This is a genomic window from Vibrio sp. 779(2023) (assembly GCF_033344285.1).
GTDB classification, from domain to species: domain Bacteria; phylum Pseudomonadota; class Gammaproteobacteria; order Enterobacterales; family Vibrionaceae; genus Vibrio; species Vibrio alginolyticus.
Map to the genome: position 1 here is coordinate 1 of NZ_JAWPOM010000013.1, position 115,343 is coordinate 115,343.

Annotated in this window: 103 protein-coding genes and 6 tRNA genes (1 of these 109 running past the window's edge); 49 read left to right on the forward strand and 60 right to left on the reverse strand. The window is 43.3% G+C overall.

What is annotated here, in order from left to right:
* Positions 1–262: 262 nt before the first annotated feature.
* The 5 genes from R8O70_RS16175 to R8O70_RS16195 all read left to right on the forward strand — a co-directional run bounded on the left by R8O70_RS16175 (position 263) and on the right by R8O70_RS16195 (position 5,031).
* Entirely contained in the window at positions 263–526 is a 264-nt protein-coding gene (locus R8O70_RS16175; RefSeq protein WP_169644008.1) for a major coat protein, read from the forward strand.
* Between the two features lie 77 nt (positions 527–603).
* Positions 604–2,229: a methyl-accepting chemotaxis protein gene (locus R8O70_RS16180; RefSeq protein ID WP_318184259.1), complete on the forward strand. Its 1,626-nt coding sequence runs from the start codon at positions 604–606 to the stop codon at positions 2,227–2,229.
* Positions 2,229–2,588 (forward strand): DUF5455 family protein, encoded by a 360-nt coding sequence (locus tag R8O70_RS16185; RefSeq protein ID WP_024701224.1) that lies wholly within the window; start codon positions 2,229–2,231, stop codon positions 2,586–2,588. Before R8O70_RS16180 ends, R8O70_RS16185 begins: the two co-directional genes overlap by 1 nt.
* The gene (locus R8O70_RS16190) at positions 2,588–3,661 is read left to right on the forward strand and encodes a zonular occludens toxin domain-containing protein (protein ID WP_318184260.1); all 1,074 of its coding nucleotides are present in this window, start codon (positions 2,588–2,590) and stop codon (positions 3,659–3,661) included. The genes R8O70_RS16185 and R8O70_RS16190 overlap by 1 nt, the downstream gene beginning before the upstream one ends.
* Positions 3,662–3,678: 17 nt before the next feature.
* Positions 3,679–5,031, forward strand: a complete 1,353-nt coding sequence (locus R8O70_RS16195; RefSeq protein WP_318184261.1) for a secretin N-terminal domain-containing protein — start codon at positions 3,679–3,681, stop codon at positions 5,029–5,031.
* A gap of 39 nt (positions 5,032–5,070) precedes the next feature.
* Here the strand turns inward: R8O70_RS16195 and R8O70_RS16200 are convergent, their stop codons facing one another.
* A complete protein-coding gene (locus R8O70_RS16200) occupies positions 5,071–5,697 on the reverse strand; it encodes a DUF2726 domain-containing protein (protein WP_318184262.1) in 627 nt (208 codons plus the stop codon).
* A 200-nt stretch (positions 5,698–5,897) separates the two neighbouring features.
* Here R8O70_RS16200 and R8O70_RS16205 point away from each other — a divergent pair, with 200 nt between their 5' ends.
* Together R8O70_RS16205 and R8O70_RS16210 are read left to right on the forward strand one after the other, a co-directional pair.
* Positions 5,898–7,295: an AAA family ATPase gene (locus R8O70_RS16205; RefSeq protein ID WP_318184263.1), complete on the forward strand. Its 1,398-nt coding sequence runs from the start codon at positions 5,898–5,900 to the stop codon at positions 7,293–7,295.
* A gap of 4 nt (positions 7,296–7,299) precedes the next feature.
* Positions 7,300–7,845 carry a hypothetical protein gene (locus R8O70_RS16210; protein ID WP_318184264.1) on the forward strand — a complete coding sequence of 182 codons (546 nt, stop codon included), beginning with the start codon at positions 7,300–7,302 and terminating at the stop codon, positions 7,843–7,845.
* A 75-nt stretch (positions 7,846–7,920) separates the two neighbouring features.
* Here the strand turns inward: R8O70_RS16210 and R8O70_RS16215 are convergent, their stop codons facing one another.
* A complete protein-coding gene (locus R8O70_RS16215) occupies positions 7,921–8,286 on the reverse strand; it encodes a regulator (RefSeq protein ID WP_318184265.1) in 366 nt (121 codons plus the stop codon).
* 119 nt (positions 8,287–8,405) lie between these two features.
* Positions 8,406–8,558, reverse strand: coding sequence for a hypothetical protein (locus R8O70_RS16220; RefSeq protein WP_258625149.1), 153 nt, complete (start codon positions 8,556–8,558; stop codon positions 8,406–8,408).
* A 680-nt stretch (positions 8,559–9,238) separates the two neighbouring features.
* On the opposite strand from R8O70_RS16220, the gene R8O70_RS16225 reads away from it, so the two are divergent.
* Positions 9,239–10,078 carry a LysR family transcriptional regulator gene (locus R8O70_RS16225; protein ID WP_053349988.1) on the forward strand — a complete coding sequence of 280 codons (840 nt, stop codon included), beginning with the start codon at positions 9,239–9,241 and terminating at the stop codon, positions 10,076–10,078.
* 296 nt (positions 10,079–10,374) lie between these two features.
* Positions 10,375–10,587 carry a hypothetical protein gene (locus tag R8O70_RS16230; protein ID WP_005376260.1) on the forward strand — a complete coding sequence of 71 codons (213 nt, stop codon included), beginning with the start codon at positions 10,375–10,377 and terminating at the stop codon, positions 10,585–10,587.
* A 90-nt stretch (positions 10,588–10,677) separates the two neighbouring features.
* Here the strand turns inward: R8O70_RS16230 and R8O70_RS16235 are convergent, their stop codons facing one another.
* From R8O70_RS16235 to R8O70_RS16280, 10 genes are all read right to left on the reverse strand, one after another.
* Positions 10,678–11,067 carry a universal stress protein gene (locus R8O70_RS16235; RefSeq protein ID WP_017634770.1) on the reverse strand — a complete coding sequence of 130 codons (390 nt, stop codon included), beginning with the start codon at positions 11,065–11,067 and terminating at the stop codon, positions 10,678–10,680.
* 873 nt (positions 11,068–11,940) lie between these two features.
* Entirely contained in the window at positions 11,941–12,102 is a 162-nt protein-coding gene (locus R8O70_RS16240) for a YoaH family protein (RefSeq protein WP_005376257.1), read from the reverse strand.
* A gap of 41 nt (positions 12,103–12,143) precedes the next feature.
* Positions 12,144–13,265, reverse strand: a complete 1,122-nt coding sequence (locus R8O70_RS16245; protein WP_005388052.1) for a conjugal transfer protein TraF — start codon at positions 13,263–13,265, stop codon at positions 12,144–12,146.
* A gap of 60 nt (positions 13,266–13,325) precedes the next feature.
* Positions 13,326–14,207, reverse strand: coding sequence for a DUF2861 family protein (locus R8O70_RS16250; protein WP_005388048.1), 882 nt, complete (start codon positions 14,205–14,207; stop codon positions 13,326–13,328).
* 6 nt (positions 14,208–14,213) lie between these two features.
* Positions 14,214–14,876 carry a response regulator transcription factor VxrB gene (gene vxrB, locus R8O70_RS16255; RefSeq protein WP_005376251.1) on the reverse strand — a complete coding sequence of 221 codons (663 nt, stop codon included), beginning with the start codon at positions 14,874–14,876 and terminating at the stop codon, positions 14,214–14,216.
* Positions 14,851–16,305, reverse strand: a complete 1,455-nt coding sequence (vxrA, locus tag R8O70_RS16260) for a sensor histidine kinase VxrA (protein ID WP_025767766.1) — start codon at positions 16,303–16,305, stop codon at positions 14,851–14,853. Before vxrA ends, vxrB begins: the two co-directional genes overlap by 26 nt.
* Positions 16,306–16,460: 155 nt before the next feature.
* On the reverse strand, positions 16,461–17,837 hold the full coding sequence (gene pntB / locus R8O70_RS16265; protein WP_005376248.1) for a Re/Si-specific NAD(P)(+) transhydrogenase subunit beta: 1,377 nt from the start codon (positions 17,835–17,837) through the stop codon (positions 16,461–16,463).
* A gap of 8 nt (positions 17,838–17,845) precedes the next feature.
* On the reverse strand, positions 17,846–19,402 hold the full coding sequence (locus R8O70_RS16270; protein ID WP_054575447.1) for a Re/Si-specific NAD(P)(+) transhydrogenase subunit alpha: 1,557 nt from the start codon (positions 19,400–19,402) through the stop codon (positions 17,846–17,848).
* 434 nt (positions 19,403–19,836) lie between these two features.
* Complete coding sequence (locus R8O70_RS16275) at positions 19,837–20,118, reverse strand: HlyU family transcriptional regulator (RefSeq protein ID WP_213903780.1); 282 nt, start codon at positions 20,116–20,118, stop codon at positions 19,837–19,839.
* Positions 20,119–20,159: 41 nt separating this feature from the next.
* Positions 20,160–20,528: a late competence development ComFB family protein gene (locus tag R8O70_RS16280; protein WP_005376241.1), complete on the reverse strand. Its 369-nt coding sequence runs from the start codon at positions 20,526–20,528 to the stop codon at positions 20,160–20,162.
* Positions 20,529–20,781: 253 nt separating this feature from the next.
* Between R8O70_RS16280 and R8O70_RS16285 the strand changes: the two genes are divergently transcribed.
* Positions 20,782–22,020 (forward strand): sensor domain-containing diguanylate cyclase, encoded by a 1,239-nt coding sequence (locus R8O70_RS16285; protein ID WP_213903779.1) that lies wholly within the window; start codon positions 20,782–20,784, stop codon positions 22,018–22,020.
* Positions 22,021–22,271: 251 nt separating this feature from the next.
* On the opposite strand, the gene R8O70_RS16290 is transcribed toward R8O70_RS16285, so the two are convergent.
* The gene (locus tag R8O70_RS16290; protein WP_171053575.1) at positions 22,272–23,231 is read right to left on the reverse strand and encodes a diguanylate cyclase; all 960 of its coding nucleotides are present in this window, start codon (positions 23,229–23,231) and stop codon (positions 22,272–22,274) included.
* Positions 23,232–23,504: 273 nt separating this feature from the next.
* Between R8O70_RS16290 and R8O70_RS16295 the strand changes: the two genes are divergently transcribed.
* A complete protein-coding gene (locus R8O70_RS16295) occupies positions 23,505–23,942 on the forward strand; it encodes a DUF3069 domain-containing protein (RefSeq protein ID WP_005376232.1) in 438 nt (145 codons plus the stop codon).
* Positions 23,943–24,018: 76 nt separating this feature from the next.
* Here the strand turns inward: R8O70_RS16295 and modC are convergent, their stop codons facing one another.
* The 4 genes from modC to R8O70_RS16315 all read right to left on the reverse strand — a co-directional run bounded on the left by modC (position 24,019) and on the right by R8O70_RS16315 (position 28,115).
* Entirely contained in the window at positions 24,019–25,125 is a 1,107-nt protein-coding gene (gene modC, locus R8O70_RS16300) for a molybdenum ABC transporter ATP-binding protein ModC (protein WP_005388041.1), read from the reverse strand.
* The gene (modB, locus tag R8O70_RS16305) at positions 25,122–25,811 is read right to left on the reverse strand and encodes a molybdate ABC transporter permease subunit (RefSeq protein ID WP_054575444.1); all 690 of its coding nucleotides are present in this window, start codon (positions 25,809–25,811) and stop codon (positions 25,122–25,124) included. The genes modC and modB overlap by 4 nt, the downstream gene beginning before the upstream one ends.
* Before the next feature lie 27 nt (positions 25,812–25,838).
* Complete coding sequence (gene modA / locus R8O70_RS16310) at positions 25,839–26,594, reverse strand: molybdate ABC transporter substrate-binding protein (protein ID WP_318184266.1); 756 nt, start codon at positions 26,592–26,594, stop codon at positions 25,839–25,841.
* Positions 26,595–26,663: 69 nt separating this feature from the next.
* Entirely contained in the window at positions 26,664–28,115 is a 1,452-nt protein-coding gene (locus R8O70_RS16315) for a cobyric acid synthase (RefSeq protein ID WP_047101159.1), read from the reverse strand.
* Between the two features lie 155 nt (positions 28,116–28,270).
* Here R8O70_RS16315 and R8O70_RS16320 point away from each other — a divergent pair, with 155 nt between their 5' ends.
* Entirely contained in the window at positions 28,271–28,645 is a 375-nt protein-coding gene (locus R8O70_RS16320; RefSeq protein WP_005376220.1) for a YgiW/YdeI family stress tolerance OB fold protein, read from the forward strand.
* Between the two features lie 154 nt (positions 28,646–28,799).
* Entirely contained in the window at positions 28,800–29,336 is a 537-nt protein-coding gene (locus tag R8O70_RS16325; RefSeq protein WP_017634623.1) for a hypothetical protein, read from the forward strand.
* Between the two features lie 122 nt (positions 29,337–29,458).
* On the opposite strand, the gene R8O70_RS16330 is transcribed toward R8O70_RS16325, so the two are convergent.
* The 3 genes from R8O70_RS16330 to R8O70_RS16340 form a co-directional block, all read right to left on the reverse strand.
* Entirely contained in the window at positions 29,459–30,142 is a 684-nt protein-coding gene (locus R8O70_RS16330; protein ID WP_005388032.1) for an ATP-dependent zinc protease, read from the reverse strand.
* 11 nt (positions 30,143–30,153) lie between these two features.
* Positions 30,154–31,341: an aromatic amino acid transaminase gene (locus tag R8O70_RS16335; RefSeq protein WP_017634625.1), complete on the reverse strand. Its 1,188-nt coding sequence runs from the start codon at positions 31,339–31,341 to the stop codon at positions 30,154–30,156.
* A 155-nt stretch (positions 31,342–31,496) separates the two neighbouring features.
* A complete protein-coding gene (locus tag R8O70_RS16340) occupies positions 31,497–32,354 on the reverse strand; it encodes an AraC family transcriptional regulator (protein ID WP_005388028.1) in 858 nt (285 codons plus the stop codon).
* A gap of 120 nt (positions 32,355–32,474) precedes the next feature.
* Between R8O70_RS16340 and R8O70_RS16345 the strand changes: the two genes are divergently transcribed.
* Positions 32,475–33,860: an MATE family efflux transporter gene (locus R8O70_RS16345; protein WP_005388027.1), complete on the forward strand. Its 1,386-nt coding sequence runs from the start codon at positions 32,475–32,477 to the stop codon at positions 33,858–33,860.
* 84 nt (positions 33,861–33,944) lie between these two features.
* Here the strand turns inward: R8O70_RS16345 and nrdG are convergent, their stop codons facing one another.
* Positions 33,945–34,415: an anaerobic ribonucleoside-triphosphate reductase-activating protein gene (gene nrdG, locus R8O70_RS16350; RefSeq protein ID WP_005376213.1), complete on the reverse strand. Its 471-nt coding sequence runs from the start codon at positions 34,413–34,415 to the stop codon at positions 33,945–33,947.
* A gap of 83 nt (positions 34,416–34,498) precedes the next feature.
* The gene (gene nrdD, locus R8O70_RS16355) at positions 34,499–36,619 is read right to left on the reverse strand and encodes an anaerobic ribonucleoside-triphosphate reductase (protein WP_005388026.1); all 2,121 of its coding nucleotides are present in this window, start codon (positions 36,617–36,619) and stop codon (positions 34,499–34,501) included.
* 309 nt (positions 36,620–36,928) lie between these two features.
* On the opposite strand from nrdD, the gene R8O70_RS16360 reads away from it, so the two are divergent.
* Positions 36,929–37,792 (forward strand): endonuclease/exonuclease/phosphatase family protein, encoded by an 864-nt coding sequence (locus R8O70_RS16360; protein WP_213903776.1) that lies wholly within the window; start codon positions 36,929–36,931, stop codon positions 37,790–37,792.
* A gap of 53 nt (positions 37,793–37,845) precedes the next feature.
* On the opposite strand, the gene R8O70_RS16365 is transcribed toward R8O70_RS16360, so the two are convergent.
* Genes R8O70_RS16365 through R8O70_RS16375 form a run of 3 tightly spaced genes read right to left on the reverse strand, consistent with a single transcriptional unit; the run spans position 37,846 to position 39,010 of the window.
* Positions 37,846–38,286 (reverse strand): YeeE/YedE family protein, encoded by a 441-nt coding sequence (locus tag R8O70_RS16365; RefSeq protein WP_239939094.1) that lies wholly within the window; start codon positions 38,284–38,286, stop codon positions 37,846–37,848.
* Positions 38,287–38,300: 14 nt separating this feature from the next.
* A complete protein-coding gene (locus R8O70_RS16370; protein ID WP_372058356.1) occupies positions 38,301–38,714 on the reverse strand; it encodes a YeeE/YedE family protein in 414 nt (137 codons plus the stop codon).
* Between the two features lie 5 nt (positions 38,715–38,719).
* Positions 38,720–39,010: an ArsR/SmtB family transcription factor gene (locus R8O70_RS16375; RefSeq protein ID WP_005376206.1), complete on the reverse strand. Its 291-nt coding sequence runs from the start codon at positions 39,008–39,010 to the stop codon at positions 38,720–38,722.
* 151 nt (positions 39,011–39,161) lie between these two features.
* On the opposite strand from R8O70_RS16375, the gene R8O70_RS16380 reads away from it, so the two are divergent.
* Complete coding sequence (locus R8O70_RS16380; protein ID WP_318184267.1) at positions 39,162–40,865, forward strand: FAD-dependent oxidoreductase; 1,704 nt, start codon at positions 39,162–39,164, stop codon at positions 40,863–40,865.
* 67 nt (positions 40,866–40,932) lie between these two features.
* Here R8O70_RS16380 and R8O70_RS16385 read toward each other — a convergent pair whose 3' ends face one another.
* Complete coding sequence (locus tag R8O70_RS16385) at positions 40,933–41,631, reverse strand: aspartate/glutamate racemase family protein (protein WP_054575437.1); 699 nt, start codon at positions 41,629–41,631, stop codon at positions 40,933–40,935.
* Between the two features lie 118 nt (positions 41,632–41,749).
* The gene (locus R8O70_RS16390; protein ID WP_054575436.1) at positions 41,750–42,568 is read right to left on the reverse strand and encodes a PhzF family phenazine biosynthesis protein; all 819 of its coding nucleotides are present in this window, start codon (positions 42,566–42,568) and stop codon (positions 41,750–41,752) included.
* Positions 42,569–42,714: 146 nt separating this feature from the next.
* Here R8O70_RS16390 and R8O70_RS16395 point away from each other — a divergent pair, with 146 nt between their 5' ends.
* Positions 42,715–43,164 carry a YkgB family protein gene (locus R8O70_RS16395; protein ID WP_005376100.1) on the forward strand — a complete coding sequence of 150 codons (450 nt, stop codon included), beginning with the start codon at positions 42,715–42,717 and terminating at the stop codon, positions 43,162–43,164.
* A 198-nt stretch (positions 43,165–43,362) separates the two neighbouring features.
* Here R8O70_RS16395 and R8O70_RS16400 read toward each other — a convergent pair whose 3' ends face one another.
* The gene (locus tag R8O70_RS16400; RefSeq protein WP_054575435.1) at positions 43,363–43,839 is read right to left on the reverse strand and encodes a DM13 domain-containing protein; all 477 of its coding nucleotides are present in this window, start codon (positions 43,837–43,839) and stop codon (positions 43,363–43,365) included.
* Between the two features lie 195 nt (positions 43,840–44,034).
* Positions 44,035–46,359 carry an FdhF/YdeP family oxidoreductase gene (locus R8O70_RS16405; RefSeq protein WP_206957543.1) on the reverse strand — a complete coding sequence of 775 codons (2,325 nt, stop codon included), beginning with the start codon at positions 46,357–46,359 and terminating at the stop codon, positions 44,035–44,037.
* Between the two features lie 666 nt (positions 46,360–47,025).
* Here R8O70_RS16405 and R8O70_RS16410 point away from each other — a divergent pair.
* From R8O70_RS16410 to R8O70_RS16455, 10 genes are all read left to right on the forward strand, one after another.
* Positions 47,026–47,910, forward strand: coding sequence for a LysR family transcriptional regulator (locus R8O70_RS16410; RefSeq protein WP_005460961.1), 885 nt, complete (start codon positions 47,026–47,028; stop codon positions 47,908–47,910).
* A 53-nt stretch (positions 47,911–47,963) separates the two neighbouring features.
* A complete protein-coding gene (gene fdhD / locus R8O70_RS16415; protein WP_025526892.1) occupies positions 47,964–48,794 on the forward strand; it encodes a formate dehydrogenase accessory sulfurtransferase FdhD in 831 nt (276 codons plus the stop codon).
* A gap of 404 nt (positions 48,795–49,198) precedes the next feature.
* Positions 49,199–50,593 carry a hexose-6-phosphate:phosphate antiporter gene (uhpT, locus tag R8O70_RS16420; protein WP_258624196.1) on the forward strand — a complete coding sequence of 465 codons (1,395 nt, stop codon included), beginning with the start codon at positions 49,199–49,201 and terminating at the stop codon, positions 50,591–50,593.
* Between the two features lie 138 nt (positions 50,594–50,731).
* Positions 50,732–51,340, forward strand: a complete 609-nt coding sequence (gene uhpA / locus R8O70_RS16425; protein WP_005376090.1) for a transcriptional regulator UhpA — start codon at positions 50,732–50,734, stop codon at positions 51,338–51,340.
* Positions 51,340–52,842, forward strand: a complete 1,503-nt coding sequence (uhpB, locus tag R8O70_RS16430) for a signal transduction histidine-protein kinase/phosphatase UhpB (RefSeq protein WP_318184268.1) — start codon at positions 51,340–51,342, stop codon at positions 52,840–52,842. The genes uhpA and uhpB overlap by 1 nt, the downstream gene beginning before the upstream one ends.
* Before the next feature lie 6 nt (positions 52,843–52,848).
* Positions 52,849–54,189, forward strand: a complete 1,341-nt coding sequence (locus R8O70_RS16435; RefSeq protein ID WP_213987614.1) for an MFS transporter — start codon at positions 52,849–52,851, stop codon at positions 54,187–54,189.
* Between the two features lie 124 nt (positions 54,190–54,313).
* The gene (manA, locus tag R8O70_RS16440) at positions 54,314–55,531 is read left to right on the forward strand and encodes a mannose-6-phosphate isomerase, class I (protein ID WP_258624203.1); all 1,218 of its coding nucleotides are present in this window, start codon (positions 54,314–54,316) and stop codon (positions 55,529–55,531) included.
* A gap of 351 nt (positions 55,532–55,882) precedes the next feature.
* Positions 55,883–57,145 (forward strand): hydroxymethylglutaryl-CoA reductase, encoded by a 1,263-nt coding sequence (locus tag R8O70_RS16445; RefSeq protein ID WP_047101062.1) that lies wholly within the window; start codon positions 55,883–55,885, stop codon positions 57,143–57,145.
* A gap of 407 nt (positions 57,146–57,552) precedes the next feature.
* Positions 57,553–59,121 carry a DUF1800 domain-containing protein gene (locus R8O70_RS16450; protein WP_258624205.1) on the forward strand — a complete coding sequence of 523 codons (1,569 nt, stop codon included), beginning with the start codon at positions 57,553–57,555 and terminating at the stop codon, positions 59,119–59,121.
* Between the two features lie 9 nt (positions 59,122–59,130).
* On the forward strand, positions 59,131–60,456 hold the full coding sequence (locus R8O70_RS16455) for a DUF1501 domain-containing protein (RefSeq protein WP_238762803.1): 1,326 nt from the start codon (positions 59,131–59,133) through the stop codon (positions 60,454–60,456).
* Between the two features lie 86 nt (positions 60,457–60,542).
* Here the strand turns inward: R8O70_RS16455 and R8O70_RS16460 are convergent, their stop codons facing one another.
* Complete coding sequence (locus R8O70_RS16460) at positions 60,543–61,637, reverse strand: ketoacyl-ACP synthase III (RefSeq protein WP_318184269.1); 1,095 nt, start codon at positions 61,635–61,637, stop codon at positions 60,543–60,545.
* A gap of 162 nt (positions 61,638–61,799) precedes the next feature.
* Here R8O70_RS16460 and trxC point away from each other — a divergent pair, with 162 nt between their 5' ends.
* The gene (trxC, locus tag R8O70_RS16465) at positions 61,800–62,234 is read left to right on the forward strand and encodes a thioredoxin TrxC (RefSeq protein ID WP_005387991.1); all 435 of its coding nucleotides are present in this window, start codon (positions 61,800–61,802) and stop codon (positions 62,232–62,234) included.
* A gap of 176 nt (positions 62,235–62,410) precedes the next feature.
* Positions 62,411–63,571: an MFS transporter gene (locus tag R8O70_RS16470; RefSeq protein WP_017634647.1), complete on the forward strand. Its 1,161-nt coding sequence runs from the start codon at positions 62,411–62,413 to the stop codon at positions 63,569–63,571.
* A 58-nt stretch (positions 63,572–63,629) separates the two neighbouring features.
* Here R8O70_RS16470 and R8O70_RS16475 read toward each other — a convergent pair whose 3' ends face one another.
* Together R8O70_RS16475 and R8O70_RS16480 are read right to left on the reverse strand one after the other, a co-directional pair.
* The gene (locus R8O70_RS16475) at positions 63,630–64,019 is read right to left on the reverse strand and encodes a nitrous oxide-stimulated promoter family protein (protein WP_005387988.1); all 390 of its coding nucleotides are present in this window, start codon (positions 64,017–64,019) and stop codon (positions 63,630–63,632) included.
* 14 nt (positions 64,020–64,033) lie between these two features.
* Positions 64,034–64,543 carry a GNAT family N-acetyltransferase gene (locus R8O70_RS16480; protein WP_054865303.1) on the reverse strand — a complete coding sequence of 170 codons (510 nt, stop codon included), beginning with the start codon at positions 64,541–64,543 and terminating at the stop codon, positions 64,034–64,036.
* Between the two features lie 136 nt (positions 64,544–64,679).
* Between R8O70_RS16480 and R8O70_RS16485 the strand changes: the two genes are divergently transcribed.
* The gene (locus R8O70_RS16485; protein ID WP_042520968.1) at positions 64,680–64,871 is read left to right on the forward strand and encodes a DUF2986 domain-containing protein; all 192 of its coding nucleotides are present in this window, start codon (positions 64,680–64,682) and stop codon (positions 64,869–64,871) included.
* 49 nt (positions 64,872–64,920) lie between these two features.
* Here R8O70_RS16485 and R8O70_RS16490 read toward each other — a convergent pair whose 3' ends face one another.
* Both R8O70_RS16490 and R8O70_RS16495 read right to left on the reverse strand, forming a co-directional pair.
* A complete protein-coding gene (locus tag R8O70_RS16490; RefSeq protein ID WP_258480259.1) occupies positions 64,921–67,092 on the reverse strand; it encodes a TonB-dependent receptor in 2,172 nt (723 codons plus the stop codon).
* A gap of 89 nt (positions 67,093–67,181) precedes the next feature.
* Positions 67,182–67,919 (reverse strand): siderophore ferric iron reductase, encoded by a 738-nt coding sequence (locus R8O70_RS16495; RefSeq protein WP_017820185.1) that lies wholly within the window; start codon positions 67,917–67,919, stop codon positions 67,182–67,184.
* A 419-nt stretch (positions 67,920–68,338) separates the two neighbouring features.
* Between R8O70_RS16495 and R8O70_RS16500 the strand changes: the two genes are divergently transcribed.
* Positions 68,339–69,670: an anaerobic C4-dicarboxylate transporter gene (locus R8O70_RS16500; RefSeq protein ID WP_033907036.1), complete on the forward strand. Its 1,332-nt coding sequence runs from the start codon at positions 68,339–68,341 to the stop codon at positions 69,668–69,670.
* An 86-nt stretch (positions 69,671–69,756) separates the two neighbouring features.
* On the opposite strand, the gene R8O70_RS16505 is transcribed toward R8O70_RS16500, so the two are convergent.
* The gene (locus R8O70_RS16505) at positions 69,757–70,245 is read right to left on the reverse strand and encodes an NYN domain-containing protein (RefSeq protein ID WP_017634650.1); all 489 of its coding nucleotides are present in this window, start codon (positions 70,243–70,245) and stop codon (positions 69,757–69,759) included.
* 119 nt (positions 70,246–70,364) lie between these two features.
* Here R8O70_RS16505 and R8O70_RS16510 point away from each other — a divergent pair, with 119 nt between their 5' ends.
* Positions 70,365–70,805 carry a DUF4174 domain-containing protein gene (locus tag R8O70_RS16510; protein ID WP_005376058.1) on the forward strand — a complete coding sequence of 147 codons (441 nt, stop codon included), beginning with the start codon at positions 70,365–70,367 and terminating at the stop codon, positions 70,803–70,805.
* 16 nt (positions 70,806–70,821) lie between these two features.
* On the opposite strand, the gene cobA is transcribed toward R8O70_RS16510, so the two are convergent.
* The 4 genes from cobA to nirB form a co-directional block, all read right to left on the reverse strand.
* Complete coding sequence (cobA, locus tag R8O70_RS16515; RefSeq protein ID WP_017634651.1) at positions 70,822–71,580, reverse strand: uroporphyrinogen-III C-methyltransferase; 759 nt, start codon at positions 71,578–71,580, stop codon at positions 70,822–70,824.
* 206 nt (positions 71,581–71,786) lie between these two features.
* Positions 71,787–72,635: a formate/nitrite transporter family protein gene (locus R8O70_RS16520; RefSeq protein WP_005387971.1), complete on the reverse strand. Its 849-nt coding sequence runs from the start codon at positions 72,633–72,635 to the stop codon at positions 71,787–71,789.
* A 194-nt stretch (positions 72,636–72,829) separates the two neighbouring features.
* Positions 72,830–73,153: a nitrite reductase small subunit NirD gene (nirD, locus tag R8O70_RS16525; RefSeq protein WP_005387969.1), complete on the reverse strand. Its 324-nt coding sequence runs from the start codon at positions 73,151–73,153 to the stop codon at positions 72,830–72,832.
* Positions 73,154–73,166: 13 nt separating this feature from the next.
* Positions 73,167–75,731: a nitrite reductase large subunit NirB gene (gene nirB, locus R8O70_RS16530; RefSeq protein ID WP_258624208.1), complete on the reverse strand. Its 2,565-nt coding sequence runs from the start codon at positions 75,729–75,731 to the stop codon at positions 73,167–73,169.
* Positions 75,732–76,258: 527 nt separating this feature from the next.
* Here nirB and rnk point away from each other — a divergent pair.
* The 5 genes from rnk to R8O70_RS16555 all read left to right on the forward strand — a co-directional run bounded on the left by rnk (position 76,259) and on the right by R8O70_RS16555 (position 81,643).
* A complete protein-coding gene (rnk, locus tag R8O70_RS16535) occupies positions 76,259–76,666 on the forward strand; it encodes a nucleoside diphosphate kinase regulator (RefSeq protein ID WP_258624210.1) in 408 nt (135 codons plus the stop codon).
* 236 nt (positions 76,667–76,902) lie between these two features.
* Positions 76,903–77,862: a GGDEF domain-containing protein gene (locus tag R8O70_RS16540; RefSeq protein ID WP_258624215.1), complete on the forward strand. Its 960-nt coding sequence runs from the start codon at positions 76,903–76,905 to the stop codon at positions 77,860–77,862.
* Between the two features lie 227 nt (positions 77,863–78,089).
* Positions 78,090–79,076, forward strand: a complete 987-nt coding sequence (locus tag R8O70_RS16545) for an ABC transporter substrate-binding protein (protein ID WP_258624213.1) — start codon at positions 78,090–78,092, stop codon at positions 79,074–79,076.
* Between the two features lie 298 nt (positions 79,077–79,374).
* Positions 79,375–80,415, forward strand: coding sequence for a diguanylate cyclase domain-containing protein (locus tag R8O70_RS16550; RefSeq protein ID WP_318184270.1), 1,041 nt, complete (start codon positions 79,375–79,377; stop codon positions 80,413–80,415).
* Between the two features lie 235 nt (positions 80,416–80,650).
* Positions 80,651–81,643 (forward strand): LLM class flavin-dependent oxidoreductase, encoded by a 993-nt coding sequence (locus tag R8O70_RS16555; RefSeq protein WP_258494913.1) that lies wholly within the window; start codon positions 80,651–80,653, stop codon positions 81,641–81,643.
* 5 nt (positions 81,644–81,648) lie between these two features.
* Here R8O70_RS16555 and R8O70_RS16560 read toward each other — a convergent pair.
* Together R8O70_RS16560 and R8O70_RS16565 are read right to left on the reverse strand one after the other, a co-directional pair.
* A tRNA-Cys gene (locus tag R8O70_RS16560) sits at positions 81,649–81,722 on the reverse strand.
* Between the two features lie 36 nt (positions 81,723–81,758).
* Positions 81,759–81,845: transfer RNA gene (locus tag R8O70_RS16565), tRNA-Leu, on the reverse strand.
* Positions 81,846–82,146: 301 nt separating this feature from the next.
* Between R8O70_RS16565 and R8O70_RS16570 the strand changes: the two genes are divergently transcribed.
* Positions 82,147–83,076 (forward strand): CHAD domain-containing protein, encoded by a 930-nt coding sequence (locus tag R8O70_RS16570; RefSeq protein WP_104976066.1) that lies wholly within the window; start codon positions 82,147–82,149, stop codon positions 83,074–83,076.
* A gap of 69 nt (positions 83,077–83,145) precedes the next feature.
* Entirely contained in the window at positions 83,146–83,934 is a 789-nt protein-coding gene (locus R8O70_RS16575; protein WP_005375991.1) for a lipase family protein, read from the forward strand.
* A gap of 74 nt (positions 83,935–84,008) precedes the next feature.
* Here R8O70_RS16575 and R8O70_RS16580 read toward each other — a convergent pair whose 3' ends face one another.
* The 4 genes from R8O70_RS16580 to R8O70_RS16595 all read right to left on the reverse strand — a co-directional run bounded on the left by R8O70_RS16580 (position 84,009) and on the right by R8O70_RS16595 (position 86,409).
* Positions 84,009–84,263: a hypothetical protein gene (locus R8O70_RS16580; protein WP_005375990.1), complete on the reverse strand. Its 255-nt coding sequence runs from the start codon at positions 84,261–84,263 to the stop codon at positions 84,009–84,011.
* 130 nt (positions 84,264–84,393) lie between these two features.
* Positions 84,394–85,917, reverse strand: coding sequence for an alpha-amylase (amyS, locus tag R8O70_RS16585; RefSeq protein WP_215810396.1), 1,524 nt, complete (start codon positions 85,915–85,917; stop codon positions 84,394–84,396).
* A 295-nt stretch (positions 85,918–86,212) separates the two neighbouring features.
* Positions 86,213–86,286, reverse strand: a tRNA-Cys gene (locus tag R8O70_RS16590).
* 36 nt (positions 86,287–86,322) lie between these two features.
* Positions 86,323–86,409 (reverse strand) — tRNA-Leu (locus tag R8O70_RS16595).
* Between the two features lie 549 nt (positions 86,410–86,958).
* Here R8O70_RS16595 and R8O70_RS16600 point away from each other — a divergent pair.
* From R8O70_RS16600 to R8O70_RS16615, 4 genes are all read left to right on the forward strand, one after another.
* Positions 86,959–88,590 carry a methyl-accepting chemotaxis protein gene (locus R8O70_RS16600; protein ID WP_258623681.1) on the forward strand — a complete coding sequence of 544 codons (1,632 nt, stop codon included), beginning with the start codon at positions 86,959–86,961 and terminating at the stop codon, positions 88,588–88,590.
* Between the two features lie 201 nt (positions 88,591–88,791).
* Positions 88,792–90,021, forward strand: coding sequence for an alanine racemase (gene alr / locus R8O70_RS16605; protein ID WP_054576738.1), 1,230 nt, complete (start codon positions 88,792–88,794; stop codon positions 90,019–90,021).
* A gap of 311 nt (positions 90,022–90,332) precedes the next feature.
* Positions 90,333–91,064, forward strand: coding sequence for an AzlC family ABC transporter permease (locus tag R8O70_RS16610; RefSeq protein ID WP_017820197.1), 732 nt, complete (start codon positions 90,333–90,335; stop codon positions 91,062–91,064).
* Positions 91,061–91,369: an AzlD family protein gene (locus tag R8O70_RS16615; protein ID WP_017820198.1), complete on the forward strand. Its 309-nt coding sequence runs from the start codon at positions 91,061–91,063 to the stop codon at positions 91,367–91,369. Before R8O70_RS16610 ends, R8O70_RS16615 begins: the two co-directional genes overlap by 4 nt.
* Before the next feature lie 140 nt (positions 91,370–91,509).
* Here R8O70_RS16615 and dld read toward each other — a convergent pair whose 3' ends face one another.
* The 6 genes from dld to R8O70_RS16645 all read right to left on the reverse strand — a co-directional run bounded on the left by dld (position 91,510) and on the right by R8O70_RS16645 (position 98,256).
* Complete coding sequence (dld, locus tag R8O70_RS16620; protein WP_054576739.1) at positions 91,510–93,216, reverse strand: D-lactate dehydrogenase; 1,707 nt, start codon at positions 93,214–93,216, stop codon at positions 91,510–91,512.
* 382 nt (positions 93,217–93,598) lie between these two features.
* Positions 93,599–94,501 (reverse strand): LysR family transcriptional regulator, encoded by a 903-nt coding sequence (locus tag R8O70_RS16625; RefSeq protein WP_258623682.1) that lies wholly within the window; start codon positions 94,499–94,501, stop codon positions 93,599–93,601.
* 239 nt (positions 94,502–94,740) lie between these two features.
* A tRNA-Gly gene (locus R8O70_RS16630) sits at positions 94,741–94,816 on the reverse strand.
* Between the two features lie 37 nt (positions 94,817–94,853).
* Positions 94,854–94,927 (reverse strand) — tRNA-Cys (locus R8O70_RS16635).
* Positions 94,928–95,130: 203 nt separating this feature from the next.
* Positions 95,131–96,585 (reverse strand): ATPase RavA stimulator ViaA, encoded by a 1,455-nt coding sequence (viaA, locus tag R8O70_RS16640; protein ID WP_005375981.1) that lies wholly within the window; start codon positions 96,583–96,585, stop codon positions 95,131–95,133.
* Positions 96,586–96,594: 9 nt separating this feature from the next.
* Positions 96,595–98,256 carry an ATPase RavA domain-containing protein gene (locus tag R8O70_RS16645; RefSeq protein ID WP_005375980.1) on the reverse strand — a complete coding sequence of 554 codons (1,662 nt, stop codon included), beginning with the start codon at positions 98,254–98,256 and terminating at the stop codon, positions 96,595–96,597.
* A gap of 269 nt (positions 98,257–98,525) precedes the next feature.
* Here R8O70_RS16645 and R8O70_RS16650 point away from each other — a divergent pair, with 269 nt between their 5' ends.
* The 5 genes from R8O70_RS16650 (at position 98,526) to R8O70_RS16670 (ending at position 103,317) form a co-directional block, all read left to right on the forward strand.
* Complete coding sequence (locus tag R8O70_RS16650; protein ID WP_005375979.1) at positions 98,526–99,041, forward strand: NUDIX hydrolase; 516 nt, start codon at positions 98,526–98,528, stop codon at positions 99,039–99,041.
* A 22-nt stretch (positions 99,042–99,063) separates the two neighbouring features.
* Positions 99,064–100,068, forward strand: a complete 1,005-nt coding sequence (gene ltaE / locus R8O70_RS16655) for a low-specificity L-threonine aldolase (RefSeq protein ID WP_005375978.1) — start codon at positions 99,064–99,066, stop codon at positions 100,066–100,068.
* Between the two features lie 77 nt (positions 100,069–100,145).
* Complete coding sequence (locus R8O70_RS16660; RefSeq protein ID WP_130545611.1) at positions 100,146–100,466, forward strand: c-type cytochrome; 321 nt, start codon at positions 100,146–100,148, stop codon at positions 100,464–100,466.
* A 212-nt stretch (positions 100,467–100,678) separates the two neighbouring features.
* Complete coding sequence (yfcC, locus tag R8O70_RS16665; protein WP_258489457.1) at positions 100,679–102,211, forward strand: putative basic amino acid antiporter YfcC; 1,533 nt, start codon at positions 100,679–100,681, stop codon at positions 102,209–102,211.
* A 110-nt stretch (positions 102,212–102,321) separates the two neighbouring features.
* Positions 102,322–103,317, forward strand: a complete 996-nt coding sequence (locus R8O70_RS16670; protein ID WP_258623683.1) for a succinylglutamate desuccinylase/aspartoacylase family protein — start codon at positions 102,322–102,324, stop codon at positions 103,315–103,317.
* Between the two features lie 207 nt (positions 103,318–103,524).
* On the opposite strand, the gene R8O70_RS16675 is transcribed toward R8O70_RS16670, so the two are convergent.
* On the reverse strand, positions 103,525–104,058 hold the full coding sequence (locus R8O70_RS16675; RefSeq protein WP_256913346.1) for a lipocalin family protein: 534 nt from the start codon (positions 104,056–104,058) through the stop codon (positions 103,525–103,527).
* A 307-nt stretch (positions 104,059–104,365) separates the two neighbouring features.
* Between R8O70_RS16675 and R8O70_RS16680 the strand changes: the two genes are divergently transcribed.
* Entirely contained in the window at positions 104,366–104,746 is a 381-nt protein-coding gene (locus tag R8O70_RS16680; protein ID WP_258623684.1) for a cystatin domain-containing protein, read from the forward strand.
* A gap of 58 nt (positions 104,747–104,804) precedes the next feature.
* Here the strand turns inward: R8O70_RS16680 and R8O70_RS16685 are convergent, their stop codons facing one another.
* From R8O70_RS16685 to tssH, 7 genes are all read right to left on the reverse strand, one after another.
* On the reverse strand, positions 104,805–107,861 hold the full coding sequence (locus R8O70_RS16685; RefSeq protein ID WP_258623688.1) for an SbcC/MukB-like Walker B domain-containing protein: 3,057 nt from the start codon (positions 107,859–107,861) through the stop codon (positions 104,805–104,807).
* A 9-nt stretch (positions 107,862–107,870) separates the two neighbouring features.
* Positions 107,871–109,004, reverse strand: a complete 1,134-nt coding sequence (locus R8O70_RS16690; protein ID WP_258623690.1) for an exonuclease SbcCD subunit D — start codon at positions 109,002–109,004, stop codon at positions 107,871–107,873.
* Between the two features lie 361 nt (positions 109,005–109,365).
* Positions 109,366–110,205 (reverse strand): NAD/NADP transhydrogenase subunit beta, encoded by an 840-nt coding sequence (locus R8O70_RS16695; protein ID WP_248486302.1) that lies wholly within the window; start codon positions 110,203–110,205, stop codon positions 109,366–109,368.
* Complete coding sequence (locus R8O70_RS16700) at positions 110,206–110,496, reverse strand: PAAR domain-containing protein (protein WP_005375969.1); 291 nt, start codon at positions 110,494–110,496, stop codon at positions 110,206–110,208.
* 11 nt (positions 110,497–110,507) lie between these two features.
* On the reverse strand, positions 110,508–112,343 hold the full coding sequence (tssI, locus tag R8O70_RS16705) for a type VI secretion system tip protein TssI/VgrG (RefSeq protein ID WP_171344058.1): 1,836 nt from the start codon (positions 112,341–112,343) through the stop codon (positions 110,508–110,510).
* A 49-nt stretch (positions 112,344–112,392) separates the two neighbouring features.
* Positions 112,393–112,872, reverse strand: coding sequence for an Hcp family type VI secretion system effector (locus R8O70_RS16710; protein WP_005375967.1), 480 nt, complete (start codon positions 112,870–112,872; stop codon positions 112,393–112,395).
* Between the two features lie 208 nt (positions 112,873–113,080).
* A protein-coding gene (gene tssH, locus R8O70_RS16715) for a type VI secretion system ATPase TssH (RefSeq protein ID WP_258623694.1) crosses the window boundary here: on the reverse strand, positions 113,081–115,343 show its 3' portion. The gene runs 305 nt beyond the window's last position; 2,263 of the gene's 2,568 nt are visible here — the last part of the coding sequence; its start codon lies off the right edge, out of view — the gene reads right to left on this strand; its stop codon occupies positions 113,081–113,083.

The following is a 115,343-nucleotide window of genomic DNA, read 5'->3' on the forward strand; positions in this document are numbered from 1 at the left end:
ATCATGACCGAGACGCAATTTGCAGAGCTAATGGCTCGACTCGATAACTTTCAGTTAATGGTGTTCTTAGGCATTTGCTTCTTGTTAGTTGCGCTCGGTTGGATAGTCGGAGGACAAAGATAAATGCTGTCAATAGAGTTCATGCTCGGCTGTTTTGGGGCAGCATTTATCCTTGGCTTCTCGATTGGTTTCCACATTCTCGGATTCAAGAAAGCGGCTGAGGTTTCAACTTCTTCATAAACAACACATAGGAAATAAGACTATGGAAAAGCAAAGCAAAGTACGCGCAGCAATGGCTAAGTCTGGCGCAGTAGTAACAGCAAAACGTGCGACATTTGGTGGTGCACTTCTTATGGCGGCATCTGGTGCACATGCAGCATTGCCAGATCAGGCAGCGCAAGCATTCGCTGATTTAAGCACGTATGTTACTGACATGCTCGCCTCTACTTGGACCATCGCTGTTCCACTAACGGTTGGTTTCATTGGCATCAAGCTATTCAAGAAAGGTGCAAACAAAGCAACGTAATTCTAACGACTGCTTTATACACCCATTGGTCAACGCCTCCGAATGGGGGCGTTATTTTTCACGAGGAAGATTTACAAATGAACATTAAACAAAGCATAGCGTCACTGATTATTTTACTGGGTGTTTTGTTTAGTGCTTTTAATGTAAGTGCTGCTCAACCTACTTACGCTGTGAGGGATGTTATCGCTTATCCCGACTGCAAACTGTCTAGGGGGATGAGAGTTAATCCTTATTCTTATGTCTCTTGTTATGAAAATAAGTTTGTTCGATACAAAGACTTCTCTACTAAGTCATGTTACATGGATAGCGATGAGTTCGGCTTACGTATAATGTGTAATACCGACAGCTCTTCTTTCCCGAAAATTCAAACTGTATGGTTCCGTCATGATACTGCTAAGTGTCCAGCAGACCATGAAAAAGTAAAAGACGGTGATGGTTACACCTGTGAACCTATCGTTCCTGCGTGTGAGTTTGGTGAAAACCCTGACGGCACTTGTATGGATGCTTGCCAGTTCAAGCAATCCATCAATGACACTCAATCACTTCATTGGTCGGCTTATGTTTATGGTGAGCAAGTCACGGGGGCATGTTATGGCGATTTTGGCGCAACCCGTTGTGAGCTTGAGCGTATTCCAAATGACACTACGCTTTGTACCGATGTAGATTCGGGCGAATTTACCCAAAACACTCGCTGTCACGGTAAGTTTCAATTCACTGGTAATCAGTGTGATGGTGGTACGCTGTTTTGGGGTAAAGATGGTCCTGACACCCCTATTATTCCTGATGACCCGATTCACGACCCTGACGACCCAACGGGTGATATCGAAGACCCTAGCGTGCTCCCTGACGATTCAACCAATACAGTGTATCCACCGGATACCGAAGATGAGCCAGAAGTTGAAGACCCTGACACAGATGAAAACACTGACACGGCAGTAGTTGGTGCAATCAAAGGGCTTAATTCGGATGTGAACAAAGCACTCAACGCGCTAAATGTCGACCTCAATCAATCGAGCGCTGATATTCAAAACCAAATCATTGCGCTTAATGCGTCGATGGTGACTAACACCCAAGCGATTCAAAAGCAGCAAATCAACGACAACAAGATTTACGAAAACACTAAGGCGCTGATTCAGCAAGCTAACGGTGACATCACGACAGCGGTCAATCGAAACACCAATTCTGTTGGTGAGGTGGTTAAGGGACTCGATGATTTGCAAACCACGAATGCTGATGGATTTGCAGAGCTATCGGATAAGCTCGACGAACTCAAGCCTTGTGAGCCCACCAAGGAAAACAACTATTGTGAAAACCCTCATGGTTTAGGTTCGGATTATGTCGGTGATGTGCTGACTCAAGCGGATAAAGCCGTGTCCGGTGCGATGAATTCCTATGAAAAGACCGTGACCGATGCGGCTAACGATTTGATTGAGAAGAATCTGACGGCGGAATCTGAGGGGCATATTAATGCTATATCGGATTCGTTTTTGAGTGTATTACCTAAGCCTACGCCCTGCATGAATCTATCTTTGCCTAAGCTTGGCGGTGGTCGCGCTTCTATCTCTTGTGAGTTTTCGCAGAAACTCAAAATGATCATCTCAATTTTGATTTACATCTACACGATTAAGACGCTTGTTGAAATCCTGCTGACTGAGGTCACGCCTGTACCAAGTAACAAGCCAGGTTCGGGGAGATATTACTAATGATTCAGCTATTACCAATTGTCAGTACCATTGGGACGGCGCTGCGCCTCCCTGCTCTGGTTGCCTTTATCTCTCAGATAGCGACCACGTTATTTGGTTGGTTCTTCATTGCGAAAGCACGAAACGTCACGATTAACTTGGTCATTTTAACGCTGCTAATCGGCTTGACCGTCACCCTCACCTTGGCAATTTATACCCTTGCAACGGGTCTGTCTTATGTTGCGCCTCCAATGTGGTCTCAAGCAGCGGGTATGTTCATCCCTAATAACGCCGTGCCTTGTGTGAGTGCGATTTACTCTGCGCGTCTGCTGCGTTGGGTGTGGGAGTGGAAGTTCTACGCGATTGTGAGGGCTGCGTAATGGCATCTGTCTACTTTGTCACGGGTAAGCTCGGCTCAGGTAAAACACTAACGGCAGTCGGTAAGATTCGCGAGGCATTTATGCGCGGTGTGCCTGTGGCGACAAACCTCGATATCAACTTGAAAGAAATGTTTGGACGCGATAAGCGCAACACTCGCCTTTATCGCTTACCGGACAAGCCTCAAGTGGAAGATTTGATGGTGATTGGTTCGGCAAACAAAAGCTATGACACCAAAAAAGACGGCTTGATTGTCCTCGATGAGTGCGGAACGTGGTTTAACTCGCGCACATGGAACGACAAGAATCGACAAAAGTTAATTGATCACCTTTTGCATATTCGAAAGCTTGGATGGGATGTCATTTTCATCGTTCAAGACATTTCGATTGTTGATAAACAAGCGCGTCTCGCACTTGCTGAACACACCGTATTTTGTCGCCGCTTAGACCGTCTTCAAGTCCCTATCATCTCGACGGCGGTATCCGTTCTGACGCTCGGTCAACTCAAGTTGAAAATGCCTAAGCTGCACGTTGGCATCGTGAAATATGGTGACAACGCGAACTCGCTTACCGTCGATAAATGGATGCTCTGGGGCACGGACTTATACAGCTCTTACGACACTAAGCAGATGTTTAGAAACAACTATGAGGACGGCGTTTATTCAGTATTGCCGCCCTACTATACCCACGGACGTTACACTGTCCCGTATACGTTGAGAAATATCATGCGCATTACGAAAATATATCTCCGTAAATACTCCCGATTCAGTGTGTTTGCGGCAGGTGTCGCCGTCTCATTTGCGGTGTTCACCTTAGTTGGCACGCCGAACATGTCGACGGAACCCGAAACGGCTCAAACGGCGGTGCCTCGCGAGTCATTGAGTGACTTGCTCGACGGCTATCGAATCGAATCGTCAATGAATCCCCCAAACGTTGCCCCGTCTTTTGTGCTGGTTAAGGACGATGTGCGTCTGTCGTCGTCGCAACTATACGCAAAAGGCTTTACGGCTCAATCTAACGGCTCTTGCTCCATTACGGTGAGTGGCAACGGTCAATTATTCAAAGTCATGTGCTAGGGAAAAAGGTGCGCTTTATGTCATGGATAATCGCAAAACTCACAGCTTTTCTTTCAGAAATACAAAAAGAATTTTATTGCGCCGGAGGCTCACTGTTTGCGCGCTCATTACTTATCATGCGCTGTGGTAAAGTTGAGAAACAAACAACGGCTTGTTCCAACTTTTCCACATCAAGCATTACCACTTTACTGCTTACGTGCGCCCTGCTCAGCTCGCCTTCTTTTGCCGCAAGCTCTGCGCCTTTTGAGGCAAAGAACACACCGATTGGAGACTTTGCATCGTGGTTCTCGGTTCACACTGGAAACACAGTTGTGCTCGGTCATGGTGTCACTGGTGAGGTCAGCTTTACCGCACCGGATTTGAAAGATGAGGACTATCCAGCCTTTTTCCTTTCGGTACTTCGTGCGCACGGCTACGAGCTTACACACGACCACGGCGTTTTTACCATCATTGCCGACGCGAACAAGGTGGAAGCGTTCGAACCCTCTCAGGTGAAGCTGTACTTCTTTGAGAATGTTCGAAATACCAAGGTCGTTGACTTAATTTCCTCGATGCTTGCTGCAACGCAGAATCAAACACTGAACAATAAAGCGATTAAGAATTACAAGGTTGAGGTACTTCCGACCACAAACAGCATTATCGTGACTGGCTCTGAAAACCAATTGAAGCACATTGATGTGCTCATCAAAGGGATTGATAGACCACAAAAGCAAGTCTTTATTGAGGCGGTGATTACCGAAACTGAGCTCGGTGATTCTCAGGAAGTCGGTGTAAATATGGACTTAGCACTGAGTGAGGCTGGCTTTGTTTCGCAGCCTACCGCAATTAAGAAAGCCGTTGATAACCTGTTGTTCTATGAGGGCGGTGATTTCAATGCACTTATCAAAGCTGTATCAAAGAATCAGAATACCAAGCTCTTATCACGTCCAAATATGTTCATTATGGACAGGGAGCGCGGTTACATCACGGTTGGTCAGAACGTGCCGTTCCTCACTTCGTCTGAGGTAACTGACGGCGGTAATCGAGTCCAGCAAATTGAGCGTAAGGATGTGGGCGTGTCACTTGAGGTAGTGCCTCATGTGATTGGTGATCATGTTGTGCTTCAGATAATGCAAAAATCCGACTCGGTGACGGATTCCTCTATAGCATCCGACATCATTACCAATACGCGAACACTTCAAACGGTGGTCAAGGTCAAAGACCGCCAAACGATCTCTTTAGGGGGCTTGATTTCCCAAGAGCAGCGCGATTCAGTAAGCGGTGTGCCTGTCTTGATGGATGTGCCTTTGCTTGGTGCTCTATTCCGGTCAGAAAAGACCAATACGGTAGATAAAGAACTTAAAGTAACGATAAGAACCACGATACTTTGAGTTAAAAGAAAAGCCGAACAATTGTTGTTCGGCTCTGCTTTAGCTGTACTGTAATGCGTTTTCCAATTCTCTACACTTTATTATCGTGTCACGTTCTAACACGGTTGCGATATGTGTTTTGTCATAAGAGCTTCTAGCTTCAAACCGAAGCAACGGATGGTGTCCGTTAAGTGCATTGTTTACGTATATATCTCGTTCTTGTCTCTTCTTCTGCCTATGAGATGAGTCATCCAGCTCGATGACCGCCAAGACTTTTGTGTCTCTATCCGTTATCACGTAGTCCATTCTTTTAGCCCAAGTTCGAGAGTTATCTTTAAAATTGGTCGGTTGAACCAACGCCATCAATGAAACTTGGCTATGAATCACGTATTCATCAGGTATAAGCTCCTGCAACACCCTATAGAATCTGCGCTCTGTCTTGGTGGCCAAGTATGTACTTTTCTTGTGAGGTACAGAATTAGCCTTATTGCCAGTATTCGGCAGTGCTACTTCGACTATCTTTGGGGGCTTTTCTACAGCTTTTGGTTCAAAAGAATGTATGCTGTTCGGTCTTCTAACCGATGCACCTTGTTCCCATTCATTAAGCCTACGTTTAGGCTTCTTACCCTTCTTTGTGAATAGATACACAATACACGCTAAGGATATAAGTATCAGTAATTCAGGCACTTTATGTTTCCCTCCTCATAAAATAAGCGCATGGTAGCATATCTGTTTTGTTTGAGGTGCTATTGAGATCAGCTTTTATGCCCTTTCGTATCTTACTATTGGGGGGAAAATCCACCTAAATCATTTATATAAGAATAGAAATCTTTTTTCTCTATGCACTAAATGATAAAGTTGAAAAAAAATACAGACGAGAAATATCCATGAGTTACGAAGTTGAAGTGAAGAATCTAGGAAAAATTGTGGAAGGTCGCTTCAAAGTGTCAGACTTGACAGTTATCACTGGCCCTAACGGCACTGGCAAGAGCTTCTTTACAAAGTTTATGTACTCTATACTTACTACTGCGGAAAATTTTAGCCTTTGGGTTCGTACTCGTCAGCTACTGTCGGGGTTAGATAATCGCTTTAGTACCATTTTGGAGTTTCCTGAAGAAAGTAGAACAACAGATATAAAAAAGCTACTAGAGCTTCAGGATATGGTTAATGTAATTTTTGAAAATTACTATACAGTAGAAAATAAACCCAAAAATTTTGATGATGAATTACAACTTATAGGCTTAATTCATCCTGAGTCAGTTAAGGTGACAGAATTTGCTGAAACATTCTTAAGTAATGAAATTAAAGTGGGCTCAGAAGCTTATCATTCTTTGAGTCATATAGAGCAATTAGAGTTAACAACTCGTGCAGCTATTTGTTCATCACTGAGTGGTTTAACTTTATATACTAGCACTAGTCATAGACAAGCTGCTTATGATTATTTCTTGGGTGGAGGTATATCTAAAGAACTTAAAGATAACTTTCAAGTTTCGAACTTAAATGAAATTATTCGTCATAATGCAGAAGGTATTTATTTTACACTCGACAACTCCTTAAGCTTAAAAGTTGATAGAGACGGAGAGGTGATGGTAAATACTGATGGATGTTCTGACTTGATATCTTTATTACGCTCTAAACCAAACTCTGTGTTTTTTGAGTCCCCTTTGTACTGGCGACTTCGTGATGTATTAAATGATGCAAAAATTAACTCCGATGAAGGTTTTTTATCTGGTGTCCCTAAGTACTTCTTTGATTTAGATAGAGCTCTTAGACAAAAAAGTAGAGATGGCAACCAATTTGATATACTACATGAGAAAATTAGTAATAAAATTGGTGGAGAGTTTGAGGTTAAAGGTACAGACTTAATTTTTAAATTAAACGATGGCCAAGAGATCTCCAAAAACCTAGTATCTTTTGGTATGACCAACTTTGGTATGCTGAATGCTTTAATCAAGAACAATGTTATCCGCTCTGGTAGTTTTGTGTTTATTGATGAACCTGAAACGAATCTACATCCAGATTGGCAAGTAGAAATCATTAAAACTTTAGTAGAGCTATCTAATGCTGGGGTTAAAATAGTTTTAAATACACATAGTATAGAAATATTGAAATTCATAGAGACTACGTTCTCTTCATTCGATTCCTTAGATGAAAGATTAGCGATAAACTTTTTGGATATTGATGGTAGAACCATTGATTTTGAAGATGAAAACCCTCTCAATAATATTAAAGAATCGAGAGAGATTTTAAGTTCTACTTATTTTGATTTGTATATGCGTGGTTAACCTAATGGCTGTTGTGAATGAATTTATAGAGGTGATCGCTCATAAGGCTTCAGAAGGACAACAGGAAGCAGAAGCCTCAGAAAAACTAGGCGTTAAACTAGATGGTAAAGATGGTATTTCTGTTGCTGTTGGGTTTAGAGAAAATGAGTTAAGTAAAGCTGATTATATATCCATAGATAATGATGTTATAAAAATACTCGAGTTGTCAGATTTAAGAGATAAGCTTAAAGAGTGTTTTGATAAGCTTCAAGAATTGAAAATGCAGTATATGGTTGAACATAATTGCAACTTCGTTCCTAACAGTAAAGTTAGAAAGTTAAATAAGGTAGCTTATGAACCAATAAAATCAGAGTTGGCTCAAAAGTGGTCGGGGTCAATAGCAACTTGCGAGCGCTTAATTAGGTTAGAAAGTATTGAAACTAATAATCCAAAGTACAAGTACACTCTTGTATGTCCAAACGGAACTGACTTGAGGGCGGCGGATCATGTTAAGACGATGATGCAAGGAATGTGCGGTGAGTTCAATATTATTAACACAGAACACCTATAACTAAATATAAACTAATTACGTTAAAGCCGGACTATACAATGAGTTCGGCTTTAATTATTGTTTTACGGTTGCAAACTACATCATTTTTTTTAATGCTCTAGCATATTTCAGCACTTTCCCTGCTGCTTCTAAATCAGTTAATGCTCCAATTTCTAACAAAGCTATTCCTGTCAAAATCTGCTGAGCCGTTACCAGCTGCCCTGTTGGAAGTTCTAATCTATCGTAATGCATTTTGAAATGCTCCCATTGTTCAGATGGGCTTAGCTCCCTTCCCTTTGTCATTCTCATCAGCCGTTTACACTCAGGAGGAATGGTTTTCCCCTTATCCCATTCTTTGACTGTTCTCACAGTTTTTAAACAAAGTTCAGCAGCTTGTTTGACGGATAAACCACATTCAAATTCACGAAAAATATAGTTTTTAGTCATTTCGTGATACTTCATTGAATAGTCCCTCAAAAGAGAGACATTTTATAGGACTAGCATATGCAATCGCATTCAACATAAGCAGATATAATACGAACTTAAGGGTTAGAAGATTAGCATTGGTGAAGTCAGTTTAGTTACACCGTATTTGGCTGTTGCTGCTTTGCAAGCTTCATCAGCTGTCTTGTATGGGCCATGAACTTCGATTCCACCACAGCGACCACTTGAACTGTATCTTTGGTTACGTTCAACACTGTACACGTTAGTTCTGCATCTTGCTCATTCAACATGAGTCAACATGGACACGCATTTGCTTAACCCAAACGTGTAAGTACTACATTAGTTTTATAGGAACAAGGAATCTAACAGATGTAAACTCTCTACTTTTCAATCTATACCTAGATCTTTCTTCATATATTCACTCAACTCGTTAGTGGTTCTTACATTAATCTTATGTTTGCAATGATGGATTCTCAGCTCTTCACCAAATAATTTTACTAGTGATTTGGTATACAAAGTACTAATATTATTTATTATTCTATACAATGTATCTTTCTGATAAACAGATCTTTTCGAATTTTGTATTGCAGTCTTCATATTTTAATATCCTTACACGTTTAACTTTATAATTTAAAAAATCAATTTCAACTTTTATTATTACTTTTTCCGATATGTAATGAGTCATTATCAATGATGCACAATCAACAATTAAATCACCCGAATCCAACTTAGTAATTTCACGAGACAAATTCTTTATTTTTAAATCTTTATTTTCTATATTTAATCCGATTTAGTTAATTTCTTCAGGATATCGGTTTAACTTAATATCCAATATAGTTTTATTAAGATAGTAGTCTGCCATTATTTCATGGCGGCTTTTAAATATCATTGTCCCCCTCCGATGATGCAAGTTATACTTTCCCACCAGTTAAAAGACAACGTGACTCAGAGTTGCAAAAAGGTAACAATCATGGAATTGATGAACAATGAGCTGATCTGCTTTGCAGCCATTTGTAAACACCTCTCTCTTACAGAGGCATCAAAAGAACTTGGAAAGTCTAAAGCTCAAGTCAGCAGGCAGCTAGCAGCATTAGAAAAACAACTTGGCGTAACACTCGTCCACAGAACAACAAGGAAACTCGTTTTAACTGATCATGGCGAAAGCATTAGAGAGCTTGCTATCAAGACGTTAGAGAGTTTGCACGAGTTAAATTACAGAGCTAGCTCGTTAAGTGAATGCATTGATGGAAAGTTTAAAATCACAATGCCCAACTCTATAGCCTCTTCTATTTTTGGTTCTGTTCTTAAAGACTTAAAAGAACGATATCCAAAAGTTGATTTTGAAATATCGTCAAGTAACAATGTAGAAAATTTATTAGAAAGCAACGTAGATTTAGCGATTAGGCTTAATAATGTTATTGATGACACTCTTATTGCACATAAAATTGGTGATTATAGTGATGTTTTGATATCTAGGGTAAGTAATGCTAACAACAAAACACTATTAATCTACAAACATCATTCGAATAAGGAATCAATTAAAAATCAATATACTGATGTTATCGAAGTTGATAACACCTCTATTTTAATAAACTTTGTTTCTGAGGGAGTTGGGGTTGGTGTCATTCCAAACTATCTTATTAAAAGTAACTATATAGACAAAAACATCCGAATATCGCAAACTTTTGATATAGAACGTTCCATGTATATTGCCTACCCTTATCAAAACCCTTTGCCAAGAAAGCTAGCTGAGATATCTACTTTTATTAGGTCTGAGTTATCACAAGTATTGAAGAGTGAGTCATTTTAGGGCGGTTGTTCAGATTTAGAATTTTGCGTTGTCTACTCAACTAGGCCTAACGCTAATCTTTGTAACATATTGTTTCGGCGGTATTTATTAACACCACCATCTTTATGCTTGCTATCACAATGTGAGATGCTCTGCCGTCTTGTTATCAAGGTTTTGCGTGGAATAAATCACGTGGGGTAAACGATAGATTGACTTACATTAAAATTTTCATCAAAAGCAACTTTATATAAAATTGATTTCATACCAATCTATGTGTATCTTCTACCCATATCCCCACAATAACCAAGGAGAATGCCATGGATAAGCTACTCGCGTCTGCATTAGAAATTAAGCAGCGAACTATGGTGACTGGCTTTTTTGCTAGAAATGGATTCAAAATCGCTATGACCGATTTTGATGATGTCACTTTTGAGCGAGAAGGCGTGCAAGTTAACGTACATTTTGATCTGCAGTCAAACGCGGAGTCTGCATCTGTTTTATCTCATGAGGCATCAATCATTCCTGGCTAAAAACTTTTATTATCACCGATACACCAAGCCGAACATAAACGTTCGGCTTTTTAGTGACAAAAAATGATGAGTGCGAACAAGAGTTGTCGATCACTCGTCTAAATAGACGATTAATAAATCAGCTTCAACTTCGTTCACAACCTTTGGTATCGATGAAAAAAAGCGACTCAATAAGTTGTGATGATGACCACAGACAACTAAATCTATCCCCTCTTTTTTGACGATTCCCGATAGTTTTATATGAAGATCGCCTATTACTACCATGGTCTCGTTGACTGGGTATAAGCATTTATCAGCGAGCTCTTGCAGCCTTCTTTCCAATTCTTGCTCTTCCTTCGCTTCCATGACTATGCGATCAACATCTACGTAAACAAATGAGAGTTTGCTGCTTGAGTTATCTGCTTGCATTATTGCTTTTTCGATAACGGCTTGGCTAGATTGAGATAAGTCGACAGCAACCAAAACGTGCTTATAACCCATCATTCCTCCCTAGGTTAGTTTTTGTTCTCATATTAAGCCTAGTCCACATAGAGCGAACACAACATCAAAACTACTGCTACATGATAGTTAAAGGAGTTTAGTGTAAAACAGGCAAATAGTTTTCATTGCAACCTTGTTGCTTCCTCTCATCCAAAGATCAACGATGTTTTTCCAATTTCTTCTCTAATTATCGGACTATTTAACATGAAGGATGTCAGAAAACATTACGTTGTAACACGCGTTACTACTCTTGATTTCTACTACTCTTGAGGTTTCATATTACCCACTTCAACGTCGCCTAGTTTAGTAAAACTACTTTAGATTAAGCATGCTCAATATGTAACGCTCCGCTCAAATCCAGGAGACGTATTTCGGCTAAAAAAGCAGCTCAATAAGATGAATTTCGCTTCATCTATTACATATGTCTGCGAGTGCTTACTGTTCTTATATCGCTTATTTAATAACTCTAGTTGAATTATCGTTATAAGTTACGGTGTCTCTTTTTTCTTTTTTAGCATAATCTTCTGCCTGAGAACGAGGCTCTCTTGGACTTTGTAATTAAATTACAAGATCAATCGCGACTAATATGGTTGGCAGATTAAAATACCGAGGTAAACAATTGATATAATTGAGTTTAATTTATAAGTTCTTTAAAAAACGCCTAACTACCTGCACTATGCAAACCAAGGTTAACATAATGAGGTAAAATTTTACTAACTCGCTATTTAGTCTTAAAGGCAATTGAACAAGATTAAAATCATATAGGTATAGTAAATTTGAGTTACAGCGTAACCAGGGTGGTGTTTGGGAATGTAAAGGAATAGAAAATAGAAAGGCAAAAAAAACAGGGCGTATGCCCTGTCCATGAATTGATTAGTTTTGTTGCTGTTGTTTTTCTGCGTACTCAGATCGAATCCGTTCGGCAACAATTTTGATAGCTTCTGCAGTACTTGTGCCCTTCGCCATCAATTCTTGAATTCTCTCTACAGCTTGTTGTTGCTCTTGGTGAGATAGAGGGGGTAAATCGTCAAACATAAAAAGCTCCTCATTTTGAGGAGCTGACTATAACGATTCAATCAATAGGTAGCAAGGAAATTAATGGATGCACCCATAGCGTTCTCGTTTGTGTACTGAGCTGCGATATCCAATTCGAACAACTTAAGTGGAGACAACCCGATACCAGCAGTAATGGTTCCTTCGTCATTACTTCGAGCTAAGTTCTTCATATACCCTGCCCGTAATGCCATTTGACGCAAAATATCAAATTCAATACCAGCTCGAATCATTTGCGTATTATCATCAAAGGATGAAAAACGTTTTTCTTCGTTAAGATCGTAGTCAACACTCATCGTAAAGTAATCGGCAACAATCCCTGCCCCAACGGTGTATACAGGACGCATGCTATATTCGTATGATTTTATCGTATCGCTGCCATATTGGAATGATTTTGTTTTAACGTCTCTTCCGATCAAATTTTTCGCTGAAATACCGAGACGATATGGGCCAAAGAACCAAAGTGCGCCGGCGTCTAAGTTAAACATCGTTTCCGCGGTCTCATTTTCACGTAAGTCTTTAGTATCAAAATTCTGAAAACTCGTGGCGTATGAGTATGTGTATATACGCTGAAGTTTAGGAGTAACACCAAAAGAAAGGTGTTGGTTCATGAAATTAGTGTATTTAGCAAGTGAAATACCAGCTTCAGCCACGCCAATAGAAACACCTTGTACATAGCTATCATCTAATGGATTAGTACCTGAGGTATCAACATTTGGTTGTACGAATGATTCAGTGTATAGCTTACCGTATGCAGTTGCAGATAAGAATTTGTTGGGAATACCAATGGCAACGACACCACCAAGATCAAAGTCTGTCTTTTTCCCATCGATAGCATCCATCGATTTTTTGATTTCATCGACGTCTGTCAATTTGCTGATGCGTTCGATCTCATCAACTAGATCATATTGATCATCGTAGCTGCCACCAAAACTTGGCACGATCATGCCTGCATCGTCATTTCGGCGATAAATCGCAGTAAGAGCAGGGTTGAAAAAAGGCGCAGTTAGATAAGTTGCTGATACGGTACCAACGCCACCCATTGCATCACTACGAGCCTCTATCGCATAAGTAGCAGCAGAAGCAGCATTAGCGAAAAGAATAGTAGCAACAGAAGTGGCAAGAATTTTATATTTGTTTTTCATACTACACTTGTGATTTTAGTTCGTCCTGAACCTTTATCGGCACAAGTAGTATTTCTTTAACTATTCTTCCTGGGAAAGATCATAGGTTCGGCTAATAGTTTGAGCCTGCTCAACAATTATATCGCCCTGCCAACGGCGACTATTGATACTTACCGCCAATACGTATCTATCGTTTGGGACACCCGCTAGCTCCAATGAATTTGGATAGTTAGACTCATAAGTCTTTTTCCACATTTGCTCGTACTGGCCATCAATGTAGTCATACAAACCAACTTCAAGTTGCGGTAATGGACAATGGGGATTACGAAGTGCGCTCTTTTCTACTTTCCAATTCTCTTTAGATGTCCAACGAACATATTGAGAAGAGTTTGAATCTCCAAGTATTACCCAAGTTCGATACTCTTGTTTATCAGTAGAAACAACGGTTAAGTGATATAAACCAGCTTCAAGTTTACCTGTTAAGTTATAGCGTTTCGAGTAACTACGCTCGTTGGCAAGTTCTGTCCCGTTCGGCTGTTGTTCATAGCTGAATGAACTGTCCGCGGATATAGAATCATCCACCCATCGATTAAATGAAATATTTTCGATGTCAGTTGTAGCTCTTAGCTTGATCACCAATCTAAATGTATCTCGCCCAGGGCTTTGAATAGTCTGACGAATAACGTTCACACCACTTATCCAATCAGGCAGCGTTACACCAGTGAGAGCCTTGCCACAGTTTTTAGATAGTGACTGACCAAGAAGATCATTAAGGTGAGGAGTCAAATCTTTACTTGGTTCCGTTTGCCAGAGTTCAACAAGAGAGTTGAACATACCCGCAAGATCATCTTCAAGTAAGTGTTGATGTGCCTGTGTTAAAGGCGTGTTAGTTTGAAACCAGTCCATCGCATGGACTGGTTTCACTAACGCTAATGAGACAACTACAGGGAGTAGTATTTTCATTACGACTTATGCTTTCATCTTGTAGCCAACACCACGAAGTGTTTCAATTTCCAGTCCTGGCAGTTTTTGACGAAGCTGTAATACATGTGTATCAACCGTACGTGTTGTCGGGAAGTGATTGTAACCCCAAACGTGGTCAAGTAGCTCATCACGAGTAAACACGCGACCTAAGTTTGACGCCAAAAATAGCAGCAAATCAAACTCTGTTCGAGTAAGCGTAATTAGCTCGTCTTTATAAGTCACTTCACGAGTCGAGCGGTCAATCTCTAAGTCTTTTGTAATCACTTTATCAGCGTTGCTTTGTTCTGCTGAATCCGGTGCTCGTAGCTGTGCACGGATTCTCGCAAAAAGCTCCGCTTCAGCAAAAGGCTTTGTTAAGTAGTCGTTCGCGCCGGAATCAAGGCCTGCAACTTTATCTTTTACGGTAACAAGTGCCGTTAACAAGATAACTGGTACGTCTTTAATCTGTTTCCATTCTGGGAGACATTGTACAGAGTCACCATCTGGGAGTTGGCGATCGAGAATTACCAAGTCAGCTTTTTTCCATTGTGGCTCTACGTCTGCAATACGCTCCACATGTAAACACTCATATCCTGCTTGTTCCAGGCTTACTAACAGGCCGTCAGCCAAGTTTTTATCGTCCTCAACGAGAAGCAGTGTCTGTTTCACAAGGTATCTCCAATATAAAAGTTGTAGGTGGTCCCATTAAGGACATTTTTCCGCCCATGCGGCCTACCATAGATTCAACGATTGTTAATCCAAGTCCTAACCCGCTCTTACTTACGAACGGTTTCTTCAAATTTGCCCAATCTTTAGCCGTTAGGCCTCCTGCATCTCGGACTTGGAATACTATTTTTTCTTCACTAGTTGAGACATCCAATTCAACCGGTGCGACACCGTACTTAAGCGCATTACGAAGCAAGTTATCGATACAAGTTCCTAACCAGTACACATTAACTTTAGCAGCCACATCTTCATTGATGTTAAAAAGCACGGCACTATCAAATTCTTCTTCGATCTTAAATTCTAACCAATCTGCAACGGATGGTACCCAGTCTGTTGCAAGCATTTGGTTATCAGATTGCAAATAATCTTTACTCGCTTCTGCCAATTGACGCAGGCGGCGCGTATCTTCACACAATCTGCGGAATTCGTCATACACACTTTCAGGCAAATGCTCGAACTCTCGACGAAAGCCCTCAACCGTTAGTGATAGAGATGCAATCGGTGTTCTGAGCTCATGCGTTAAAATTTGCAACACGAGCATTCTACTACGTAGTTCTTCTCGCTTGCTATTCCAACGGTATACCGCCCAACCAATCACCAAAAGAATATTGGCGATTACCAGTATGATCATACTGATCCGCAAAACTTGCGAGTGATCTTCTACATCCCAACAAATATTGCCTCGTTTAACAAAGCAACTTTTGCTTTGAGAGGCTAGAGCGTATGACAGACCCGCATTCGCTACGTTCTCTTGCCAGATATCTTTCTCGAAAACAAAGTAACGGTCACCACGTCTTAGCCAAAGTTCGTTACCTTCAATAAACATGCTCGCGCCTGCAATCAAAGCATTAATGGCGTCGTCATCCATGTTTTTCAAGCTTTCTAGCAACTCATCCCCTTCCTCGTTATCACGCTCTTTTATATGCATGTACTGAGATAGTTTGGGTTTGAGTTCTGGATACTTATCCACATAACGTGCCGCGTACGTCCCACCACCAGGGTGAATGAGACCACTACGCGAGAACCAACGAGGTGTCAGCTGCGTCCCTTTACAAATAGCTCTTGTAAATACTAAAGGCTCAGTAATTAAAGGACTTAATGGTAATTTGCCACGACAAGTATTCGCCAAGCTGTAAAGCTGTTGGATATCTTTTAACGGATAGTCAGACGTTTGCGGCAGAAGCGAATCTGGCGCAAGTAACTTGGTAGGATAATTTGATTGCAGAATACGAATATCGTACGACTTAAGAGCTACTTCATAGTTAAATAGCTCTGTAAACGTATCTATTCTTTCTGGTAGTGAATCGGAAAATGCAGGTGCCGAAAAAAGCGGCAATACAGTTGCAAAACCGAGCAAAAACTTTTTAATCAAACTGTTACCGTCACTTGTTACATTAGCCAAAACTATACATCAATCTACAAGCAATTGACATCAGCTAACAGAAGGATTTGCATTACTATAACATTGAAACGGAACAAAAAAGGGCCAGCGATTGCTGACCCTGTATAGTTTTAAATCAAGAATGGTTAAAGTGCTTTAAAAATAGACTCAACACTTTCTTTCGCATCACCAAATAGCATTGATGTATTTTCTTTGAAGAACAGTGGGTTCTGTACTCCTGCGTAACCAGTATTCATTGAGCGCTTGAATACCACTACGTTTTTCGCGTTCCATACCTCCAATACGGGCATACCAGCGATTGGGCTGTTCGGATCTTCCAGTGCGGCTGGGTTGACCGTATCGTTAGCACCGATAACCAATACGGTATCGGTTTCTGCAAAGTCATCATTGATTTCATCCATTTCAAGAACGATATCATACGGTACTTTTGCTTCAGCGAGTAACACATTCATATGCCCCGGTAGACGACCCGCTACTGGGTGAATCCCAAAGCGAACTTCAATACCTTGTGAACGAAGTACATCAGTAATTTCATGAACAGGGTATTGTGCCTGAGCTACTGCCATGCCATATCCTGGAGTGATGATTACTGATTTTGAGTTCTTCAACATCTCTGCAACTTCTTCAGCCGTTGTTTCACGATATTCGCCCTGCTCTTCGTCACCTGAAATCACTATCTCTTGACCAAAACCACCGGCAATAACACTGATAAACGAACGGTTCATTGCTTTACACATGATGTAAGAAAGAATCGCACCTGATGAACCTACCAAAGCACCTGTTACAATCAATAGATCATTTGCTAGCATGAAACCTGCTGCCGCTGCTGCCCAACCTGAGTATGAGTTCAACATAGAGACAACAACTGGCATATCAGCACCACCGATTGAAGCGACTAAATGGTAGCCGAATGCGAACGCGATCAAAGTCATCACAATAAGAGCGAACATGCTGCCATCTGCTTTTACGAAGTAGATCATAAGAAGCGTAGAAATAACAACCGCTGCGAGGTTCATTTTGTGCTTATGAGGCAGGTTAAGTGGCGACGAAGAAATCACACCACGCAGCTTACCAAATGCGACAATTGAACCGGTGAAAGTTACGGCACCGATGAACACACCCAAGAATACTTCTACAAGGTGGATAACATGCTCAGCATGTGTTGCTGCTTCTGGCGCATCTAGGTAACTGTTGTAGCCAACTAAAACCGCAGCTAAACCTACAAAGCTGTGTAGAATCGCAACCAGTTCTGGCATCTCGGTCATTTCTACTTTCTTCGCATAGAAAATACCGATCGCACCACCTATCGCCATCGCGATAATGATCCAACCAAAACCTTGCGCATCTGGGCTAAAGATCGTCGCTATCAGCGCGATCGTCATACCAGCGATACCGTAGTAGTTACCATTACGAGCAGACTCTTGCTTTGAAAGCCCCGCCAAACTCATGATGAAAAATAATGCAGCAACAATGTAAGCTGCTTGTACTAATCCTGCAGACATTGTGACTCCTATTTATCTTTGCGGAACATTTCAAGCATACGCTTGGTGACGGTGAAACCACCGAAGATATTGATACTCGCGATCAATACGGCAATAAAAGATAGGAATGAAACGACGCCATTACCTTGTCCAATTTGCAGTAATGCACCAACGACAATAATGCCAGAGATAGCATTCGTTACTGACATTAGTGGAGTATGAAGTGCATGGGTAACATTCCATACTACGTAGTATCCGACAACACACGCTAGAACAAATACAGTAAAGTGAGAAAGAAACGCTGCCGGAGCAACCGATGCAACCCATGCAAAGGCTCCAACAGCCGCTGCCACACCAATAATTTTCTTCGTTGGAGACGTAGGTTCTTCTACTTTAGGCTCTGGCTTCACAGGCTGTTCTTGTTTCACTTGCGGCTGAGCTGAAACCTGAATTGGTGGCGCTGGCCAAGTAACTTCACCTTCTTTCACCACGGTAACGCCACGGATAACAACATCTTCAAAATCAATATTGATGTTGCCATCTTTCTCTTTACACAGCAGTTTTAGAAGGTTAACAAGGTTTGTCGCGTAAAGCTGAGAAGATTGTGTTGGCAAACGACCAACCATGTCAGTGTAACCAACAATTTTTACGCCGTTATCCGTCATGATAACTTGGTCTTTCACTGTATATTCACAGTTACCGCCATTAGCAGCTGCCAAGTCGACAATTACACTGCCCGCTTTCATGCTGTCGACCATTTCTTTGGTGATCAACTTCGGCGCAGGTTTACCAGGGATGAGCGCGGTCGTAATAATGATATCAACATCTTTAGCTTGCTCTGCGTATAACTCTGCCGCTTTTTTGTTGAAGTCATCAGACATTTCTTTTGCGTAGCCATCCCCAGAGCCTGACTCTTCTTGAAAGTCAACGGTCAGGAACTCAGCGCCCATCGATTCAACTTGCTCTTTTACTTCTGGGCGAACGTCAAACGCACGGACAATAGCACCTAAGCTACCTGCAGCACCGATAGCCGCCAAGCCAGCGACGCCAGCACCCGCAACCAATACTTTCGCTGGAGGTACTTTACCGGCAGCCGTAATTTGACCTGTAAAGAAACGACCAAACTCATGAGCTGCCTCAACCACTGCACGATAACCAGCGATATTAGCCATCGAAGATAGCGCGTCTAAGGCTTGTGCTCGTGAGATACGAGGAACGGAATCCATGGCAAGAACGTTAATGTTCTTACTGGAAAGTTGTTCCATCAACTCAGCATTTTGAGCCGGCCAAATAAAGCTAACCAGTGTTGCTCCATCTTGCAGTAACGCAATTTCGTCAATGCCTTGCTCATCATCCACAATTGGCGCATTAACTTTTAAAATAAGGCCAGATGCCCAAACTTCTTCACTAGAAACGATTTTCGCACCAGCTGCTTCATAAGCGGCATCATCGAAACTCGCTAGCACCCCCGCTTGGGATTCAATCGCGACATCGAATCCCAATTTTATTAACTGCTCAACCGACTTCGGCGATGCAGCCACTCGCGATTCACCCGCGAGTATCTCTTTAGGTACACCGATTTGCAAAACGCATACTCCTTGTATACATATCAATAAATTAGTCCCAAAACAGAGCGTCGCTCTACTCTAATTCTTTTTTATTTCTATCTGTTTACCACGCAAGACAATTGCAAACGAAAGATGATGTTTGGGGACACCCATTTGCACAATAACACCTTGACTAACAGCCCTGTTATTATTCTGTTTGTATCGAACGCGTCTCATTACTTCAAGTGTTTTGTAATTTAAATACTAAATTTCATTACATATAACGCTAAGTAATGAATGATTGTCGCTCTGTGCTCGAAAAATAACAACGCAACACCGTACTAGACTGAGGTCTAACCAGGTAACGATTAAATACTGACTTAACAGAGATTTAAGCGTTAAAAAGAAAGAACCACTAGCATATACACTAATGGCTCTTTTTAAGATGACTGGAATCAAATTGCAGTAAATTGCTAGTCGAAGATTTTATCGCCCATTTGATCAATAAACATTTGAGATTTCTTCAACATAAGGTCATTGGCATCTTGCTCTGAGCCAAGTAAATCGGAGCGAATAAACCGATGTGTTTTCACTTCATCATTGTCATGCTTTTCTATTCGACCAGCGATGCGATATTGTCCGCCCTCTGAAAGGCTCTCTGGGTAAATAAAGAAACCTTTATACTCAACTGGCTCGATATTTTTGGCTTCAACCGTTTTCTCACTACCACCAAACAAACGCGAAAAAAATCCCACGATTCCTCCTTGGGTCAGCTCACTAGTCAACTGAGCGACTCTTACTTAATATTAACGTTAAGGATCGGTTTTTCATACCAATCCAACTCTTTGTCATCATCATAACTAGTATGGGAAAAAATTACAGGCACATCATACTCTCGGTTCTTACGCCTGTCTTCTTTCACCATTTCTGCGGCGTTTTTCACCGCTATATCCGCGCTTTGCTTAAACTGGCTTAATTTTTGTTCAGGAAGTGAAGACAAAAAATCAATATCATGACGGATATAGACAGGCTTGAGCTGGATAAGCGCAAGGCAAGCAATATCGGCTAACTGTTCGTTGTCATACTGTTCTAAAAATTCGGGCAAACTGAGAACCTGGCCTACTAATGTTTCCATGTAATTGTGCACATCTGAGCTTATCTGCATCTGTAAATCTCCTTTTTCCTATGAAATGAGTATAGCAACGACTTGTTTATAACAACTTATTGATTGCTCTTAATTTAATCAATCTCTCTCTTTTTGCCGTAATGTCTTCCAAAATACTTGGGAAAAGGAACAAATAGACGTATTCTTGCTAATTCTCAAAGTTCGAAATTCAATAACGGATAAATATCCATATTGATAAAACGATTTACCTAACCAATTATATAGTCAACTATTTTCAGGCAGTTTGTAATAGATGTCCTCATCGTCAATGACTTCATCAGGCTTCAGATTCTTATTCCCTTTTTTGCTACTGGGCATAGTGAGTTCGGGCATGGACAGCATTATTCAGATGACTCAGGCAAACTGGGGCATTGCCGCAAACTTGCCGTACATACTATTAGGTTGTGCGCTACTCCTTTGTTATTCATTTAAGCAAGGCAGAGAGTCCATGGTGTGCTTGGCAATGTTGCTAGCCTACTTCGTGATACAGCACCGCCTACAAGTCCCGCTTCAAAGTGGTACCGCTTTACTTGAGCTAACCATTTTAGCCACGTTACTTCCTGTCTCGTTTCTTACGGTATTTTTGTTTAGTAAAGAAGGTTTTGACTCTAGAGCCATGTTGACTTACATCTTGATGTTAGCAATGTTCGTTCTTTGGTCTTATCTAACGCTAGCATATTACGTTGAAGGAGGGTTTGAACAATGGACAAGCGGTATTTTATTTATTGTACCGACGGTCTCTAAACTGCCTTTAATTCTTGTTTTATATTGCGTGGGTATTGTCTGTTTTCTTGGAATCCTTGTTTTAAAGAAGAATGAAATTATCCATGCGATGACCTACTCTGCCATGGTATTGGCGTCTGCGACGTTCATTTTCTTTGATGTGCAGTACATATCAAGCACCATGTTTACGCTAACAGGGCTGCTTATCATTATTTATGCCGCTTCCGCTAGCCATCAACTGGCTTTCACCGATAGCCTAACGCTGATTCCGAGCAGACGTGCACTTGATCTCGATCTAAAACACATGGGTAAGAAGTTCACGATCGCAATGCTTGATGTTGATCATTTTAAAAAGTTTAACGACACCTACGGTCACGATACTGGTGATGACGTTCTAAAAATGGTCGCTTCGCGCCTCACTAAAACCCCAGGCGGCGCAAAAGTTTATCGATTTGGCGGAGAAGAATTTACCATCGTTTTTAAAGGCAAATACGCTGACGAATGTAAGAACTTTTTGGAAGAAGCTCGCAAAACGATTGCAGAATACGAGATGATATTACGCGATGAAGAATCTCGCCCTGAGAACCATAAACAAGGACAAAAACGTCGTGGTAGCAACAGTTCGAAAAGAAAGTCGGTTTTTGTTACCGCAAGTTTCGGAGTTGCTGATAGCCGGAATGGGCAAGCTCCTCTGGACGTCATTAAATCAGCGGACGAAGCACTTTACAAAGCGAAAAAGGCCGGACGTAACTGCATAAAGCTTCGTTAGACCCTCACCAATCGTGAAAGTTAACAAGCTTGTCTGGGTTTACAACAAAACCGAACTTCCCCATCAGCATAATAACTGCACTCATCGTTGCCACTATCCTGATGTTATCAATCTAATCAAAGGTATAAGGTATACGCCCGATTGCGACATTCCGTTCGCACTGTTTGCCTATCTTACTTTGAGTTAGCTTTAAAATAACCACCAAAAAGTGACAACGCAACAAAAAGAGTAATATTCATAAGATTTTGTTTTTAAAAAGAATTAACCACAGTATGTGTGTTTCTTCCCAAAGATTTTGATGTATATAGTGCTTTATCAACTGTCGCATACAAATCTGATTGCACTTCTTTCCCTGTCGGTTGAAAAACAAAAACACCCTGTGACACCGTCACTCTACTTGACACACTAGAATACTCATGTGGGTAATCGAGAAAATACATAGCCTCTTGTATACGCTCGGCTTCTCTTTCTGCTGTTTGAGTGTCGGTACACCCTAGCAACACAACAAACTCTTCTCCACCATATCGACCTACATATTCCCCAGAGCGACAAAAAGTAGCCTTGAGTTGATTCGCAATCGCTTGCAAGCAACGATCGCCTTCAATATGACCGTAATTATCATTAAACGGTTTAAAAAAATCGACGTCCAATAGAATCAAAGCCATTGGCATGTTGTGACGGCCATGCCATGCAACCATCGATTCCAACTTATGGTCGATATAACGGCGGTTATAGAGTTTGGTTAGGCCATCTTCATTCGCTTGCTGAGTCAAAAGTTGATTAACCTGCTCCAATTGAGCTGTCGCTTGCTTAAGCTCTCGTCTCATATGAGCAATACGCTGCATTGCGATAAGTTTAGAGTTCAGTACCAGTTTATCTACCGGCTTAATTAAATAGTCATCACCGCCCGCATCTATGGCTTTAGCAATCATTTCTGGCTCTTCGTGACTACTCAAGAAAATAATTGGGATCCAATCCGGAAACGTTTCTCTTATATGAAGAGAGACTTCAAAACCGTTCATATCTGGCATTGATATATCGAGTAACACCAGTTCCGGATCAAAACTCTCATAGGTATTTAACGCCTCTAGTCCACTACCTACGGCTTTTACAATATGTCCAAGTTGCTTTAGACGAATAGCCAACTGCATCCTGTCTAGCTGAACATCGTCAACCAGAAGGATTCGCATCGATGTCCCTGTCGGTTGCATAACGCGTTCCATTTTTAATTATGTCTTTATTAAACATATACCATACTCATAGAGTTGTTGCATTCGACTCATAATTAAGTGCTATATTTTTGTTTGAATATCACGGAATCCATTGCATAAAGCAGTTAGACTGAACGTTACCCTATCTAATCATGGCCTGTGAGCAGAAGTTCAACAAACTCATTCACTTTGGTCATCTTGCGGACTAATGGGTATAGCTATTTGATGCATTTGGTATTAATATTCCCGCCTTTTTGTAATGAGAGACACACCATGTCAGAAGCAACTAACAGCGAAAGCAAAAAAATCGATCTAGCCAGCATTTCTCCAGAGCTACGTAAAGTTATCGAATTTGACGAAGTTCCAGAGCAAATGTTCGAAATGGTTACCTCTATCCATGAAGTGTCTGAAGAAGCGGTACGTGAATCATGGGACGAAATGCCAGCAAGTGCACAGAACATTCTAGACAACTTTGAACAGTTTCATGCTCTAGTTTCTGTAGGCCAAGCATTCGCTGGTATTAATGTGATGGAAGAGTTTCCGACTCTTAATCTGCCAGAAAACATGACAGATGAAGATAAAGAAGAATACCGTGCTCAACTACTTGATAATGTGCTTCACAACTGTGTGAAAGACATGGTTAAGCAACTTAAGAAAGCACGTCGTGACCCACTTCTTAAGCGTGAATTCAAAGAAGTATTCGCGAAGTAATTCCGACATTCTTCTAGTAACAAAGGCCGCACTTTGCGGCCTTTTTTGATCATGAAGCGTAAATCAGTCTAAACGGTTAATGAGGCGCTAGTGCCATATCTTTTTGTGTCACACTGACACCTTTAATTTGTGCAAAAACACGGCTACCAACTTTTAGGTTGAGATCATCAAGGGCCCACGGTGTGATCGTTGCCCACAAATAACATTTCTCGTCTAGCTTGAGTGATACATTAATACTCTGCTTGTCATCGGCTGCGTTAAACGCCTCGATGGAATCGACAATAGCAGGCAAAATATTTCGAATCGACGTCGCCTTGGGTTGCTCGAGCGTGATAGAAACGTCGTTGGCACGCACTTGCAAGCGTATTGGCGTGTCTGGTGTTCCGTCAATCTTTTGCACCCACAGGAATACATTAGGTGCAAGGCTGATACAAGTCAGTGCATAACGTTCATGATGTTCAGCAATCCGGCCTTCAAATAAGCTGCTTTGATCTGAGAAAGATTGCCATGGACGCATAGCATGAGAAGCCCACACTTCCTCAAGCTTACCTGAACTCGAAATTTTACCTTGGTCAATAATTGCAAGGTGCTGAGCAAGCCTTAAAATTTCCTGGAGACTGTGTGTGACATAGATAATAGGGATATTTACCTTCTCCGACAACTCCTCAAGAAAAGGCATTACCTCACGCTTTCTTGGCATATCGAGTGAGGCAAGTGGCTCATCCATCAAAAGCAAATTGGGTTTAGATAGCAATGCGCGCGCAATCGCAACACGTTGCTTTTCACCACCAGAAAGTGATACCGGAAAGCGCTTTAGTAACGGTTTGATAGACAAGAGTTCGGTGACTGCATCAAAATACTCGTCATCTTTTTCTTTAACGCCATATAACAAATTGCCTTGAACCGAATAGTGAGGAAACAAACGTGAATCCTGAAACACATAACCAATACCACGCTTGTGCGTTGGTAGGTTGATTCCCTGTTCACTGTCAAACAAAACATGCTCACCAACCGCAACATACCCTTGTCTTGGAGTGACCAATCCGCTGATGATGTTAATCAATGTCGTTTTACCTGCACCAGATCGTCCAAACAAGGCACTAATTCCATTACAGGGTAACTTAAGTTTGATGTCGAAGTCAGTCTCACCAAGCATTTGTTTAAATTGGACTTTAATCGTCATTGCTTCGCACCCAATCTGCTTGCCGCTTTACGATTTAGCCATTCAGAGATCATTAATGTAGACAAGGCTAACGCGATAGAAATGATACACAGACGAGCCGCCTGCATTTCTGCACCTGGCGTTTCAATAAAGTTGTACATTGCCAGCGGAATCGTTTGGGTCTCACCCGGAATGTTAGAGACGAAACTGATCGTCGCCCCGAATTCGCCAAGACTACGAGCAAATGACAGCATCGTGCCCGTAATAATTCCGGGAATGGTCAGTGGTAACGTGATGGTGAGAAACACTTTTAAAGGAGAAGCGCCTAACGTAGAGGCTGCGTGCTCCAATTTAGGGTCGACGCTATCTAAGCTTAAGCGTACTGAACGAACCATCAAAGGCAAAGCCACGACAATACAAGCGACTACTGCCCCTTTCCAATTAAAGCTAAATACTACCCCTAAGTTTTCATAGAGCCACTTTCCAAGGACCCCTTGTCGTCCTAAAGAAATCAACAATAAATAGCCGATTACCACTGGCGGCAATACCAGTGGTAAATGAATTAAGCTATCGAGAATCGATTTACCAAAGAACGTTTTTCGAGAAAGTAGCCAAGCAAGAAAAACGCCGAGAGGAATCAGCCAAAGTACTGCGTACGCGCCTACTTTGAGGCTTAACATTAAGGCTTGGTATTCCAGTTCTGTCACGCTTAGTTCCTATAATTGAAGGCCGGTTTATTGCTGAAAGCCATATTGAGCAAAAACGCGTGCGGCTTCGTCCGATTTTAGGTACTGGAAGAACTGCTCCGACTCAGTAGAATCATTCACAATTGCAGCCGGGTAAACAATAGCCGCATGCGTATCACTCGCAAATTCGCCGAGAATTTTGACTTTATCAGTTAACTGAGCATCGGTTTTGTAGACCACACCTAAAGGCGCTTCTCCACGTTCAACCAACGCCAAAGCTAAGCGCACATTCTTTGCTGGTGCGACGTGAGTTTGAACCGCTTTCCATACACCCAGTGTAGTCAATGACTCTTTCGCGTACATACCAGCAGGTACTGACGTCGGATTGCCTAAAGCAAGACGATTTCCATGCAATGCCTTCTCCCATGCCTTTGTATCAGAAAAGTTAAATGAGCTTAATTCTGAAGACTGGGGAGCAATCAACACTAAGCTATTGCGCACTAGATTTGTGACATTGTCACGATAAATGACGTCTTTATCGACCAAATAATCCATCCATTTCGTGTTCGCAGAAATGAATACATCCGCTGGTGCGCCATTGATAATTTGTCGAGCGATAGAAGAAGAACCACCATAAACGGGAGTGATAGAAACGTCATACTTTTCTTCAAAGTTTTGCGCGATCTCGTTAATCGCATTCGTCATAGAAGAGGCTGCATACACTTTTAGGTTCGTTGCTGCGTTTGCTGAAAATGAAATGCTTAATACTGCCGCAAGGCAAGCATGCTGTTTCCATGCTTTCATAGAGATACTCCAATACAAGGCAAGCGAAAGAACAGGTTATTTGAATATAAAGTTCAATCAGTTAATGTGCTATTTAAACAAAAAATCAAGGCGCATATGTTGTTCTATCGCATCTGCGATGCGATTAATGCCTTGCTCCTTTAACTCTTCAAAGTCTTGTTGTTTGATTTGGGTGCCGTTTACCCATTCTGATACCAGGCTTAAGACATCTGCCTCGTCAAAGAACCCGTGAAGGTAGGTTCCCATGATTTGGCCACACTCGCTGATCGCCCCTTCCGCTTCACCGGAACTGAATGTAAGAGGTTGCAGGCCCCGTACTTCACTTCGCCCTACGTGGATTTCATAACCCTTTACATTGGCTGTTTTGCCGTTAAGAGAAAGCTGTGCTTGTGTGTTTGTAAGCTGTTTGCTGTTAGTTAGCGTCGTAGTGATATCAAGCAAGCCAAGTCCTTCGCTTTGACCTGGTTGGCCTTCGACGCCGTTTGGATCATCAATCAAGTTTCCAAGCATCTGGTAGCCGCCACAGATACCAATCACTTTTCCACCAAGACGAATATGACGTAATATATCGTTATCCCACCCTTGGCTTCTTAGATACTCCAGATCGTCTCTCACTGATTTGGTCCCAGGCAAAATAACCAGGTCGGCTTTATCTATTTTTTCGCCTTTACCTACATAACGTAGATTGATGTCTGGATTCAATCGCAGCACATCAAAATCAGTATGATTACTAATCCGGGTTAAAACAGGCACAACAACATTCAGTTTTACCTCAGAGTGCAACTCTTGCTGCGCAGTGATCGCGTCTTCTGCTTCTAAATTCAAACCATGAAGAAAAGGAAGTACACCAAGTACAGGTTTACCTGTTTTTTCTTCTAGCCAATCGAGGCCCGATTGCAATAAACGAATATCACCTCGAAAACGGTTGATAACAAATCCTTTTACTCGCGCTTGTTCAGATTCAGAAAGTAACGCAAGTGTTCCGTACAAATGTGCAAACACTCCACCACGATCAATATCAGCGACAATGATCACTGGTACATCAGCGGCCTCAGCAAAACCCATGTTTGCAATATCGCCTTCTCGTAAATTGATTTCAGCAGGACTCCCCGCGCCCTCGATAATGATCGAATCAAATTCTTGAGTCAGACGAGAGAAGGAATCTAACACCGTGTCCATCGCCACTTTCTTGTAATCATGAAAGCCAGCCGCATCCATATTGGAAATCGCCTTACCCTGCAAAATGATCTGAGCACCTGTATCACTGTTAGGTTTAATCAAAACCGGATTCATATGTACGGTTGGCTCAATATTACACGCCTGTGCCTGAACGGCCTGTGCTCGACCTATTTCACCGCCATCTTTGGTTACCGCACTATTTAGTGCCATGTTTTGTGGCTTAAATGGGGCAACATTTATCCCTTTTCTTGCTAATACACGGCATAAACCTGCCACAAGGACACTTTTTCCGGCATCCGAAGTGGTGCCTTGAACCATTAAAGATGGGATCGCTGATTTCATGAACATTCGTAAGGAATAGAGGAAGATGAACAATCATAACGTCATCGTCCCCACTTACTCAAGCAAATGAATAGAATATGAATGTTGAAATCATCATTGGTTCAAACAAGCCCTGTTTTAATGACCCCATCAAAACAAACCGATGAGGATGTAACATGAAAAAGAATACAATTATCGCAACAATCGCCGCCTTAGCTATTGCTCCTTCTATCGCGTTCGCGAAAGATAACGCTCAAAACCAATCAAACTTGCAGTTTAACGGTCCTGTCACTGTGGAAAAATTGGATGCCTTGCTAAACGACTCCAATATGTTTACTGAAAAAGATGTGGTCGTTGAAGGTAACTTATTGCGTCAAGTTCGCGCGGATAAGTTTGTCTTTAGCGATGGTTCCGGTGAAGTGATGGTCGAACTCGATGACGATATTCAGCTAAATACTCCGATTGATCACACGACTAAAGTCCGTCTGTTTGGCGAATTTGAAGGCGGGAACAAACCAGAGATTGAAGTCGAACAACTCGTAGTCATGTAAAACAAACCCCGATTGCTGTGCATATCAACATGATGTAGTGACGATTACAGCTAAATAGTGACGGCAAGCACTTAAAATGATAGCTTTATCAATCTTGGTCTGCTTTTTGCAGACCATTTTTTTGTTCATTTTAATCATCTTGCCCGGAGACACCATGCTAGGTAAAGCTCTAAAGGTTGCAGCCTTTGGTTTGTGTGCTATTTTGCCACTTTCCGCACATGCAAATAATTTCAACTACAACACGATGGAATTTCGCATGGGCACTAGCCCTGGTACATTTGGTGGCGAGTTCAATACCTACTTTACAGAGAATACCCATTTCATTGCTCGCGCAGACAGTGAGTTTAGCGGAGACTGGGACATTGCTGGTGGTATAGGCTTTAATGGGCCAGCAGGCCAATTTGCAGATATTTATGGCCAAATGTTGGTACACAACATTAAAGAGAACGGCAGTGATAAAGTGGGTGACGAGTGGCGCACGGAAGTGAATATTGGCACTCGTATTTGGTTTATGCAAAATGTTGAGCTACATGGCCGTATCGGCCAAATCATAGATAATGACGATTCGAACACCATTTACAATCTGGGCGCACGATTCCACTCAACTCAACAACTATCGCTTGGTGCAGATTTCAAAAATAATGGTGTCTATGGCCAGCAAATTGTAATGTCTGCTCGTTTTGCATTTTAGTGGATATGACTACCAGGCATCACAAGCAAGCATATGATTCAATAAAAATAGCCTCCGATTTTGGAGGCCATTTTTTGCTAATCAAGAATTATTAGCTTGTAGCAGAAACTAGCTTTAATACATCAGTTTTTAGCGGTTTTTTTAGGTTTATCTTGCACATATTTTTTCGATACATCCACAACGGCAATATCTCTAAAAAAGCTTCGACCAAGCAAAATTGGAAACGTCATATGTCCGCGATCCGCTAACGTAAACTCTGTCTTTTCTTTGTGATCCCCAACGGTAATGTAGGCTTTTACCACCGCTCGTTTATCCACCTCTTCTGACGAAGACTGCTTAACTTTAGCCCAGCGCTCAACGGGTACTTTAAATTCTTTGGTGTCTTTGTCACCTAAATCTATCTTAAATTTAACCCAGTCTTTACCATCACGCTCAAACGGAACAATGTCAGTCGCACTAATTGATGATGTTGTCGCACCTGTATCGACTCTAGCCTTGAAAGTCTGGTCAATTTCAGGAACATAAACCCATTCTTCAGAACCAAGAATTAACATGCCATCGGGTGTTTTTGTGACCTTGACTGGCTTCTTAGGCTTTGGTTCCGGCTTTTTCTCAGGTTTCGCTTCTGGTTTGGGCTCCACCTCTGGCTTTGGATCTACATCAGGTTTCACTTCTGGCTCGACTTTAACGGGCTCTTCGACCTTTGGCGACTCTGGCTCAACAGGTTCCTGCGTCGTTTGAGTTGACGTACAAGCAATTAAACTGCCGCTCATCATAAGCGGCAGAATCAGTTTCCAGTTTTTCATCCACACTCCAATTAAGCTTGAGATACTTTCTTAATTGCGTCCGCTACGTATGGAATATGAGTTTCGGTAAGTCCGGCAATGTTAATTCGACCATCGCCAACACCATAAATGCCATAATCTTCACGCAGTTGCGCCATTTGGTTTCCACTAAAGCCTAGCACAGTAAACATGCCTTTGTGACCCTCAATGAAATCAAATTGATCTGTATTATGGTTGTTTCTCAACTCGTTACACAAACTTTGACGAAGGCTAACCAAACGATGTTGCATTTCACTCAATTCTTGCTTCCAAACGGAAGTGAGATTGTCATCTTGCAGAATGGTCTTAACTAAAGCTGCACCATGGTCGGGTGGCATCGTGTAAGTAGAGCGAGCTAGAGTGAGGAGTTTACCTTTTGCATTGGTTACATCATGCATGTTCTTACCAACCACAATCGCTGCACCAGTTCGTTCACGGTACAGACCAAAGTTCTTCGAACATGAAGTAGTAATCAACATCTCTTCAACGTTATCTGCCATAAAACGAAGACCTTTTGCGTCTTCTTCTAGGCCATCACCGAAGCCTTGGTAAGCAATGTCCACAAATGGGATGAAACCGTTCTTCTGCGACAATTCTGTAATGGCTTGCCAAGCAGAGAAATCAATATCCGCACCAGTTGGATTGTGGCAACAACCATGAAGAAGTACCACATCTGAAGGCCCAGCTTTCGCAAGATCATCCATCATTTTTGCGGTGTCTACTTGTTTCGTTTCCGAAGAGAAATAGTGGTAGAACTTAACTTTAAGGCCTGCTGCTTCCATCACTGGCTTGTGGTTTACGTAGCTTGGGTTGGAAATCCAAACCGTCGTATCTGGCTGTGCGATCTTCATTAGATCACCGAGCATACGCAGCGCACCACTTGCACCTGGCGTTTGAATAGCTGCAACACGATCCATTGCAGACGTTCCCGTCAGCAGCAAATCGATCATGCTTTTATTAAATTCTTCGCAACCCGCAAGACCAACATAAGACTTGGTTTTTTGAGTTTCAACAACGACATCCTGCGCCATTTGAATGGCTTTCATAATCGGCGTTTCGCCTGCGCTGTTTTTGTATACGCCAATGCCAAGGTCAACCTTGTTTGGACGTTCATCGTTACGGTATGCAACGGATAGAGATAAAATAGGATCTAATACGGGAGTTGGGAGATTAGAAAACATGAAAGTCATAACCCTTTGAAATTCAAGTACCGAACCTCACGTTAACACCATCGCAAAAAATGACGAAATGATTTTTCACTTATTTCATCAATTAGAGAACAAAATTCTGGATTGCGGTGAGTTTTGTGCGCTCTATCGTTCAGAAAAAGAACGATTCACTCCTCGTCGTACCAATCCACTCTACCGTTTTTTCTAAACTCTCTTGGTGTCATGGTCGACCACGCTTTAAAACGTGTACTAAAGTTAGCGCTTGTCGGATATCCGACTATTTCTCCAATATGCTGAATTGGCCATTCTGTTGAACGAAGTAACCTAGCAGCATATTCCATGCGCATACGCGTTAAATGTGCCATTGGGCTTCGACCAAACTGCTTTTGAGTCAGTCGATGCAAATGAGGCTCCGAACATGGATATAGAGCCGCCACCTGCTCAACGCTCCAATCCTTATGGAGCTGACGTTGGACAAGGTCAAATACACGCCGAAGCCTCAATTGGCTGCGTGATATCGACTCTGAGGGCGGCATGTTTAACATCAGCTCTAACTGAGCCACACTATGCTCACCTACCGCACCACCATAATCGATTGGAAGGTGAATGCTGCGTAGTAGTGTTTGGATACATGCATACATCACTTCAGGTGTAGATGAAAGCTGATAGCGAACATCACATTCTAATATCGGCCACTCTCTATCAGGAGCAAGAAAAAGCCACGCGATCTGCCAAGGTTCTTCTTCTATACCAAAACCGTTTTCAACACCTGCGGGTACTGTAATCAACGAGCCCGGTTCCAAATCGTATCGATAAGTCCCACTCTCTAGCCACCCTTTACCACGCACCGTATAGAGCAGCATGTGTTTCTTTTGGTTTTTACGATAAACAGAGAAGAAGTCACGACAAGTGGCAATGCCGCACTGCACAATGCCTCTCTCCTCAAGTGCTAATACTCGACTGTGATCAATAAACTCTTGATAAGTTTTTTCTGAAATCGCGTAGCGTTCTTGTTTATCTTCCATGATTTATTGGCTCACATGTGCGTTAGTAGAGAGTTTTACAAAGGTTTTGGATTCCTTTGAAAAATACACCGCCAAATCATGAGGATAAACTACTCGCATTAATCTTTAAGGAGAAATGCGATGCTCTTAACACGCGAATACATCGATAAAGCATTTTGGCAAAAGCTGATTACGATTGGCCTACCTGTTTCACTTCAGTCCATGCTTTTTGCTTTGCTCGGCGTCGTGGATATTTTCATGGTAAGCCTACTCGGAGAATCTGCAACGGCAGCAGTTGGAGTTGGAAATCGTATCTTTTTCTTCAACCTAGCGGTTGTCTTTGGCCTGTGCGGTGCAGTTACCGTACTTGCTTCTCAATACTACGGCTCAGGAAACCTAGCCGGAATTCGCAGAACGTTGGCGCAATCTTGGTTTATTTCCATTTTGGTGACGCTGCCGTTTATCGTTCTTTATGCGATTTTTGATGAAGAGATCGTCTCTTTTATGTCAGACGATCCTGAATACGTCACTTATGCACGTGATTATCTTGTGGTTACGGGCTTTAGCCTCATTGCTACGGCGATAGTAGTACCGATTGAAGCGGTATTGCGCTCCGTGGGCCAAACCAAACTGGCAACCAACGTTAGTATCTCCGCCATTGTCGTTAACGTCGCGCTTAATTATGTTTTGATTTTTGGTTTATTTGGTTTCCCTCAATGGGGCGTATTTGGTGCAGCCGTAGGTAGTTTTGTTTCTCGATTTTTCCAAACCGCCGTCTTGATTTATTTTTTCTACAAACGATATGCTTACCTAATTCCGACTAAGTTCGATTGGGTACAAGGCCGCCTAAAACAGTATCGAAAAAAGTACTTTAAGGTTTCTTTACCCATGTTGGTCCACGATGCGCTTTGGACTGGTGGATTGATCGTTTACAGCATCATCTATGGGCAATTGGGCGTTTCAGAACTGGCGATCATCTCATTCTTATCACCGATTGAAGGGGTACTGATTTCAACCTTTATGGGATTTGCGGTCGCTGCATCCGTTCTTCTTGGGAATGATATTGGTGCAAAACATTATGACCGAGTCGAGAAAACGGCGTGGTGGTATGTGTTAACCAGCGCAATCTTAGCCACCTTGCTGTTTTTCCTAGTGTGGTTGAGCTCGCCCATGATTCATCACCTATTGGTACTGAGCCCGTTAACCGATGCAGACATGGCACTTAACGTATGTTTAGTCATGGCGCTAGGTATGATTTTGAGGGTGTTTAACATGGTTGGGATTGGCGGCGTACTAAAGAGTGGCGCTGATATTCGCTATAGCATTTTCATCGACACGTTCGGTCAGTGGGCTATTGGCATCCCCCTTACTTATTACACAGGCATGGTGCTAGGGCTGCCTTTGCATTTTGTCTTGATGTCTCTGCTCGCGGAAGAGTTAGTGAAAGGCGTACTGACGACTTACCGTATTCAATCTAAACGTTGGATAAATAATATGGTTGAAGATGACCAATCGGTGACAGCGTAACCAAAAAGACATTAACGAACTCACACCAAAAGGGCTCACCCGTTATGCACGCGTGAGCCCTTTTTATGTGCGGAGAATGCTTGATTAGATGTCCGTAAAGCGATGAATGATTTGGTTTGAACTGCCACGCCATTCGAGATTGAGGTCTTTCTTGTCTTGTTCAAACTTACCATCAATCAAAACATCGATGTATTGCACCACTTCCCTTTGCGCGTCATTCAGTTCCGTCAGCGTGTAGCCAGTCCAAACCCAAATGTCTTTACCTGGGCACTCCTCTCTCACCCTTTTCACTATCTTCAAAATATGAGGCACATTAGCAGGGTGAAGCGGATCTCCACCCGACAACGACAAGCCACGGCGTTTGATACGCGTGTCGTTTAAGTCAGCGATGATTTTGTCTTCCGCTTCTTGCGTGAAAAGTACACCAGAATCCAAACGTTGCGTCGACTGGTTATAACAGCCACGGCACTGATGCACACAACCCGACACAAACAGCGTACAGCGCGTACCCGGTCCGTTAACAACGTCAATTGGATAGTATTGGTGGTAATTCATAATGCGTCTCTGTGTTATCGCGAAAGAGAAAATCAACCTGTTTAAAGTTGATTTTCAAAGTGTAAAACGAGTGGTAGTTAACCTTACAGGTGTTTAACTCGGCGCTTCACTTCTTCTTGCTTACCGAAGTTAAACGGGCGTGCATCTGGGCTGCCTAGGTAGCCACAAACACGACGTGTCACTGACACTTTGGTTGAATCATGGTTGCCACAGCTTGGGCAAGTGAAGCCTTTACTTGTACAGTCAAACTCACCGTTGTAACCACACTCGTAACACTCATCAATTGGCGTGTTAGTTCCGTAGTAAGGCACTCGGGTGTAACTGTAGTCCCATACGTTTTCTAGTGCTTCAACGTTACGTTGCATGTTCGGGAACTCGCCGTAACAGATAAAGCCGCCGCTTGAGATTTCTGGGTAAGGCATCTCAAAGTCGATCTTGTCGTATGGGTTCACCTTCTTCTCAACATCTAGGTGGAAGCTGTTGGTGTAGTAACCTTTGTCTGTTACGCCTTCAATTACGCCGAACTCTTTCGCATCGATGCGGCAGAAACGGCTACATAGGTTTTCACTTGGCGTTGCATATAAGCTGAAACCATAACCTGTTTCGTCAGCCCATTGATTCACAGCATCTTTTAGATGCTTGATGATCGCGACCGCTTTTTCACGCAAAACAGCGTCATCATAAACGTGCGCTTCTGTACCGAATAGCGCGTTAATTGTCTCGTGTACACCGATGTAACCAAGAGAAATAGACGCACGACCGTTCTTGAAGATATCTGCGATTGAGTCGTCTGCTTTCAAGCGAACACCACATGCGCCTTCCATGTATAGGATTGGGGCCACACGTGCTTTCACGTTTTCAAGGCGAGAGATACGTGTCTCTAGTGCTTTACGAGCAAGACGTAGGCGGTCATTTAGAAGCTCGTAGAATTTCTCTTCGCTTCCGTTTGCACGGATAGCGATACGAGGAAGGTTCAAGCTCACGACGCCAAGGTTGTTACGACCTTCGTGAATCAGCTCACCGTTTTCTTCGTAAGTACCAAGGAAGCTACGGCAACCCATTGGGGTTTTGAATGAACCCGTTACTTCCACTACTTTGTCGTAGTTAAGAATGTCTGGGTACATACGCTTAGACGCACACTCAAGCGCAAGTTGCTTGATGTCGTAGTTTGGATCTTCTGATTTGTGGTTCAAGCCATCTTTGATGCCGAATACCAGTTTAGGGAATACCGCTGTTTTACGGTTCTTACCTAGACCTGCAATTCGGTTCTTCAGAATCGATTTCTGGATAAGGCGTGATGCCCAGCTAGTACCAAGACCAAAACCAAACGTAACGAATGGTGTTTGACCGTTCGCCGTGTGTAGCGTGTTTACTTCGTATTCTAGAGATTGGAACGCGTCGTAACACTCTTTCTCTGTGCGTGCTTTTGCGAACTCTTCTGGCTCAGCAATGTTCCACTCTTTTGCGATCTCTAGGTGTTTCTCGTAGCTTGTGATTACGTACGGCTCTAGAACTTCATCAATACGGTTGATGGTTGTACCGCCGTAAATGTGGCTCGCGACTTGAGCAATGATTTGTGCTGTTACCGCTGTTGCAGTCGAAATTGATTTTGGCGTATCAATCTCAGCGTTACCCATTTTAAAACCATGCGTCAGCATGCCTTTAAGATCGATAAGCATACAGTTAAACATTGGGAAGAACGGTGCGTAGTCTAAATCGTGGTAGTGAATGTCACCCACTTCGTGCGCTTGAACCACATCGCGAGGAAGGATGTGCGTCTTCGCGTAGTGTTTCGCTACGATACCAGCCAACAAGTCACGTTGAGTCGGAATTACTTTGCCGTCTTTGTTCGCGTTCTCGTTGATTAGATCCAGATTACTTTCTTCAATCAAACCTTCGATTTCGCGAGTTAGTGCACTTTGCTTCTCACGAGCGATGTCGCGATCGTGGCGATATTCAATGTAAGAACGCGCTAGGGCTTTGTAAGGACCTTGCATGAGTTCATTTTCGACTAAGTCTTGAATCTCATGGATGTGAACTTCATCGTGTTCTCTTAACTGTAACTCGACAGCAAGAGCCACATTAAGAGCATAAATAGCGACATCCTTATCTTTGTTTTCCGCTGCTGCTTCAACTGCTGCTTGGATACGATCCCTGTTGAACGGAGCTCTTGATCCGTCGCGTTTGATTACGATTGGTTTCACTTTGTTCTCCTTACCCGAGTATACTCACAGAGTTATCCACAAACACACTATATGGGGTTATTTTTTATTCTGGCAACACAATATATTGTGGCGTATTTAACGAGAAGCACCACTCGAAAACATTGATTTTGATCAATAAAGATTGGCTAGCGAACAAGAAGAAATCGATCTTATTGGCGTTGATCTCAGTTGCGAAGAAAACCATGAAAATTGCAAAATTGGTACTAAATCTACTTGCTATTTTTGGAGGTCTTGTAGGATAAAGGATGGAAAGGAATACGCTAAAAGATAGGAGTGCAACAGGCCAAAATGCGATCACTTTTTGTTACGTTAATATTACTTTTTAGTTCTCTTTCATTTGCTCAAAACTCCATCAATCTAACCAGTTGGAACATAGAATGGTTATCTATAGATGGTGGAAAAGTGTCGAGAACACCACAAGATTTTGAAAAGCTGACCCACTATGTGGATAAAACACAAGCCGACATTTTTGCTTTTCAAGAAGTCGAAAGTGCTGCTGCCATCCAAAAAGCCGTTGGCAATGACTTCACTATTTATCTTTCCGATCGTTCAAACGCCTCCAACCGACACCTTCAGTTTAACGACACCAACCAATACACAGGCTTTGCCGTGCGCAATGGCGTAAGCGTATTAGACAAGCCAGACTTCTCTATCACACGAGGCAACAGCAAGCTTCGCTTCGCGAGCTACCTTGTTTTAAATCCAAACCAAGAAAACGAGACTCACCTACTCTCTGTACATCTGAAAGCGGGTTGCAGTGGCGCGTATCGTAATAACCGCGATTGTAAGATAGTGAAACAACAAGGACAGGCACTAGCTAAGTGGATAAAGGCGCGCGAGGACAACAAACAACATTATGTCGTGCTTGGCGACTTTAACCACAACTTGGGTTATCAAGGAGATTGGTTATGGGACGTGATATCGGACAATACTAGTGCAAAGCTAGTGACTAAAGACACTAAAGCGGAATGTAAAGTGCGTTCTAATCGTAATCCGAATAAAACCCACCAATTCCGCTCGGTGATAGACCACATTATTGTGAGTGGTGATTTAAAGGCGTCGTCTGGTGTTCAAACCGTTTTCAAAACACAAGATGTACTCGACTATAAACTGAGTGACCATTGCCCGGTTTCTACGACACTCACTTTTTAGCGTTTAAGTTCTCTGTTAACGTTGAGATACTCTTTTTTGCGTTGAAGAACTCTTTAGCCACGAACCATTCTTTTAGCGGTGAATGACCCAACCAACATTGCCGCTATAAAGAGCAGAACTTGTGTGTTGCCAGTAAAAAGGCTGGCAACCGCAGGACCAGGACACACACCCAGTAAGCCCCAACCAATACCAAACAGTGCTGCACCACCGACTAACTTTTTGTCTATCGTTTTAGAAGTCGGACAGACAATCTCATCACCAAACACAGATTCGCTTCTTGGCTTTATTAATAAAAGATAAGCTGGAACGAACACCGCAAGTGCTCCGCCCATTACAAAGGCTAAGCTTGGGTCCCATGAACCGGTAATATCAAGAAAGCCGATCACTTTTGCCGGATCTGCCATACCAGAGACCACCATACCAATACCAAAGAGCACACCAGAAAATGCAACAACGGACATTTGCTTAATACTTTTCATTACGTGAGTTTTCATAACGACACTATTCCTCACGATACTAGCAAGACGGTTAACATGGCTGTGGCCATAAAAGTACACGTCGCGACCACAGAACGGATTGAGAAACGCCCTATCCCACAAATGCCATGACCACTAGTACAACCATTGCCGATACGCGTACCGACACCGACTAACAAGCCAGCAACGATAACTAAAACAACAGAACCGCTGTACTGTTCTGGTACATGCCCGCCAAGAACATAAACAGCAAACACGCCACCTAATACCATCGCAATTAAAAAAACAATGCGCCAAACGCGATCTGCGTTCTCAACGGCACCGTTTAAGATCCCACTGATCCCAGCAGTCTTGCCAGTAAATAGCATCAGTGTTATCGCTGATACGCCAACTATTATGCCGCCCAAAAGCGACATCCAAGGAACTTCAAACATAGCAACCGCCAAACTAATTACTTACAGAAAACTTGCTTAAATGCCTCAACCAGCGGACCAACTCTTTCATCAGAAATTGAATAAAATACCTGCTGAGAAACCTTCCTAGCTTTAATGATGTCGTGCTTTCTCAATACGGTTAGATGTTGTGAAAAAGCAGATTGGCTTAATGATGAACCTTCAAACAGTTCACCGACCCCTTTCTCGCCTTCAATCAGCTTACACATCACGATTAGGCGCTCTGGATGAGCCATAATTTTAAGTAGCTCACTCGCTTCGGTCGCACTTTGTAGCATACTGTCGCCCATTCTTATGCCTCTTCATTACTACATTACATTTTATTAGATATTACTAATTAATATTATTAAGTCAATGCTAATGTAGATTAAATAATATTAGACTCAGCTAATTTATTTAAGTAAGGTGTAGGCGTTTTCGATCATTCAGCAGGAGAAATCCATGAGCAAAATCGTGATTATTGGTGGGGTTGCTGGCGGTGCATCTGCAGCAGCTCGCGCTCGTCGTCTTAGTGAAGACGCAGAAATCATTATGTTTGAACGCGGTCCATTTGTGTCATTTGCAAACTGTGGCTTACCCTATCACATTGGTGGCGATATCCAAGAGCGCAGCAAACTGCTTCTTCAAACGCCTGAGAGCTTTCTAGCGCGTTTCAATGTTGATGTCCGTGTGATGAACGAAGTGGTTTCTATTAACCGTCAAGACAAAACGGTTACGGTTAACAATTTGCTTGATGGCTCTGAATACCAAGAGAGCTACGACTTTCTTCTACTCAGCCCTGGCGCAGGTCCAGTTGTGCCAGCTATTCCGGGTATTGATAACCCGTTAACGCACTCGCTGCGCAATATTCCAGATATGGATCGCATCATTAAAACGATCGAAACCAACAAAGTTGAACACGCTACGGTCGTTGGTGGTGGTTTTATCGGTTTGGAAATGATGGAAGCCTTCCACCAGCTAGGCATAAAAACCACATTAGTCGAAATGGCGGATCAAGTGATGACGCCCGTTGACCGTGAAATGGCTGGCTTCGCACATGCTGAAATTCGTGAGAAAGGCATCGACCTTAAACTTGGCGTCGCACTTGAGTCGGTGAAATTCGTACCTAACGAGCACGTGGCAAGTTTCGACTCTGGTGAAAGCGAAAAACACCAACATCTAGAAGGTGAATTGGAATTAACACTAAACAATGGTGAAAGACTCACCACCGATATTTTGATTATGGCAATTGGTGTTCGCCCCGAGACCAAATTAGCAAAAGAAGCTGGCTTAGAAATCGGCGCTCTTGGTGGTATTTATACCAATGAATACATGCAAACCAGCGATCCTTCGATCTACGCTGTCGGCGACGCGGTAGAAGAGAAAGACTTTGTGACTGGCGAGCAAACTCTAGTGCCACTTGCGGGCCCGGCAAACCGTCAAGGCCGAATGGCAGCAGACAACATGCTTGGCCGCCAAGAAACTTACCAAGGTACGCAAGGCACGGCGATCTGTAAGATTTTTGATTTAGCCGTCGCTTCTACTGGTAAAAACGAGAAACACCTGAAACGTGAAAACATCGCTTATGAAAAAGTGTATGTGCATACAGCAAGTCACGCGAGTTACTACCCAGGTGCAGAAACCGTGTCATTCAAAATGCTGTTTGATCCAGTAACAGGTAAAATATTAGGTGCGCAAGCAGTAGGTAAAGACGGTGTTGATAAACGTATCGACGTAATGGCAGTTGCTCAGCGTGCTGGTATGACGGTAGAGCAACTGCAACACCTCGAGCTAACTTACGCGCCACCTTATGGCTCTGCTAAAGATGTAATTAACCAAGCGGCGTTTGTGGCAAATAACATCATCAAAGGCGATGCGACCGCGATTCATTATGATGAAATGGATTCACTGACAGAAGACCAACTGTTACTTGATGTTCGTAATCCTGGTGAATTGGAGTCCGTTGGTTATCTTGAAGGTGCAATTAATATTCCTGTCGATCAACTACGTCGTCGCATGCACGAACTTCCTAAAGACAAAGAGATCGTGATTTACTGTCAAGTTGGGTTACGCGGTAACGTAGCATACCGTCAGCTGGTCAACAATGGTTACAAAGCCCGCAACTTGATTGGTGGATACAGAACACTCAAATTTGCTCGCTTATAACTTGATAATAAAAAAGAGAAAACCTTGTGCTTGGTTTTCTCTTTTTTTGCAGGAAAGAAAGCGTAGATCATTCACCTTCAATTGCCAAACGGACTGCTGCTTGAGCATGGATAGAAGTGGTATCGAGTAGTGTAACATCGGTGTGACTTTGGTTTACAAGTAAGGCAATTTCAGTGCACCCGAGAATCACAGCTTCAGCTCCCTGCTCTTTTAGTTTTTCAATAATTTGCAAGTATATCGTCCTTGACTCCTCTTTGATTTCACCTTGGCATAACTCTTTATAAATAATGTTATGTACTTTAGAGCGGTCGTCTTGATCGGGAATGATGACATCAAGCCCATAACGGTCGGAAAGCCTTCCTTTATAAAAGTCTTGCTCCATTGTGAATTGAGTACCAAGGAGTCCGACCTTTTGAACCCCTTTCTCACGAAGTAACTCAGCAGTCGCGTCTGCGATATGTAGTATGGGGATATTAATACTGGCTTCAATTTGAGGCGCAACTTTGTGCATTGTGTTAGTACAAATAAGAATAAAGTCAGCGCCCCCTTTTTCTATTGAAGATGCAGCATCAGATAGAATGCTTGCCGTTTCTTCCCATTTACCTTGATGTTGAAGTTTCTCTATCTCCGAAAAATTCACGCTATACATACAAATTTTTGCGGAATTTAGGCCGCCTAACGCCTCTTTGACTCCTTCGTTGATCAATTTGTAATAGCTAAGCGTCGACTCCCAGCTCATACCACCTAGAAGGCCGATAGTTTTCATATAACTCTCCAATCGTTATACACCACCGTGTCAGGGGGGTTACAAACAAAATTAACCACTTAAATAAGAAGCATTCAAGCGTATTCACTATTGAGCATTGGGTAACACGAAAATAAAATCATTCCCACAGGGACCGCTGCGCGATTCTCATATATCCTCGCAATATCGTTACCGCACTTCCAGAAAGTTTAACGTGCTCAGTGCTTAACAACTCTGTATGAACGACCCCACTTCTCTTGGAGGCTTGGAAGCCTTTCAGTTGCTTTTTGTTGAGCTCTTTAGCCCAGTAAACACATAAAGCGCAATGTGCAGAGCCTGTAACTGGGTCCTCATTAACACCTACCCAAGGCGCGAAGTATCGAGAGACAAAATCGGCGTCAGTGCTTGATTGAGCAGTGATGACGACGCCACGGCCTTTTTGTTTAAGCAGCGCACCAAAATCAGGGTTGAGCTGTTCAAGCACAAATTCATCATTAATGACGACCAACTGCTTATTATCAAAATGACCGTAGGCGACTACATTGGCGGCATCTAGCCCCAAACCATGAAGTAAGTCTTTGTTAATACTAGCTCGCATATCTAAAGTTGGAGCAGGAAACACCAAATGAATTTCTTCATGATCGAGTTGTGCAGTTAAAACCCCAGATAGCGTAACGAACTCAATCGTATCTCCAGTATTATATAACCCCTGCTCTTTCAGAACGTGCGCCGTTGCAAGTGTGCCGTGTCCACACAAAGCAACTTCCGTTCTCGGTGTAAACCAACGAAGTTGCATTGTACTGAGTGACAGAAATGCCGTTTCAGATAACGACATCTCGGCCGCGATGGCCAACATCGTTTCCTCATCAAGGCTTGACTCTGTGATACAAACACCCGCGGGATTACCTTTGAAAACCTCTGATGTAAACGAGTCAACCTGAAAAATTTTAACTTCCACGAAATATCCTTAAGTTCTATCAAACACGTAATTCTGTATCACGTGATTTTTAATATCTGTTGTTTGAGCGAAAAAACCTATGAAATTTTCTACCAACCTTATAGGTCTTGTTGGAAGCGCTAACAAACAGGAGAATGTAGTTAATTATGCAAAACGTAAAAAGCCATCATCAATGTGACTCAATTGGATATCTTATCGGAGTTTTCGGCGTTTCTTTAGTTCTAATATGGATTGGTATTTATAAATTCACACCTACAGAGGCCAAGCTTATACAACCGCTCGTTGAAAATCATTTTCTGATGAGTTGGTTGTATGATGTGATGTCAGTTCAAGCCGTATCAAACATCATTGGCGCAACAGAAATCATTGTCGCTATTGGATTAATCGTTGGCCTTAAAAACACACGAGTCGCTTATTTTTCTGGCATAGCCGCCGCAATTATTTTTCTTGCGACACTCAGCTTTCTAATTACGACACCGAATACATGGAAAGTGTCTGATGGGGTTTTGGTGACAAACTTCTTTTTAGTAAAAGATATTCTATTTTTAGCCATTGCGATTAGCGTCATCGAACGAAACAAGCCAAACAGAGAATAACTCTAAATAGTTCGAAATCTTGTTTTTCCAGAACGTAGCCTGAAAGGTGCAAACGACTTACAAGTCGAATGGTTCTGTCAATAACTCTAAACAAAGGCTCTTAAATTTAGAGTGTTTAAGAGTCTTTGCCTCTTAATTATGCGAAACAACATCCTAGCGTAAAGTGAAAAGAAAAGCCTTTCACTCTACTGCTAAGGTTTATTGATACTTTGCCGAAGTAATGAACTCACCGAATGTCTCGCACCATACAACAACCGTATTGTATTCAGAAATTGAAGTGCTTTGAGGAACCTCAACAACGAAGTTATCGAACGTTTTGACATCACCAATTAAGCTCATCTCAGATTTAAGGTCATTAAACGCTTGTTCCGTTTCGACAAACTTAGGAGATAGATAGAGTTTATAGTCTGGTCCGGGAGCGAGTTTTCCTACCAACGTAATGACTTCAGAACTCAAATGAATCTCTCCCTCTCCCCAATGAAAAGCATCGCTACCTTTGAGTTCCCTCTTAAACACTGCGCTGTATTCTGCGCCTTGCTTACTCTTAGCAACTTGCTCATCGGTCGGCGCAGGTGGTGCAATAAGGATCGGTAAAGTATAGATACCTATCGCAATGCCAATAGAAACTGACACTAAGTGACTGATTGTTAATTTAATTATATTTTTCAAGGTCATAAGCATCTTCTTATTAGTTTTACTACTTGAATTTAGATTCAAATCGGCCTTATCTGTCTATTATCGAGCAGCATAATGTCATTAACATTATACACAAGCTATGCGCACTAAATGCAGACTGAGCGCAATTAAAAACGGCTGATAATTAATATCAGCCGTTTGCTTATCGGAAATGTCGTTGTGCCGGTTTGGTCACTATTCCGCTTCCACCAAAGCGATCTTATCGGATGTCGATTTTTCCAATTTGATCGCAATAAACTTAGAGGTTGGCGTAAACGTTCTATCCCCATAACTGTCCAAAGGAACTAATGGGTTTGTTTCTGGATAGTAAGCCGCCGCCTGACCTGCTGGCACATCATAGGCAACAAGCGTAAATCCGCTCACACGGCGCTCAACGCCATCTTCCCACAATGACACCATGTCCACTTTGTCGCCCGGTTCAAAACCGAGTTTACGAATATCCGCTTCATTGATAAACAGCACTTCGCGCATACCAAATACTCCACGATAACGGTCATTCAAGCCGTAAAGTGTCGTATTGTATTGGTCGTGTGAGCGCATGGTTTGCAAGATCAAATCTGGCTTTTGGCCTTTTTCGAGTATCGCTTCGCTGATCAACTGCTTCGGCAACTCGCTAGAGCTGAACTGTGCTTTGCCGCTTGGTGTATTCCATCGACGCTCGGCAGCTGGGTTTACCAAGTGGAATCCACCTGGGTGTTTAAGCTTATGGTTAAAGTCGGTAAAGCCCGGAATCGTGTCGGCAATCAAATCGCGAATACGGTCGTAATCTTCAATTGCCCACAACCAATCAATTGGTTTTGCCCCGAGTGTCGCATTGGCAATACCAGCAATAATCGCTGGCTCTGAACGCAAATGCTCCGAACGCGGTTTTAGCTGACCAAATGAGATATGCACCATGCTGAAAGTATCTTCAACCGTCACACCTTGTGGGCCCGTCGCTTGCTGATCAATCTCGGTACGGCCTAAGCACGGAAGAATAAGCGCATCTTTACCTGTGACAAGGTGAGAACGATTTAACTTCGTCGAAATGTGTACGGTTAAATTACAGTTTCGCATCGCGTTGTGCGTACGTTCTGTGTCTGGCGTTGCTTGTGCAAAGTTACCGCCCAAACCGATAAATACTTTCGCTTGCCCTTCTTCCATCGCTTTAATGGCTTGCACAGTGTTGTGGCCTTCACCACGCGGGACGTCAAAGTTAAATCGACTTTCAATGCGATCCAACAACAGATCTGAAGGTTTTTCATCAATGCCCATCGTACGGTCGCCCTGAACGTTACTGTGACCACGCACTGGTGAAAGCCCCGCTCCCGGCTTACCAACGTTACCTCGTAACATTTGCACGTTTGCGACTTCTTTAATGGTTGGCACAGAGTGACGATGCTGAGTCAACCCCATCGCCCAACACATGATCACACGTTCTGCACGTCGATACATGCTCGCCACCATCTCGATTTCACTTAAATCAAGACCCGATTGTTCCGCGATGTGTTCCCAAGAGGTTGCATCCACTTCAGCCAAATACTTATCAATACCTATCGTGTGTTGTTTGATGAATTCGCGGTCAAATACCGCTTTGCCACCGTTTTGCAATGCCTCGCGCTCCCATTGCAACAAGAATTTCGCGATGCCACGAAACACTGCCATGTCTCCACCTAAAGCAGGACGCAGGTACGCCGTGTTTGTAGGCTCTGAGCCGTTACTCAACATCTCAATCGGCATTTGTGGGTTTTGGAAACGCTCTAATCCGCGCTCTTTGAGCGGGTTTAGACAGATAACCTGTGCACCACGTTTTACCGCTTCGCGCAGAGGTTCAAGCATTCGTGGGTGGTTCGTGCCCGGGTTTTGACCAATCACGAAAATCGCATCAGCTTCTTCAAAATCATCAAAGATCACTGTGCCTTTACCAACGCCAATGGTGTCTTTCATCCCTATTGCACTGGCTTCGTGACACATGTTGGAACAATCTGGAAAGTTATTGGTACCGAATGCGCGCACAAATAGCTGATACAAAAACGCCGCTTCGTTGCTTGCACGACCAGAGGTATAAAACTCAGCTTGGTGTGGTGAATCCAATTGATTGAGATGTTTCGCGACAAGTGCAAAAGCCTCATCCCAAGAGACTGGCACATAGTGATCGGATTCAGCATCGTATCGCATTGGGTGCGTGATACGGCCTTGGTATTCCAACCAGTAATCGGTTTGCGTTGAGAGAGATGAAACGCTGTGATTGGCAAAAAACTCAGGGTCAACCAGACGATTGGTCGCCTCCCAGTTTACCGCTTTCGCGCCATTCTCACAGAAATTGACTTTACCACTATCTGGCGACTCACCCCATGCACATCCCGGACAGTCGAAACCGCCATTTTGGTTGGTTTTGAGCATAGTGCGAATGTTTTTAACTGCATTTTCACTGCCCCACCAACTTCTGGTTACGGCTTTCAGTGCACCCCAACCACCAGCTGGACCTTTGTATGCTTTTATTTGTTCTTTTTGGCTCACGACTTTACTCCTCGCAGATATACCAGCAAGCAGGGTGCCCGTGAAAACAAGCGCGTTATTTATTGAGATAATGCGGAAGTATTGAAGGGCTTAGTTTCTAATCCATGTATTTTTTAATCCAAATAAGTAACCACTCAACATGCTCTCGCTTGTCCGAGCGTTTACTTATCTAGATTCTTGATATCGGATACCCGCCTACTGTTTCTAAGACTGGTAGATTCAATTCGCATTGTTGCGTCTTGATCTAAATCAAAGATTAAGTCGTTATTCAATATGCGTCCAATTGATAATCCTGACCGAGTGATAAACAAAATCTATGACGAATTTTTCCACTGACGGTCATCACATTTTTAATCAATACAATTTATGAGGTTAATCGTTTTCCCATCCGATTCCACCTAGTTCGCTTAACAAACTCAATAAAATCGGCACTCTTGATAATAGATAATATCTATCACACTATAGATACTTTAAATTTGACCCTAATTAATATCAGGAATAGCCTTGATTCAGATCAATTTTTAGTGTGGTTTTATTCTTGACTTGGTTTTGGTTTTCCATTCCCCAGTTAAAACGCTCCAGCGCTTAAAAAGTACGGTAGTACTGTGCCCTTTTTAGGGAGTTCCCCCGTACATGTGACTCACAACGCAAGGTTAACAAGCCATTATGGATATCAAACAACTTAAATATCTCATCGCACTTGAACAGACCAAACACTTTGGTCAAGCCGCCGCATTGTGCCACATTACGCAGCCTACCTTGTCCATGAGGATCCGAAGCTTAGAGGAAGAACTCGATCTCGAATTAATCCAAAGAAGTCAACGATTTGAAGGATTTACTGAAGCCGGAGAACGCATTTTGGCTTGGGCAAAAACCGTCTTAGCAGCTCATGATGGATTGCAAGCCGAAGCCGCCAACTGCCGTGGTCAATTGGTCGGCTCTCTTCGGCTTGGAATGGTGCCACTCGCCAGCCAAAACCCTATGCAATTGCTCAAACCATTAGCTCAACAGTTCCCTGAGTTACGCTTTCAAATACTCTCCATGACGACCGAACAGATCATAGACCAACTCAATCGAAATCAACTTGATTTGGGGATGTGTTATGTCGATCAAGTTAACACCGCTTACTTCGATGTTATCGAGCTCGACTCGACCAAACTTGGCGTTTTATTCGATGAGCGTCATTTTGATTTTGCCGAATCTGAAGTGTTATGGGAGTCACTCAATAACATTCCGCTAGGGCTGCTTTCGAAGGGCATGCACTATCGCCACTCCATTGATCTTAGCTTTGTGAGTAAAGGGCTGGTTCCGCAAACCGTCATTGAAAGTAACTCCACCTTTCACTTGATCCAAGCAGTAACCAGTGGCCTTTGTTGCGCCATTATGCCGCTGAATTGTGGATTGGAAGAGTTGAACGATACGCTTCGCATTATCCCTATCGAAGAAGCCGCCGTTCACGCCCCGCTAGGTTTGTTAAAGCGAAAACAAGAACCCTTCTCCGCGCTAACCGATCAGTGCTTCGCAGAAGCAAAAAACATATTCAATCGATAACAAGAATCCACACGTCAATTTTTGGCATACATAACGGCTTATGAGGTGATTTCATGAGATGTACTACTCAATCTTATTTTGAACTGTCCGATTTCAATCAAGCACCACCTCAACCAAGTGCGTTCAATTACCGAGAATTGATTGATGGCCGCCCAGTGCAACAAATGTCGCTGGCGAGTGAATCCGCCTTAGCTATCAGCTATAACGGCATTAGCCAAGCGGTCATGATGGTGACGCCAGGCCATCTGGAAGACTTCGTGAAAGGATTTAGCCTAAGCACAGGCATCGTCCACGATTTCAAAGAGATTAAAGACATTGAAATTGGTGGCGATCACGAATCTCACTATGCGGAAGTGGAAATCAGCAACCGCGCTTTCTGGGCGTTAAAAACACAGCGCCGAAATCTTGCCGGCACAACCGGATGCGGCATTTGTGGTGTAGAGGCTCTGGAACAAGCTTTGCCTGATTTGGCGTCGCTGACACCGTCTCTTCCTCCGCGCTCCGATGTATTCGAAGGGCTGCGAGACAAAGTCGCACTGCATCAAGAAGCCGCACGTGAATCTGGCGCGTTACACGCCGCTTTATTTGCAGATTTACAAGGCAACATCAAGTTGTGTCGAGAGGACATCGGCCGTCACAACGCGCTAGATAAGTTGATTGGCGCATTAGCCAACAATCACATCGAGCCTCAAAGTGGCTTCGCTATCATGACAAGCCGTTGCAGCTTGGAGTTGATCCACAAAGCCGTTCGCGCGCGTATCCCCACTCTGGTTTGCTTATCTGCACCTACAGCGTTAACTGTCGAATGGGCAAGAAGAAACCATTTGAACCTAATTCACTTACCAAAACACGGCTCGCCGCGTCTATACAGCCCTGCCCCTTAACACGTCAACCTAGCCGAATTCCTAATATTTCTAACAGAGACCTCTGGGTCTCTGTTGTTTGCTTCTCGTTCCCAATTGATACTTAGCGACAAGACACTATTCTCTCCAACCAAACGTGCTCCCCCCTTGTCTGCACTAAGCTTACGCATATTAACCCGCTTGCATTTGAACGCTTTCCAATCCGATAAGAACCCTGTCAAAGACCCATAGATTAGTAAGGATTGTGTGACTCTTTTCACGCTTTTCCGCCTTCCTAGGCATTTCTAGGAATTTTTCCTAGCCGATCTAGGCAACCATCTCATGTGCCTCACAAAACCACTCTCTAGAATTCCGCTCAGTCAAAAGTAACAAGAGCGCATAACGGTCTCCGTTGTGTTTCTAAAACAATTACAAGAGAGTTCATCATGTTAAAATTCCTCGAACAGGTGCGGAAGCCGACCCTCGATCTTCCTGTCGAAGTTAGAAGAAAGATGTGGTTTAAACCGTTCATCCAATCTTACTTGGTCGTATTTATCGGCTACCTAACCATGTACTTGATTCGTAAGAACTTCAATGTCGCGCAAAACGACATGATCTCAACTTACGGTTTGAGCATGACAGACCTAGGTCTTATTGGCCTTGGCTTCTCCATCACATACGGCATCGGTAAAACCGTTGTGTCTTACTACGCTGACGGTAAGAACACCAAGCAATTCCTCCCTTTTATGCTGATCCTTTCTGGTCTTGCAATGCTTGGTTTCAGCTTCAGCATGGGCGGCGGTAGTGCAAGCCTGTTCTTGATGGTGGCTTTCTACGCTCTAAGTGGTTTCTTCCAAAGTACTGGTGGCCCTTCTAGTTACTCAACCATTACAAAATGGACACCTCGTAACAAACGCGGCTCTTACTTAGGCTTGTGGAACATGTCACACAACGTTGGTGGTGCGGGCGCAGCGGGTGTTGCTCTTTTCGGTGCCAACTACCTATTCAACGGCCACGTAATCGGCATGTTCGTGTTCCCTTCTATCATCGCGATCATCGTTGGCTTTATCGGTATGCGCTTTGGTAGCGACTCTCCAGAAGCTTACGGTCTAGGTAAAGTAGAAGAACTTTTCGATGAAGCAGTGAGTGAAGAAGACACCGCCGCTGAAGAAAACCAGATGACCAAAAAAGAAATCTTTGTTGAATACGTTCTTAAAAACAAAGTTATCTGGCTACTTTGCTTTGCCAACATCTTCCTTTACATCGTTCGTATCGGTATCGACCAATGGTCAACGGTATACGCGTACCAAGAGCTTGGTCTGTCAAAAGAAACGGCAATCTCTGGCTTTACTCTATTCGAAGTCGGTGCGCTTGTGGGTACTTTGATGTGGGGTTACTTATCTGACTTAGCAAACGGTCGCCGCGCATTGGTTGCTTGTGTATCTCTTGGTTTGATCATCGTATCGCTTGAGTTCTACCAGCACGCCACTAGCGAGTTCATGTACTTAGCGGCTCTATTTGTATTGGGCTTCTTGGTGTTTGGTCCGCAACTTCTTATCGGTGTTGCCGCGGTTGGTTTTGTCCCTAAAAAAGCAATCAGTGTGGCTGACGGCGTAAAAGGTACATTCGCTTACCTAATCGGTGACAGCTTCGCGAAACTTGGTCTCGGTATGATTGCAGACGGTACACCTATCTTCGGCTTAACAGGTTGGAAAGGTACCTTCGCAGCCCTAGATACCTCCGCCATGATTTGTATTGTTTTGCTTGCTTTCGTCGCTATCGCGGAAGAGAAGAAGATTCGACACGCGAAGAAGCTTCAACTTGCACAAAACCAAGCCTAACTTCTCTGCGCGCTTTACTTCGGTAAAGCGCGCAAGATCATTAAAATGAGTTGATCAATTCAGTATCATTAAAGGTTTTTCTATTGGCTCCTGTTGGAGCTTATTGTTGTTAGTCGTCTGCTCTATTTGGTTGTAATAATGATTCATGTTGCTCTAGTTGATGATCACGTCATCGTGCGTTCAGGTTTCGCACAATTATTAAATTTAGAAAGTGATATTACCGTTGTCGGTGAATTCGGCTCTGTCGCCGAAGCGCGCAAAGGCTTGCCTGCGGTACACCCTCATGTCGTCATCCTAGATATCTCCATGCCAGATGAAAGCGGCTTAAACTTTCTTAGCGAAATACCAACTGGCATTGCCTGCGTGATGCTTAGCGTGCATGACTCCCCTGCGATGGTGGAAAAATCACTAAAGCTAGGTGCAAAAGGCTATCTTAGTAAACGCTGTAGCCCAGACGAACTTATTCAAGCCGTGAGAACCAGTGCTTCTGGCGGCTGTTACCTCACATCAGATATTGCACTTAAACTTGCAACGCCTAGCGACAACACCACCTCTCTATGCCAACTGACAAAACGTGAAAACGAGGTATGTCAGCTACTTGCGACCGGGTTGGATGTAAAGTCTGTCGCGGCAGAGCTTGGCTTGAGCCACAAGACCGTGCATGTGCATCGTGCGAATGCCATCGACAAACTCGGCGTGAAAAACAACGTTGAGCTCGCCAAACTATTTTCTCAAGAGTCCTTTTAATGCGAGCCTATTCTGTCACAACGATTTGTGGTCTGTTTGTTATGGCCTGTGCTTGGTTCTGTTTGTGGGTGATCTCCTACTACTTTGTCAACGATCCAGAGCTCGCCATTCTGCTTTTCCCATTCGCCTTACGATTGGGGATTGCGCTGCACACTCGCACCGCGTACTGGCCAACAATCTACGTATCAGAATGGGCGCTGACGATTGCACTTGCGACCCTATTAGAGCAACCTCAATGGCTCACAGTGCTGATCGCCAGTGTTGCCAGCATCCCTGTCACACTGATTGCGAAAAAATACTACTACGGTGACCAAAACCGCCACTTAGCCGTCATGGGTGTTGTGATCATCATTACCGCCTTCATCAACGTAATGGCGGTCGGCTTTCACGTGCCTTCTGTTTACATGGTGTGGTTAGCCAGTATTTCTGGTGGGCTGATGCTGGTTCCTATGTGCTACCTACTGTGGAACTACCTATTTCAAAGCCGATGGTCGCCTCTGACGTCGCATCTTTTGAACAACACTGTGGTGTTCAGCATTCGCCACATTGTGTTTTACGCCGTACTTCTTATCGGCAGCATTCTAGTGCAAACGAGTTTGCCTGAAGAGTTAAAACGATTTGCGCCGTTTTGTATGGCGATTCCAATCATCGTGCTTGCTCTGCGTTACGGCTGGCAAGGTGCTCTACTCGCCACCATGCTCAACAGCATTGCGCTGATTGCGGCTCGCAGCGGCGTATCAAATCTAGAAATCACCGATTTGTTATTATCTCTCTCGGCGCAAACCATCACCGGCATTATGCTCGGCTTAGGGGTTCAGAAACAAAAAGACCTCAATCACAAACTGCGCGGCGAACTTGCACGCAATCAGAATTTGTCTCGCCAGCTTATCAAAGCGGAAGAATCGGTAAGACGCGATATTGCGCGCGAGCTACATGACGAAATTGGACAGAACATCACGGCGATCCGCACACAAGCCAACATCATTAAGCGGGTAAATAACACAGAAACAAGCGTTGGTTGCGCGGACATGATCGAAGGGCTTTCCCTCAACGTGTACGACACCACTAAGCGACTGTTAAGCAAGCTAAGACCAAAAATGCTGGATGATTTGGACTTGAAAGAATCCGTCGAGCAACTGACGCGAGAGATGGAATTTGCCAATCACGGAACGACTGTTCAACTGAACTGGCAAGGCGATTACACCAACTTGAGTGACACGCTCAAAGTCACCCTATTCCGTTTATGCCAAGAGTCATTGAATAACGCCGCCAAATATGCAGAAGCGCAGTTGATCACTATTGAACTGACGATCGGAGAAGCGGCGGTGTCACTAATGATTCACGATGATGGTGTCGGTTTCAAAGTTCAGGACAGCATGAAAGGCATGGGCGTTCGCGGCATGCAAGAGCGTGTGCACGCGTTAGGTGGAAAAATGGTTATCTACTCCACCAGCGATCAAGTGATCGGCACACAAATCAGCATTACTTTACCTAAGGTGTAACTCAAGATGTTTGGATTTTTACGTTCACCTAAATTTACTCAACCGAGCCTGAGCAACGAGCAAATCGACCAGCGTTACCGCTATTGGCGTTTGCACATTATGTTGGGGATGTACATCGGCTACGCAGGTTTCTACTTTACCCGTAAGACCTTTAACTACGCAGCACCAGCGATGATCACCGACCTTGGCTTAGATAAAGGCGATTTAGGTCTTATCGGTACACTTTTCTACATCACCTACGGCTGCTCGAAGTTTATTTCTGGCACGATTTCGGACCGCTCTAACCCTCGTTATTTCATGGGATTAGGATTGATTGCGACAGGTCTGGTCAATATCGCGTTCGGCTTTTCTAGCTCACTCGCGGCTTTCATTACTCTGTGGATCTTAAACGCGTGGTTCCAAGGCTGGGGCTGGCCTTCATGCTCCAAGCTGTTAACGACTTGGTATTCACGTTCCGAGCGTGGCTTCTTATGGGCCATTTGGAACACCGCACACAACGTTGGTGGCGCGCTGATCCCTATTTTGGTGGGCTATTTAACGTTGCACTACAGCTGGCGTGAAGGCTTTATTCTACCCGGCATCATCGCCGTATTACTCGGTCTATTCGTTTGTTGGCGATTGCGCGACAAACCCACAACAATGGGTTTACCAAGTGTCGGCCAATGGCGCAACGACGCACTAGAACTTGCGCAGGAAAATTACGGACGTGGCCTCACCTACCGCGAAATTCTGAAATCGTACGTATTTAACAACAAATACATCTGGCTGCTCGCGTTCAGTTATGTGTTGGTTTACATCGTCCGAACCGCAATCAATGACTGGGGAAACCTGTACTTGACCGAGCAGCATCACTATAGCCTGATTAACGCCAACGCTGCTCTGTCTATGTTTGAAATCGGCGGTTTTGTTGGTTCATTGGTTGCGGGTTGGGGCTCAGACAAACTCTTTGGCGGTAACCGTGGGCCAATGAACTTGCTGTTCGCGATTGGGATTTTCTTATCTGTCTCTGCGCTTTGGCTGATGCCTCTGACCAACTTTGCATTCCAAGCGGCGGGATTGTTCTCCATCGGCTTCTTTGTCTTTGGACCACAAATGCTGATCGGTATGGCGGCGGCGGAGTGCTCTCACAAAGATTCTGCCGGCGCGGCAACAGGATTCGTGGGCTTGTTCGCCTACATGGGCGCAGCATTGTCTGGTTATCCACTGGCGTTAATTCTTGAAGAATATCATTGGACGGGTTTCTTCATCACCATTTCAGTTTGTGCAGCCGTCATTGGCCTTTTGTTGCTGCCATTTTTGCAAGCGCAGCCATCACGAAAACCACTCGAACCAAAGCCTCGGTTGTAAATCGACTTATCGCCCTTAGGGCAAATTGGCGAGTGACTTAACCGCGCTCGCCCTCCTTATTTAACGTATCTCTGCTCAATTTTTCTTCCGATTCAGTTCGGAGGGTTAACTATGGGAAAAATTCATGAATTTGAACACTATTTCATCGCATAGCTTCTTTCAAATGAACAACAAAATCCAAAACTACGCCTGGGGAAGCACCTCTTCTATTCACGATTTGTTTGGCTTTTCTAACGAAACGAATGAGCCTCAAGCAGAAGTATGGATGGGTACTCACCCAAACGGCTGCTCTGAAGTTCAGGTTGAGCAAAACACGCTGCCTTTGTCTGAACTGATCAAACAAAACCAACCCGCTTACTTATCAGCAGAAACCGCAGCGAAATTTGGCGACCTGCCCTTTCTGTTTAAGATCTTAGCGGCCGAACATGCACTGTCGATTCAAGTTCACCCAAGCAAACAAGATGCCGAAATAGGCTTCGAAAAAGAACAAAGTGCCGGGATCCCACTAAACGCAAGCCATCGTAACTACAAGGATCCAAACCATAAACCTGAGTTGGTGTACGCGCTGACAAGTTACCAAGCCATGAACGGTTTTCGTTCGTATGACGAGATTATTGAGGCATTTGGCCTTTGCGATATCAATGAGCTACGCACACCGCTAGATGCATTCAAACGCGAAATCAACTCACAAGGTTTACGCGATTTCTTTGTGCACATTCTGACCATGGAAGGCGAAACAAAAGAGCGTGCACTGAAACAGCTTCTTGCCCAAGCTTCAGACCAATCAGAGCAAGGTACTAACAACGACGTTTTCCAGCTCATCTTGGATCTATCCACTCAATACCCTGGCGATGTCGGCTTGTTTGCGCCATTACTGTTGAATGTCATCACGCTGCAACCTGGCGAAGCCATGTTCCTGAGCGCAAGAACGCCACACGCTTACATTAAAGGTACGGGATTAGAGATCATGGCGAACTCAGATAACGTTTTGCGTGCAGGACTCACGCAGAAACATATGGATGTTGAAGAACTGGTTAAATGCACAGACTTTGTGCCTAAGCCGTTTCACAGCCTTGTCCTAAAACCCAATGCCAATGGTTGCCAGAGCCTTTACCCCGTTCCAGTGGCAGACTTTAGTTTCAGCATTCTTAACCAACCGAACAATGAAGTGGTTGATGCCAATAGCGCAGAGATTTTGATGGCGATTGATGCCGACCTGACACTCATCAGTGATAACGGTGAGACGTTAACCGCCGCGAAGGGACAATCTGTATTTGTTCCTGCTTACGTTGGCCATTACCGTATTCAAAGTGCGGGACGTGTGGCTCGCGCCTTCAACTAGTTTTTGAACAACCGATTCAAACTAACGTCTGGCCCAAGGGACTGGGTTAGACAATTTATTCCTTTCATAGATTGAACCATTCCGCTCTTAAGGCACTCATGCTTACACCTTGTCGAATCCAAACACCTACAGGCCAGTTTCTCTAAAAGCCATAACCTCCCGGATCTACCATTTACTCAACATTCATTGTCAAAACCCATTTATGTCCGATAAATTCGTCGCTCCAATATCAAATCACTTGGATAATAAAGGCGCTTGCACAGTGGTATTTGTTGCAAAACGTATAATCAACGTTGTAATCAAAGCCTCAATCACTACAATCTCTGGTTCGATTTTTCAGTTAACGTTTGTATGCCGAAGTTAAACCAAGATAACCCTGTTCAAAGCTCCGCCCTTTCCGATATCGAAACCAGCAGTAAGATTCAATCGGCATTAGAACCGAAGTTTCACAAGCCAGAGAAACGTCTCTGCTTAAGCCCTGGCCTGTCGGATAAGCATTTGGCGCGCCGTTGGCAAGTATTGGAACACGTGACCAATAAAGATCATCTTCTTGATCCTTTCACGCAGTCACATTGCGATGCTTACTCCAACAACATCGAGCACTTCATTGGTACTGTTAATGTGCCGGTCGGCATTGCAGGCCCTTTGCGCGTCAACGGCTTGTATGCGAACGATGACTTTTTGGTTCCGCTCGCAACGACAGAAGCCGCGTTAGTCGCTTCCTACAACCGTGGCGCAAATCTTATTACCGCCGCTGGTGGCGCGAGCGCATTGTTGCTGAGTGAAGGGGTGAGCCGAACGCCAGTGTTCGCCTTTAATAACCTTGCCGACGCCGGCCAGTTCGTCAGTTGGGTTGTGACCCAGTTTGACGCATTTCGTCAAATTGCGGAATCCACCACCTCACATGGCAAACTCAAAGACATCAATGTAAATATCGAAGGAAACCACGTTTATTTGGTCTTTGAATACGTGACTGGTGACGCTTCCGGACAAAACATGGTGACCATCGCAACAAACGAAGTGTTCCATCATATTTTGGCGACCAGCCCAATCAAACCAACTCAAGCATTCTTGGATGGCAACTTATCAGGCGACAAAAAACCAAACGCGCACACACTGCGCTCGGTACGCGGTAAGAAAGTATCCGCCGAAGTGACCATTCCTGCTGAGTTGGTGGAAAAATATCTGCATACGACGCCGGAGTCTATGGTTCAATTTGGCAAAATGACCACAGTGGGCGGTTTACTCAGCGGGACAATTGGCGTCAACGCGCATTACGCAAATGCCCTTGCCGCGCTTTACATTGCTTGTGGTCAAGATGCCGCTTGCGTTGCAGAGTCTGCCATTGGAATCACTCGTATGGATGTGGACGCTCAAGGCAACTTGTACGCGTGCGTGACCTTGCCAAACATCATGGTGGGAACGGTTGGCGGTGGTACTGGCCTTCCAACGCAAAAAGCATGTTTGGATATTTTGGGTTTGCACGGCAACGGCAATGCGAAAGCGTTAGCCGAAGTCGCAGCTGCGCTTTGTCTGGCTGGCGAGCTCTCGATTGTGGGCGCATTTTGTGCCGATCACTTTTCTCGTGCTCACCATAAGCTTGCCCGAAAATAACCTTTGTTGCTTTGTACAAGAGAACATCCGTGTGGTTTTCTCTTGTGCAAACCAATGGACTTTATTTATTGGCTCAATAATTTCTTGAAACTAACTTAAGCCTTAACAAACATACCAATCTCTTGTTAACAGTACTTTAGCTGTCCCCCTTATATATCCATTGCGATATCTCTGCTTGTTACTCTTCATTGGCCATATTTAATATCAGTATCTTAGAAAAAATAGCATCAAAAACTTCTAGCACTATAGTACCAAATTCATCGTTTGAGTTTTTTGTTCACCACTTATAGCTACTATACTCGCCTATGCAGCTGCTTGATTTTCATAAATTTACTAAACAGCTCAAAAGAGCTTAATAACTCCCGTTAAATGGACTTAAATCGTTACTTCGGGTAAGCGAGTTAACTATGAGACGTCAGAAGCTAAATAAAATCTCTGCTTGGGTACTAGGATTGGCTATCTTATTGCTGAGCCATGTGCCTAATTTATCAGCACAAATACAGCAATCCCCATCCGATCAAACCGTTGCGCGTTTTCTCTATCAAACCTCTTTTGGACCAACTCCTGCGTTAATTAATGAGGTTAGGGAAAACGGGTTAGAGGACTGGATACAGAAACAAATCAACCTGCCAGCAACCTACCATCAACCACTTTATCAAACGCCTTTTTCTAAAGGCCTACAGTCAAACCGAGAAAATGCTTGGTATCAAATTGTTGTTACTGCTGAAGATCAGCTTAGGCAGCGAACGGCTTATGCATTGAGTCAGATCGTAGTCGTTTCTCGTTATGGCGGCGTTCTTTCCAGCAAACCTACAGGGTTAGTGAATTACTACGATCTGTTGGTTGAGCATGCGTTTGGCAACTACCGAGACCTGTTGTATGACGTTTCCATCCATCCAGTCATGGGGAGCTATTTGTCTATGCTCGGTAGTGCAAAAGAAAATAGTGCGACAGGAACGCTTCCCGATGAGAACTTTGCTCGAGAGTTAATGCAGTTATTCACTATCGGTTTGTATGAACTCAATTTAGATGGCAGTAAAAAGCTAAACCACGCAACAGGCAAACCTATCCCCACGTACAATCAAACTGATATTCAAGAGCTCGCGCGAGCATTAACTGGATGGAAAAATTCCGACATCGCATTCGTGAAACCGATGCGAGTTATCAGTCAACGGCACGACACCGGCGAGAAGCGATTTCTAGGGAACGTGATCCCATCGGGTCTAACCGCACAAGAAGAGCTTTCAAAAGTGATTGATATGTTGATGTCTCACCCAAATGTTGCTCCATTTGTTTCAAAGTTACTTATCCAACGTTTGGTCAGTTCAAATCCAAGCCCAGAGTACGTCGCGCGTGTTGCGACGATATTTAACAACAATGGGGAAGGAGAAAAAGGCGATCTAACCGCCGTTGTTCGAGCCATATTGCTCGACCCTGAAGCATTAGGGATGACGGATACCCCGCCTATAAAAGTGAAAGAACCGATACTGGTCCTGACTAATTTTCATCGAGCATCAGGTTTTACGGTTAAAGGATCACGTTACGAAGACGCAACAACGATGATGAACATCGCTAATCAAGGGCCGCTTCGTTCTCCTTCCGTGTTTAATTTTTACTCTCCAGACTATCAGCCGTCTAACGAGTTTACGGAGTCTGGTATTAACTCTCCAGAGTATGAACTTCTCAATTGGTCTGTTTATACCGATTTGGTCAACTATATGTTAACCAGCACTCGTAGAGGAGGTGGTGATTCCTACCACTTCGATCTTAACGAGTTTTATCTTCTTCTGGACGATCACCGTGCCTTAGTCGAATTGGTTAACGAGCGTTTCTTTGCTGGAACGGCTTCTGCTGAATTGAAAGAGCTCATGCTCACCGCCCTGAATGATTATCGTGGGGACTATGTGCCAACAACAAAACTCGCTCTAGTGATATTTACCGCCATTTCTGGCGACGAATTCTATATTCAGGATTAGGAGTGAATTATGGATATTTCACGACGACATTTTATACAAAGCACGCTATCGATGGGCGCACTAGCCTCTCTTAGTCTGCCAGGTTACTCTCTCGCAGCGCCATCCAATGACTTTCGAGCATTAATATGTGTGTATTTAGCAGGCGGAAACGATGCATTCAACACCATACTGCCATTATCGGAGGCGCACTATCGTCAATATTCCAAAGTCAGAGGGCCACTCTCTGTCGCCAAAGAAGACATACTCCCTATCAATTTAAGTGCTGTCGATAGCTCAAATCACCCAGTGAAGCTCGGCTTACACCCAAAGTTAAATGCGTTAACTTCCGTTTTCGAACAAGGCGATGCCAGCATCGTGCTCAATAGTGGCATTCTCAACCATCCCGTCACCAAACAAGCTATTGAGCAAGGTGAAGCATCACTTCCCGAGCAACTGTTTTCTCATAATTCTCAAACAGACGCTTGGTTACTTGGTGGAATGAGCGAGTCTAAAAATCTTGGTTGGGCTGGCAGAATGTTGGATGTATTAAACACTGAATCAGAAATAACACCGCTATACAGTGTGCATGGCAACTCGCTTTGGTTACGGGCAATGGAACACCGCCAAACCGTCCTGAAAAAAGATCGCGCAGTTCAGCTTACCGCGATTGATAACCCGCTATACAAGGGGATCTATGATCGCCTTCTCTCTCATCAAACTGACAATCCATTTAATGGTCATTTTAATTTGATGGTTGATGAGTCGATGGTAATGAGTAGTGTACTGAGCGAGCAACTCAACCACATTGCTGACGAGCCGCTGTTTACGTCATCGACGCTCGGCAAGCAGATGCAAACCGTGTACAAATTGATAGCAAGCCAAGATGTCCTGAAGCAGCAACGACAAGTCTTTTTCGTTAAACACTCTGGGTATGACCTGCACGATTCGCAACTGACACGTCATCCAGTGTTACTTGAGGATCTCGCGACAAACCTTTTAGCAATGTATCGTGCGGTCGAACGGTTAGGGCTAAACAAGCAAGTCACCTCTTTCACTATGTCTGACTTCGGTCGACGGATGATGAGCAACGGAAATGGTACCGATCATGGCTGGGGTGGCCATCAACTATTAATTGGAGGCGCGGTAAATGGGAAACAACCTATCGGTACATGGCCGGAACTAATACTGGGCGGAAACGATGATTACTCTCAAGGCCGACTCATTCCCAAAATTGCCGCTGATCAAGTTGGTTCAACACTAGCGCAGTGGATGGGCGTGAGTGATAACGCTGCACTGGAATACGTGTTCCCGAACATCCGTAATTTTACTCATTCAAACCTGGGTTTTATGTCGTAAGATATTTTACAGGTTAGCTGTAGAACGCATCATTAAATAAGGGAGCCTCGCGCTCCCTTACTCATCTTATGTTTGCAAAGTGTCCATTACACCTCGTCGCGACGGCGTTCGTTACACAGCTTAATGGCACGCTCAAGTAATTCTAGCGCGGATTGCTCACATTCAGGCAGAACCGCATCACTTTCACCAATTGGCGTTACGCGGTCACCCCATTTCAATACTGCCGCACCCCATGTCAAACCAGCACCAAACGCAGCGAGAAGCATGTTATCACCTGGGTTAACTCGACCTTGCTCTACCGCTTCACACAATGCAATTGGCACCGTCGCAGCTGAAGTATTGCCATAGTTTTGAATGTTAACAAACGCTTTGTCGTGTGGAATTCCAGACAGGTCACACAAGGTTTGAATAATACGAATATTCGCTTGATGCGGAATCACAACATCGATTTGTTCCGTCGTTAACTGTGATGCTTTCAGTACGGTTTTCGCAGCTAGCCCCATGCCTTTTACTGCACGTTTGAAAATTTCTTGTCCTACAAAGTTGAAATCCCAGTAACCGTTGTCTTCCGCAAAGCGATCCATACAAGTACCAAACTTTGGTACGGACAGAATATCGCGGCCTTTTGCGTCACAACCGATTTGAGACTGTAGTAAACCCGTTTCTTTTTCCGTTCTTGATAACACAACGGCGCCCGCACCATCACCAAATAGAACAGCGGTATCTCGCATTGCCCAATCGATGTAGAAAGACAATCTTTCCGCACCAATAATGATCGCGTTACGATAGTTACCTGATTGAATCAAACGTGTGCCCGTTTCTAGGCCATAGACAAATCCCGTACATGCGGCATTTAAGTCAAAGGCAGCGGCTGCACGAATACCTAGGTTCTGCTGTACCTTAGACGCGATATTTGGAATCAATGAATCTGGTGAACAAGTCGCCACAATGATTAAATCCACGTCTGTTGCGTCGACGCCTGCTCGAGCTAATGCATGTTTAGCAGCAACGGTCGCCATGTCTGACATGTTTACATGACTAATACGGCGGTTTTCGATACCAGTGCGGGTACGAATCCACTCATCGGAAGTATCGAGGAAAGTGCTAAGATCATCGTTAGAGAGCACGGCTGGCGGAACACATTTCCCCCAACCTGTAATTTCAGCGTAGTAATTTGTCATCGCAGACCTATTTATTGTTGTATTTTAATAAAATTTCTTAGAACCTTAGGCTCAAATACAAACCTGCGCTGCGTTATTTCGGCAGGTTAAAAAATAAGTATACAAATAATGAGGCTGACTGGTAAGTCATGTTTTCATCAATACGTAATAAAGGAAGAAGTCATGTCATCGTTTAAAACTCGCTGCCCTTCGTGCGGCGGTCTAAATCGTGTCCCTAATGAGCGCGTTGCCGAATCTGCAACTTGCGGTAAATGTAAAAGTGCACTTTTAGACGGCTCGCCTATCGAAGGTACACAAGATAACTTTTCTGCTCTATTACAAAGTGATATGCCTGTTGTAGTAGATTTTTGGGCCCCATGGTGCAACCCGTGCGTTGGTTTTGCTCCTGTTTTCTCTGATGTTGCTCATGAGCAAGCCGGAACGGCTCGTTTTGTTAAGATTGATACCGAAGCTCAACAACAACTTGCGACGCAATTTGGTATTCGCAGTATTCCTACCATTATGGTTTTCAAGAATGGTCAACGCGTTGATATGATCAATGGTGCGTTACCTAAAACTCAATTCGATCAATGGTTAAATCAAGCACTTACTAAATAATCTTCCACGCCAACCTTGTTTGTAGGTTGGCGTTTTTATGCAACTTATCAACCTATCTAGTTAACAAATATTATTTGTCGAAACGACTTAAATTTATCATTTTACTTGCCTAACTATTAGCCTCATATTCGCGCCGAATAACCCTTAGATTTCATTTAACTTATAGGCGCAAAACAGTGGAAAACACAGTCGTTCCTGCAGCATCACCACGAGTTACAGTTCCAGTCGTCGCACTGTCTCTTTATGCGGTGGCTTCGGGCTATTTAATGAGCTTGATCCCTCTCATGCTCGGTGAATACAACATCTCAGCAGATTACGCGAGTTGGTTGGCGAGTGTGTTTTATGGCGGCTTATTAACCGGTGCTATTTTTATTGAACGTATCGTACGTCAAGTTGGTCACCGTAACGCGTTTATTGGTTGCTTGGCCGTATTTTCGCTAACTATCGTCACACTACCCGTGTTTGCTAACGGATTGATGTGGCTTGCCGCTCGCTTTATTGCGGGTATCGCGGTTGCTGGTGTTTTTGTCATTGTTGAATCTTGGCTAATGTCTGGAGACGAAGCATCGCGTGCGAGACGTTTGAGCTTGTACATGCTATCGCTTTATGGTGGTTCAGCATTAGGCCAGTTTGGTATTGGCGTGCTTGGCGTAAGTGGCGGCGTTCCGTTTATTGCGATCACGACGTTGATCCTAATGGCGATGCTGGTGCTAATGTTCATTGAGTGTGAGCAGCCAAACAGCCATGAATCAACCGCTTTATCATTTAAGCAAATTGCCAAACTAAACCATGCAGCAATTATTGGTTGTGTTGTTTCAGGTTTGACCTTAGGTGCGATCTACGGATTAATGCCAGTTGAGTTAACTAACCGTAAAATTAGCCATCAAGACATTGGTACATTGATGGCGCTAGTGATTCTAGGTGGCATGCTAGTTCAACCAATGGTGACCGCGTTAAACAAATACATGAGCCGCACAGTGCTAATGGCGTTTTTCTGTATTTTGGGTATTTTTTCGATCGGTATGACCTTTATTTCCTCGTCAGCCGTGGTATTGGCTGCTGCATTATTCTTTTTAGGTGCAGCTACTTTTGCTTTGTACCCGATAGCAATCAACTTAGGTTGCGAAGGACTTGATGAACGCTTTATTGTCTCTGCGACACAAGTCATGCTGTTTAGCTACAGCATCGGCTCTGTTGCTGGTCCTGTTGTCGCTGATAAATTTATGGGCCAAGAACACGGCTTGCTAGGCTACTTGTTTGCCGCTTTGGTTGCGACTGGCGTATACATGCTACTTGCTGCGAGCAAAACCAAGCAGCGTATGGCCGCTGGCCTCTAATCACGCCGCTTCTACTCAACGAACTCAACGAAAACGAGGGCATGTCGCCCTCGTTTTTTTATTCTTCGCATTTTTGTTTAGATAAACGCTTGTGACGGTTTGACGCGTTCGCTGCAGGCTTTTCCGGTACCATGCGCTTTTCATGAAGCAAATGACGAACCGCCAAGATGGGATGTTTCAGTAACATTCTGGGGCCAGAGTAACGCATGACCAAACGCATTTGTTCTTTCGGCTCTGGTTTGTAGCAGTGAATCGGACATTTATTACACGTCGGTTTATTCTCTCCATAAGGACAGCGGTCGAGGCGCACTTCTGCGTATTCAAGCAGCTCACGACATTCTGAGCATAAGTCACGTTTTGTTCCATGATGGTCATGACAGTAAACCTCTACCATGGCTTTTACTGTCTTAAATTCAGTGGCGAGTTTGCCAAGTAAAATATCGCTCATGCGCTATCCAAAAATCACAACATCATTGTGTAAAGTTCTAACGTGCGGCCATTATCATATTGCTGCTCAACTCGTTCAAACTCAAAGCCCAGTTTTTTGAGCAAACTTATACTACGAATATTGTCATTATTGGTGATGGCAACCAAATTATCGAGTTTCATTTCCTCTCTAGCGTATTCCAGCACTGCGGTTGCAGACTCCGTTCCGTAGCCGAAGCCATAAGCGGAAGGTAAAAATCCATATCCGAGATCATAGTGTTGTAATGTGTCACGTTTAACCAACCCACAAATCCCGATGGGTTGCCCATCTTCTTTCTTCTCTACAACGAGTAAACTCACGCCTTTAATTTGTTGCATGCGTAGCATGTTTTCTTTTATGTAACGCGCCGCTTCATATTCGGTACGAATTTGTTTGTCTCCGACAAAACGGTAGAAGTCTGGGTGGTTATAAAGTTCTAGTATAAATGGTGCATCATCTACACTCACAAGACGCAGTATCAAACGTTCGGTGTACAGTGTTTTCATTTGGGCTCCATTAAAACGCGATAGATGATTGGACATAGGAACGTACTTGAATTTTGCGACCGATACCGGCGCTTATTTAGTTGTAACTTGATAAAAAAGTAACTATCCTGCCTCGCTAAATTAAAGGACCACCACCATGAACCGCAAGAAGAAAATCAATCAGATCTTGAAAGCGAAGCAGAAGAAGCATAACGCTAAGCTACATAAGAGCAATAAGCCGCGTTATATCTCCAAAGCTGAACGCGCGAAAATGGAAGCTGAAGAACAAAACCAAACTTCAGAACACACGGAAAACGTTGTAGACACAGCGCAGACAGATCAAGCCTAAAAGAAAAGCCGCTTCAAGCGGCTTTTTTGATATTCGGAGAGAGTTAGCTTTAGTATTCGACACTGTAGTTCAGTGTGAATGTGCGACCTCTTCCTTTGTAGTCGTACGCTGCTGCATCGTAGTGTGCTGCATAAAGAATCTGCGCACGTTGTCCCCAAGCGGTTGTGTAGTCTTCGTCAAATAGGTTTTGAATACCAAAACCTAACTGCCCGATAGGTAGTGTTACGTTACCAAGAAGATCAAACGTAGTGTATCCATCTAGTTTATTGTTTGCGTCATCTTCGTAATCAAACATCGTCTGGCTTTGTAAACGTACTGAATAGCCATCCTGATAGTAAGCCGCCCACGCGTTCGCTTTTGATGTACTTGCTTTACCCGCGCTTAGATCTTCCCACTTACCGTTGGTTTTCAGCTCAGAAACCACATAGTGACCTGATGCACCTAACAAAATATCACGGTTTACCCAGTAGTTAATGTTTGCTTCGGCACCGTATACACGTTGCTCGTCATCAACATTGGTGATTAGGAGCGTCTTCTTGTCATACTTGATTGAGTTATCCGAAACCGAGTAGTAACCCGCCGCTTGCAGTGCGACAGTATCCGTATCTAATCGGTAACCAATTTCATAGCTGTCCGTTTTGATGCCCGACATTTTTGAGTCAGATACATTAATGCTATTGTTCAACGCGTAGTGACCATTTGCATCCGCGGCATCGTAGCTACCTTGGCCGTAGTACTTTGCAGGATCAGCGAGTTCGAAACCTTGAGAGAAGTTCGCCCAAAGCTGAGATTCATCGTTAAGCTGATAAATGGTGCCCAAATTAAATAAGCTCACAGAGTAGTCAGTGCTGCCACCTGGTACCGCATCCGCTGATACACCATTACCCGATGCGATCTTCTTTTGTATACTATAGGCAACAAAATCATCAATCTTATTGTCCATGTATTGGTAGCGGTAGCCTGCTTGTACTGACCAATCTTGATTGATTTGGTAATCCCCTTGGACAAACATTGCGTAAGACGCCACATCAACATCTGGGTAACGCCCCACTTCGGCATAGGTTCGATTAATTAAGTTCCCAGAGCTGTTCGCAATGGTTGGATCGAACAGAGCCTGGTTACTTTCAAAACGGTCTAAGTACGCATCGACACCATAAACAAGTTTGAATGACTCCCAGCTTTTAGCTAACGCTAAGCGCCCAGCAAAAACTTCTGTTTTTTGTTGAGAGGCACTTTGGTAATAAGGAGTAAAGGTTTGGTCTTCACTACGGTAAGATAACTCGCCTATCAGTTGATGACCGAATACGCTGTCGTGAGCGTAGTTCGCACTTAAGAGAACTCGCTCTGTACCATGTTCACGGTCGGAATCGAACCCCGCTCGTACATCAACAAATTTATTGTTAACAATGTACAAACCGTATGGCGAATCTTGCTGGCTGTCATAGTATTGTGCGACAAGGTTTAACTTGCTGGCATCGGAGATTTGAATCTCGGTCGATCCCATAACATCGAGCGTTGAATTATACTGCAAGGAGCCCTGTGAAATGTCTGGGGTGACAATGTCGCCATTTGCGTCAAATGCACCTTGTGTCTCGGTGTACACAACCGAACCTCTAGCGGTAATTCGCTCATTACCACCCGAGATAGACTGAGCGAGTTTGTAATCAAAGTCATCGCTGCTATTAAAGCCTGTAGTGCCACTCACGTAGGATTCAAACGACAAGTCATCCGAGTACGCTTTCTTGGTGATAATGTTAATAACACCACCAGTAGCGCCTGCACCATAAATGGAGGTTGCACCAGATAGTACTTCAATTCGCTCGATGTTGAATGGGTCTATTGCGTCTAACTGACGACTAATCGGGCGAGAAGACTGTAACGAGACACCATCAATCATTACCAACATTGCTCTACCGCGAAGGTTCTGACCATAATTAGTTCGACCACCGGTGCCGACGTCTAAAGAAGGGATGGTTGCAGAAAGAATATCACCCAGTGTCTTGCCCGCACGATATTGCTGAGCAATCTCTTCTTGGCCAACAAACCAAACCGTTCCTGGAATATCGGAGATCGATTTCGGCATCACACTGCCTACAACAACCAATTGCTCATCGCTCGGAGTCGATGTTTGTTGAAGATCTTCTGCTGCTATTGAGCTAACTGCGTATCCACTGCTCATCGCAAGTACGATGAGATTGAAAGAAAACGTCCTTTTCATCATTGTATTTATCTTTTTGTTGTCAACAAGAGCATGCAATGATACTTATTCTCACTCTCAAATCGAGCACTGTTACACAAGTTAAATAAATGTTAATTAAGAACCTTCTTGCTCATAAGCTGTCGATTTTCCTCTAAACGAGGACAATCTGCACAAAGCTTTCTGCCTTCACACTTATAGACTAAACAACAACTTTTTCTTACTAACTTTAGCGGCTGATCAGATCCCGTCTCATGAAGTGAGCGGCTATTATCAACATCCAAACCCATTGCGCTTAGCCACAAGACCGCATGCTCCTGAAGTGTCGAGTTAGTCATTTGCGGAAAGCGCTGTTGGAGACGAATTAAACAAGCCATGATTCCGTCCGACATCAATTGATGGGTGAAGCCAGGACGAATGCGTGTCCATTGACTCATCTCTTGTTGATAGAAGTCGAACAGTTCTCGGATTTGACGCCCCGCCTCTTTTATCAACGCTTCTGGCTCGCCATGTATATGCGCTTCGTCGGCGAATCGGTACCCAGAAACAAAACAAGGTTTGAGGTGCTGCGCTATCTCGCGAATGTTTGGCAACGTGTGGTAACCGTAAATAGAGATGAATGCGACATAAACTGGCTGCCAACAAAGTAAATCCCACGTTCTTGTCAACCAATATGCTTTTCCCGCTTCCGGATGAGCCTCCGAGATTTGCTGGTAAAGGCCTTGGATGATCGGGTTGATATCATTCTCGATATGGATAGCTTCTTGCCCTATCTCGCCGATATCACCGTGTAGGTAAGGTGTAATCTCACTCGAAGTTTGAAACAGTTGCGGGAAAAATTGCTCAGACATGATGGCTTATTGTTGGTGTAGTCATTCTGACACCTTTATACCCAAGCACCAATCGCAATGCAAACTATTATCCTTTGCGTTTTCATAACAAAGAAGCACTTTTAGGGTTAGTTATGAATGTATTTCCGAGTTCTGTGAAGCTGTAAGGTCTGGTTAAGTATGCGATGAATAGCAACAAACTCTTAAACCTCTTCGCATTTAGCGCTGACATGACCGCAAAAATACACAGCATAAAAACACCCTGATAAAACTGTGTTAACAGTTTCCCTGTGTAGCGTGAGTTATTGCCAATAATTGAATATTGCTGTTTCTTATCCAGCGGATTGTGAACAACATGAAGTATTTTCTTTCTGAATATCGAGACAATACAAAGAGGTAATTTGGCTATGTAGCCCTCTGTTTTGAATAAGGAAATCCACATGTTGTATCTTGAGTTTCTATTTTTGCTCGTGATGCTGTATATCGGCTCACGTTATGGTGGTATAGGCCTTGGGGTCGTATCCGGAATTGGCTTGGTGATTGAAGTATTCATCTTTAAGATGCCGCCAACCTCTCCTCCTGTCACCGTCATGTTGATCATTTTAGCGGTGGTAACATGTGCTTCCATTCTTGAAGCCGCTGGCGGTTTGAAATACATGCTGCAAGTTGCCGAGCGTGTGCTTCGTAAGAACCCAAAACGCGTCACCCTTATTGCTCCTTTTGTGACTTACTTTATGACTTTCTTGCTCGGTACAGGTCACGCGGTTTACTCCATTATGCCAATCATTGGCGACGTTGCATTGAAAAACGGCATTCGTCCAGAGCGTCCTATGGCTGCCGCTTCTGTCGCGTCTCAAATCGCAATCACGGCATCACCAATTTCAGCGGCCGTAGTTTACTACTTGGCGCAACTCTCTGATATTCAACACGAGATCACTCTGCTCTCAATTCTGCTCGTTACTGTACCTGCAACCTTATTCGGTACGTTGTTGATGTCACTTTACAGCCTAAAGCGTGGTAAAGAGCTAGACGACGATGAAGAATACCAAGAGCGTTTGAAAGATCCTGTGTGGCGCGAAAAGATCCTCAACACAACTGCGACGTCTCTTGATGAAGTACTACCAACAAGTGCTCGTAACTCTGTATTGCTGTTCATTGCTTCTATCTTGGTTATCGTCGTTATCGCGATGTGGCCAGACATTCGTACCATCGTAGATGGCGCGAAGCCAATCAGCATGGCCGTTGTGATTCAAATGATGATGCTCTGCTTCGGCGGTATCATTTTGCTTGCGACCAAAACTGACCCGCGTGACGTACCAAATGGGGTGGTATTTAAATCTGGTATGGTGGCGGCGATTGCTATCTTCGGTATTGCATGGATGTCAGATACCTACTTCCAGTACGCTATGCCTCAATTTAAATCTGGCATCGTAGAGATGGTAACCAACTATCCTTGGACATTCGCGCTTGCGTTATTCATTGTGTCGGTTGTGGTGAACTCTCAAGCTGCAACGGCTCGCATGATGCTGCCTGTTGGTCTCGGCTTAGGTTTGGAACCTGCGCTGCTTATCGGCTTGATGCCTGCGGTATACGGCTACTTCTTTATTCCAAACTACCCTTCAGATATCGCGACTGTGAACTTCGATACCTCGGGCACAACTAAGATTGGTAAGTGGTACTTCAACCACTCATTCATGTCTGTGGGCTTAATCGGCGTGATTGGTGCGTGTTGCTTGGGTTACTTGCTAGGGCAAATGATCATTCCTTCGTAACTAGCCAAATCAAGGATAAATTAGAGGCGAGTCATTGTACGTTTCGTACAGCCTGAGTGACTCGCCTTTTTTTATTGCACTATTAACTACAGCAAGAAATCGTCATCAATCGCGACAAAATTGTCGGCACAATCAATCAGAGTTTGGGATGTTAGCTTAGGTACACCATAAACGGTCACCGTTTTATTGAAGCGCTGCTGAATTCTCTCTACTAGCAGACTAAAGTCTCCATCTCCCGAAACTAGAATCACTTCCTCAACTTCGGGAGCAATTTCAATTGCATCGAGAGTAATACCCACATCCCAATCGCCTTTCGAGCTGCCATCACGACGCTGGATGTAGGGTTTAAGCATCACCTCAAATCCAACACCACGAAGAATATGGTGGAACTGACGCTGCTTAGGGTCGTTACTCGCAATAGCATAAGCACGAGCACATACCACCTCTTTCCCTTGTGTGGCAACATACCAAAACTGGTTGTAATCAAAGTTGCTTCGATACGCTTCGCGACAGGTGTAATACACATTCTGTACATCAACCAAAATGGCGATTTTTTGTTTGCTTTCCGAACTCATCTATTTCTACGCTCAATTTATTTGCTGCCTACCCTATGCCAGTTTTGGAAAAAGCACAATGAGCCAATTCCACTAAACTTAACGTATAAAAAGTTATTTGGGTTTCTAGGGGAACTGTCATGGGCGGAAAGTTACTAGTGATACTACTTTCTTGTATCTTGTCATCGACAGCATTTGGTTATCCAGCGCACTCCAAATACTGGCCACATAGAAGTGTGCTCTACTTTGCACCGGAAAATGATGAATACGTCAAACAATTCTTGCTAGAAACACTTATGAATGAGTGTGAGTTGGAAGACAGAGATGTCGTCACACTTGTCATTACAGAACAAGGTTATACCTTTCCTGCTTGGCTTAAAGAAGAGTTCGACTTAAAAATGCTAGCTCGTCTTTATGAGGTCGAAAAAGGTTCTCATACCGCTATTTTGCTTGGTAAAGATGGTCTAGAAAAGCACCGCTGGGGCGCAGAAACAGACTGGCCGTTTATCAACAACCTCATTGATCAAATGCCTATGCGTAAGCAAGAAATGCAGAGGCAACAAAGCCCCTGTAAAATATAGTCACTTCTGAGCAGTATTACTTTGCGAACCAATCCAACTTGTTGTGAAGTTGAGTCACGCTGCCAACCACAATCAATGCTGGGCTCACGGCTTGCTCTGCCATGATCGATAGCTCGTTCAACTTTCCTTGGAACACGCGCTGCTCTGGGCGCGTACCGTTTTCAATAATGGCGCATGACATCTCAGGATCTAACCCATGAGTGATCAGCTTATCCATAATATGGCCGCTTTGCTTCAAACCCATATAGAACACAAGTGTGTTGTTGGATTGCGCTAGTGAATGCCATTCAATCTCACGACCATCTTTTTGTACATGACCTGTGATAAATTGAACGCTTTGTGCATGGTCGCGGTGTGTTAATGGAATACCAGCATAAGCCGTCGCGCCCGCCGCCGCCGTAATACCCGGAACCACTTCGTATTTGATGCCAAATTCGGCTAGCTCTTCTAGCTCTTCACCACCACGGCCAAAGATAAATGAGTCCCCACCTTTTAGGCGCACAACGCGTTTACCCTCTTGCGCTTTCTGCACCAAGATTTGGTTAATTTGATCTTGAGGCACACAGTGAAAGTCCAATTTTTTTCCTACGTAAATCATCTCTGCTGATGCGTGAGCCAATTCAAGAATGTCTTTCGACACTAATCGGTCGTACACCACAACTTCAGCCGCTTGAATGGCTTTTAAGCCTTTTACTGTGAGCAAATCAGGATCACCTGGACCTGCACCAACAAGAGAAACAAAGCCGCTGTTTAAAGATGAGTGAGCAGTAGTCATATCAACGCCTATCGAAAAATTTAGATATAAAGAGTAACACTCGCGTTATGCACTTAGGGCTAAAACCACTCTAAGGAGTTATTACTTTTTATAGCTAAATCAATAAAATATGTCGCGAAAGTGAAAGTTAAAAATTGAAATCTAGTTAGAGAATAGTCCCGCCCATCCAGAAGCGGGACCATATTAAGCGAATTACCCGTTAATGGTTATTTAGCCATTGCAGGTTGCGCTTTTACTTCTTCTTCAGCATTGATAGAAGGCGCAGTTTTAGCGTGAGTTAGGTACAGTGGAATACAAGTCATTACGAGACCACCAACAATATTACCTAGAATGGTTGGAATAAGGTTGAAGTTCAACCAAGTCGCGATACCAAAATCCGCACCTAGAATCATACCTAGTGGGAATAGGAACATGTTTACTACGGTGTGTTCAAATACTAGCGCAAAGAAGATGAAGATTGGGAACCACATCATTGCTACGCGACCAGACACCGAACGTGCCGTCATGTTGCCGATAACGCCTAGACACACCATTAGGTTACAGAAGATGCCGCGTACGAAACATGTGATCCATCCGTCCATACCCATGTTTTCAAAACCAAGGCTACGCGCGGTAGAAACAGCGACAAATTTCTTCGCTACTGCGTTCAGTTCTAGAGAGAAGTTACCTGTTAGAGAGATAGCCACTAGGTAAGCAACGATCAGAGAACCGATAAGGTTACCCAAGCCTACAAGACCCCAACAACGGAAGATACGACCCCAAGTGATGCCCGGACGGTTCGCAAACTTAGCCAGAGGCGCTAGACCAAAAACACCGGTTACTAGGTCATAACCCATCACACTTAGAATTACGAAACCAACGGGGAAAACAAGTGCACCTACAAGGCCGATACCCGTTTGTACAATCGCGGTAATAGCAACCACCACCGCAAGCGAAAGAATAACGCCAGCCATCGTACCGCGAAGCAGAAGATCTCGCGTGCTTGTATTGGTTTTCGCTTCACCAACATTGATCATGGTTTGCACGAATTCTGCAGGCTTAAAATCAGTAGACATGAATGTGTCCTTATCCAAAATTGAAAGTTAAAAAGTTAAAGATTTAATAGAGAAAGGCTTCCCGTTGACACCTGAACGCTGTCTACAACACCTCGCTTCCCTGTTCCCCTGAGTTGATGCTTGGAAAGCCTTTGTCTATTAAATCTAGGTTTCAGTTCATTCCCTCCCCTAAGAGGAGGGAATGAAAACCAAGCTTACGCAGAGATTTCTACTTCGCCGTTGGTTACGCGGGTTTTGTACGCTTTCACGCTAAAACGCTCGTCTTCCATGCACGCACCTGTTGTCAGGTTAAAGCGTTGCTTCTTAAGTGGGCTAGCCACCCAAAGCTCGCCTTGGTGCTCACAGATCAAACCGCGAGAAAGCACGTTTGATTGGAAGAACGGGTCTGTGTTGCTGATCGCCAGCACTTCTTCTGCTTGTGTTGGGCGGAATACCGCAACTTGCTGACCATCAACCAGTGCACAAACACCCGTGCCCGGTACGATGTCGCTGATTTGGCAAATCTTTTCAAATGACATAATCAACCTTCCCTTATGCTTCAGTGATCGCTACGTGTAGGATGTCGCCTTTCGCTTCAGGGTGTTTTTCCGTGAAGGTTGCTGGGCGGTGCTGTTCACGCTCTTGTACAAACACGACGTTTTCATCGCGCTTGTCAGAGTTGATGAAGTGCGCGAAACGAGTCAGTTGTGATTCGTCGTTGATGGTCGCAGTCCACTCACACTCGTACTCGTCTACAAGCTTCGCTACGTCTGCTTCTAGTTGAGCGTTGATGCCAAGTTTGTCTTCAACAATCACTTCGCGTAGGTAGTCAACGCCACCTTCCATGTTTTCCATCCAAACTGATGTGCGTTGTAGTGGCGCAGCAGTACGAATGTAGAACATCATGAAGCGGTCGATGTACTTGATTAGCGTTTCTTTATCTAGGTCACTTGCAAGTAGGTCTGCGTGACGAGGTTTCATACCACCGTTACCACATACGTACATGTTCCAACCTGCGTCAGTCGCGATAATACCAAGGTCTTTACCTTGTGCTTCCGCACACTCACGAGTACAGCCAGAAACACCGAACTTCATCTTATGAGGTGTACGAATGCCTTTGTAACGGTTCTCGATGTAAGAACCTAGACCAACAGAGTCTTGAACACCGTAACGACACCAAGTAGAGCCCACACATGTCTTGGCCATACGAAGTGCTTTTGCGTACGCTTGACCTGTTTCGAAGCCAGCATCGATAAGCTTGCGCCAGATCTCTGGAAGATCGTCTTTTTGAGCACCGAACAGACCAATACGTTGAGCACCGGTTACTTTGGTGTATAGGTTGTATTCTGCAGCAACGTTCGCTAGCGCACTCAGTGCTTGAGGTGTTACTTCACCACCCGCCATACGTGGGATAACAGAGTAAGTACCGTCTTTTTGGATGTTACCTAGGAAGTTATCGTTCGTGTCGTGCAGCTTAACCAGTTGTGGCTTAAGAATGTGCTCACCCCAGCAAGAAGCCAAGATAGAACCAGCCAGTGGTTTACAAACTTCACAGCCGTAACCTTTGCCGTATTTCTCTAGAAGCTCATCAAACGTTTTGATCTCTTCAATGCGGATTAGGTGGAACAGCTCTTGGCGTGAGTATGCAAAGTGCTCACACACGTCGTTCTTCACTTCGATACCAGATTTAGCAAGCTCAGCATTTAGAACAGAGGTCACTAGAGGAATACAACCACCACAGCCTGTACCTGCGCCCGTCACGGCTTTGATGTCGCTCAATGTGTGGTGACCATCAGCAACCGCTTGTGCGATCTTGCCTTTGGTTACGTCGAAACAAGAACAGATTACTGCGCTTTCTGGTAGAGCGTCTGCACCTAGTGCTGGTTTCTCAGCGCCTGCGTGTGCAGGAAGGATCAACGCATCCGGGTGTTCTGGTAGGTCGATTTCGTTCAACATAAGTTGAAGCAGGTCACCGTAGTCAGAGGTGTCGCCAACCATAACCGCGCCAAGCAGTTTCTTGTTGTCTTTAGAAACGATAAGACGTTTGTAAACTTCTTGTTCTTCGTTCTGGTAAACGTAACTCTTACAGCCTTCAGTACGACCGTTCGCGTCACCGATAGAGCCTACTTTAACGCCAAGAAGTTTCAGCTTCGCAGACATGTCAGCGCCTTCGAATTTGCTTTCTGTGTTACCTAGTAGGTGATCAACAGCAACTGTCGCCATCTTGTAGCCAGGAGCAACAAGGCCGTAGAACATTTCGTTCCAAGACGCACATTCACCGATAGCGTAGATGTTCTCATCAGAAGTCTGACAGTGGTCGTTAATAGCAACACCTCCACGAGGTGCCACTTCTAGCTCCATTTGGCGTGCTAGTTTGTCTTGTGGACGAATACCTGCAGAGAATACGATGAAGTCTGTTTCTAGCTCTGAACCGTCAGCAAAACGCATAACGTTGCGTGCGTTTGTGCCTTCTGGCGCAATCTCAAGCGTATTTTTGCTGGTGTGAACGTTCACGCCCATACGCTCGATCTTTTGACGAAGCTGGTTACCACCAGCCAGGTCAAGTTGCTCAGCCATTAGTTTTGGCGCGAACTCAACAACGTGCGTTTCTACACCCAGTGCTTTCAGTGCGCCTGCTGCTTCAAGGCCTAGCAGACCACCACCGACAACAACGCCTGATTTGCTCTTCTTCGCACACGCTTCGATCGCTTTAAGATCTTCGATAGTACGGTAAACAAAACAGTCTTTGCTTTCGTGACCTTTGATAGGTGGAACAAATGGGAATGAGCCAGTAGCAAGAATCAGCTTGTCGTATTGAACTTCACGGCCAGTGCTTGAGTAAACAATGCGGTTTTCACGGTTGATGTTAATCGCGCGTTCGCCGATCAGCATGTTAATACCGTGTTTCTCGTAGAAGCCTTCTTTCACTAAAGAAAGTTCATCTGCAGTATGGTGAGAAAAGTAAGAGGAAAGGTGCACACGGTCGTATGCGACACGAGGTTCTTCACAGAAAACCGTAATGTCCATATTAGACATATCAGCTTTCTCGACTAAGTCTTCAATATAACGGTGCCCTACCATACCGTTACCGATGACTACTAGCTTCAACTTGCTCATTATAATTCCTAAGGGTTAGGTTCTTATCACTGAGCTCATTGTTAATTGTGAAAGAAAATTAATACATGATGTAAATCAATTACAATTTCAAACTACCCTAAAGGGGTAGATGAACGTATTTATCTGACTATTGCGAAATAAAAAGTAATTTATTAACGGATATTGGTAGTTTTAACAAACTGAGATAACCGAAGCCATGCTAGCAACGGACTATACCGTTTTGCTTTTATGAAGTTAGGCTGACCATCGAAACCGAGCACACCTACGATAAATCCTGTTTTGCTTCTAAACGACGCACTCACTTGACTTCACCGTTTCAAGGTGATCAGAGAACAATATCTGAAGTGATTGAAAGATTTAGAAAAATCAAGCTTCACAACAAAAATTTTTTACTAGCTAAGTCGCACTATAAAGACTAAAATCAGGTTTAGTCCATATGGAATAGCGTCCATATGATTGATACCGTAATTGACATATAGAGTGCCGTCCCATTTTTGTGAGGCGGCCTTTTATTTGGGAGTCATAAAATGTCAGAAAACAATTCTATCTACATCTCAAGCTTAGATATGAACCGAATCACGGCCTTGTTGGATAAAATGCCAAACATCGCAGCGGAGCTTGTGGAATTAGAAGCAGAGCTCGACCGAGCAACAGTTCTTGAGCCAGAACAAATGCCAGATAACGTGGTCACGATGAACTCGACTGTAGAGTTTAAATTTTCAGGTGAAGATAGAACCATGACAAAGACACTGGTTTACCCTTCTGAACTGAAAAGCAGTGATGATATCTCTATTTTTGCGCCCGTAGGCAGCGCACTGATCGGTTTGTCTGTCGGCCAAAAACTTGACTGGCCAATGCCAAATAATCAAGTGAAGACAATTGAAATTGTCGATATCACATACCAACCTGAGCGTTGTGGTGTACTAAACCGCTAACCCTCAGTAGTCCCGGTGCAAAGGCCTCCATTTAAGACTTTGCACCAGGAGAGCCCCTCGCTTACCCCCTATTTCCTTCTTTTTTCCAAGTATTTACTTTGCTGCTCTTAAGTAACATCACCGATTTTTTATTATTTACCGCATATTCAATACTTATATCTCCAAGCTCAATCATAGAAATTGCAAAGTATTTTTCGTATATTGTCGCTCCGAAATCGACGTAAATTATGCGCAAAATGGAAGAATATCTAACTCGAATTGCCTGCTTAGAAAAAGAAAATGAAGAGCTGAAGCGGAAGAATGCGCGACTACAAGAAAAGTTGAATGCTGCACTCGACAGTAATGGACTGTGTTTGTGGGAGCAGCATATTCCTTCGGGTACTTTGACGATATTCAATATGCAATGGGGCAAAATGCTAGGTTATCAGCCCCATGAGTTAACCGCCACGGTTGAAACATGGAAAAGCAATCTCCACCCTGAAGATTACGATCTTGCAGTGGGTGCATTTGAAGATCACCTAGCAGGCAAGACCGACCTTTATGAGGTAGTGCATCGCATGATTCATAAAGACGGCAGTGATAGCTGGGTCTACGATCGAGGGCGCATCGTCGAGTATGGTTCTGATGGCGAACCACTACGGATGATGGGTACTCATATCGATATTACAAAAGAAAAGCGTTATGAGCAGCAACTGGCCAAGTTGGCTTCGAGTGATCCATTGACTGGATTGTTAAATAGAAAAGCAATTGAGGAAAACTTTAATCATCAACCTCAAACCGAACCGTCTCAGCAGTCTGCTTTAGTGTTTGTTGATATAGATAATTTTAAAGCAGTTAACGACCAGCTAGGCCATCATACTGGCGACACCCTCCTCATCAATATCGCCAATAGCTTAACAGAGCTTGCGTCAAGCAAGTCTCAAGTTGGACGCATAGGAGGCGATGAATTTGTTATCTTAAACTGGCATTCAAGTCGAGAGGAAATATCCCAACTTTGCAATCAACTCTTAGATTCAATCATTCCAGCGATAAATCAAGACTTACATAAAGTAACGATAGGAATGAGTATCGGTGTTTGTCTCTTTAACAAAGGAAAGCAACCGTTTAATCAAGTGTATCAAAAAGCCGATCACGCAATGTATGAGATAAAAAAAAATGGCAAAAATGGAGTACAATTTTTCAACTTAAAAAGTTGATATCTCTCCATAAATCATCATGTTATGAAATCAGTCATTTGCTACAACTTGAACTAACTCAAGATAAATTCTTTATATCTAAGCCAGTTACCGAAATTACCCCTAGGTACTCATAAATTTGGCACGATACAAATAAATCCCCTCCTCTCCTAGCATCAACCCAATAAGCAACTACACTCATTTAACTGATAGATTAATTACTACTATTATGAAGGGAGTTGTTTTTGATGGATACAAAACAGATTTCTACAGTTATCATAATTTTAGTTCTTTCTGTATTAGTAGTTGCTTATTTAAAATTAACAACGGTATCAAATGCTATCCACAAACCTACAACAATCGGTATATCTAAGACGCCTCTGTCAGCCCCTTTTATCATTGCAGAGCACATAGGTGCGTTTGAAGAAAACGATTTAAACGTCGAACTTATCATGTGCTTTGGAGGGGTCGAATGTTCAAACCTACTTCTAGAAAACCATGTTAATTACGCCACTTTTTCTGAAAGCGTACTGATGTTTAAAAGCTTTGAATACAAAGATTTAGCATTAATCACTTCTTTTGCATCTTCTACGAATGATATTAAGCTGCTAACTAAAAAGCGGTCTGGCATAGAAAGTATAGATAAATTACCAGGAAAAAAGGTTGGTGTAATAAAAAAGAGCGCTAGCGAATATTACTTAGACTTGTTGCTACAGGTAAGTGACATTGATTTAGAAAAAGTAGAAAAAATATCATCAACAACGCAGGTTATTATAAATCATTTAATGCAAGGAAACGTCGATGCAATATCTACTTGGGAGCCATACGGATTTATGGCCAAGAATAGAATAAATGAAGAAGTAAAGAACATAGGAATTATTGGCGTGTATAAACTTTACTTTTTGCTTGTATCAAAAGAAATACACATTGAAAAATCAGATCAAGAAGTAATGAAAATAATAAAGTCACTTCATCACTCAATTAACTGGATGGATAAAAACCCTCATTTAACAATGAAAATACTATCACAAAAACTTAACACAACAGTTGAAGAAATATCTTGGAGCTGGGATGATTATAACTTTCGATTAAATTTAACGAATTCTTTATTATTTACATTACAATCAGAAGCTAATTGGGCATTAAAACAAAAATATGTAGAAGGACAGATTCCAAATTACAGAAAAATATTTAAAGAAAACTATATCAATTCATATTTTGATGGTCTAGATTAAAATGCATCGTTCGTTAAACCACTATTTAGCATCACTATTCAGTCTAAGCGTAATACTATGTATCAGCGTTATAGTATACATAAGCTTCATAAAAATAGAAGATTATAAAGCTAAGAAACAATTAAACCAAATAATGGACATACAAATATCATTAGAGTCATTAAGTAGTTATCTTTGGGCTTACACTCAAAATAGGGGAAAAAACAATTTCACACAATTCATGATTTCTCATAACAAATTAAACGAATTATTATCTCAAAATGAAGATGTTTCATACCTTACTAAAGACCTAAAAAAAATGAATCTCGAACTGTATTTTTTAGTTCAATACGAAAATAATCATTTACTAGACAAAGATCGCCATTATGATTCAGTCGTAAATTATAATAAATCAAATCTTGCCATACAATCCAGAATAAACATTGTATCCCAGGATATGAATAATGAAATAATATATATTTATAAAAAAATACTTAATAATAAGTCTACAAAACTACAAAATTTAAATTATTACACTCAAGCAGGTATTATTTTTATCTCTCTGGTTGTTATGCTATTGTGCTTTTATATAAAAATAAAGTTCAAGAGAAGCTTTCAAAGGTTTATAAATGGAATAAAACAATTAAGCAGGTCAAATTTTGACTATAAAATCCCTTCAGAAAATCAATTCACGGAATTTGAAAATCTGTCTTGTTACTTCAATAAAATGGCGGCATTGTTAAACCACACAACAATATCAAAATCAAAACTTAAAGAAGAAGTAGAGAATCAAACTTCAGTTCTAAATCGTCAAAAAGAAAGTTTGGTATTTTTGTCTGAGCACGACTCCTTAACTAATATCTACAATCGTAGAGCAATAGAAAAACATTTGATCCAGCTTACGTGTAATTTCAGAGGCAGTGAGAATAGTTTTAGTTTGTTTTTTATAGATTTAAATTTATTTAAAGATATTAACGATAGCCATGGCCATGAGGCAGGTGATGCAGTGTTAAAATCTGTAGCTAGTAGATTATCAAGTATTATCGACGAATCAGACATGGTAGGCCGCTTTGGCGGAGATGAATTTATTATTATTCATCGTTCACACACAACAGGTGCGTCTCTGTCTGCATGTGCACTACGTTATATCCAAGAAATAGAAAAAGTAATTCATTTTAAAGGTAAAGAGTTATGCGTCGGAGCTAGCATTGGTATTGCACTCTATCCTGAGCATGGCTCGAATGTACATGAATTATTAACAGCCGCAGACAAGTCTATGTATCAGTCAAAACGTTCTAAAGCTAGCTCGTTCACTATTGTCGACAACAGCAGTTCGCTGTTAAAGAGGCCTATGTTTTAATCTAAAGTAGCTGTGGAAACGTTCTACATGCGAATATTCAACGACATCGACCACTGTGGCCACTTACAGTGATAAAGGCGCTTTTATCACATAGCAAAAGCTAAACTCGTAAGCCAAACGCTCTCCAGGCATTGAAGAAAAATAATCCATTGTGAATGGTTAATCCTCCCCTTTTAAACGTCGACTTTCACCACCATATGATAGTTAAGATTCATTAACAGGTCATAACTATCCTATGTCTTTTCCTCGTTTATCTGTTCTGGATTTGGCACCAGTGTCCGATGGAACAAACTTCACCGAAACGTTCGAACGCTCCGTTGAATTAGCTCAATCAATAGAGTCCTGGGGCTATCATCGGTTTTGGATGGCTGAACACCATAACATGCCCGACATCGCCAGTGCCGCAACCAGTGTATTACTCAGTCATATTGGAGCGCACACGAACTCGATCCGTTTAGGATCAGGTGGAATCATGTTACCTAACCATGCACCACTAGTTATTGCAGAGCAATTCGGAACGTTAGAGGCATTATACTCTGGTCGTATTGACCTCGGATTAGGACGCGCACCAGGCACCGACTACCAAACAATGCATGCATTAAGGCGGGAACCAGAGCATATGGATCCTGACTTTGAAGAGCTGTTGGAGGAACTTAATTTCTTTCTTGGTCCCGTATCTCAAAATCAACCAGTCGCGGCTTATCCAGGTAACAACACATCTCTGCCGATTTGGCTTCTGGGGTCGAGTACATACAGCGCACGTTTAGCAGCTAAGAGAGGCTTACCTTTCGCATTCGCCGCACACTTTGCTCCAGATGCAATGTCTCGTGCTCTAAACTTTTATCGAGATGAGTTTGTCCCATCCGAGCATTTAGCTCAACCCTATGTGATGATTTGTGCCAACGTTATCGTAGCGGATACTCAGTCACATGCAGATTTTCTCGCGACAACAGAGAAGCAAAAATTCTTAAAAATGATTCGCGGCAATCGCGAAAAACTTCGCGCACCAGTGAAAAGTATGGCACCACTATGGTCAGCACAGGAAAAGCTTCACGTTGAAACTCAATTACGTGAATCTATCCATGGTGATCAAACATATGTAAGACAGAAAATTGAGAAACTTGTGGAACGCACTGGGGCAGATGAAATTATGGTAAACACGATGGTGTTTGAACAATCTGAGAAGTTGAGATCCTACAGGTTACTATCGGAACTCATGGACAAGTAAAAGAATGGAGGCGCCTCCCGGAGTCGAACCGAGGTCCACGGATTTGCAATCCGCTGCATAGCCACTCTGCCAAGGCGCCTTTCTGATTTTTTATCTCTGTCACCAAAGATTTTGATGGTGCCCCGGGCCGGACTTGAACCGGCACAGCGCGAACGCCGAGGGATTTTAAATCCCTTGTGTCTACCAATTCCACCACCAGGGCAACGCAATCATGCGATGGGTTAGACACCATCTGTCTCTGTGGCCTTTGCCGTGAGAACGAGGCGTACTTTAACGGATTAATTTATCTGGTCAACAAAAAATTAGTCTTTTTTATTCAAATGGTTAAAAAGCCAACTCAAACGAACAAAGGGCGATCATTTTGCTCACAAGAACATCAGCATGCTTTGCTCTCGTTTACTTTGCTTCATCACTTCATGTCAATGAGGAATCGACAAGTCGCACAAATTGGCAGTATGCGTATAAACTTAACTCGTACTGCAGGGGACAAATAAGCGCTCATCATGTTTCGAAAGTCATCATTTCAATTACCGCTACACACTGATTCCGAACTCGACTTCGTAGTGCCTTACTTCTTCCTTAGTGAATTTGATTATGCACGCTCTCTGGAGCTGGGAGTCATCGAAGACTTGGATCCTGAATATACACACCAGTATCGCGTCACACTAAGGCGCATACGCTCACTATGCTTACTACTTCGCGAACTGATCCCTCCTTTTGAGCAGCGTATTTTGAAACCTCATTTAAAAATAATGATGAAGAAAACAAATAAGCTGCGTGATTTGGACGTATTTATCTTGGGCAAAAAACAATACATTGAAATGCTCCCAAACCACAAATCGTCTCTTGAGCAGCTTTTTGGCTTTATCGAAGCCGAACGTGCTTACGAACAGGCAAAAGTTACGCGTTGGCTAGCTACAGAAGAATACACAACGCACTGCACTTTGGTCAGGAATAGTCTGCTGCGAAGTACGCAACACGAACGAGTGGATAGCAACGTACCTGCGTTACTCTTCGCAAGCCAAAAAATCTCCGATCAATTTAAAAAAGTTGATAAAGCACGACGCAAGATCTCGGACAAAAGTCGTGACAGTGTGATTCATTCGATGCGGATAAAGTGCAAAGCGCTGCGTTATTTGTTAGAAGGATTTTCCACGCTCTATCCTTCCCAACAGCACAAAAACAACGTGAAACAACTAAAACTATTGCAAGACAAGCTCGGTGACTTTAACGACACTTCAAGTCAAATTGAATTTTTCGCACAACTCAAAGAGACAGCAAATCTCAATAAACAAGATCGTAAGGCTTTGAAAAAGCTAATTAACGTACTTAGCGAACATCATGAACTCTCTCGCCAAACCATCTTGACGCATTTAAGCCAGTTTGAGTCTTTCATTCGCGATACCAATACACAGAATCTCTACCGACCCTAAATCAAGGTTCACGTATTTTTAATATTCATTAATTACAGTCAACCGTTAGGCTCCACTAAGAAAGTTAACGTGAAACCATTAAAACGATACCAATACGAGCGCTATGCGGTGCTTTGTAATCTCGCCTACCCTCGCGTCTTCAGACAAACTCAATATGGATTCGATCCTAATGGGCAACGAGTCATTAGAAATGAACACGGTAAGATTATGATTCGCGTGCTCTGGAGTAAAAAACAGAGTGAAGTGGTCGTAGTGATTAAAGGCTCACACAGTATCAGTGATTGGTTGTTGAACTTCGCGATGTGGACGAGAAGCTGTCGAAGGTTGGGACTAAACTATCGCATTCACGCGGGTTTCTATCATCTGTTGTTCCAAGAAAGTTTACCGAGCCGGAATGAAGATCGGTTAGGGTTGACCGTGATCGAACGCCTCGAAGGTATCGTTGTACCACTTATTCTCAGGGGAAAAAGAATCACTATTACTGGCCACTCTTCAGGTGGCGCGATTGGCAGTGTTTTTGCTGACTATATTGAGAAAAAATACCCAAAAAGCATTAAACGCGTGGTCACTTTCGGACAGCCCGCTGTCGGGGATTGGACGTTTAAGAAACGCTACCGTTTGGGGCACAAAACATACAGGATTTGTTGCGACATCGACATCGTGACCTTTATGCCGCCCGTACCTTTTTTGTATTGGCATGTAGGCAAAATGCTATGGTTATATAACGGGAGAATATACGAGAACACCCCAACGCTCATACGGCTTGGGCGCTCCTTATTTAGTTGGTTAATGCGACCGTTCTCTTATCACTTTATGAGTAAATACATTCGCGACAAAGACTTTTTTGATGAACGCTGAGTTAAACATCCGAAAGGTATGAAGTATAGACACGAAAAAGCCGGACTTCGCCGGCTTTACGATTAAGTGGTGATCTACAGAGAGGCAATTTCTTTTTCAAGTTGATATTTGTTATCTGTGACAATTCGCTCTAACACTTCAACACGTCGCTTCAAGTCACCAATTTGCTTGTTAAGGTTATCTTGTTCTTCTCGGCTCATCGTATTACGTTCAGATATCTCCAACGCTCTTACTTCTTTACGATGGTTCAAGATTAACTTTATTATCCCGCCCCCAAATATGGCACCGAACACAATAGCCACAACCAATACATCAGCAATAGATTCCATTCTTTATCTTCCTCTAGATTATGCTCAAATATAAGTTACTCATTTGTCGAATGAATATCAAATAACACATTGATTCATTGAAAAGTTTTATTAAGAATTGCCTACTCTGTATCAAAATCACAGGAATGGATTATTCAACGCCAACCCAAACCGAGACAGATCCGCCGTTTACTGGGAACTCGGCCCAACCATTCGCATCAGTCCAAACTTCTTCAGTTCGGATACCCAACTTGTCTACGTAGCGAGCACTTGGTTTACCCGTATACATCCACTTCGAGCCGCCAGGTCCATCACTCATGATCACGGCCATTGAATGTGGATGATTTGCATCACCTTCTCGAGTCCAACCAATTACGTCCCAGTGGTCGAGATAAGAATGTTGTTTGCCATACGCATAATCTTTACGCAGTGTTACTAGCTCTTTAATGTAAGGCACTTTGACCATATTGATGTCATGCCCTTTATCACTGTACTGCGCGCCGTAGTAATCTGCATAAAACACGGATGGATAACCTTCTTCACGCAATAAGATAAATGCGTAAGCGAGCGGCTTAAACCACCAATCAACCGTCGACTCCAAAGCCTGCAAAGGTTGAGTATCATGGTTTTCTACTAAGGTTACCGCTTTGACTGGATTGTCCTTCATCAGCGTACCATCCATGATTTGACGCATATCGTAGCTACCACCCGATTTAGACGCATTGTAGAAGTTCATATGTAACGGTGCGTCGAATAGAGACATGCTGCCAGAAGTTTTGGTGATAAAGTTATGCAGCTGATTCACATCGTAGTTCCAGTACTCTCCGACCGTGAAAAGTTCTTTCCCTGTTTTCCAACGTAGGTGATCAATCCATTCTTGCAGGTATTGATATTTGATGTGCTTCACCGCGTCCATTCTAAACCCATCAACACCAGTCATGTTGATATACCACTCACCCCAGTCTTTCAGCTCTTGCTTCACTTCAGGGTGATCCATGTCTAGGTCAGCGTACATAAGGTAATCGTAGTTGCCTTTTTCCGAGCTCACTTCCCAATCCCATGCCTTACCCTCGCCTTTGAATTTGAAGATAGCTTTTTCTTCGCCAGCATCGTCCCAATCCACGCCATCAAAGTGGTACCACGTCCAATGAAAGTTTGAGTACTTGTCGTTGCGCCCAGGGAAATCAAACTCTACCCACGCTTCAATCCATTTATCACCAAGTTCAATATTTCGGTTGTTCCAATCTACGCGCTTGGTATCAACCCAAGACTTTCCATCCGCACCACCGCGATGGTTGAACACCACATCGCCATAAATCTGGATATTGTTTTTATGGGCAGCATTGATGGCGCTTAGGTACTGATCTTTGGTGCCATACTTGGTGCGCACCGAACCTTTTTGATCAAACTCTCCCAAATCGTACATATCATAAACGCCATAACCGACGTCGTTGCTACCACCAGCACCTTTATAGGCGGGCGGCAACCATAACGCAGTAAAGCCGTTGTCAGATAGTGCCGACGCGTTGTTTTCAACTTGTGTCCAGAGTACACCGTCATTTGGCACATACCAATGGAAATACTGCATCATGGTGCCATTTTGTGCCGCCATTACAGGCGAGCTGAGCAGCAAAGTTAAGGGTAAAAGTGTAGGTTTAAGGTTGAATGTTTTCATTATTTTTCTCTCACGTTAAGGACTAGAATCCTCCTTTCTGCATATACGCACCAAGCGATACTAACTATGACGCTAGCTAGGCTGCTGCCTGTAATACAAAAAGTTCGGATTACAATCGAAGAGAAACTATCACCAATCACACTATACAATTATTGAGTTGTCTAACATTTATAAAATCAATGAGTAGCGCGTTAAAAATATTGAATGGTGATCAAAACATGGGAGACTTTAGGAAAGCGCAAACGCAGACTAAAAACGAAAAAAGCCAGTCATTTAAGACTGGCTTTCGAAATAGTGGAGGCGCCTCCCGGAGTCGAACCGAGGTCCACGGATTTGCAATCCGCTGCATAGCCACTCTGCCAAGGCGCCTTTCTGATTTTTTATCTCTGTCACCAAAGATTTTGATGGTGCCCCGGGCCGGACTTGAACCGGCACAGCGCGAACGCCGAGGGATTTTAAATCCCTTGTGTCTACCAATTCCACCACCAGGGCAACGCAATCATGCGATGGGTTAGACACCATCTGTCTCATCGACCTTTGCCGTGAGAACGAGGCGTACTTTAACGGATTAATTTATCTGGTCAACAATAAATTTTATCTTTTTGATTTAAGTGCTTAAAAAGCGATCTGACTAGTACATTTGGCATTCAATTAGACCAATAAGCACCCGTTCCCTTTCATTGTCTATTAAGTCATACGCATACTAGTGCCCGTACTGCTTCGAGGTAAACACGCGACTATCACGTTATGAACGCTGATCTTTTCACCGCTGTAACATCTGTAACAATTTGATTCCCTACTCTTGGCACGACTGCGTACAGAACATCATATTTTGTTACCGATAACTTTATATCGAATGTGGTCGTACCTTTATAAAATCATTGACTTTTTTTATTTTCAAACAAAGCTCAATTCATTATCGAAAATATCAATAAATAATGATACGTTACACGAGTTGCAGTAATTTAATGGACATATATCACATATAAGGATGTGGTTTACTTTGGCGACACAACATAAGAAAAACAAGGTATATCACTAATGTCTATCAAGAATCTTTCTATAGCGAAAAAGATATCGCTATCGTTTTTACTCATTGCCATCGTCAACATTGCATTTGGCGTGTTTTTATCTACAGAGCTCAAAAGCATCAAATCTGAGCTTTTAAACTATACCGATGATACGCTTCCTGCAATGGAAAGGGTCGATTCGATTCGAGATCATTTGTCTCGCTGGCGCCGAGCTCAATTTGCTGCGTACACTTATGAAGACGCAGACCAAGTCAAAACTAAAATTTCTAACAATATTAGAGAACGCGAAAAGATCACTAGAGAGCTCAACGCTTACGGTGAAACTATCTGGCCTGGCGAAGAGCAGCAAACTTACCAGCGTCTTATGCGTCAGTGGAAAAAGTACTTGGTTACTATGGACCAGTACAATGAAGCGATGCTAGCTAACGACAAAAGCAAGGCCCACCCTATTTTGGCGAACTCTTTGTCTGCTTTCGAAGCGGTTGACTCAGAGTTAGGCGAACTAATCCGTCTCCTTAAAGAAGCTATGGATAGCAACAAAACTCATATCCTGTCCTCTGTAAATGGATTGAGTAATTCTTCAATTGCAAGTAACGTGATTATTCTACTGATCATGGTAGGCATGACATACGTGCTGACTCGCCTAATTTGTGGCCCACTTAAACTTGTTGTTGAGCAAGCAAATGCCATCGCGACAGGTGATCTATCAAGTGACATTGACCGTAAAGCAATCGGCAATGACGAGCTTGGTGAACTGGCAGACGCGACCACTAAGATGCAAGACGACTTACGCCAAGTTATCGATAATGTGATTGCTGCAGTTACTCAGTTAAGCAGCGCTGTCGAAGAGATGAACCAAATCTCCGATATTTCTGCGTCTGGTATGAAAGATCAACAGCTGCAAATTACGCACATCGCAACAGCAATGACAGAAATGAAAGCGGCCGTAGCCGATGTTGCTCGTAACACTGAAGACTCAGCGAACCAAGCTAACGAAGCAAACCGCCGCACACAACACGGTGTTCGTGAAACCCAAGGTATGGTTGACGCGATTCAAGAAGTTTCAAACGTAATTGGCGCTGCAGGCGATACCGTAGCAGAGCTTGAACAGCAATCGAATAAAATTAACGTGATCGTGGATGTTATCCGCGACATCGCCGATCAAACCAACCTACTTGCACTTAATGCAGCCATTGAAGCGGCGCGTGCTGGTGAGTCTGGTCGTGGCTTTGCCGTCGTTGCAGACGAAGTTCGAACTCTTGCCGGCCGTACGCAAGATTCAACGAGTGAAATCACTTCGATCATTGAGCAGCTACAATCACTTGCAAAAGACGCAAAATCAGCCACTGAACTTTCTAGAACCAGTATCTCAGAATGTGCAGAACAAGGCATTCAATCAAAACAGCTGATAAGCGACATTGAGCATTCGATTTCGGACATCTCAGACATGGGTACCCAAATCGCCACGGCTTGTAACCAGCAAGACTCCGTTGCGGAAGAGCTTAACCGCAGCATTGAAAACATACATTTGGCATCTCAAGAGGTCTCGCAAGGCTCGGAGCAAACCGCACAGGCGTGCCGCGAACTAAGCCAGCTATCCATTTCTCTTAAAGATGTAATGAGCCGCTTTAAACTGAGTTAAACTCAGTGGGTACCTTAGTAGATATCAAATCAATCCCGATTTGCTTAAATTGAATGTCATCACTGAGGTATATTTAGGTATATATTAAATCACTATCTTAACAAACGCTCCAAAGCACCACTTGGAGCGTTTTACTTCGTCAGGTACTTTCCCCAAGTACTCAATAACATAACCAATACAAAAAACGCGTACGGAGACTTTATGCGCTTAAATAAAACCTTACTATCACTGACTATCGCTGCTGCAATCGCGGTTCCTGTAATGCAAGCTACTGCTGCTCCTCTGCAAATTAGCAATACAGCAGCAAAAGCAGAGCAAGTTCAAGGTGCTAACGCTTGGCTAGAAATAAACTTAGGTCAGTTCCGCGATAATATTGAGCAGTTTAAATCGCACATGGATGGCAAAACGAAAATCTGCGCCGTGATGAAAGCCGACGCATACGGTAATGGTATCGCAGGCCTGATGCCGACCATTATCGAACAACAAATTCCTTGCGTTGCCGTTGCAAGTAACGCCGAAGCACAAACTGTTCGCGACAGTGGCTTTAAAGGCCAACTCATGCGTGTACGCTCAGCGGATATTGGCGAGATTGAAGCCGCAATCGACCTAAATGTCGAAGAGTTGATAGGCACAGCAGAGCAAGCTAAAGCACTGTCTAAACTAGCCGAGAAAGCTGGTAAAGAACTCAAAGTTCACCTTGCTCTTAACGACGGTGGTATGGGACGTAATGGTGTTGATATGACGACAGAAGCGGGCAAGAAAGAAGCGCTAGAAATCGCTCAACAAGCTGGCGTTAATATTGTTGGTATCATGACTCATTTCCCTAACTACAATGCAGACGACGTGCGCCAAAAGTTAGCTTCATTCAAAGACAGTTCTGCATGGCTGATTAAAGAAGCGAATCTAAAACGCGACAACATTTTACTGCACGTAGCAAACTCTTACACCGCGCTTAATGTTCCTGAGGCCCAGCTTGATATGGTTCGTCCTGGTGGCGTTTTATACGGAGACTTACCAACTAACCCTGAGTACCCTTCTATCGTGTCTTTCAAAACACGCGTGGCATCCGTTCACCACCTGCCAAAAAATAGCACAGTCGGTTACGACAGCAGCTACACAACAAGCAAAGAAAGCTTAATGGCGAACATTCCTGTTGGTTACTCTGATGGCTATCCACGAAAAATGGGGAATACAGCAGAAGTTCTGATCAATGGCCAACGTGCAAAAGTTGCGGGCGTTGCTTCAATGAACACCACAATGGTAGATGTTACAGGTATCAAAGATGTTGAGCCTGGTTCTGAAGTTGTTTTGTTTGGCTCCCAACAAGGCAAAACGATTTCAGCTGCTGAGATGGAAAAACACGCAGAAGTCATCTTCCCTGAACTATATACGGTTTGGGGAAGCGCGAACCCTCGTGTCTACGTAAAATAAACCTACTAAGTTATTCGTAACAGAGCGAAAAAGCGAGCCTGGTGCTCGCTTTCTTTCTTATCTACTAATTTGTACTAGCTCGTGATTCTATCAATTAAACAGAGCTTACTATTTCTGTTGTTTTACTCTTCTTTAGCACTACCAAGTGCGACTCTCTACACTCTGTTTCTTAAAGCCGCTTGGATGGCTCATTTTTATATAGCACTTAGTGTTTGAAAGCCCCTCTAATTGATGTTAAACATGAAGTTTACAAAAGAATAACAAACACACTCGTATGGCACTGCCCCTTTGCCTGCTAGCTAGGTATCTCTATGACAGAAAATACTCAACATCTTCAACGCTCCTCCACTGAGTTGCACGAATTTAATCGGCTTGACGTCTGGAACGGCTTCACCCAACTTTTACCTCTCTCTATGTTCGTGGTCATATTTGGCCTCGCTTTCGGTGTTGCTGCCGTACAGACTGGACTAGATGTATTTCCCACTATGTTGATGAGCACACTGGTCTTCGCCGGTGCTTCACAATTTGCCACGTTAGAAATGTGGGGAGCAGAAGTCCCTCTCATTCCAGTTCTTATTACTGTATTTGCTATTAATGCTCGTCACCTCTTGATGGGAGCCACACTTTATCCATGGTTACGACAACTCCCACCAACAAAACGTTACGGTGTAATGCTGGTTGCATCAGACGCCAACTGGGCAATGGCACTCAATGCATTTGGTAGAAAAGAACCAGGCTTTGGCTTGCTTGTTGGTGGCGGCTTAGCGATGTGGTCTTTTTGGATTGTGGGCACCTGGATCGGCATTTATTTTGGTAGCGCAATCAAAGATCCGGTGGGCCTCGGGCTCGATATGGTTATGGGATGCTTCCTGCTGTCTATGGTGGTAGCCGGGCCGAAAGACTTAAGAATCTTTGCAATTTGGGCCATAGCAGCAGCCTCTTCTATGTTGGCGTATTGGTATTTGCCAGAGAATAGCCACGTAGTGGTTGGCGCCATTACTGGCGGAGTCTTGGGTGCTTGTTGGAAGGAGAAGAAAGCATGAACATCGAAACAACCTTAGGTGGCACACTGCTTATCATCATCGCTATGGCGCTAGTCACGCTCATAACCCGCTGGGGCGGAGTGTATGTAATGTCATTCATTCCAATTAGCGAACGGGTTCAACGTTTCATTACTGCGATGTCAGGCTCTGTATTGGTTGCGCTTTTAGCTCCGCTAGCAGTAGAGGGTGATAACGGTGCTAGAGCAGCACTGTTTTCTACTGCCGTTGTCATGTTCATCGTGAAAAAGCCTCTACCCGCAATTGCAGCAGGCATCATCGCCGCCGCCGCAGTACGTGCTCTTTAGTCGCTGTTTCAACGCCGATACCAGTCATCAATAAAAGACCCAAAACACTAAGCCCTGATGTCACAAGTGTCATCAGGGCTTATCTTATGCTCATCATTTTAACGATGAACAACGATTATTAATCATGGTGAGACAGCACATTACGCACAGCAGTTACAATTGCGCTTATATTTGTCCATTTTACCAATACCAGGGTTAAAGGTATTGGTTGGGTCTAATTCGTGGTAAAACCTCTGCAACGAGTTTTCAGCTTCATACAAGTGACCCACGTTATGTTCTGCTGGGTATTTGGCACCACGGCTATTGAGGTGCTCTAGCATCAGCTTTTTCATCAACTTCGTGTCAGTCCCTTTTTTGAAAATGTAATCTTGATGGAAGACGTAACACATAAAGTGACCATAATAGAGCGCTTGAACAAGGTTCTTACTTACCTCTTCAGGCAAAGTTTCTAGCCACTCTTCATCATTACGTCGCAAAGCAATATCAAGTGCAACGATGTCTTCTACGTCTTTTCGGTGAATCGTCTCGTAACGAATTGCTGCACCTGCTGCTGCAAAGCGATGTAAATAAGCTTTTTTACCCTCTTCCGGCGTACACTCGAAGAAATCACAGTCGTCTTCAACAGCCCAAACTTCTTTGAGGTATTTTTGCGCCTCAGCAATACCACCATCACTCATTTTCAATACCAGGTGATGCTCATACTTGTCACGGAAATCCAGCATTCGTTCTGGTAAATGTTGTGGGAACAACTTGCTCGCGTAGTACAAAATGGTGTCTGGTAGATATTTACTGACAAATGGGATGCGCTCTAAGAAATTTTCTACCTTAGCTTTAAGTGCGAACATTTTTGGCAACTTATCTGTACCTAACAAGTCGATGGATAAGAACACATCCTTGCCGTACTTCTCTGCCATGTTGAAGATATCTCGATGCAAGTATTCTCCCATCTCAGGCAAGTTATCAAACGTAGATAAGAAGTCTTTTCGCAACTTCGTTAGTTTCGCAGGGTCATTGGTGCCAAGGTAAAAAACCTGCTCTTTTTCGGGTACTGGGTAGCTGTCAACCCGAACGGCAAAAACCCCCAACTTACCAGCGCAGCCACTGGCTTCAAATAATCGGCGTTCATCGGCATTAAAGCGAGAAGGAATGTCAGAAGTCACGTCTCGAACACGTTCATCGTATTCTTTGTCTGATGCCATTCGCTCATCATGAATGATCTTCGCTGGGTCAAAGTTCCCTTCTTGCAGGTTTGTAAGAATTTCTTCTGGCGTTTCACCTAATCCTTCAATACCAAGGTGGTTCACCAAATGTAACTGGCCTTGCTTATCGACCTGCGCGTAGATCGCCAGTTCCGTATAAGCAGGACCACGCTTAACTAGCGCACCGCCTGAGTTATTAGCGATACCACCGACCACAGTGGCACCTAGCGATGAAGAACCGATGATAGAATGCGGTGCTCGGTTCACTGCCTTCAACTCTTTCTCCAAAGAGTGTAAGCTCGCACCAGGCAAGCAAACCGCCTGCTTACCACCATCTAATAAGTGAATCTTCTTGATTTTGGTAATATTGATCACAACCACATCGCGATCATAATCATTACCACTCGGAGCTGAGCCCTCTGTTAAACCTGTTTTAGCCGCCTGCATGATAATGATGCAGTTTGCTTCAACACACTGTTTAATAATCTTCCATTGTTCTAGAAGAGTGTTAGGAAACACGATAGCAAGCGCATTACCACTACCCGAACGAAACCCCGAGCGGTAATATTTCGTTTTAACCTCGTCGGTTAGAACATTTTCTTCCCCCACGATGGTTTTAAATTCTTCAATCAGCTGCTTTTGTTTCATATCCGTATCTCTAGTTATTGTACTTCGCTCACAACACCGCTTAGCGGCAGGCATGGCGTTTGAGCCACTATAAGCAGTCCATTTCTCTGCGTCTATGTCAGGCGGACGAACAATACGTAATCAATAAACAACAAACAAAATAATTCTTTATTTTTCTGTCACTTATCTTTCACATTTGAGAAATTTAATGTAAGAAACAGACCGTTTCTTAAAAGAAACAATAGCAAAACCATTTGTTAACAGTTGTGCGGGGTATCTTGTTATCAATATTAGTGAAGAAAACGAGGAGAAGCGTAAGCCCCTAAATTTAAGAGGATTCTTAGAAATGAAGATGGAAACATAAGCTCAACACCAATATAACGATCGGTGTTGAGTTATTGGCTTAAAATCGATGGTTTTGACTTTGAAAGCTTGAGTATAGATGATCGATAAAGATCTTAATTTTTTCTGGTTGCTGACGAGTGTAGGGATACACCGCATAAATACCCAAACATTTGGCGGTTTCGTCTTTAAATAACTGAATCAGACTGCCTTGTTTTAAGTCTTCATAAACCAATACACGCGGTACATAGATGATTCCCTGCCCTAACAGCGCTACATTTCTCAATACAGAAGAATTGTTGGTACAGAGGTTACCGTCGACGGTGATTTGATATACCTCGTCTCCATCTTTAAACGCCCACTCATGCGCTCCGGTTTCTTGGTAGGAATAGACTAAACAATTGTGTTTAGCCAAGGCTTGAGGTTGTTTAGGTATGCCATGTTTAGCTAGGTATTGGGGTGACGCGCAAATGATCCAATTTGCATCCACCAGCTTTCTTGCAATCAGACTAGAATCTGGCAACACACCCGTTCTAATTGCCAAATCAAAACGTTCATTCACGATATCGACGAAACGATTATCTAGATCCATATCGATATTGATGTCTGAGTATTTCTGATTAAATTCATTAATCACTTGAGGAAGAATTAATTCACCAGAGATAGTAGGCACCGAAATTTTAATGTTTCCAGATAAGTTTTTACCTAAACCCACAATGGATTCTTCCGCCGTTGCCACCGCTTGATAAACCGCTTTTGCATGAGTAAAAAACGCTCGTCCTGCTTCAGTCAACGTTAGCGTTCGCGTTGTTCGGTAGAGAAGCTGTACACCAAGCTCTTGTTCAAGCTTGGCAATCCGTTTACTGACGACCGATTTGGTCAGTGACATATGTCTCGCGGCAGCACTGAATGAACCTTGCTCGATCAAGTGATAAAAAATGATGTAATCGTCGGTATTTCTCATGCGTCTTCGTCAAATCCTTTGGAAGCCCGTATTGTAAACTGAAATTGGCTGAGGTGCGAAACATCGGGTCACACTTAATATCAGAAACTCGTGACAGAGATGGGGTTGCTAAGCTCACAGGTAATGAAAAAGAGATGGTGTGAATTTATCAGTCTTCAGATACAAAAAAACCAGCTTTCGCTGGTTTTAAGTTGATGCACTTGGCATCGAGATACCGCCATAGCCATATCTGAATAATTTGGAGCGACACACGAGGTTCGAACTCGTGACCTCAACCTTGGCAAGGTTGCGCTCTACCAACTGAGCTAGTGTCGCATTTATTCTCGAAAGCCATTCGCTCTCAAAAGAATAATGGAGGCGCCTCCCGGAGTCGAACCGAGGTCCACGGATTTGCAATCCGCTGCATAGCCACTCTGCCAAGGCGCCTTTTATTACGCTTCAGGGCTCTACCCCGTTGCGTTGGTGGCTACTTTACGGATTGAGAGAAGATAGTCAAACAAAAATATTTCATTTTCTGTTCGTTTGATTTCTTTTAAGTCAATTCGACCAAAGTTCGATCTTATTGGCTTAAAACGAAGCAATATAAATCTAGCTTTCAGTTCGTTTTGTCCCATGAAACATTAAGGCGTTTAATAGTTGCTGACCCTTTTTAGCAATCTTCCCACAACATTAGGGTGATAAGACCAAGTGTGATCAAACATCGACATTAATGCAGGATTTCCGTATTTCGATAAGCTAATCGCGTGAAAACGGTTTTTCTTCGCTTTGAGCGCATCCACTTTGGCCAGTAACTCGTCTTGTTGTTTTGGCGCGATAAAGTCGGAAATGACTACCATGTCTGCGTTTTTATATTTATCACCGCTCATCAAGTCGATAGATTTAATCAAAGTTGGCTCTAAGTCTGTACCACCATGGAAGCTATAAGTTAGAAAGTCCGCCGCCTCGCGCAGACCATCTTGTTTGGTTAGTTCGTAGGTAATGTGTTCCGTAGAAAAAATAATGACATAGCAATCACGTTGCTCCGCTAGTGCGATTTGCATCAGAGCATAAGCCATGGCTTTGGCGCATTGCTCAGGAAAGCCACTCATGGAACCGGACGCGTCCACACAAACAATGAAGGGGCCTTTTTCGATATCTACCGCTTTATGGTCAGGTCGGTGAGCTTTAACTTTACGTAACGTGCGCGATTTGCCTTGTGTACGATAGTTCATGAGCCGTTTATCAACTAAGTGTTTATAGAACACAACTTCAAGTTCAGGATACGCCAAAAACATCGTTTCGTTGGGAAGTAGCTTATTTAGATCATCGCTTTCGTGAATACCGACAATATCATCCGTCGCCTCATCACTTTTCTCTTCGACCAATTGAAGTTCTTCAGTGGGCGCACGATTTAGTTCAGGATCATTTACTTGCCCCGCCATACGACCGAGTTGCTCCGCAATTTCTTGCAAGCCTTGGTGCTTCTTCAGAAACTCAGCATGGCGTTTCATCACCGTTAAGTCTGTTTTACTCAACTTGGCAGATGCCATATCCCACAGGCGCCCTACACTTTCAGCGTCACCCGACTCCGTGACTTTATCCATATTACGCATGGTTTCCATACGTTGATACAGGTCATTCAGCACCTTTTCTTTATTGGCTTCAAGCTCGCTTACTTGCGCTTGTTTTATAGCATCGGTGAGGCTTTTGTACCATTGATCACAAAAGTAATGAGGGAACATAGGGTTATTCATCCCTTTGTTCTTTTCCATCATTCGGCGAGCTTGCATGTAAAACGCAGAGTGCCATTCCAGCTTTTTAATCACATCTTCGATGTTTTCAAAAAACGCCTCTTCATCCCAATGAATAACCTCTTGATATAAAGACAGCTCTTGTTGGAAACGCTCTGTCTCACATACCTTGGTGATCCGTTTTTTGACGCTGCCTCGCCACTTTAACAAGTGACCTTTGACCGAAGATTTAACACCTCGGTTTTCTGCCATCATCATGACTTGTGAACGAGCCATCAAATCATTAACTGCGCTATCGATGATGCCGGAGTCGGCCACCATCAGCGCGAGGTTAAGTCCGTCTGCACCTAGCATGTCGTCTCCTTATGAGAAAAACTGATTTAAGTTTTTAAAGCGTTGGATAACTTTTTCACTTTCTGCTTGGATTGATTCAAGTCTCTGACTGACCTGTTGTAGACTCGACTCCATAAGGCGGGGTAGTTCAGGATCAACAAAGCTATGCGGAAGCGCATCATGAAAGTTCGCTTTCACCTTGCGCATATGGTGTTCTGCCTCACTAAGCTGATTTACGGCTTTTTCGCTCTGCGTTAACCACTTTTGGTAAAGCTCTACATCCAAGCCTTCTTGAGTCACTAGGCTAACCAAAATGCCTCGGTTCGCGATATCACGGATAACTAGGTTATTCGCCGCGTCAACATCAAATCGTAAACGGCACATGTTGGTGTTTTGATTGACGTAACCATACACATCACCGCTTCCCTCTTTAATGACTCGATCTAACTCATCTTTGGGTACATAAACCCAGCGGCTATCACCTTTTTCTGATTCTGAAACCGACATGTTGCTTTGCAAGACAACCAATTTAACTAAGTTAACGGCTGCGCCAACTTTGTACATCTTGGCTTTAGAGGTATCAAAGCGCATGGTTTCTTTACGCAAAATACCCGTGGCCGCTTCAGACGTTAACGTCATGCGGTAGGCATCTTCTAGTTCATGTTGGACATCAACCAAAGACTCACGGCAGTACTCGATTTCCTGCTCCGCGTCTTGTTGATCAAATGCATGTTTTAAGGCGAACTCTTGAACCACTTCACGTACCACATCTCGCGATTCAGGACTGTTCCATAAACAATCTTGCAGCAGTAAAAGGTCAAGCGGATTTATTTCATCGCGACCATTAAAAAACGCGCTCGCTTTTAACAACTTCACGGCTTTCTTCCAGCGGCGGTCAGAGACATACATATCGGTATTGGCCACATCACCAAACTGAGCTTCAACTTTGCTTTCTAACATCGTTTTAAGCTGGAAAAGCTTTTCGAATGCATTGTCGGTTAACGTCAATTTGTCGAGCTGTTGTTGCCATTGATGATATTCTTCATCAGTTATCGCTAGGCCTTCTGGTACTTGTGCCTCTTGCGATGTGCCCACAGTCAACATCGACTTAAAGTTTTGTTTATTCTGAATTCGATTCACAAACACACGCACCAACATGCGGTCGTAGAGCGCATCCAATCCACTATCTTCATCGGGTAATTCATTGGAAGCCGATACCAACAAGCGCATTGGCACACGCTCGATATCGCTGCCATTTTTGAATGTTTTCTCATTAACCACTGTCAGCAATGTATTAAGAATTGCAGGGCCCGCCTTCCAGATTTCATCCAAAAATACGACTTGTGCAGTTGGCAAATACCCTTTAGTTAAGCGAACATAACGGCCGTTGTCTTTTAGCTCTTGGATACTCAGTGGCCCAAACACCTCTTCAGGGGTTGAGAAGCGCGTCATCAGGTATTCGAAGTAACTGCTGTTATCGAACGCTTGGATGAGTCGTTTGGCAATTAAGCTTTTTGCAATACCAGGGGGACCTAAAAGAAAAACACTTTCACCAGCAAGTGCAGCAAGAAGGCAGAGCTTGATCGTATGTTCACGCTCATAAACGCCATCCGTTAACGCTTTCGCCAATTTATTGATGCGTTCTGAGAGAAGCGCTTTTTCGGCATTTGAGGTAAATAAGGTTTGTGTCATACGTTCTCCGGCTGCTGAAGTGGTATTGCGTTAACATTTTTATACACTTGTTATAACTTTGTTACAAATGTATTTTGTCGAATTCCCCTTATAGCAGATGCTTTTCCCCTTCTTGACGAAGCAATCAAAGTTTCCATTTATGAGACATTGCTCACTTAAAGTGCAAACGCTTTCGTCGTGTTGCAGTATTTTTTGCTTTTGTTTCCCACCATTTGTGGTTAATGTCGAAAAACGTCAAAAATGCGGTAACAGCTAGGGTTTATAACTGCATGAGCAAGATAATTCATAAATGGAAGCAAATTTCTCTGATTGAAGAAGACGTTGTGCTTCCTACAGGACAGGCAATTACGCACACCACAATCCATCATCCGGGTGCTGCGGTGATTCTCCCTATTACAGCGGAGGGTCACATTGTCCTTGTCCACCAATTTCGGCCTTCACTTAATAAATGGCTATTGGAACTTCCTGCTGGTACCAGAGAAGGCAACGAAGAGCCACTCTGCTGCGCCAAAAGAGAGTTAGAGGAAGAAACTGGGTTTAGTGCAGAGAAATTCACGTCTCTCGGCCAAGTCACCCCTCTTGCCGGATTTTGTGATGAGATACAGTATCTATTTGTTGCCGAAAAGCTCAACAAAACAAACCGTTACGAGTGCGATGAAGACGAAGTGATTGAGGTCGTCACCTTGTCAATCAAGCAACTCGAAGAAAAGATTGTCGATGGCACGATCACCGATGCCAAAACGATCGCTTGCTTAAGCAAAGCGCGCCTTTGCGGATATATTTAGGACTTTGACCAAGGAGACATTCATGGATTTTCGATCAGATACCGTTACACAACCCACCCAAGCCATGCGAGAAGCCATGTTTAAGGCCCCCGTTGGGGATGATGTTTATGGTGATGACCCTACGGTCAATGAGCTTGAAAAATTTGCTGCGCAGCTTGCTGGTTTCGAAGCAGCTTTGTTTACCACTTCAGGCACTCAAGCCAATCTGCTCGGTTTAATGGCGCATTGCGAGCGGGGAGATGAATATCTATGTGGGCAACAAGCACATAACTACAAATACGAAGCTGGTGGCGCGGCGGTTTTGGGATCAATTCAACCTCAACCAGTCGAAAATAACCCAGATGGCACGCTACCATTTGATAAACTGGCTGCTGCGATTAAACCAGATGATTGTCACTTTGCTCGCACTAAGCTTCTCAGCTTAGAAAACACAATTAATGGTAAAGTACTACCTCTGTCTTACTTAGCAGAAGCACGTGACTTCGTGAATAAACATAACTTGCAGATGCATCTAGATGGCGCTCGCGTTTTTAATGCAGCCGTTGCACTTGATGTTCCGGTAAAAGAGATCGGTCAGTACTTTGATTCAATGACGATCTGTCTGTCGAAAGGTCTGGCTGCCCCTGTTGGCTCGCTACTGCTTGGTAGCAAAGACTACATCGCAAAAGCACGTCGCTTAAGAAAGATGGTCGGCGGTGGTATGCGTCAAGCGGGTATTCTTGCCGCAGCAGGCAAACTTGCCCTTACCGAACAAGTGGAACAGCTAAAACAAGATCACATCAACGCAAAAACCTTAGCGGAAGGTTTAGCAGAACTGCCTGGTTTTTCAGTCAACCCTGAATTTGTTCAAACGAACATTGTGTTCGCGAAGCTTGATCCTCAAGTGGACATAGTAAGTATCGCTGCGAAACTAAAGGAACAAAACATCACGATAACCCCTGGAAATCCAATTCGTTTTGTAACTCATAAAGATATTTCAGCGAAAGACATCGACACTTTCTTATCAAGTATAAAATCTCTACTTTAATTTGATTTTGATCATTGAGCTTCCCCTAAGGGGAAGCTTTATTGTATCGGCATGATTTTAGCGAATAGATAACCTCCATGCTCAGATTTGTACTTCTAATCTCTTTTATTTTCTCTTCCGCTATCCATGCCGAGCCGTTTGGTGATGCTGATAAAGGTAAAATCAAATCACCTAGCTGTGTCTATTGTCACGGTGTTACAGGCATCGCAACGAACAACACCTATCCAAGCCTTGCTGGTCAAAATTCTCAGTACCTTTACAATGCAATGAAATCTTATCAAGCCGGTGAGCGTAAAGGGCCACTTGCAGAAATGATGGCAGCACAGTTAAAAATGTTAAATGATGAAGACCTTCGTGATGTCGCTGCTTTTTATGCAGAACAGACAGAAATCAAGTGATTAGATCACCTGTAGATGTACTATGAAAGCTCGTGAATCATCCAAACTCAACACATATTGAAACATTAACCCAACATTTGACCACAAAACAATCAAATTAACTTCACTTCAAATATTTGATGAATTTATAGTTCAACATAAGCATTAATATTGACTTTTTATTCTATTTTATCGATATTTCATGCTTTATTGAATTTGACGTGAAGTAAGTTATGTCTCACACACATGCGCAACCAGCAGACTCGGTTGCTACCCCTAAGTCGTGGCAGATGCCAGATACCCTCATTTTGATCTTCATTGTTGGTATTCTTGCTGCGATTCTTACCTACTTAATTCCTGCTGGTCATTTTGATAGCCAACAGGTGACCTACATGGTCGACGGTGCAGAAAAAACTCGCACAGTTATCGATCCTTCTTCTTTCTCTTATGCAACCGACGAAAACGGTGAATTGGTTTACAACAAGGTTGGCCTGTTTGCTTCTGGTGGTGGCATTGGTTTGATGAACTTCCCTTTCGAAGGGCTAGTTTCTGGCTCTAAATGGGGCAGCGCGATCGGCGTGATTATGTTCATGTTGGTTATCGGCGGTGCTTTCGGCGTTGTAATGCGCACAGGCACAATCGATAACGGTATCCTGCGCCTTATCGATAAGACCAAAGGTAACGAAGCGCTATTCATTCCAGTGCTATTTTTGCTGTTTTCGCTAGGCGGTGCGGTATTTGGTATGGGTGAAGAAGCCGTAGCATTTGCGATTATTATCGCGCCGCTTATGGTTCGCCTTGGTTATGATGGTATCACTACGGTGATGGTTACCTATGTTGCGACTCAAATTGGCTTCGCTACTTCTTGGATGAACCCTTTTTCCGTCGCTATTGCGCAAGGCATTGCGGGTGTACCTGTTTTATCCGGCATGACAGTGCGCATGGGGTTATGGGCTGGCTTTACGTTAATCGGTATCGCTTTCACAATGATCTACGCCGCTCGTGTGAAGTCAAATCCTAAACTTTCTTACAGCCATCGCACAGACCAGTATTTCCGTCAGCAAGAGCTTGGCAATCAAGATTCTCGTTGGAACCTAGGTGACACACTCGTTATCCTTACGGTTATTGCGACCACGGTGTGGGTCGTTTGGGGCGTAGTCGCTAACGCATGGTACATCCCAGAAATCGCTTCTCAATTTTTCACTATGGGCTTTGTTGTCGCGATCATCGGTACGATTTTTCGCCTGAACGGTATGGCGCTAAACTGCGCAGCTGATGCATTTAAAGAAGGTGCAGCTATTATGCTTGCACCTGCCCTATTAGTGGGTTGTGCAAAAGGTGTATTGTTGATCCTTGGTGGTGGTACAACTGATGAAGCGAGTGTACTGAATTCAATTCTAAACAGTGCTGGCGGCGTGATCAGTGGGCTTCCTGACGTGGCTGCGGCATGGTTAATGTATGTATTCCAATCTATCTTCAACTTCTTCGTCACTTCGGGCTCTGGACAAGCGGCACTAACGATGCCTCTACTGGCCCCTCTGGCAGACATTGCAGGAGTTACGCGCCAAGTGGCAGTTTTGTCATTCCAACTAGGCGATGGCTTTACTAACGTTATCGTCCCTACTTCGGCATCTCTCATGGCAACGCTTGGTGTCTGCCGTATCGACTGGGGTGACTGGGCAAAATTCTGCTGGCGATTTATTCTATTACTCTTTACCCTATCAAGTATCGTCGTTATCGCAGCTCATATTATGGGTTTTGCGTAAAACGAAACCAATTGGTAATTAAGGCGAGACATGTTCTCGCCTTATTAATATTCATCGTATGACGACGCTAAGGTTTTAGATTAGCTTATGGTTTTGGAGTGGTAACTTTAATGGCAACACAATTTCTCGATGACATGATTCAGGGTCATCAAGTGATTCAATCTCTCAATGTAGCAGACCTAAATTCGGGCGAGCATAAGTTTTGGTTTCGCATCGCAACGAATGCTCTCTCTCAGTGGCAACACCTACCTGTGCTAGTGTTCAAAGGTGAAAAACCTAGCAAGAAGATCATGATTACCGCAGGGGTTCATGGTGATGAGTACAATGGTGTGTTAGCAGCGCAGAAAACTGCTCGAGAGCTCATCGGCACTGAAGTCGCTGGTACTGTCACTATTGTTCCAACCATTAACATGCCAGGTATGCTAAACCACAGCCGCGATTTCTATTCCGCAGACCCTGATGCGTCTCCTGCAAACTTAAACCGCTTTTTTCCTGGTGACCCAAACGGCAATGAGGCCCAACGTTATTTATATGCATTGTGGAATGATTTGCTCAAGCCAAATGCTGATTTAGCCATTGACCTTCACACTCAAACCAGTGGTGCGGCCTATCCACTTTACGTGTTTGCAGATTACCGAATCGAGCAATCATTAGAAATGGCTCGCCTCATTAATCCTGATGCGATTTTAAATGATCCTGGAGATGCTGGCGTCCTTGAAACGGTTTGGAATAACCATGGTGTCCCAAGCATTACTGTTGAAGTAGGTATGGGGCGATACACCGAGCAAGAACTCATCAGTCGAACTGTAACAGGCATTTTTAATGTGCTGAAAAAGCATAACATTGTTGAAGGTGATATGGGCCCTATTAGGTCATGCTTGGAAGGAAACGAAATCGTCAGTGTGAAAGCGACACACGGCGGCTTTGTACTGCCTCATGTTAGTTTGATGGATTTTGTCGAGCAAGGTCAACTTCTTGCGATTCAATACGACAGCTTTGGCGCTGAGATTAAACGCTACACCGCCCCAACAAGCGGCACAGTACTTAGCCACAATGTTGAATCTATTCGAGCACCAGGTTCCCTGATCGTTCGTTTGATTAAGTAAACCATAACCGTTTGTTGATAGATCAACCTTTCGACGCTCACTCAAATTTATATAAGCCCCATCACGAGTAATCACAAATGATGGGGCTATATCCATTTTGACCACATTAAATTACGCGGTAACAAATTACTGTTAAGCGAAATGACAAACTGAGCTCTTAATTAGGAAGCTTCCCCTCTGTCCGCTTTTTCAGCCACGCTGATGAACTTAAAGCTGCCGTTGTTTCTCTTGTTCAACAAAAATGAGCTCGTCGATAGCGAAACCTTTCTCTTTAGCTACGTACTTAAAGCGCTCCACTACTTTCTCATCAACGTTAGGCGTTCTAGACAATAGCCACAAATAGTCGTGGTTGTAACCGGAAACAAACGCATAGTCATAGTTTTCACCTAGCTCAAAAACAATGTAAGAAGAGTATATTGGCCCAAAAAAGGAAACCTTTAAGTGTCCCACCGTTTCATCTTCAACAAAATAAGCTTTACCTTCAGCTTCTGACCACTGTCGCTCTTCTTCGGAATATCCACGGTTTATCACCTTAACCCCACCACCCTCGCGAACCTGATACTCAGCGGTAACGTTGGATAAGCCTCGCTCAAATGAATGGTCTAGGCGTGCAATTTCGTACCACTTACCTAGATATGGCTCTAAATCGAAATTATTGACGGGTTCCACCCCATCCGGCTTCGAGGTACAACCAAATAAAGTTGCAAGTGACAAAAGTAAAAATATTTTTATCGATTTCATACAACACCTAAATTTTAATTAGTGATTGATTTTACTCTAGAAGATAACAAATCGATCACTAAGCTGCACCATCGCCCTCATAGGTACACATCACAATTCTTCATCATCAATAGCGCGCTGAACACCGAAACCTCGTCATCTCAGCAAATCGATAACAAGATTGCTCTATTTTTGACTTACAAGCTGACCATGCTTGTACATTTTGTCAGCATTTAACCCTATGCATATAGAAACTTTGCACAACATAGACATTCGTAGGCATATCACCCTCCTATAATACGTTGCGTTATAGACAGAGGTTATTGTTATGAAATTAAAAACAGTGTCAGTTTGTGCACTTTTGGTGTTACTTGCAGGTTGTCAGCAGGAAAAGCCGAGCGAAACGACACAATTAACGACCTCGGCAGATGTATGTAATGCACAAGGAAACATGCCAGGTGGGTGGAATGAGTTTAACGCGACCCCTGATGCACAAAAGGCAATGGCCTTTGTTTTAAAGAAAATGGACACAATAGCGTCGTTTAAACAAATACTGAATGTTCACGCGCAAATCGTTAGCGGCGTCAACTATGCTATTGAGTTTGAATCGGATGATGGCTCTGTTTGGAACACGATTGTTTATCGCAACCTCGATGGCGAATATGCGATTACCCAATCGCCAAAAGAAGGCCACTTTTGCGAACAGTAGCGACTTAGTCAGAAAGCCCCAACATTAGGGGCTTTTTGATCTAACAATAGTCACTGAATTAGACAGCGAAGCGACATTGAGATTTAATCGACACCGTTGAACCAAGTCTTGATGGTTCAACATCAATCCTCTGCGCCATTTGCTCTTTCAGCTCAGAAACGTGAGAAATAACACCGATCATGCGCCCAGTCTGTTGCAGGTCCACTAGCGTTTGAATAGCAAGATCTAAAGACTCTGGGTCTAAACTACCGAAGCCCTCATCAATAAATAAAGTGTCTAAACGGATACCGCCACTATAGGATTGCACAACATCCGACAAACCAAGTGCCAGAGCAAGCGCTGCCATAAATGATTCACCGCCGGAAAGTGTCGCAACATCACGCGTTTTTCCTGTGTAGCCATCTTCAACCATTAAATCTAAGCCGCGACCCGCTGCGCCTTTGAAGCCCTCTGTTTTTCGAGCAAGAATATAGCGCCCTTTACTCATAAGGCTTAAGCGTTGAGAGGCCTGAATCAGCACATCATCCAACAGTACACCAAGAACAAAGCGATGTAGGCTAACCCTGCTGCCTGTTTTACCACTAGCAACGTCGTACAACGTACCAAAGACTTTGTATTCTTCTTCTAACTTACTATTTTTCTCATGCAACACGGTAATATCTTTACGAACCTTTTCAAGACGTTCAAATATTGAGCGTGTGGTATCAAGTTGATTCCTTACTTCAATATATTGCGCCTGCAGAGTGGTTAACCTGTCGTTAAACGACTCTAAATTAGGCCTTTCAAGATCTTTCAATGCATGATTTAAATCATGCAGTGTTTGCTCAAGCTTGGTTTGTGCCTGTTTGAAGCTGTCTATTTCTTGCTGCCAGGCTTGAAATTCATCATCTCCCACTCGACTACTTAGATAATGGCTTTCATCTTCAAATTTACTCGCCTGTAGTGCCTCATTCCACGCTAATTCTGCTTGGCTAAGTTTTTGCTCTGACTCAGATAACCACTGCTTGTTCGTCGCTAAGTGACTTTCCGCATTTGATTTCTCCAATATCGCTTGCTGCAAAGCGTTTTGCGCCTTTTCTAAGCCTGTGTTCAAACTCAGAATTTGCTCTTTTGTCAGCAAAATTTCACGTTCAAGCAAGTCAGCGGAACTGTATTTTGGGTCAATAAAAGCTTGTAATTGAGCCAATTGTTCTTGGTTCGCTTTAACGGTTGATTCATTTGCCGCCATTTGATTCTGCAGCTCATGAATTTTATTTTCACCCACGACGCAGCGTTGATTAAGCTGTTCAACGTTCCTTTCTAGCTTTTCAATATCAATAGCTTGTAGACGTAGGAGTTGAGCATTAAGCGCTTGCAAATCATTTTGAACCGTCGAGATCTCAGATGTAGCATACTCACCCAACTCCTCTTTCAACTGGTTATACTGATTCTGATACTGACTAATGACAACGTTATGTTGTTCTAGCTGATTGCTTAGTTGGTTCAACAAGGTTTGAGCTTCTCGCTCTTTCGCTCTAGCCGCCTGAACTTGCTCTTTTGTAACGGCTTCTTCAACAAACGTTGCGGGGTTAGGATGCGTTTCACTACCACACACCGGGCATGCTTCACCTGCTTTTAGTCGCTGCGCTAATACTGCTGCTTGAGCGTTGTGCCACTTAAGCTCTATCGTATCAGCGTCTTGTTGACACTGCATATAGCGCTGACTGGCTTCGTTTAGTGACTGCTGCTTACCTACAGTTAGCGCATTGAGTTTAGAGAGCTCTAAAGTAAGATCATGCAGCTTTTGTAGATCCTGTAGCAGCCGTTGTTTTTGTTTTATTTCCGCATCGATGCTGCCAATAAGCGCAACATCAACTCGTGCTTTCTCTAGCTCCTTCTGTCCCTGCTGGGCCTGTAACGTTAACTTATCTTTTAGTTCTATGTACTGTTTTAACGTTGCTTCAAATTGTTGTTTTTGTTGATAACCCGCCGTTATTTTACTTTCCAAATTGTCTTTCTCGACCAACTTGTTTTTCATACTTTCAAGCTGATACTGCAGTTGCGTTAACTGCGGGACCTTTGCCGCGGCCTCTTTTGCACTTTGCTGCAAGTTTTCTTGTTCTCTCGCAACGACATGAGCTTTTTCGAGACTCTCTTTCAAAGCTACGATTTTTTGCCTAAGCTCTTGCGTTTGAGCTTTTGCATTTTGTAATGAGGTGTAGGGCAACTCTATCTTATTGGCATTTTTAGCGTTTTCTAATTGCTGTTGACAAGCTTTTATCGAATCTGAGTGTTCTAGATGCAGCTTGAGTGCGCTTTCTGCTTGCTCTCGTTTCGAAAACTCTCCATTCAAGGTTTCCGCTTTTTGCAATTCAGATTTAGCAGTATTGAGCTTATCTAACGCTGCTTGCTCATTCTTTTTATCAGACTCTAATTGCTTAGTTACTTGTTCCAGTTGTTGTAATAGCTCTTGTTCAGAACTCGCTTCTGCAACTTGTAAAGCACCTCGAATTTGATTATCAAATTCGCCTTTCGCTTTACTAATTGCACTCGCTTTATCTTTGAGCGCGTACTCAATTTTTTTATATATGTCAGTTTGAAAGAGCTGGCCAAAAATTTCTTCACGCTCTTTAGAGCTAGCAAGCAACAGTTCTCGGAATTTTCCTTGAGGCAACACCATAACTTGACGAAATTGAGTTTCATTCAAGCCAATAATATTGCTAACTTCAGTTTTAACCTGAGTCGTCTTGCTGGTGATAAGCGTTTCAGTCTCACCGAGTTCATAAAGAGCCGCAGTGTGCTTTTTAATCGTCATCCCTTCGCCACGGGCCTTGGGCGCTTCCTGCTCAGGGGCTCGAACAACTCGGTATTGTTTGCCGTGTAACGAAAATTCGAGAACTACTTCGGTTGGTAAGTCTTGCGCGGATAAGTCACACCGCATCTGAATACCTTGTCGCTCATTACCTGTGGTTTCACCATAAAGGGCGAAGCAAATGGCATCTAAGATCGACGTTTTACCGGAACCTGTAGGACCATTAATCAAAAATAGAGGGTTACTGCCAAGCTTCTCAAAATGAATGATTTCAGTTTTTGCAAACGGACCAAAGGCTTGCATGGTTAGTTTAATTGGTTTCATCTTTGGTCCCTATTGCTGTGATAATTGCTTAATAATGTCAGTAACAGCTTGCTCTTGCTCTTTAGACAACTGGCTATCTTGCGCCTCAATAAAAAAATCTCGGAACATATCAATTTCGCTTCGCGCCAACTTTGTTTGCGCCATTTCCTGCTCTACCCCAATTAACATGCCAGGTTTCTCAAGGTGTAAAACGTTTGGATACACTGAACGAAGTTTTTCCATTGGGTTTAAAATCGCATGTTTATCCATCAAACGAACTAACAAATAATCTTCATTCTTGGGGTCTGTTTTCCCTTGCTCAATAACTTTATCCAGCTCGCCCTCTACAATACGCATTTCATGAGGAGCCGTAAGATCAATATGCTTTGCAGAAACGAATCCTTTCTTGTCCAGTTCAACTAACGTGAAACCTTTTCTCTGGTTCTGTTCACCAAAGCTATACTTCATGAGAGAGCCAGAGTAACGGATATGCTCTGCGCCTTTCTTTTGAGGCTGATGCAAATGACCAAGTGCGACGTAGTCAAAATCTAAGAAGTGTTCATGACTCACGCGATCAGAACCACCAATAGATAATGGTCGTTCAGAGTCTGACTCGATAGCCCCATCAACAAAACAGTGACTCACGAGCACGCGCTTTTGCTTAGAGATAAAGCGCTCTTTAATTTGCTCAACAAGCAATTGATGAGCCTCATCATGAGTGGATACCGAGGCTTTGTAGGCAAACCTGACCTGTTCAGGGTCGTTATAAGGCATACCATAAAACGCGACCTCGTCCGCAGAGTCCGTTTTTATGATGATGGGAGTGAGCATCTCTTCAAAGTTGCTAACAATATGGAGACCTGCATTTTTCATTTGCTCTGAGCCGAAACCTAACCTTTCTGCACCATCATGGTTGCCAGATATCAATATCATTGGTGTTTCTAACTCGGTACAAATGCGTTTCACGACTCGATTTAACAGTTCTATTGCAACCGTTGGTGGCACCGAACGGTCATAGATATCTCCCGCCACTACAACTGCATCGACGGGGTTGCGTTCAATATAGTTAATCAGTTGTTCGAGTACTGCTTGTTGATCTTCGAGTAGTGATACGTTGTGGAATTGTCGACCAAGATGCCAATCTGAGGTGTGGATAAACTTCATTCGAATTCACTTTCCGCCAATTCTATGAGTAGGCTTGCTTCTGTCAGAGTCCATGTACCGTTTATAAAAAGGAATGCGTCACGGGTGGGATCTCGAACAAGCCAAAACTCAAGTTATTTTATTTCGGTAAGGATATCTTGAGTCGAACAGCTTTTCATGTGGTTTGTGTTCTATGGCTGGCTATTTAATCAGAAAGCGAGAAGAACACTGTAAAAACGCGGTGAGCAAAGCTATTTTGAAAAGCAAGCTGCGCCTAGTCATTGTCCAAACATCATTAAAGGGCCAGTTTCGAGTCAATCCCCCATAACATTTGCATCACTAAAACCTCAGCTACTACTAGAAGGAAAAGCAATAGCCAGACCTATTCACTACGCCAATTGTATATTACTCCTACCGCATAGCCATCTGACTCGATGTCCGCTTGCAACACGTGAAAGTCTGGGCAGGGGCTGCTTCTTTGAAGCTCATCAATCACTAACGCTTTTAAAACTCCGCCACATGCACCCAATCCGCCAAGTTTTATATCAACAAATTGATACTGAGTTTGATCGGTCACCCACGGAGACAAGAATTGCATTGAGTTTAACCATTGCGGCTCTTCCTCATTAACGGATAAATACAATTGACTGAGTGGATGTTCACAACTTACTCCTAATTGCTTAAACACCTTGTCCACGGCGATGCGTTGTTGTTTGGCATCTAAATCAATTCGAACAACATCAGGCACAAGACCTGAATGTCGAAAAAAACACTTGGTTAAAATGATAGAGCTTTGAGGTTTGACATGCCCTTCTACATCGCTCGTAACCTCTATAGCCAGTATCCAAGTCGCTTGCGTTTCATTAACTTCACGATTTATCCGATTTAGTGCCATCAAAAATGCAGCTTGGCCATAAGGATAAAAGTAAATTTCAGTATTGACAGTTTGGCCAACGAAAATAGAAAGCTCGCTTATCAATGCTTTAAGCAAGCTTTTGTCTACCGAAGATGGTAAAAGAACACAGAGATTCCCTTTGATATCAACTTGCTCAAGACTCTCGCGCTCAGAGCGCACGAGGCTTAATATATGCTCATCTATTGATTGAGCAAAGTCAGGGGGTCGGATTTCCTCGGACAATCTAAAAGAATCATCAGCTATCTCGCGAACGGTGTGTGAACGGCCATTAAAGGATAGAAGATGCGTTTGAAATGCGAGTGGCATCTAGCCTCCGATTAAAACCGTAGGCATACCAGATAGAATTTTGCCACCATGAGACGTTGAATCGCCGACTCTTGCGGCTGGTTTACCGTTGATTGTTACGCTAGAAGAACCTGCTGAGATACTATCCGGAGGACCGATACAAATAAGCTTGTCGCCTTGTCTTGCCGCAGGTATCCCGCCAATCGTTACGTTTGGTGAACCAACAACGACGGGACCACCGACATGCGGTATCTTTCCTGTTTTTTTAGGGCAAAGATGAAAGCTGCCCAAAATTGCGGCTGGTTTACCCACTTTAAATCACCTTAGTTCAATGAAATTTGCCCAGCTTTAAGAGCAATAGCTGAGCCGTTAATGGATATTTTATTACCTTTGATATTGATTTCTCCAGAGCTAGACATCTGAATAGAAGCACCACCTACTTTGATCTCGACGCTCTTTCCTGCATTAAAAGACAGTACTTCACCCGTTTCATTCGAAAAGTTTTTACCTACTTTCAAGCTCGCGTTCTGACCAACCTCTTGATTAACATCATTGGTCACTTTTTCGGTTTTACTGTTTTCAACGGCGATATCAACACAGTCTTCAACTAGCATTTGGAACAGTTTTTCAGCATGAAGATAAATGTGCTCTTCACCAGGCTTATCATCGAAGCGCAACTCATTAAAATTGGATGTACCTTTTTGTACAGAGCGTGATTTATAACCACTCTGAGAACTTTGCTCTGGTAAAGCGTAAGGAGGGAGTTGACTACCGTTATATAGTGACCCCGTAACGATTGGTTGATCAGGGTCTCCGTTAACAAACTCGACGATGACCTCTTGTCCGACTCTAGGGTGAAACACCGACCCCCATCCGTTACCTGCAATATTTTGCGCAACACGAATCCAACATGAACTATTTACATCGTATTTACCAACACGGTCCCAGTGAAACTGAACTTTGATACGGCCATGTTTGTCTATGTAAATTTCACCATCTTTGTTCCCCGTAACTACTGCGGTTTGCAAACCTTTCATCTGAGGTTTCGGGTAGTTAACTGAAGGACGCAGGATTGTCTTTGAGTCAACACAACTAAACGAGACTTTGACACCTTGCGCACCGGTCCCACCTTGACCAGTCTGGTTATAAACAGCAGCAGACAAAAAAACAGAAGACAGTACATATTCTTTGCCGACTCGAGATTTATCTTCATGCTTTTTAAACTTGAAGCACTTGCCCACACTGAATGTTCTGCACGTAGCCTCGCCACGACACAAATATGCATTTTGCTGTAGTGCTTCTATTGCATGCGTGTTTCTCAGTGCGTATTGATCATTGCTCTCCATTTCACCCATGTATTCAAAATACTCGCTTCCAGGTACTGTAAAAAAATCACTTTCACCCTTTGCAGTATTTTTAGGATTCGAAGAAGGCTTGAGCATGTTATAGCCTGACTTTTGACTCGCTTTAGTAGTCAGAATTTGCGTTTCATGCCAAGAAGAAATGTGGCTAGATTTCGCCGTACCTGTATCAAAATCGACTAAAAACTCAGTACCCGGCTTATAAAAACTGATGTCATCAAAAATATTGAGCGTATGGGTAGACTTAGTATGTGTAAAACAAAATGATAGCCCCTCCTCCGATAACAGACGTCGAACAAATTCAAGATCTGATTCTTCATATTGTACTTTGTATGTGTATTTAGGATAGGACTTGGTTAACTCAAAACTAAAGGCAACACTATGCTCCGATAGTACTTCAGAGATAATTTCCTTTATATCTTTATGCTGAAATATTCTGCAATTTTTTCGATATTCAGCGAAACGTAATTTAGGCTCTATTAATAATTCTATGTTTTTATAATTTTCGCCTTTATGTGTATTAGAAACCCTTTTCCCTTCTAATCTTGCAGCAGAAACATAACCATGCATATAACGAGGATTTGAAGAAACATCCTCATTATTTTCAAGGGTAATGGTAACTTCCTTACCAATAATTTCGTTTAACTCACTTCGTTGATCATTAAAGTAAGCTTTAGCACGCAATGAAAAAAGTTCTGAGATCTCTTCTCTATACTCAAACGAGTTTAGTATGATGGCATCTTTACCGAATGGCGAAGAAATTCGGATGAAATTGTTATCTTGAGTTGCTCTTTTCATTAAATACTTCTTTCAAAAAAATGCGGAGGAATACTCCCCCGCATGAAAATTACATTTGTTGACCTTTAACACCGCTGTAGCCGTATACCAATGGAGCAGAAGTGTTGTTCTTATCGTCAGTAGGAGTCACTGTCATCATCATTTCTGTGTAAGAAATTGTGATAGTTTCAACTGGACGATCGTCTTGGATAGAAACTGAGTAGTTAGAAATCATCGCATCAGTCAGTTCGATCTTCATGATCTCTTCAACCTTCTCACCCTGCTTAGTAATATGGAAAACCGCTGGTTTACCTTTACCAATCGTCGCTTCTTTAAATAAGTCAGGAGAAGAACGGTCTTGAAGTTTAGTGATAGTCAAATCATATAGACGAGTAGCGCTCGCTTCACGGTCCATCGCTGTACCAGTGTATGATGAGATCTCACGACCTACACTCCAATCTACAGATAGTAGTGTAATCAAATCTTTGTATTGCTCGGCTGTTGCCTCACCCTTAATATCTGCGTATTTAAGATACGTATTAGACTGCATGCTAATCTCCTATAGCATTATTAATTGACATATATCGTAATAATTTAATTATCTGACGTTTGGTGATAATTAGTGATTAATGTATCAAAAACTTCATTTTAAATACGCCCTGTTATATCTTTAAATAAGATTTAATTTAAGCGTTTTTTATAAAAAATAATAGTTAATATGAACCAACTCCCAATTATTATTGAGAGTGTAAAGGATGTTAAACTATTGAGACATCAAGTCCACTAGTTGTACCTTTAACAATAATTTCATCAAACGTCTTATCATTAAGAATTGCATGCAATATTTCATGAGAAATCTTCGGAAGCAATGTATTTTCTATGGTTGTTTGTACCACACGCGCACCACTCCCAGACTCATTGCTATTGTCTACAATATCATTAATTAGTTCCTCATCAAAAAACAGGTCAGCGTTATAGTGCTTACGAATACGAGTCGTAATTTTATCTAACTTTAATTTTGTTATTTCTATCAATACTTTTCTTGATAGAGGCAAATAAGGTAATACATTCACACGCCCTAAAAATGCTGGTTTAAAGTCAACCAACAAATCATCGCGTAAAGCATCTTTTAGTGCTGACGGCTCAGGCGCTAAATCAGGATCAGAATACAAAGACATCGTCGTTTCGGTCCCTGTGTTCGCGGTCATAATAATAATAGTGTTTTTAAAGTCTATATCTCGACCTTCACCGTCTTTAATTGAGCCTTTATCAAATACCTGATAAAAAATATCTTGAACACCAGGGTGCGCTTTTTCCATTTCATCGAGGAGAATTACACTATAAGGTTTACGTCTAACAGCTTCAGTCAGTACACCTCCTTCTCCATAACCGACATAACCAGGAGGAGAACCTAATAGCAATGAGACTTTATGCTCTTCCTTAAATTCCGACATATTGATAGTCGTGACATTTTCTTCACTACCATACACTTTCTCTGCAATCGCCAAAGCCGATTCGGTTTTACCCACTCCGCTTGGTCCGGTTAGGAGAAATACACCATTTGGTCGTGTCTCATCCGTGAGCTGCGCACTCGCGGTTTTTATCACTTCAGACATGAGCTCTAAAGCGTGATCCTGCCCGACAACTCGCTTGCACAAACTTTCTTTCAAACCCAATACTGCTTGGATTTCATCATCCTGAAGTTTACCCAGCGGTATACCGGTCCAATCCGAAATAACTTCTGCGATTAGCGCTTCATTTACATGCGAAAAAACTAAGGGCTGTGAGTTAACGGAGAGGTTATTTTCAAGCTCTTGTAACTTGTCTCTAGCAGTTTCAGAACCCTCCTGGATTATTTGGGTTCTAAGTGACTTAGCTTCACTTACCCATTCTTTTTCTTTTTCCCAAAGTACCTCTAATTCAATAATGTCATTAGATAGCGCATCAATCTCTTTTCGGACACCTTGGAGCTGCACATCAAGAGATGCTCCTAATCGATTCTCTTGGCTAAGATGCTCATACTCAGCTTGCTTTGCTTTAAGTTTGTTTCTTTTTGCATCTAGACCTCCCGGTGTAGATGACTGACTTAACGCAACTCGAGAACAGGCCGTATCCAAAACAGAAACCGCTTTATCTGGCAGTTGACGACCATTAATGTATCGAGCTGACAGTTGGACCGCTGCATTGAGAGCTTGGTTAGTGATATGAACATCGTGGTGTTGTGCCATTACATCAAGTAAGCCTCGTAACATTTCGATCGCGAGTTCAGGGGCAGGCTCATCAACCTTTACGACTTGAAAACGCCTAGTTAAAGCTGCATCTTTTTCAAAATACTTTTTATACTCTGCCCACGTTGTTGCTGCGATCGTTCTGAGTTCACCTCTCGCTAATGCTGGCTTCAGAATATTCGCCGCATCACCTTGGCCCGCTTGCCCACCACCGCCAATTAGGCCATGAGCTTCATCAATGAACAATATAATAGGCTGTGGAGCGTCGTTTACTTCCTTAACAAGGTTCTTAAGCCTGTTTTCAAACTCACCTTTCATGCCTGCGCCGGCTTGCAGTAACGCCAAATCCAGAGACTTAATTGCCACATTTTGCAGAGCGGGAGGTACATCGCCATCAATGATCTTTTGCGCCAAACCTTCAACAACGGCTGTTTTTCCAACACCAGCTTCTCCCGTAAGAATCGGGTTGTTTTGTCGGCGTCTTAATAAAATATCGATCATTAGGCGAATTTCATTATCTCTACCAATCACCGGATCTATTTTACCTTCCCTAGCTTGCTCAGTAAGGTCTGTTGTAAATTGATTCAAGGCGGAATTCGCGTTTGACTGCGCTAAGTCATTCGATCTTGATTGAGGCGCATTACTTTCTTTAAAGTTCAATAAGCGAGATGGTTCTATCTTGTTTAGTTCAGGACTAATCGAACCAGCCATGTTGACTAACGTATCATCAGACAAGTAGGCAAATAAAAGATGGATGCACCCCAACTGTTCTTGATTGAATTCAATGGTTGCA

Excerpts from the sequence above, each read along its gene's own strand:
- R8O70_RS16175 (WP_169644008.1), top strand. The coding sequence starts at position 263 with ATGGAAAAGCAAAGCAAAGTACGCGCAGCAATGGCTAAGTCTGGCGCA.
- R8O70_RS16180 (WP_318184259.1), top strand. The coding sequence starts at position 604 with ATGAACATTAAACAAAGCATAGCGTCACTGATTATTTTACTGGGTGTT.
- R8O70_RS16185 (WP_024701224.1), top strand. The coding sequence starts at position 2,229 with ATGATTCAGCTATTACCAATTGTCAGTACCATTGGGACGGCGCTGCGC.
- R8O70_RS16190 (WP_318184260.1), top strand. The coding sequence starts at position 2,588 with ATGGCATCTGTCTACTTTGTCACGGGTAAGCTCGGCTCAGGTAAAACA.
- R8O70_RS16195 (WP_318184261.1), top strand. The coding sequence starts at position 3,679 with ATGTCATGGATAATCGCAAAACTCACAGCTTTTCTTTCAGAAATACAA.
- R8O70_RS16205 (WP_318184263.1), top strand. The coding sequence starts at position 5,898 with ATGAGTTACGAAGTTGAAGTGAAGAATCTAGGAAAAATTGTGGAAGGT.
- R8O70_RS16210 (WP_318184264.1), top strand. The coding sequence starts at position 7,300 with ATGGCTGTTGTGAATGAATTTATAGAGGTGATCGCTCATAAGGCTTCA.
- R8O70_RS16215 (WP_318184265.1), bottom strand. The coding sequence starts at position 8,286 with ATGAAGTATCACGAAATGACTAAAAACTATATTTTTCGTGAATTTGAA.
- R8O70_RS16220 (WP_258625149.1), bottom strand. The coding sequence starts at position 8,558 with ATGTTGAATGAGCAAGATGCAGAACTAACGTGTACAGTGTTGAACGTA.
- R8O70_RS16225 (WP_053349988.1), top strand. The coding sequence starts at position 9,239 with ATGGAATTGATGAACAATGAGCTGATCTGCTTTGCAGCCATTTGTAAA.
- R8O70_RS16230 (WP_005376260.1), top strand. The coding sequence starts at position 10,375 with ATGGATAAGCTACTCGCGTCTGCATTAGAAATTAAGCAGCGAACTATG.
- R8O70_RS16235 (WP_017634770.1), bottom strand. The coding sequence starts at position 11,067 with ATGGGTTATAAGCACGTTTTGGTTGCTGTCGACTTATCTCAATCTAGC.
- R8O70_RS16240 (WP_005376257.1), bottom strand. The coding sequence starts at position 12,102 with ATGTTTGACGATTTACCCCCTCTATCTCACCAAGAGCAACAACAAGCT.
- R8O70_RS16245 (WP_005388052.1), bottom strand. The coding sequence starts at position 13,265 with ATGAAAAACAAATATAAAATTCTTGCCACTTCTGTTGCTACTATTCTT.
- R8O70_RS16250 (WP_005388048.1), bottom strand. The coding sequence starts at position 14,207 with ATGAAAATACTACTCCCTGTAGTTGTCTCATTAGCGTTAGTGAAACCA.
- pntB (WP_005376248.1), bottom strand. The coding sequence starts at position 17,837 with ATGTCTGCAGGATTAGTACAAGCAGCTTACATTGTTGCTGCATTATTT.
- R8O70_RS16280 (WP_005376241.1), bottom strand. The coding sequence starts at position 20,528 with ATGCAGATAAGCTCAGATGTGCACAATTACATGGAAACATTAGTAGGC.
- R8O70_RS16285 (WP_213903779.1), top strand. The coding sequence starts at position 20,782 with ATGTCCTCATCGTCAATGACTTCATCAGGCTTCAGATTCTTATTCCCT.
- R8O70_RS16290 (WP_171053575.1), bottom strand. The coding sequence starts at position 23,231 with ATGCAACCGACAGGGACATCGATGCGAATCCTTCTGGTTGACGATGTT.
- R8O70_RS16295 (WP_005376232.1), top strand. The coding sequence starts at position 23,505 with ATGTCAGAAGCAACTAACAGCGAAAGCAAAAAAATCGATCTAGCCAGC.
- modC (WP_005388041.1), bottom strand. The coding sequence starts at position 25,125 with ATGACGATTAAAGTCCAATTTAAACAAATGCTTGGTGAGACTGACTTC.
- modA (WP_318184266.1), bottom strand. The coding sequence starts at position 26,594 with ATGAAAGCATGGAAACAGCATGCTTGCCTTGCGGCAGTATTAAGCATT.
- R8O70_RS16315 (WP_047101159.1), bottom strand. The coding sequence starts at position 28,115 with ATGAAATCAGCGATCCCATCTTTAATGGTTCAAGGCACCACTTCGGAT.
- R8O70_RS16320 (WP_005376220.1), top strand. The coding sequence starts at position 28,271 with ATGAAAAAGAATACAATTATCGCAACAATCGCCGCCTTAGCTATTGCT.
- R8O70_RS16325 (WP_017634623.1), top strand. The coding sequence starts at position 28,800 with ATGCTAGGTAAAGCTCTAAAGGTTGCAGCCTTTGGTTTGTGTGCTATT.
- R8O70_RS16330 (WP_005388032.1), bottom strand. The coding sequence starts at position 30,142 with ATGAAAAACTGGAAACTGATTCTGCCGCTTATGATGAGCGGCAGTTTA.
- R8O70_RS16335 (WP_017634625.1), bottom strand. The coding sequence starts at position 31,341 with ATGTTTTCTAATCTCCCAACTCCCGTATTAGATCCTATTTTATCTCTA.
- R8O70_RS16340 (WP_005388028.1), bottom strand. The coding sequence starts at position 32,354 with ATGGAAGATAAACAAGAACGCTACGCGATTTCAGAAAAAACTTATCAA.
- R8O70_RS16345 (WP_005388027.1), top strand. The coding sequence starts at position 32,475 with ATGCTCTTAACACGCGAATACATCGATAAAGCATTTTGGCAAAAGCTG.
- nrdG (WP_005376213.1), bottom strand. The coding sequence starts at position 34,415 with ATGAATTACCACCAATACTATCCAATTGACGTTGTTAACGGACCGGGT.
- R8O70_RS16360 (WP_213903776.1), top strand. The coding sequence starts at position 36,929 with ATGCGATCACTTTTTGTTACGTTAATATTACTTTTTAGTTCTCTTTCA.
- R8O70_RS16365 (WP_239939094.1), bottom strand. The coding sequence starts at position 38,286 with ATGAAAACTCACGTAATGAAAAGTATTAAGCAAATGTCCGTTGTTGCA.
- R8O70_RS16375 (WP_005376206.1), bottom strand. The coding sequence starts at position 39,010 with ATGGGCGACAGTATGCTACAAAGTGCGACCGAAGCGAGTGAGCTACTT.
- R8O70_RS16380 (WP_318184267.1), top strand. The coding sequence starts at position 39,162 with ATGAGCAAAATCGTGATTATTGGTGGGGTTGCTGGCGGTGCATCTGCA.
- R8O70_RS16385 (WP_054575437.1), bottom strand. The coding sequence starts at position 41,631 with ATGAAAACTATCGGCCTTCTAGGTGGTATGAGCTGGGAGTCGACGCTT.
- R8O70_RS16395 (WP_005376100.1), top strand. The coding sequence starts at position 42,715 with ATGCAAAACGTAAAAAGCCATCATCAATGTGACTCAATTGGATATCTT.
- R8O70_RS16400 (WP_054575435.1), bottom strand. The coding sequence starts at position 43,839 with ATGACCTTGAAAAATATAATTAAATTAACAATCAGTCACTTAGTGTCA.
- R8O70_RS16410 (WP_005460961.1), top strand. The coding sequence starts at position 47,026 with ATGGATATCAAACAACTTAAATATCTCATCGCACTTGAACAGACCAAA.
- fdhD (WP_025526892.1), top strand. The coding sequence starts at position 47,964 with ATGAGATGTACTACTCAATCTTATTTTGAACTGTCCGATTTCAATCAA.
- uhpT (WP_258624196.1), top strand. The coding sequence starts at position 49,199 with ATGTTAAAATTCCTCGAACAGGTGCGGAAGCCGACCCTCGATCTTCCT.
- uhpA (WP_005376090.1), top strand. The coding sequence starts at position 50,732 with ATGATTCATGTTGCTCTAGTTGATGATCACGTCATCGTGCGTTCAGGT.
- uhpB (WP_318184268.1), top strand. The coding sequence starts at position 51,340 with ATGCGAGCCTATTCTGTCACAACGATTTGTGGTCTGTTTGTTATGGCC.
- R8O70_RS16435 (WP_213987614.1), top strand. The coding sequence starts at position 52,849 with ATGTTTGGATTTTTACGTTCACCTAAATTTACTCAACCGAGCCTGAGC.
- manA (WP_258624203.1), top strand. The coding sequence starts at position 54,314 with ATGAATTTGAACACTATTTCATCGCATAGCTTCTTTCAAATGAACAAC.
- R8O70_RS16445 (WP_047101062.1), top strand. The coding sequence starts at position 55,883 with ATGCCGAAGTTAAACCAAGATAACCCTGTTCAAAGCTCCGCCCTTTCC.
- R8O70_RS16450 (WP_258624205.1), top strand. The coding sequence starts at position 57,553 with ATGAGACGTCAGAAGCTAAATAAAATCTCTGCTTGGGTACTAGGATTG.
- R8O70_RS16455 (WP_238762803.1), top strand. The coding sequence starts at position 59,131 with ATGGATATTTCACGACGACATTTTATACAAAGCACGCTATCGATGGGC.
- R8O70_RS16460 (WP_318184269.1), bottom strand. The coding sequence starts at position 61,637 with ATGACAAATTACTACGCTGAAATTACAGGTTGGGGGAAATGTGTTCCG.
- trxC (WP_005387991.1), top strand. The coding sequence starts at position 61,800 with ATGTCATCGTTTAAAACTCGCTGCCCTTCGTGCGGCGGTCTAAATCGT.
- R8O70_RS16475 (WP_005387988.1), bottom strand. The coding sequence starts at position 64,019 with ATGAGCGATATTTTACTTGGCAAACTCGCCACTGAATTTAAGACAGTA.
- R8O70_RS16480 (WP_054865303.1), bottom strand. The coding sequence starts at position 64,543 with ATGAAAACACTGTACACCGAACGTTTGATACTGCGTCTTGTGAGTGTA.
- R8O70_RS16485 (WP_042520968.1), top strand. The coding sequence starts at position 64,680 with ATGAACCGCAAGAAGAAAATCAATCAGATCTTGAAAGCGAAGCAGAAG.
- R8O70_RS16490 (WP_258480259.1), bottom strand. The coding sequence starts at position 67,092 with ATGATGAAAAGGACGTTTTCTTTCAATCTCATCGTACTTGCGATGAGC.
- R8O70_RS16495 (WP_017820185.1), bottom strand. The coding sequence starts at position 67,919 with ATGTCTGAGCAATTTTTCCCGCAACTGTTTCAAACTTCGAGTGAGATT.
- R8O70_RS16500 (WP_033907036.1), top strand. The coding sequence starts at position 68,339 with ATGTTGTATCTTGAGTTTCTATTTTTGCTCGTGATGCTGTATATCGGC.
- R8O70_RS16505 (WP_017634650.1), bottom strand. The coding sequence starts at position 70,245 with ATGAGTTCGGAAAGCAAACAAAAAATCGCCATTTTGGTTGATGTACAG.
- R8O70_RS16510 (WP_005376058.1), top strand. The coding sequence starts at position 70,365 with ATGGGCGGAAAGTTACTAGTGATACTACTTTCTTGTATCTTGTCATCG.
- cobA (WP_017634651.1), bottom strand. The coding sequence starts at position 71,580 with ATGACTACTGCTCACTCATCTTTAAACAGCGGCTTTGTTTCTCTTGTT.
- R8O70_RS16520 (WP_005387971.1), bottom strand. The coding sequence starts at position 72,635 with ATGTCTACTGATTTTAAGCCTGCAGAATTCGTGCAAACCATGATCAAT.
- nirD (WP_005387969.1), bottom strand. The coding sequence starts at position 73,153 with ATGTCATTTGAAAAGATTTGCCAAATCAGCGACATCGTACCGGGCACG.
- nirB (WP_258624208.1), bottom strand. The coding sequence starts at position 75,731 with ATGAGCAAGTTGAAGCTAGTAGTCATCGGTAACGGTATGGTAGGGCAC.
- rnk (WP_258624210.1), top strand. The coding sequence starts at position 76,259 with ATGTCAGAAAACAATTCTATCTACATCTCAAGCTTAGATATGAACCGA.
- R8O70_RS16540 (WP_258624215.1), top strand. The coding sequence starts at position 76,903 with ATGGAAGAATATCTAACTCGAATTGCCTGCTTAGAAAAAGAAAATGAA.
- R8O70_RS16545 (WP_258624213.1), top strand. The coding sequence starts at position 78,090 with ATGGATACAAAACAGATTTCTACAGTTATCATAATTTTAGTTCTTTCT.
- R8O70_RS16550 (WP_318184270.1), top strand. The coding sequence starts at position 79,375 with ATGAATCTCGAACTGTATTTTTTAGTTCAATACGAAAATAATCATTTA.
- R8O70_RS16555 (WP_258494913.1), top strand. The coding sequence starts at position 80,651 with ATGTCTTTTCCTCGTTTATCTGTTCTGGATTTGGCACCAGTGTCCGAT.
- R8O70_RS16570 (WP_104976066.1), top strand. The coding sequence starts at position 82,147 with ATGTTTCGAAAGTCATCATTTCAATTACCGCTACACACTGATTCCGAA.
- R8O70_RS16580 (WP_005375990.1), bottom strand. The coding sequence starts at position 84,263 with ATGGAATCTATTGCTGATGTATTGGTTGTGGCTATTGTGTTCGGTGCC.
- amyS (WP_215810396.1), bottom strand. The coding sequence starts at position 85,917 with ATGAAAACATTCAACCTTAAACCTACACTTTTACCCTTAACTTTGCTG.
- R8O70_RS16600 (WP_258623681.1), top strand. The coding sequence starts at position 86,959 with ATGTCTATCAAGAATCTTTCTATAGCGAAAAAGATATCGCTATCGTTT.
- alr (WP_054576738.1), top strand. The coding sequence starts at position 88,792 with ATGCGCTTAAATAAAACCTTACTATCACTGACTATCGCTGCTGCAATC.
- R8O70_RS16610 (WP_017820197.1), top strand. The coding sequence starts at position 90,333 with ATGACAGAAAATACTCAACATCTTCAACGCTCCTCCACTGAGTTGCAC.
- R8O70_RS16615 (WP_017820198.1), top strand. The coding sequence starts at position 91,061 with ATGAACATCGAAACAACCTTAGGTGGCACACTGCTTATCATCATCGCT.
- dld (WP_054576739.1), bottom strand. The coding sequence starts at position 93,216 with ATGAAACAAAAGCAGCTGATTGAAGAATTTAAAACCATCGTGGGGGAA.
- R8O70_RS16625 (WP_258623682.1), bottom strand. The coding sequence starts at position 94,501 with ATGAGAAATACCGACGATTACATCATTTTTTATCACTTGATCGAGCAA.
- viaA (WP_005375981.1), bottom strand. The coding sequence starts at position 96,585 with ATGCTAGGTGCAGACGGACTTAACCTCGCGCTGATGGTGGCCGACTCC.
- R8O70_RS16645 (WP_005375980.1), bottom strand. The coding sequence starts at position 98,256 with ATGACACAAACCTTATTTACCTCAAATGCCGAAAAAGCGCTTCTCTCA.
- R8O70_RS16650 (WP_005375979.1), top strand. The coding sequence starts at position 98,526 with ATGAGCAAGATAATTCATAAATGGAAGCAAATTTCTCTGATTGAAGAA.
- ltaE (WP_005375978.1), top strand. The coding sequence starts at position 99,064 with ATGGATTTTCGATCAGATACCGTTACACAACCCACCCAAGCCATGCGA.
- R8O70_RS16660 (WP_130545611.1), top strand. The coding sequence starts at position 100,146 with ATGCTCAGATTTGTACTTCTAATCTCTTTTATTTTCTCTTCCGCTATC.
- yfcC (WP_258489457.1), top strand. The coding sequence starts at position 100,679 with ATGTCTCACACACATGCGCAACCAGCAGACTCGGTTGCTACCCCTAAG.
- R8O70_RS16670 (WP_258623683.1), top strand. The coding sequence starts at position 102,322 with ATGGCAACACAATTTCTCGATGACATGATTCAGGGTCATCAAGTGATT.
- R8O70_RS16675 (WP_256913346.1), bottom strand. The coding sequence starts at position 104,058 with ATGAAATCGATAAAAATATTTTTACTTTTGTCACTTGCAACTTTATTT.
- R8O70_RS16680 (WP_258623684.1), top strand. The coding sequence starts at position 104,366 with ATGAAATTAAAAACAGTGTCAGTTTGTGCACTTTTGGTGTTACTTGCA.
- R8O70_RS16685 (WP_258623688.1), bottom strand. The coding sequence starts at position 107,861 with ATGAAACCAATTAAACTAACCATGCAAGCCTTTGGTCCGTTTGCAAAA.
- R8O70_RS16690 (WP_258623690.1), bottom strand. The coding sequence starts at position 109,004 with ATGAAGTTTATCCACACCTCAGATTGGCATCTTGGTCGACAATTCCAC.
- R8O70_RS16695 (WP_248486302.1), bottom strand. The coding sequence starts at position 110,205 with ATGCCACTCGCATTTCAAACGCATCTTCTATCCTTTAATGGCCGTTCA.
- tssI (WP_171344058.1), bottom strand. The coding sequence starts at position 112,343 with ATGAAAAGAGCAACTCAAGATAACAATTTCATCCGAATTTCTTCGCCA.
- R8O70_RS16710 (WP_005375967.1), bottom strand. The coding sequence starts at position 112,872 with ATGCAGTCTAATACGTATCTTAAATACGCAGATATTAAGGGTGAGGCA.